114 protein-coding genes, 1 tRNA gene and 1 riboswitch (2 of these 116 running past the window's edge) are annotated in these 112731 nt (G+C 58.3%); of the genes, 78 read left to right on the top strand and 37 right to left on the bottom strand.

What is annotated here, in order from left to right:
- Positions 1-642, bottom strand: partial view of a LytTR family DNA-binding domain-containing protein gene (locus tag FHT73_RS01925; protein ID WP_183709516.1) — the 5' portion only. The gene continues 183 nt to the left of window position 1, outside the view; the window shows 642 of its 825 coding nt (coding positions 1-642); the start codon lies at positions 640-642; its stop codon lies off the left edge, out of view.
- An 86-nt stretch (positions 643-728) separates the two neighbouring features.
- On the opposite strand from FHT73_RS01925, the gene FHT73_RS01930 reads away from it, so the two are divergent.
- Both FHT73_RS01930 and FHT73_RS01935 read left to right on the top strand, forming a co-directional pair.
- A complete protein-coding gene (locus FHT73_RS01930) occupies positions 729-1220 on the top strand; it encodes a DUF2306 domain-containing protein (RefSeq protein ID WP_112334350.1) in 492 nt (163 codons plus the stop codon).
- A gap of 93 nt (positions 1221-1313) precedes the next feature.
- Positions 1314-2234 (top strand): neutral zinc metallopeptidase, encoded by a 921-nt coding sequence (locus tag FHT73_RS01935; protein ID WP_112334351.1) that lies wholly within the window; start codon positions 1314-1316, stop codon positions 2232-2234.
- 49 nt (positions 2235-2283) lie between these two features.
- On the opposite strand, the gene FHT73_RS01940 is transcribed toward FHT73_RS01935, so the two are convergent.
- The gene (locus FHT73_RS01940) at positions 2284-3276 is read right to left on the bottom strand and encodes an aldo/keto reductase (RefSeq protein WP_183709518.1); all 993 of its coding nucleotides are present in this window, start codon (positions 3274-3276) and stop codon (positions 2284-2286) included.
- Between the two features lie 123 nt (positions 3277-3399).
- On the opposite strand from FHT73_RS01940, the gene FHT73_RS01945 reads away from it, so the two are divergent.
- The 4 genes from FHT73_RS01945 to FHT73_RS01960 all read left to right on the top strand — a co-directional run bounded on the left by FHT73_RS01945 (position 3400) and on the right by FHT73_RS01960 (position 7942).
- Complete coding sequence (locus tag FHT73_RS01945) at positions 3400-4311, top strand: LysR family transcriptional regulator (RefSeq protein WP_183709520.1); 912 nt, start codon at positions 3400-3402, stop codon at positions 4309-4311.
- A gap of 160 nt (positions 4312-4471) precedes the next feature.
- Complete coding sequence (locus tag FHT73_RS01950; protein ID WP_183709522.1) at positions 4472-5728, top strand: TCR/Tet family MFS transporter; 1257 nt, start codon at positions 4472-4474, stop codon at positions 5726-5728.
- A 148-nt stretch (positions 5729-5876) separates the two neighbouring features.
- Positions 5877-7277, top strand: coding sequence for an MATE family efflux transporter (locus tag FHT73_RS01955; protein ID WP_183709524.1), 1401 nt, complete (start codon positions 5877-5879; stop codon positions 7275-7277).
- 92 nt (positions 7278-7369) lie between these two features.
- Complete coding sequence (locus tag FHT73_RS01960) at positions 7370-7942, top strand: EVE domain-containing protein (RefSeq protein ID WP_112334355.1); 573 nt, start codon at positions 7370-7372, stop codon at positions 7940-7942.
- 115 nt (positions 7943-8057) lie between these two features.
- Here FHT73_RS01960 and carA read toward each other — a convergent pair whose 3' ends face one another.
- Positions 8058-9266, bottom strand: coding sequence for a glutamine-hydrolyzing carbamoyl-phosphate synthase small subunit (gene carA, locus FHT73_RS01965; protein ID WP_183710132.1), 1209 nt, complete (start codon positions 9264-9266; stop codon positions 8058-8060).
- 301 nt (positions 9267-9567) lie between these two features.
- On the opposite strand from carA, the gene FHT73_RS01970 reads away from it, so the two are divergent.
- Complete coding sequence (locus tag FHT73_RS01970; RefSeq protein ID WP_183709525.1) at positions 9568-10020, top strand: GatB/YqeY domain-containing protein; 453 nt, start codon at positions 9568-9570, stop codon at positions 10018-10020.
- Here FHT73_RS01970 and FHT73_RS01975 read toward each other — a convergent pair.
- The 3 genes from FHT73_RS01975 to FHT73_RS01985 form a co-directional block, all read right to left on the bottom strand.
- Positions 9995-10903, bottom strand: coding sequence for a hypothetical protein (locus FHT73_RS01975; protein WP_183709527.1), 909 nt, complete (start codon positions 10901-10903; stop codon positions 9995-9997). The genes FHT73_RS01970 and FHT73_RS01975 overlap by 26 nt on opposite strands.
- A gap of 348 nt (positions 10904-11251) precedes the next feature.
- Positions 11252-11485 carry a hypothetical protein gene (locus tag FHT73_RS01980; RefSeq protein ID WP_183709528.1) on the bottom strand — a complete coding sequence of 78 codons (234 nt, stop codon included), beginning with the start codon at positions 11483-11485 and terminating at the stop codon, positions 11252-11254.
- 46 nt (positions 11486-11531) lie between these two features.
- Entirely contained in the window at positions 11532-11726 is a 195-nt protein-coding gene (locus FHT73_RS01985; protein WP_146746663.1) for a hypothetical protein, read from the bottom strand.
- 327 nt (positions 11727-12053) lie between these two features.
- Between FHT73_RS01985 and dnaG the strand changes: the two genes are divergently transcribed.
- The gene (gene dnaG, locus FHT73_RS01990) at positions 12054-14039 is read left to right on the top strand and encodes a DNA primase (RefSeq protein WP_183709530.1); all 1986 of its coding nucleotides are present in this window, start codon (positions 12054-12056) and stop codon (positions 14037-14039) included.
- Positions 14040-14046: 7 nt separating this feature from the next.
- On the top strand, positions 14047-15927 hold the full coding sequence (recQ, locus tag FHT73_RS01995; RefSeq protein ID WP_183709532.1) for a DNA helicase RecQ: 1881 nt from the start codon (positions 14047-14049) through the stop codon (positions 15925-15927).
- Positions 15928-15965: 38 nt separating this feature from the next.
- Here the strand turns inward: recQ and FHT73_RS02000 are convergent, their stop codons facing one another.
- A complete protein-coding gene (locus FHT73_RS02000; protein WP_183709533.1) occupies positions 15966-16736 on the bottom strand; it encodes an SDR family oxidoreductase in 771 nt (256 codons plus the stop codon).
- Positions 16737-16997: 261 nt separating this feature from the next.
- On the opposite strand from FHT73_RS02000, the gene FHT73_RS02005 reads away from it, so the two are divergent.
- The 10 genes from FHT73_RS02005 (at position 16998) to FHT73_RS02050 (ending at position 29627) form a co-directional block, all read left to right on the top strand.
- Positions 16998-18185, top strand: a complete 1188-nt coding sequence (locus FHT73_RS02005) for a glycine C-acetyltransferase (protein ID WP_112334361.1) — start codon at positions 16998-17000, stop codon at positions 18183-18185.
- Between the two features lie 21 nt (positions 18186-18206).
- Positions 18207-19244, top strand: coding sequence for an L-threonine 3-dehydrogenase (gene tdh, locus FHT73_RS02010; RefSeq protein ID WP_112605032.1), 1038 nt, complete (start codon positions 18207-18209; stop codon positions 19242-19244).
- A gap of 449 nt (positions 19245-19693) precedes the next feature.
- Positions 19694-21754 carry an RNA polymerase sigma factor RpoD gene (rpoD, locus tag FHT73_RS02015; RefSeq protein WP_015340553.1) on the top strand — a complete coding sequence of 687 codons (2061 nt, stop codon included), beginning with the start codon at positions 19694-19696 and terminating at the stop codon, positions 21752-21754.
- Between the two features lie 100 nt (positions 21755-21854).
- Complete coding sequence (locus tag FHT73_RS02020) at positions 21855-22655, top strand: APH(3')-II family aminoglycoside O-phosphotransferase (RefSeq protein WP_183709535.1); 801 nt, start codon at positions 21855-21857, stop codon at positions 22653-22655.
- 236 nt (positions 22656-22891) lie between these two features.
- The gene (locus FHT73_RS02025) at positions 22892-24265 is read left to right on the top strand and encodes a DUF930 domain-containing protein (RefSeq protein WP_183709537.1); all 1374 of its coding nucleotides are present in this window, start codon (positions 22892-22894) and stop codon (positions 24263-24265) included.
- 134 nt (positions 24266-24399) lie between these two features.
- Entirely contained in the window at positions 24400-25377 is a 978-nt protein-coding gene (locus FHT73_RS02030) for a DMT family transporter (RefSeq protein ID WP_183709538.1), read from the top strand.
- Between the two features lie 91 nt (positions 25378-25468).
- Positions 25469-26275 carry an AraC family transcriptional regulator gene (locus FHT73_RS02035; protein WP_183710134.1) on the top strand — a complete coding sequence of 269 codons (807 nt, stop codon included), beginning with the start codon at positions 25469-25471 and terminating at the stop codon, positions 26273-26275.
- Between the two features lie 81 nt (positions 26276-26356).
- On the top strand, positions 26357-27088 hold the full coding sequence (locus FHT73_RS02040) for a phenylalanine--tRNA ligase beta subunit-related protein (RefSeq protein ID WP_183709540.1): 732 nt from the start codon (positions 26357-26359) through the stop codon (positions 27086-27088).
- Between the two features lie 94 nt (positions 27089-27182).
- The gene (locus FHT73_RS02045; protein ID WP_112605051.1) at positions 27183-28412 is read left to right on the top strand and encodes an MFS transporter; all 1230 of its coding nucleotides are present in this window, start codon (positions 27183-27185) and stop codon (positions 28410-28412) included.
- Positions 28413-28700: 288 nt separating this feature from the next.
- The gene (locus tag FHT73_RS02050) at positions 28701-29627 is read left to right on the top strand and encodes a LysR substrate-binding domain-containing protein (RefSeq protein WP_183709542.1); all 927 of its coding nucleotides are present in this window, start codon (positions 28701-28703) and stop codon (positions 29625-29627) included.
- Between the two features lie 14 nt (positions 29628-29641).
- Here FHT73_RS02050 and FHT73_RS02055 read toward each other — a convergent pair whose 3' ends face one another.
- A complete protein-coding gene (locus FHT73_RS02055; RefSeq protein ID WP_112605060.1) occupies positions 29642-30040 on the bottom strand; it encodes a GNAT family N-acetyltransferase in 399 nt (132 codons plus the stop codon).
- 131 nt (positions 30041-30171) lie between these two features.
- Here FHT73_RS02055 and FHT73_RS02060 point away from each other — a divergent pair, with 131 nt between their 5' ends.
- The 4 genes from FHT73_RS02060 to FHT73_RS02075 all read left to right on the top strand — a co-directional run bounded on the left by FHT73_RS02060 (position 30172) and on the right by FHT73_RS02075 (position 32098).
- Entirely contained in the window at positions 30172-30525 is a 354-nt protein-coding gene (locus tag FHT73_RS02060; RefSeq protein ID WP_112605063.1) for a DUF1428 family protein, read from the top strand.
- Between the two features lie 79 nt (positions 30526-30604).
- On the top strand, positions 30605-31030 hold the full coding sequence (locus FHT73_RS02065; protein WP_112605643.1) for a secondary thiamine-phosphate synthase enzyme YjbQ: 426 nt from the start codon (positions 30605-30607) through the stop codon (positions 31028-31030).
- A gap of 179 nt (positions 31031-31209) precedes the next feature.
- Entirely contained in the window at positions 31210-31515 is a 306-nt protein-coding gene (locus FHT73_RS02070; protein ID WP_112411637.1) for a hypothetical protein, read from the top strand.
- Positions 31516-31759: 244 nt separating this feature from the next.
- Positions 31760-32098 (top strand): hypothetical protein, encoded by a 339-nt coding sequence (locus tag FHT73_RS02075; protein ID WP_112334374.1) that lies wholly within the window; start codon positions 31760-31762, stop codon positions 32096-32098.
- A gap of 124 nt (positions 32099-32222) precedes the next feature.
- On the opposite strand, the gene FHT73_RS02080 is transcribed toward FHT73_RS02075, so the two are convergent.
- The gene (locus tag FHT73_RS02080; RefSeq protein ID WP_112605066.1) at positions 32223-32966 is read right to left on the bottom strand and encodes an SIMPL domain-containing protein; all 744 of its coding nucleotides are present in this window, start codon (positions 32964-32966) and stop codon (positions 32223-32225) included.
- A 163-nt stretch (positions 32967-33129) separates the two neighbouring features.
- Between FHT73_RS02080 and FHT73_RS02085 the strand changes: the two genes are divergently transcribed.
- Positions 33130-33205: transfer RNA gene (locus tag FHT73_RS02085), tRNA-Ile, on the top strand.
- 112 nt (positions 33206-33317) lie between these two features.
- Here FHT73_RS02085 and FHT73_RS02090 read toward each other — a convergent pair.
- Both FHT73_RS02090 and FHT73_RS02095 read right to left on the bottom strand, forming a co-directional pair.
- The gene (locus FHT73_RS02090; protein ID WP_183709544.1) at positions 33318-33536 is read right to left on the bottom strand and encodes a hypothetical protein; all 219 of its coding nucleotides are present in this window, start codon (positions 33534-33536) and stop codon (positions 33318-33320) included.
- Positions 33537-33646: 110 nt separating this feature from the next.
- Positions 33647-34753 (bottom strand): hypothetical protein, encoded by a 1107-nt coding sequence (locus tag FHT73_RS02095; RefSeq protein WP_183709546.1) that lies wholly within the window; start codon positions 34751-34753, stop codon positions 33647-33649.
- A 441-nt stretch (positions 34754-35194) separates the two neighbouring features.
- On the opposite strand from FHT73_RS02095, the gene FHT73_RS02100 reads away from it, so the two are divergent.
- The 5 genes from FHT73_RS02100 (at position 35195) to FHT73_RS02120 (ending at position 41655) form a co-directional block, all read left to right on the top strand.
- On the top strand, positions 35195-35557 hold the full coding sequence (locus FHT73_RS02100; protein WP_183709548.1) for a hypothetical protein: 363 nt from the start codon (positions 35195-35197) through the stop codon (positions 35555-35557).
- 1037 nt (positions 35558-36594) lie between these two features.
- On the top strand, positions 36595-38355 hold the full coding sequence (locus FHT73_RS02105) for an ABC transporter permease subunit (RefSeq protein WP_183709550.1): 1761 nt from the start codon (positions 36595-36597) through the stop codon (positions 38353-38355).
- 21 nt (positions 38356-38376) lie between these two features.
- On the top strand, positions 38377-39708 hold the full coding sequence (locus FHT73_RS02110) for a nitrate/sulfonate/bicarbonate ABC transporter ATP-binding protein (RefSeq protein ID WP_183709552.1): 1332 nt from the start codon (positions 38377-38379) through the stop codon (positions 39706-39708).
- 228 nt (positions 39709-39936) lie between these two features.
- On the top strand, positions 39937-41001 hold the full coding sequence (locus FHT73_RS02115; protein ID WP_183709553.1) for an ATP-binding protein: 1065 nt from the start codon (positions 39937-39939) through the stop codon (positions 40999-41001).
- A 3-nt stretch (positions 41002-41004) separates the two neighbouring features.
- The gene (locus FHT73_RS02120; RefSeq protein ID WP_183709554.1) at positions 41005-41655 is read left to right on the top strand and encodes a response regulator transcription factor; all 651 of its coding nucleotides are present in this window, start codon (positions 41005-41007) and stop codon (positions 41653-41655) included.
- A 70-nt stretch (positions 41656-41725) separates the two neighbouring features.
- On the opposite strand, the gene FHT73_RS02125 is transcribed toward FHT73_RS02120, so the two are convergent.
- From FHT73_RS02125 to FHT73_RS02135, 3 genes are all read right to left on the bottom strand, one after another.
- Positions 41726-42121 carry a DUF4440 domain-containing protein gene (locus FHT73_RS02125; RefSeq protein WP_183709555.1) on the bottom strand — a complete coding sequence of 132 codons (396 nt, stop codon included), beginning with the start codon at positions 42119-42121 and terminating at the stop codon, positions 41726-41728.
- A gap of 47 nt (positions 42122-42168) precedes the next feature.
- Entirely contained in the window at positions 42169-42555 is a 387-nt protein-coding gene (locus FHT73_RS02130; RefSeq protein WP_246698838.1) for a hypothetical protein, read from the bottom strand.
- 306 nt (positions 42556-42861) lie between these two features.
- The gene (locus tag FHT73_RS02135; protein WP_183709557.1) at positions 42862-43650 is read right to left on the bottom strand and encodes a LexA family transcriptional regulator; all 789 of its coding nucleotides are present in this window, start codon (positions 43648-43650) and stop codon (positions 42862-42864) included.
- Positions 43651-44011: 361 nt separating this feature from the next.
- Between FHT73_RS02135 and FHT73_RS02140 the strand changes: the two genes are divergently transcribed.
- From FHT73_RS02140 to FHT73_RS02155, 4 genes are all read left to right on the top strand, one after another.
- A complete protein-coding gene (locus FHT73_RS02140; protein WP_112605090.1) occupies positions 44012-44236 on the top strand; it encodes a hypothetical protein in 225 nt (74 codons plus the stop codon).
- 75 nt (positions 44237-44311) lie between these two features.
- Positions 44312-44593: a hypothetical protein gene (locus FHT73_RS02145; RefSeq protein WP_112399018.1), complete on the top strand. Its 282-nt coding sequence runs from the start codon at positions 44312-44314 to the stop codon at positions 44591-44593.
- Positions 44594-44651: 58 nt separating this feature from the next.
- Positions 44652-45068: a hypothetical protein gene (locus FHT73_RS02150; protein WP_112334391.1), complete on the top strand. Its 417-nt coding sequence runs from the start codon at positions 44652-44654 to the stop codon at positions 45066-45068.
- On the top strand, positions 45043-45708 hold the full coding sequence (locus FHT73_RS02155) for a DUF6362 family protein (protein WP_112605095.1): 666 nt from the start codon (positions 45043-45045) through the stop codon (positions 45706-45708). The genes FHT73_RS02150 and FHT73_RS02155 overlap by 26 nt, the downstream gene beginning before the upstream one ends.
- 70 nt (positions 45709-45778) lie before the next feature.
- On the opposite strand, the gene FHT73_RS02160 is transcribed toward FHT73_RS02155, so the two are convergent.
- On the bottom strand, positions 45779-46417 hold the full coding sequence (locus FHT73_RS02160) for a 50S ribosomal protein L11 methyltransferase (RefSeq protein ID WP_183709558.1): 639 nt from the start codon (positions 46415-46417) through the stop codon (positions 45779-45781).
- A 331-nt stretch (positions 46418-46748) separates the two neighbouring features.
- Between FHT73_RS02160 and FHT73_RS02165 the strand changes: the two genes are divergently transcribed.
- The 14 genes from FHT73_RS02165 (at position 46749) to FHT73_RS29395 (ending at position 55948) form a co-directional block, all read left to right on the top strand.
- Positions 46749-47096: a hypothetical protein gene (locus tag FHT73_RS02165; protein ID WP_183709559.1), complete on the top strand. Its 348-nt coding sequence runs from the start codon at positions 46749-46751 to the stop codon at positions 47094-47096.
- Complete coding sequence (terL, locus tag FHT73_RS02170) at positions 47053-48537, top strand: phage terminase large subunit (RefSeq protein ID WP_183709560.1); 1485 nt, start codon at positions 47053-47055, stop codon at positions 48535-48537. The genes FHT73_RS02165 and terL overlap by 44 nt, the downstream gene beginning before the upstream one ends.
- Before the next feature lie 47 nt (positions 48538-48584).
- The gene (locus tag FHT73_RS02175) at positions 48585-49925 is read left to right on the top strand and encodes a phage portal protein (RefSeq protein ID WP_183709562.1); all 1341 of its coding nucleotides are present in this window, start codon (positions 48585-48587) and stop codon (positions 49923-49925) included.
- A 100-nt stretch (positions 49926-50025) separates the two neighbouring features.
- Positions 50026-51141 (top strand): DUF2213 domain-containing protein, encoded by a 1116-nt coding sequence (locus FHT73_RS02180; protein ID WP_183709564.1) that lies wholly within the window; start codon positions 50026-50028, stop codon positions 51139-51141.
- A gap of 27 nt (positions 51142-51168) precedes the next feature.
- A complete protein-coding gene (locus FHT73_RS02185) occupies positions 51169-51639 on the top strand; it encodes a DUF2190 family protein (protein WP_183709566.1) in 471 nt (156 codons plus the stop codon).
- 3 nt (positions 51640-51642) lie between these two features.
- Entirely contained in the window at positions 51643-52614 is a 972-nt protein-coding gene (locus tag FHT73_RS02190; protein WP_183709568.1) for a DUF2184 domain-containing protein, read from the top strand.
- A gap of 72 nt (positions 52615-52686) precedes the next feature.
- On the top strand, positions 52687-53184 hold the full coding sequence (locus FHT73_RS02195; protein ID WP_183709570.1) for a DnaT-like ssDNA-binding protein: 498 nt from the start codon (positions 52687-52689) through the stop codon (positions 53182-53184).
- Positions 53184-53540, top strand: coding sequence for a hypothetical protein (locus FHT73_RS02200; RefSeq protein ID WP_183709572.1), 357 nt, complete (start codon positions 53184-53186; stop codon positions 53538-53540). Before FHT73_RS02195 ends, FHT73_RS02200 begins: the two co-directional genes overlap by 1 nt.
- Positions 53516-53764 (top strand): hypothetical protein, encoded by a 249-nt coding sequence (locus FHT73_RS02205; RefSeq protein WP_246712026.1) that lies wholly within the window; start codon positions 53516-53518, stop codon positions 53762-53764. Before FHT73_RS02200 ends, FHT73_RS02205 begins: the two co-directional genes overlap by 25 nt.
- Before the next feature lie 20 nt (positions 53765-53784).
- On the top strand, positions 53785-54177 hold the full coding sequence (locus FHT73_RS02210; protein ID WP_183709574.1) for an HK97 gp10 family phage protein: 393 nt from the start codon (positions 53785-53787) through the stop codon (positions 54175-54177).
- Positions 54178-54213: 36 nt separating this feature from the next.
- Positions 54214-54645 (top strand): phage tail terminator-like protein, encoded by a 432-nt coding sequence (locus FHT73_RS02215; protein WP_183709576.1) that lies wholly within the window; start codon positions 54214-54216, stop codon positions 54643-54645.
- Between the two features lie 3 nt (positions 54646-54648).
- Positions 54649-55134: a hypothetical protein gene (locus FHT73_RS02220; RefSeq protein WP_113332842.1), complete on the top strand. Its 486-nt coding sequence runs from the start codon at positions 54649-54651 to the stop codon at positions 55132-55134.
- Positions 55135-55217: 83 nt separating this feature from the next.
- Positions 55218-55619, top strand: a complete 402-nt coding sequence (locus FHT73_RS02225; RefSeq protein WP_183709578.1) for a hypothetical protein — start codon at positions 55218-55220, stop codon at positions 55617-55619.
- 23 nt (positions 55620-55642) lie between these two features.
- Positions 55643-55948, top strand: a complete 306-nt coding sequence (locus FHT73_RS29395) for a hypothetical protein (RefSeq protein WP_183709580.1) — start codon at positions 55643-55645, stop codon at positions 55946-55948.
- Positions 55949-55995: 47 nt separating this feature from the next.
- Here the strand turns inward: FHT73_RS29395 and FHT73_RS02235 are convergent, their stop codons facing one another.
- The 4 genes from FHT73_RS02235 to FHT73_RS02250 all read right to left on the bottom strand — a co-directional run bounded on the left by FHT73_RS02235 (position 55996) and on the right by FHT73_RS02250 (position 58813).
- Complete coding sequence (locus FHT73_RS02235; protein ID WP_183709582.1) at positions 55996-56436, bottom strand: hypothetical protein; 441 nt, start codon at positions 56434-56436, stop codon at positions 55996-55998.
- Positions 56437-56681: 245 nt separating this feature from the next.
- Positions 56682-57134, bottom strand: coding sequence for a hypothetical protein (locus FHT73_RS02240; RefSeq protein ID WP_183709584.1), 453 nt, complete (start codon positions 57132-57134; stop codon positions 56682-56684).
- 151 nt (positions 57135-57285) lie between these two features.
- Complete coding sequence (locus tag FHT73_RS02245) at positions 57286-57975, bottom strand: transposase (protein ID WP_183709586.1); 690 nt, start codon at positions 57973-57975, stop codon at positions 57286-57288.
- A 370-nt stretch (positions 57976-58345) separates the two neighbouring features.
- Positions 58346-58813 (bottom strand): hypothetical protein, encoded by a 468-nt coding sequence (locus FHT73_RS02250; RefSeq protein ID WP_183709588.1) that lies wholly within the window; start codon positions 58811-58813, stop codon positions 58346-58348.
- Between the two features lie 262 nt (positions 58814-59075).
- On the opposite strand from FHT73_RS02250, the gene FHT73_RS02255 reads away from it, so the two are divergent.
- The 12 genes from FHT73_RS02255 (at position 59076) to FHT73_RS02310 (ending at position 73685) form a co-directional block, all read left to right on the top strand.
- Positions 59076-61595, top strand: coding sequence for a hypothetical protein (locus FHT73_RS02255; RefSeq protein WP_183709590.1), 2520 nt, complete (start codon positions 59076-59078; stop codon positions 61593-61595).
- A complete protein-coding gene (locus tag FHT73_RS02260; RefSeq protein WP_183709592.1) occupies positions 61595-62239 on the top strand; it encodes a hypothetical protein in 645 nt (214 codons plus the stop codon). Before FHT73_RS02255 ends, FHT73_RS02260 begins: the two co-directional genes overlap by 1 nt.
- Positions 62240-62242: 3 nt before the next feature.
- On the top strand, positions 62243-62863 hold the full coding sequence (locus FHT73_RS02265) for a hypothetical protein (protein WP_183709594.1): 621 nt from the start codon (positions 62243-62245) through the stop codon (positions 62861-62863).
- Complete coding sequence (locus FHT73_RS02270) at positions 62860-63288, top strand: hypothetical protein (RefSeq protein ID WP_183709596.1); 429 nt, start codon at positions 62860-62862, stop codon at positions 63286-63288. Before FHT73_RS02265 ends, FHT73_RS02270 begins: the two co-directional genes overlap by 4 nt.
- A 101-nt stretch (positions 63289-63389) precedes the next feature.
- Positions 63390-69356, top strand: a complete 5967-nt coding sequence (locus FHT73_RS02275) for a phage tail protein (RefSeq protein WP_183709597.1) — start codon at positions 63390-63392, stop codon at positions 69354-69356.
- Between the two features lie 3 nt (positions 69357-69359).
- Positions 69360-69818, top strand: coding sequence for a hypothetical protein (locus FHT73_RS02280; protein ID WP_183709599.1), 459 nt, complete (start codon positions 69360-69362; stop codon positions 69816-69818).
- The gene (locus FHT73_RS02285; RefSeq protein WP_183709601.1) at positions 69808-70227 is read left to right on the top strand and encodes a hypothetical protein; all 420 of its coding nucleotides are present in this window, start codon (positions 69808-69810) and stop codon (positions 70225-70227) included. The genes FHT73_RS02280 and FHT73_RS02285 overlap by 11 nt, the downstream gene beginning before the upstream one ends.
- 18 nt (positions 70228-70245) lie before the next feature.
- Positions 70246-70914 (top strand): DUF4376 domain-containing protein, encoded by a 669-nt coding sequence (locus tag FHT73_RS02290; RefSeq protein WP_183709603.1) that lies wholly within the window; start codon positions 70246-70248, stop codon positions 70912-70914.
- A gap of 366 nt (positions 70915-71280) precedes the next feature.
- Positions 71281-71913 carry a hypothetical protein gene (locus FHT73_RS02295; protein ID WP_183709605.1) on the top strand — a complete coding sequence of 211 codons (633 nt, stop codon included), beginning with the start codon at positions 71281-71283 and terminating at the stop codon, positions 71911-71913.
- A gap of 146 nt (positions 71914-72059) precedes the next feature.
- Complete coding sequence (locus FHT73_RS02300) at positions 72060-72311, top strand: hypothetical protein (RefSeq protein ID WP_183709607.1); 252 nt, start codon at positions 72060-72062, stop codon at positions 72309-72311.
- Between the two features lie 74 nt (positions 72312-72385).
- Entirely contained in the window at positions 72386-72715 is a 330-nt protein-coding gene (locus FHT73_RS02305; RefSeq protein ID WP_112334396.1) for a hypothetical protein, read from the top strand.
- Positions 72716-72839: 124 nt separating this feature from the next.
- Positions 72840-73685 carry a sugar phosphate isomerase/epimerase family protein gene (locus tag FHT73_RS02310; protein WP_183709610.1) on the top strand — a complete coding sequence of 282 codons (846 nt, stop codon included), beginning with the start codon at positions 72840-72842 and terminating at the stop codon, positions 73683-73685.
- 90 nt (positions 73686-73775) lie between these two features.
- On the opposite strand, the gene FHT73_RS02315 is transcribed toward FHT73_RS02310, so the two are convergent.
- The 3 genes from FHT73_RS02315 to FHT73_RS02325 all read right to left on the bottom strand — a co-directional run bounded on the left by FHT73_RS02315 (position 73776) and on the right by FHT73_RS02325 (position 75684).
- The gene (locus FHT73_RS02315; RefSeq protein WP_112334397.1) at positions 73776-73982 is read right to left on the bottom strand and encodes a hypothetical protein; all 207 of its coding nucleotides are present in this window, start codon (positions 73980-73982) and stop codon (positions 73776-73778) included.
- Between the two features lie 305 nt (positions 73983-74287).
- Positions 74288-74584 (bottom strand): hypothetical protein, encoded by a 297-nt coding sequence (locus FHT73_RS02320; protein WP_183709612.1) that lies wholly within the window; start codon positions 74582-74584, stop codon positions 74288-74290.
- A gap of 131 nt (positions 74585-74715) precedes the next feature.
- A complete protein-coding gene (locus FHT73_RS02325) occupies positions 74716-75684 on the bottom strand; it encodes a polysaccharide lyase (protein WP_183709614.1) in 969 nt (322 codons plus the stop codon).
- A 190-nt stretch (positions 75685-75874) separates the two neighbouring features.
- On the opposite strand from FHT73_RS02325, the gene FHT73_RS02330 reads away from it, so the two are divergent.
- A complete protein-coding gene (locus FHT73_RS02330; RefSeq protein ID WP_112334401.1) occupies positions 75875-76363 on the top strand; it encodes a heme-degrading domain-containing protein in 489 nt (162 codons plus the stop codon).
- Positions 76364-76408: 45 nt separating this feature from the next.
- Here the strand turns inward: FHT73_RS02330 and FHT73_RS02335 are convergent, their stop codons facing one another.
- Positions 76409-77665 carry an AGE family epimerase/isomerase gene (locus FHT73_RS02335; RefSeq protein ID WP_183709616.1) on the bottom strand — a complete coding sequence of 419 codons (1257 nt, stop codon included), beginning with the start codon at positions 77663-77665 and terminating at the stop codon, positions 76409-76411.
- A gap of 262 nt (positions 77666-77927) precedes the next feature.
- Between FHT73_RS02335 and metH the strand changes: the two genes are divergently transcribed.
- A complete protein-coding gene (gene metH / locus FHT73_RS02340; protein ID WP_183709618.1) occupies positions 77928-81704 on the top strand; it encodes a methionine synthase in 3777 nt (1258 codons plus the stop codon).
- Positions 81705-81833: 129 nt separating this feature from the next.
- On the opposite strand, the gene FHT73_RS02345 is transcribed toward metH, so the two are convergent.
- Positions 81834-82598 carry a GntR family transcriptional regulator gene (locus FHT73_RS02345; RefSeq protein ID WP_112334406.1) on the bottom strand — a complete coding sequence of 255 codons (765 nt, stop codon included), beginning with the start codon at positions 82596-82598 and terminating at the stop codon, positions 81834-81836.
- Positions 82595-83479, bottom strand: a complete 885-nt coding sequence (locus FHT73_RS02350) for a BadF/BadG/BcrA/BcrD ATPase family protein (RefSeq protein WP_112605112.1) — start codon at positions 83477-83479, stop codon at positions 82595-82597. The genes FHT73_RS02345 and FHT73_RS02350 overlap by 4 nt, the downstream gene beginning before the upstream one ends.
- Before the next feature lie 543 nt (positions 83480-84022).
- On the opposite strand from FHT73_RS02350, the gene FHT73_RS02355 reads away from it, so the two are divergent.
- From FHT73_RS02355 to FHT73_RS02375, 5 genes are all read left to right on the top strand, one after another.
- Complete coding sequence (locus FHT73_RS02355; RefSeq protein WP_183709620.1) at positions 84023-85282, top strand: ABC transporter substrate-binding protein; 1260 nt, start codon at positions 84023-84025, stop codon at positions 85280-85282.
- A gap of 199 nt (positions 85283-85481) precedes the next feature.
- On the top strand, positions 85482-86435 hold the full coding sequence (locus tag FHT73_RS02360; protein WP_183709622.1) for a sugar ABC transporter permease: 954 nt from the start codon (positions 85482-85484) through the stop codon (positions 86433-86435).
- 12 nt (positions 86436-86447) lie between these two features.
- Positions 86448-87287 (top strand): carbohydrate ABC transporter permease, encoded by an 840-nt coding sequence (locus FHT73_RS02365; protein WP_183709624.1) that lies wholly within the window; start codon positions 86448-86450, stop codon positions 87285-87287.
- Complete coding sequence (locus FHT73_RS02370; protein ID WP_183709626.1) at positions 87284-88348, top strand: Gfo/Idh/MocA family oxidoreductase; 1065 nt, start codon at positions 87284-87286, stop codon at positions 88346-88348. The genes FHT73_RS02365 and FHT73_RS02370 overlap by 4 nt, the downstream gene beginning before the upstream one ends.
- A 12-nt stretch (positions 88349-88360) precedes the next feature.
- A complete protein-coding gene (locus tag FHT73_RS02375) occupies positions 88361-89365 on the top strand; it encodes an ABC transporter ATP-binding protein (protein ID WP_183709628.1) in 1005 nt (334 codons plus the stop codon).
- 66 nt (positions 89366-89431) lie between these two features.
- Here the strand turns inward: FHT73_RS02375 and FHT73_RS02380 are convergent, their stop codons facing one another.
- Positions 89432-90037 (bottom strand): TetR/AcrR family transcriptional regulator, encoded by a 606-nt coding sequence (locus FHT73_RS02380; RefSeq protein ID WP_183709630.1) that lies wholly within the window; start codon positions 90035-90037, stop codon positions 89432-89434.
- Positions 90038-90158: 121 nt separating this feature from the next.
- Here FHT73_RS02380 and FHT73_RS02385 point away from each other — a divergent pair, with 121 nt between their 5' ends.
- The 4 genes from FHT73_RS02385 (at position 90159) to phnF (ending at position 92606) form a co-directional block, all read left to right on the top strand.
- Positions 90159-90605, top strand: a complete 447-nt coding sequence (locus FHT73_RS02385) for a tautomerase family protein (RefSeq protein WP_112605129.1) — start codon at positions 90159-90161, stop codon at positions 90603-90605.
- 69 nt (positions 90606-90674) lie between these two features.
- Positions 90675-91070, top strand: a complete 396-nt coding sequence (locus tag FHT73_RS02390) for a VOC family protein (RefSeq protein WP_183709632.1) — start codon at positions 90675-90677, stop codon at positions 91068-91070.
- 119 nt (positions 91071-91189) lie between these two features.
- Positions 91190-91876 carry a methyltransferase domain-containing protein gene (locus tag FHT73_RS02395; RefSeq protein ID WP_112605135.1) on the top strand — a complete coding sequence of 229 codons (687 nt, stop codon included), beginning with the start codon at positions 91190-91192 and terminating at the stop codon, positions 91874-91876.
- 1 nt (position 91877) lies between these two features.
- Positions 91878-92606 (top strand): phosphonate metabolism transcriptional regulator PhnF, encoded by a 729-nt coding sequence (phnF, locus tag FHT73_RS02400; RefSeq protein ID WP_112605138.1) that lies wholly within the window; start codon positions 91878-91880, stop codon positions 92604-92606.
- A gap of 39 nt (positions 92607-92645) precedes the next feature.
- Here the strand turns inward: phnF and FHT73_RS02405 are convergent, their stop codons facing one another.
- From FHT73_RS02405 to FHT73_RS02435, 7 genes are all read right to left on the bottom strand, one after another.
- Positions 92646-92996, bottom strand: coding sequence for a VOC family protein (locus FHT73_RS02405; protein WP_112413630.1), 351 nt, complete (start codon positions 92994-92996; stop codon positions 92646-92648).
- A gap of 59 nt (positions 92997-93055) precedes the next feature.
- Positions 93056-93532: a 6,7-dimethyl-8-ribityllumazine synthase gene (locus FHT73_RS02410; protein WP_112399004.1), complete on the bottom strand. Its 477-nt coding sequence runs from the start codon at positions 93530-93532 to the stop codon at positions 93056-93058.
- A gap of 89 nt (positions 93533-93621) precedes the next feature.
- Positions 93622-93767, bottom strand: a riboswitch (FMN riboswitch).
- A gap of 106 nt (positions 93768-93873) precedes the next feature.
- Positions 93874-94935: an ATP-binding cassette domain-containing protein gene (locus FHT73_RS02415; RefSeq protein ID WP_015340398.1), complete on the bottom strand. Its 1062-nt coding sequence runs from the start codon at positions 94933-94935 to the stop codon at positions 93874-93876.
- Between the two features lie 11 nt (positions 94936-94946).
- Positions 94947-95735, bottom strand: coding sequence for an ABC transporter permease (locus tag FHT73_RS02420; RefSeq protein ID WP_015340397.1), 789 nt, complete (start codon positions 95733-95735; stop codon positions 94947-94949).
- Positions 95732-96622 (bottom strand): ABC transporter permease subunit, encoded by an 891-nt coding sequence (locus tag FHT73_RS02425; RefSeq protein ID WP_015340396.1) that lies wholly within the window; start codon positions 96620-96622, stop codon positions 95732-95734. Before FHT73_RS02425 ends, FHT73_RS02420 begins: the two co-directional genes overlap by 4 nt.
- A 72-nt stretch (positions 96623-96694) precedes the next feature.
- Positions 96695-97798 carry an ABC transporter substrate-binding protein gene (locus FHT73_RS02430; protein WP_112334428.1) on the bottom strand — a complete coding sequence of 368 codons (1104 nt, stop codon included), beginning with the start codon at positions 97796-97798 and terminating at the stop codon, positions 96695-96697.
- 188 nt (positions 97799-97986) lie between these two features.
- Positions 97987-98859: a MurR/RpiR family transcriptional regulator gene (locus FHT73_RS02435; protein ID WP_015340394.1), complete on the bottom strand. Its 873-nt coding sequence runs from the start codon at positions 98857-98859 to the stop codon at positions 97987-97989.
- A 176-nt stretch (positions 98860-99035) separates the two neighbouring features.
- Between FHT73_RS02435 and FHT73_RS02440 the strand changes: the two genes are divergently transcribed.
- The 5 genes from FHT73_RS02440 to FHT73_RS02460 all read left to right on the top strand — a co-directional run bounded on the left by FHT73_RS02440 (position 99036) and on the right by FHT73_RS02460 (position 105685).
- The gene (locus FHT73_RS02440) at positions 99036-99806 is read left to right on the top strand and encodes an N-formylglutamate amidohydrolase (RefSeq protein ID WP_183710138.1); all 771 of its coding nucleotides are present in this window, start codon (positions 99036-99038) and stop codon (positions 99804-99806) included.
- A 126-nt stretch (positions 99807-99932) separates the two neighbouring features.
- Positions 99933-101504 (top strand): amino acid permease, encoded by a 1572-nt coding sequence (locus FHT73_RS02445; RefSeq protein WP_183709634.1) that lies wholly within the window; start codon positions 99933-99935, stop codon positions 101502-101504.
- Positions 101505-101629: 125 nt separating this feature from the next.
- Positions 101630-103000, top strand: coding sequence for a glutamine synthetase family protein (locus tag FHT73_RS02450; protein ID WP_183709636.1), 1371 nt, complete (start codon positions 101630-101632; stop codon positions 102998-103000).
- Positions 103001-103154: 154 nt separating this feature from the next.
- On the top strand, positions 103155-104540 hold the full coding sequence (locus FHT73_RS02455) for an aldehyde dehydrogenase family protein (RefSeq protein ID WP_183709638.1): 1386 nt from the start codon (positions 103155-103157) through the stop codon (positions 104538-104540).
- Entirely contained in the window at positions 104537-105685 is a 1149-nt protein-coding gene (locus tag FHT73_RS02460) for an iron-containing alcohol dehydrogenase (RefSeq protein WP_112605150.1), read from the top strand. The genes FHT73_RS02455 and FHT73_RS02460 overlap by 4 nt, the downstream gene beginning before the upstream one ends.
- Positions 105686-105797: 112 nt before the next feature.
- Here FHT73_RS02460 and FHT73_RS02465 read toward each other — a convergent pair whose 3' ends face one another.
- A complete protein-coding gene (locus FHT73_RS02465) occupies positions 105798-107243 on the bottom strand; it encodes a L,D-transpeptidase (protein WP_183709640.1) in 1446 nt (481 codons plus the stop codon).
- Positions 107244-107459: 216 nt separating this feature from the next.
- Between FHT73_RS02465 and FHT73_RS02470 the strand changes: the two genes are divergently transcribed.
- The 3 genes from FHT73_RS02470 (at position 107460) to FHT73_RS02480 (ending at position 109139) form a co-directional block, all read left to right on the top strand.
- Positions 107460-108299, top strand: a complete 840-nt coding sequence (locus tag FHT73_RS02470; RefSeq protein WP_183709642.1) for a DUF4432 family protein — start codon at positions 107460-107462, stop codon at positions 108297-108299.
- A 72-nt stretch (positions 108300-108371) separates the two neighbouring features.
- Entirely contained in the window at positions 108372-108710 is a 339-nt protein-coding gene (locus tag FHT73_RS02475) for a sulfur transferase domain-containing protein (RefSeq protein WP_112334441.1), read from the top strand.
- 87 nt (positions 108711-108797) lie between these two features.
- The gene (locus FHT73_RS02480) at positions 108798-109139 is read left to right on the top strand and encodes a RidA family protein (RefSeq protein ID WP_112605158.1); all 342 of its coding nucleotides are present in this window, start codon (positions 108798-108800) and stop codon (positions 109137-109139) included.
- A 42-nt stretch (positions 109140-109181) separates the two neighbouring features.
- On the opposite strand, the gene FHT73_RS02485 is transcribed toward FHT73_RS02480, so the two are convergent.
- The 3 genes in view from FHT73_RS02485 to FHT73_RS02495 are tightly spaced (at most 14 nt apart) and all read right to left on the bottom strand, a layout consistent with a single transcriptional unit that may run on beyond the window.
- A complete protein-coding gene (locus FHT73_RS02485) occupies positions 109182-110840 on the bottom strand; it encodes a thiamine pyrophosphate-binding protein (RefSeq protein WP_112605161.1) in 1659 nt (552 codons plus the stop codon).
- The gene (locus FHT73_RS02490) at positions 110837-112039 is read right to left on the bottom strand and encodes a CaiB/BaiF CoA-transferase family protein (RefSeq protein WP_183709644.1); all 1203 of its coding nucleotides are present in this window, start codon (positions 112037-112039) and stop codon (positions 110837-110839) included. Before FHT73_RS02490 ends, FHT73_RS02485 begins: the two co-directional genes overlap by 4 nt.
- Positions 112040-112053: 14 nt before the next feature.
- Positions 112054-112731: the 3' portion of a DMT family transporter gene (locus FHT73_RS02495; protein WP_183709646.1), read on the bottom strand. It continues 282 nt past the right edge of the window; the window shows 678 of its 960 coding nt (coding positions 283-960); the start codon falls outside the window, past its right edge; it ends in the stop codon at positions 112054-112056.

The raw sequence follows: 112731 nt of genomic DNA on the forward strand, positions 1-112731 counted from the left end.
GCTGAAGCGCAGCAGGATGAGTTCACGGCCACGTGTCGTCACGACCTCCGTGTAGTGGTCGCGAACGGTAAGCCTTATTAGCGCTCCACGGTTTTCCGGCTTCAAACGCGAGAGAATCGGAGGTTGCGGTATTCCAGGCCGAATCTCAGGTGCGGAGGCGGATATCGTCTTCGCTTCCGCGAGATCTGTTCCTCCGGCTGCGATCGCTATCTGCCGATGCATGGTCATATAGGAGAGAATGCAGAAGAGGGCGCAGAGGGGTATGGATCCGATGGACTGATGCAGGCTGCCGGCTACCGTGGGCCATGTGCCGAAGAATGCGAAGTCGATGAGCGCGATGCCGAAGCCGATCGGCAATGCGGCGGCGACGGAACCGATCATCATCCTGGCGAACATGCTTGCTATTTGCCCGCGCAGCAGGATCTCGGCGACGATGGAGAAGACGATCGCGATCGACCATGCCATGGCATGAAGCGCAAGCCAGTAGCCCAGTCTTGCTCCCGGCATCAGCCGGTCAAGGGTGCCGTACGGTCCGGTCAGGGCAAAGATCAGGACGATCGTGACGAAGGTCGCCCAGAAGCGCGGTGAACGCTGGATGACCTGCAATTCACGAAGCGTGGACTGCAGAAAGGTGTGATCCACGAAGATGTCTCGTTCTTTCGCGCAATTTCGGTTGAGAGAACGACACTATCACGGAAAGGCTCGATAAACTCAACCGGATAGAAATCATGACGTTCGAGCCGCTTCTTGATGCACCAATTGCGATCCAGATCCATGTCGCGGCGGTCGTCCCGGCCGCATTGTTGGGGGCCTATCTTCTCGCAAGGCCGAAGGGCACGCCGATACACCGGGTGCTCGGCAAGATATGGCTGGCTCTCATGGCCGTCACGGCGCTCTCGAGCTTCTTCATTCATCAGATCAACATGTTTTATGGCTTCAGCCCGATCCACCTGCTTTCCCTTTTCGTTCTCTTCGGTTGCTGGGGAGCGATCGCCAATGCCCGCAAACATGATATCGGCGCGCATAAACGCATCGTCAGAGGCCTTTACTTCGGTGGCATCGTGGGTGCCGGAGCTTTTACCTTTCTTCCGGGGCGGATCATGAGCAAGGTGGCCTTCGACGGCGATGAAATGGCACCGTTTCTGGTGGCGGCGGGTATAGTCATCGCGCTTTTATGGCTGATGTCTAAAGAAATATGGCAGCGCCGCCGTTTAAGCTAATGTTCTGTCGATAGCCAACTGGCTTTGTTACACTTCCTGGATATATAAATACCTCAAGGGACTTTGATTTTAGGCATCGCCAGGAGGTGCACTATGGATTGGAAGGGGCGTCGGCAATCCGACAATATTGAGGACGAACGCGGCTCATCACCCATGAGCGGCGGCGGTGGCGGCGGCTTTCGATTTCCGGGCGGAGGGATTGGCGGCGGCGGTTTGAGCTTCCGCACCATTATCGTCCTTATCGTGATCTTCCTGATCCTGAGGGCCATGGGCGTCGATGTCATCGGCCTACTGCAGCAAAGCGGCATGCTGGAGGGTGGCGGCTCCGGATATCAGCAGAGCACTTCCAACAATAGCAGTGGCGGGCAGCCGGCCAATGACGAGATGAAGCAGTTCGTCGCGACCGTTCTTGCCGATACGGAGGACACCTGGACCGGCATCTTCAAATCGATGGGCCAGACCTATACGGATCCGAAGCTCGTGCTGTTTTCCGGCAGCTTCCCTTCGGCTTGCGGTCAGGCTTCGGCGGCGACCGGCCCCTTCTATTGCCCGAGCGATCAGAAGGTCTATCTCGACATGGCCTTTTTCCAGCAGATGAAGGACCAGTTCGGTGCATCCGGCGATTTCGCGCAAGCCTATGTGATCGCACATGAGGTCGGCCACCATGTCCAGGACCTGCTCGGAATCTTGCCGAAGTTCAACCAGGCCCGCCGCACCATGAGCGAAGTGGACGCCAACAAGATGTCGGTGCGCATCGAATTGCAGGCGGATTGCTTTGCCGGTATCTGGGGCAAGTTCACCCAGCAGAAGGGCATCCTGCAGGCCGGCGATCTCGAAGAAGCCTTGAATGCCGCGCAGCAGATTGGCGATGACACGCTACAGAAGCGCACGCAGGGCTATGTCGTTCCCGACAGCTTCAATCATGGCACTTCGGCGCAACGCATGAAGTGGTTCAAGCAGGGCTTCGATTCCGGCAAGCTCTCGGATTGCGATACACTGAACAATCCGGTCTGATCTTGCTTGCCCGCTGCCGTGGTGCCGGCGAGCGGGCAAGCCTTTCGGGTTATTTCTCGCTGTCGAGATGCGTCAGCTGCGCTTCGGGGTAGCGGCCACCGGCAGCGGCGTCTTTCGGGATCGCGCGTTCGATCGCGGCCATATCGGCTTGCGACAATTCAACCGAGAGCGCTCCCAAGGCTTCCGTCAGGCGGTCGCGGCGACGGGCGCCGATGACCGGGACGATATCCTTGCCCTTGGCTGCGACCCAGGCAATCGCGATCTGGGCGACGGTTGCGCCCTTCGCCTCGGCGATCCGGCGTAAAGCTTCCACCAGTTCCAGGTTCTTTTCGACGTTTCCAGCTTGAAAGCGCGGGCTTATCGTGCGGAAATCGCCCTTTTGGACATTATCCTTCTGCCAGTGGCCACTGATGAGGCCGCGCGAAAGAACGCCGTAGGCGGTGATACCGATACCTAGTTCACGGCAGGTCGGCAGAATCTTGTCTTCGATGCCACGCGAGATCAGCGAATATTCGATCTGTAGGTCGACGATCGGATGGACGGCGGCGGCGCGCCGGATGGTGTCAGCGCCGACTTCAGACAGGCCGATATGCCTGACGTAGCCTGCCTTGATGAGATCCGATATCGCGCCGATCTGATCTTCGATCGGCACGTTCGGGTCGAGGCGAGCAGGGCGGTAGATATCGATGTGATCGACGCCGAGGCGCTGCAGCGAATAGGCGACGAAATTGCGGATCGCTGCCGGCCGGGCGTCGTAGCCGAGCCATGCGCCGGCGGGATCGCGCAGCGCGCCGAACTTGACGCTCAGCAGGAAATCGTCCCGCTTCACCCCCTTGATCGCTTCGCCGATCAACATCTCATTGTGGCCCATGCCGTAGAAATCACCGGTATCGAGCAGGTTGATCCCGGCATCGAGCGCGGCATGGATGGTGGCGATGCTTTCGGTGCGATCGGACGGCCCATACATGCCAGACATGCCCATGCAGCCGAGGCCAAGCGTGGATACCTGCGGTCCGGTTCTTCCCAGTTGATGTTTTTCCATCGTTACTCTCCTTGGTCGAAGGTGCCCCCTCTTTTCCAGAGGCCTCTGTGATGATGTTTTACTCCGCTGCTCTCTGTGCGATAATCCCGGTAAATCGAAACGGGTCGTTTGGAATTTCGCACAATGGATGACTTGCCACTGGCAGACCTGGTTGCCTTTACTGCGGTTGCCCGCGAACGCAGCTTTCGTGAAGCGGCACGCAAGCGCGGCGTTTCCGCCTCGTCATTAAGCGAAGCGGTCCGGCGGCTGGAGGAACGGCTGACAGTCCGTCTGCTCAATCGCACGACCCGAAGCGTGACGCCGACGGAAGCCGGGGAGCGGCTGATGGAGCGGCTGACGCCCGCTATGAGCGAGATCTCTGTGGCGCTTGACGATATCAACAGCTTTCGTGACAGCGTCGGCGGGACTTTGCGGCTGAATGTGCCGCTTGTCGCTGCCATGGTCGTCATGCCCGACATCATCAGCCGCTTTCTGAAGGAGTATCCGGCGATATCAGTCGAAATCGTCGCCGAGGACAGTTTCATCGATGTCGTAGCGGCCGGCTACGATGCCGGTATTCGTTATGATGAGCGGCTGGAAAAGGACATGATCGCCGTGCCGATCGGGCCGCGGCAACAGCATTATATCACGGCTGCCGCGCCGGCCTATCTGGCTGCAAACGGCACGCCACAACATCCGGGCGATATACTCGAGCATCGCTGTATTCGTCATCGCTTCCTAAGCGGATCCGTGGTGCCTTGGGAGTTCGAAAGGAACGGCGAGACGATCTTCATTACGCCACCGATGGTGGTTGCGACGAATTCGATCGAGATAGAGCGCAGCGCTGCGGCGGCTGGATTGGGCATCATCAGAACATTCAAGGAATTCCTCGCGCCACAGATTGCCAGCGGAGAATTGGTGCCGATTTTGGAAGAATGGGACACGGCTTTTTCTGGCCCGTTTCTCTATTATGCCAGCAGACGCCATATGCCGGCACCGCTTAGAGCCTTCGTCGACTTTCTCAATCGAGAACAGCGGCGCGGTCGCGACAGATAGTCGCTTTTGTGCCAAGGATCAAAAAAAGCGTTCGATAAATCAATAGGATTGAAGCGTTCACGTATTGTTTCCGCCAAAATCTTTATGTATGGGGAACGCACCGGTTTTTCGTTCACGTTCTGTCTCTTTCATCGAGGCGGAGCCGCCAGAAGGCATCTCCATGATCGATCAGAAATTCGCCCGTCGAGGCCTGTTCCTCGTCTTCCTTATCCTCTTTCTCGACGTCATCGGTATCGCGATCATCATGCCGGTGATGCCGAAATATCTTGAGGAGTTGACGGGTGCCTCGGTCAGCACGGCGGCGACCGAGGGCGGCTGGCTGTTGCTGGCCTATGCCGGCATGCAGTTTCTGTTTTCACCCTTGATCGGCAATCTGAGCGATCGCTATGGCCGTCGGCCGCTGCTATTGGCCTCCGTGCTGACCTTCGCGATCGACAATTTCATCTGTGCGATTGCCGGCTCATACTGGATGCTGTTTGTCGGCCGCATCCTCGCCGGCATCAGCGGCGCAAGCTTCTCGACCTGCTCCGCCTATATCGCCGATATCAGCAATGATGAGAACCGTGCGAAGAATTTCGGCCTGATCGGCATGGCTTTCGGTGTCGGCTTCGTGCTTGGCCCCGTCATCGGGGGCTTTCTGGGCGAGTTCGGTCCCCGCGTGCCCTTCTATGGCGCGGCGGCTCTCGCGTTCCTAAATTTCGTCGGCGCCTATTTCCTGCTGCCGGAAACGCTCGACGCGAAACACCGCCGGCCCTTCGAGATCACGCGCGCCAATCCGTTCGGCGCGCTGAAGCACATGCGCCGCTACCAAGGTATCGGCTGGGTCTGTGTCGTGATGTTCCTGAACTGGCTGGCGCATGGCGTTTACCCGGCGGTCTGGGCTTTCGTCACCTCCTATCGCTATGACTGGAGCGAGGGGCAGATCGGCTTCTCGCTCGCTGTCTATGGGATAGGTGCCGCCGTCGCCATGGGTCTCGTATTGCCACGGCTGGTGCCTGTGCTCGGCGAATGGAAGACCGCAGTGCTCGGAATGGTGTTTTCCGGTCTCGGCCTGATCGGCTACGCCTTTTCATGGCAAGGTTGGATGGTTTACGCAGTTATCGTCCTGACTGTTATTGAAAATGTCGCGGACGCGCCGCTTCGTTCCATTGCAGCCAGCAAGGTTCCGCCTTCCGCACAAGGCGAATTGCAGGGAGTGCTCGGCAGCCTGACGAGTATAACCGCCATCATTGGGCCGGTGCTGTTTCCGTATCTGTTCCAGTATTATACCGCGCCAACCGCACCCGTCGTTTTTGCTGGTGCGCCCTTCATCATGAGCGCAATCCTGGTGGTCGCCGGCCTTGTCGTGCTCGTGGCGAAGGTCCGCAAGACCGAGCCGAAAGCGGTATCCCAATCGCAGGCGGGCGAACCGGCCTAAAATATCATCAGATATTTTGATGTTCTGATGAATTCTTTAGCATTATCGACTTGTCTGCTGGCTTTTTAACCTAGGTTGCGTTAATGCGGCAGGCTCGCGCACCCTTGGGTAGGACGGTTTGCGCGACTCTAAAGATCGAGTCTTCGCTATGGATATGCCGGCACCTGTGCGCCCTTACGCGCATGACAATGATAATTCGTGGTCTGCACATGTGCGCGCAACGCTTGCGCTGGGCATTCCGCTGATCGGTGCGCAATTGGCGCAGCTCGGGATTAACACCACTGACGTCATGATCGTGGGCCGGCTCGGTGCCGAACAACTGGCTGCAATGGTGCTTTCCGCGCAGTTTCTGTTCACGATCCTGGTTTTCGGTTCGGGTTTTTCCATCGCAGTCATGCCGCTGGTGGCGCAGGCCTATGGTAGAGGCGACGTTACCTCGGTGCGCCGTGCGCTGCGCATGGGCCTCTGGGTCGTAACGGCCTATTGGCTGTTGGCGCAGCCGGCTTTCTTCTATTCCGAGGAGATTTTGCTCGCGGCGGGGCAGAAGCCCGATGTCGCGAAATTGGCGAGCGGCTATATCGACATCGGCCACTTTGCCGTGTTGCCGGGGCTGCTCTACAATGTCATCCGGGCGCTGGTGAGCGCCATCGGCCGCGCCGGCATTATCCTCAAAGTGACTATCGCCATGTTGGTGATGAATGCCGTGCTTGCCTATATCCTGGTGCTAGGCCATTTCGGCCTGCCGGCGATGGGCCTGCATGGTGCGGCCATTGTCTCGGTCGCCGTGCAGACCGCCGGTTTGCTGTTCATCGTTGGTTACGTGCAAGCCCACCAGGAAACGCGGCGCTACGAGATCTTTGTGCGATTCTGGCGGCCCGACTGGCATGCTTTATGGGATGTCATCCGGCTTGGTTTCCCAATCGGCGTAACGGTTCTCGCTGAGGTCAGCCTATTCACGGCAGCATCGCTGCTGATGGGCCAGATCGGCACCGTCGAGCTTGCTGCGCATGGCATCGCTTTGCAGTGGGCGTCCATCGCCTTCATGATTCCGCTGGGCCTCAGCCAGGCGGCGACCGTGCGCGTCGGCGTCGCCCACGGGCAGGGCGATCATTTCGGCCTGAAGCGCGCCGCCATCGTCGCGCTCATCCTTTCGAGCTGCATCGCGCTTTGCGGCAGCATACTGTTTGCGACTATACCCTCCTGGCTGGCAAGCTGGTTCCTTGACGTTCATTCGGCCGAGGCGCCTGAGGTCCTTGCCTTTGCCGCACCGCTGATCGTCGTGGCCGGCCTCTTCCAACTCGTTGATGGGCTGCAGGCGATTGCGAGCGGTCTGCTGCGCGGGCTGAAGGACGCACGCGTGCCGATGATCCTGGCGCTGATCGCTTATTGGCCAATCGGCTTCTTCCTCGCCTGGTTGCTGGCGTTTCCGCTGAATTTCGGCGGTATCGGCATCTGGTTTGGGTTCCTGCTCGGCCTTGCCTCCGCAGCGGCGATGCTTTGCGCGCGCTTCTACATTCTCGTGCGGACGGAGAAGGCTGCCGCCGCTTGATAGCGAGAGTCATCCCCGTCCTGCGAGACTGCTGACAAAAATTGACAGTATGATCGTCTATATCTGTCTCATACCAGAGACGGGAGACGACCATGAATTTCAAGGCAAGCAATCCTAGTGATGCCGCGCTTTTCCCGCGGGACGATCAGATCAATCGGGGGGCGGCCGTACGCCTCCTGCCACACGCCAACACGTCGTCCCGGCGTCCGGAGCCGGAGCAGAAGTCCTACTGGCTGGCCGTGGCCAGTGCCGAGCATGTACGCATTGGGCGTGAACATGGCTTCATGCAGGTGAACCACGGCAAGCGAGCCCCCTTGAAGCGTATCAAGCCGGGCGATGGCATCGTCTACTACTCCCCTTCAGTGAAGATGGGCGAGAGGGACGGCTTTCAGAGCTTCACCGCCATCGGTTTTGTCCGTGAGGGTGAGCCTTACCTGGCCGAGATGGGTTGCGGAAAAGCCTATCGCAAGGATGTGGACTGGCTTGATGCGCCCGAACAGCCGCTCCGTCCTCTCCTGGGTTGGCTTGATTTCACCCAGGACAAGAATTGGGGCTACAAGCTGAGATTCGGTCTCGTTGAATTCGGGCAGTCGGATTTCGAGTTCCTCGAAGAAATCCTGATGAGCGAGCTCGAAGTGGTCAAGCAGCGCCGCCTGCAAGCCTGAGCTTCGGCAAGCATGAACATATGTGCTGAGAGACCTCCCAGGTTGATGCACAAAAAGAAAGCCTCGGATTGGCACCAATCCGAGGCTTTCTCATGCGATTAGATGGTCGGCTTTATTAGGTGCGCTCCGCCAGGGTTTCTTCACCCTTCTTTTCGCGCACTAGGTTGATGAAGCGGCGGAAGAGATAGTGGCTGTCCTGTGGGCCGGGCGATGCTTCCGGGTGATGCTGCACGGAGAAGACCGGCTTGCCGGAAACGCGAAGACCGCAATTGCTGCCATCGAACAGCGAAATATGAGTCTCCTCAACGCCTTCAGGCAGCGACTTCGAGTCGACTGCGAAGCCGTGGTTCATCGAGACGATCTCGACCTTGCCGGTCGTATGGTCCTTGACCGGATGGTTGGCACCGTGATGGCCCTGATGCATCTTTGCAGTCTTGGCTCCGAGGGCGAGGCCAAGCATCTGATGGCCGAGGCAGATACCGAAGAGCGGGATTTCGGTCTTCAGCAGATCCTTGATGACGGGCACGGCATATTCGCCGGTCGCCGCCGGGTCGCCGGGGCCGTTCGAGAGAAAGATGCCATCCGGCTTGAGACCGAGTACGTCATCCGTCGAAGCCGTTGCCGGCAGGACGGTGACCTTGCAATCGAGGCCGGCGAAGAGGCGCAGGATGTTGCGCTTGACGCCGTAATCAAGGCAGACGACATGGTACTTGGCGTCATCGGCGCCGAGTTCGCCATAGCCTTCGTTCCAGACCCAGGGTGTCTGCGACCATTGCGAGGACTGGCCGGAAGAGGCGACCTTGGCGAGATCAAGACCTTCAAGTCCGCTCCAGGCCTTGGCGTCCGCCTTCAGCTGCTCGATGTCGAAGACGCCGTTCGGATCGTGAGCGATTACGCCGTTCGGCATGCCGTTCTCGCGGATCCAGGCGGTCAGCGCACGCGTGTCGATGCCGCAGAGACCGATGATGCCGCGCGCCTTCAGCCACTGGTCGAGGTGCTTGGCGGCGCGGTAGTTCGAGGGGTCGGTGATATCGGCCTTGAAGATCACGCCGACGGCACCGTGGCGGGCGGCGGGCGTCAGGTCTTCGATGTCTTCATCGTTGGTGCCGACATTGCCGATATGGGGGAAGGTGAAGGTGACGATCTGGCCGAGATAAGAGGGGTCGGTCAGGATCTCTTCATAACCCGTGAGCGCCGTGTTGAAGCAGACTTCGGCCTGGACCTTGCCGGTCGCGCCGATACCCTTGCCTTCGATCACAGTGCCATCCGCGAGAACGAGGAGGGCAGTCGGCTTTTCAGTGGTCCATGGGGCTGTGGCGGTCATAGTCGTCATCCCGTTTCCGGCGTCGGGCGCGGCCTTGAAGAGACCGGCGGTTCCGCCATGTTTGTAGCAAGATGCAGCCGTCGACAGAGGTCGCGGCTTGAGATCTTCCTATCGATCTTATGTGCAGGTGATGGACATAGCTAAACAAGGCGAGCCGGTCAATGCGCGCTTTTGCTTTCCCGTCAAGGAATTCGGGCTCTCGGGCGCAATTGCGTTGATCGACACTGTTGGTTTAAGAGACAGCAACATGACATAAGTGGCCGGGGCGATCGTCGCCGGCCTGCTTCAAGGAGTTAAAGACATGATCCGCGAAACCCTTTCCAACGCCCAGAAAGATGCCATGAAGGCCAAGGACACGGCGAGGCTTTCGACCGTCCGTCTCATCCTTGCAGCCATTAAGGACAAGGACATCGCCAATCGCGGTCTCGCCAAGGAACAGGCGAGCGAAGACGAGATTCTGCAGCTGCTCGCCAAGATGATCAAACAACGCGAGGAATCGGTGAAGATCTACATCGAGGGCGGCCGTCCGGAGTTGGCTGACAAGGAGCGCGAGGAAATCGCCGTCATACAGGGTTTCATGCCGGAGCAGCTTTCCGAAGATAAGGTCCGCGAGATCTGCGTTGCGGTTGTCGCGGAACTTGGCGCGCAGGGCCTGAAGGATATGGGCAAGTGCGTGGCCGCCCTGCGCGAGCGCTATGCCGGTCAGATGGATTTTGCCAAGGCTTCGGCTATCTTGAAGGAGCTGCTGAAGTAAAATTCTGTTTCGCGCTCGGCATGCGGATTGGCCGCGTGCCGAGGGTGTTTTGCCAGGCGGCGTCTATGATGGCGAGTTTCCCCGCCTGATAGTTGCAATACTCCTCGATGAAGGCGCTTGAGAGCCAAAGCTGGCTTCGCCCCGGCGATCCTGTCCACCCCACGCTTTGCATCTTTATGGCCTTGTTCATGAGACGCTTTGCGTTTGTTCTGGAGATGAGAAACCGGTTGCAGATATCGGTAAAGGCCACCGGACCGATAATCGCTTTTTTAGTCGCGGTGTTGATTGTCCCGATGCGGGAGATCAGATAATCCATGATGATGCCGCCCGAGTTTGCCCAGGTAAACAGGTCGAAGGTTTCTCCCGGATTGCGCAGCTCGTCGCTTTCAATGATGCCAACCGAGATCGTGGGCTGCAGCAGGGCAATGAGTTCCGGTCTTTTGTTAAATGAGACATTACGCTTGCCGCCATCCAATCGATCCAGCACGGAAAGATGGATGCTCAGCCATAGCGCAAGCTGCTTTGCGGCCTCTTCCGTTGGCTGCATCGGCCGAGCGCGCCGATCATTGGCTACGGGCAGGTAGCGCAGGAAACCGAGAGCAAGCATCTCCTGAATAAAGCTGAGCGCGGTGTTGTGGCTGGCGATTTCGTGCTCGACAATATAGTTGGCGAAACGATTGGCATGGATGCCGGGTGGTTCCCCGTCAATGCCGCCACAATAGAGGGCGAAGCCGGCAAGCGCCATCAGCCAGCGCTGCTGTGAAGCAAAGACGGAGCATACGCGCTGATTCCGATCATAAGTGGATATAATCTCTCGTGTATAATCGAGGATTTCTGGGAAAAAATTCGGATTTTTTGTAAGTTCCTTTGTAGACAAAGACATGCAACCGTCTCCGATCAACTGAACTAAGTTTCAAATTGTCTGACGAGATAATTAATAAGATCGCATATACGTAGATAATAAAGGATATCGATCGATAGCGTTGCGTCAAGATATTCGCGGCGAGGAACCAAAGATGTTCCGCAGCATGTGCTCAATAATCGTGCTGTCGCGAAATGGAGATGGCCAAAATTAGAGAAGGCAGGAGCTGGGGGAGCTCCTGCCTTCTTGCGCTTTGCTGACATTTGATGACGCAGGGTGGGGCCCAAAAATCAAACGTCTTTTGCAAAGGCACTCAGGTGGGGCGGCGCCGGGGGTAGGGATGGTGCCCCACCTGAGTATCTGCTGAACTTATCGGAGAATCCTGATCTGCTGGGGCAAAGCCAATGCCTGCGGCGGCAGTTCGGACATTTGAATCTTTACGCCTGCTGAAAGGGCAGGGACTTTCATATCCGCCGGCAGCTGATATCCTGCACCGGCATAGAGTACGTTCTTGTCGCTGGCGCTGCCGGTCATCGTGGCCGAGCTATAAGTAGCTGTGGCAAAGATGGCTGCTGCTGCCAAGGGTACGTTAAGAACGCGCATTTTTCTCTCCTAAACTGAAAGCCCGTACCTGTTGGCCTTCGGTTCGTCAGGGCGTCTCGGCATGTCGCGTCGCGAAGAAGTCCTTCGCCGGCTTGTCTCGCCCTGTGAGAAGGACGCTATTGCGACGCACACCAACAATCAAATTACAAAAAAATAATGTTTGGCTTACGAACCATGCCGCAAATGTGCCTTCAAGGAGTGTCGCCCGGGCGCGATTGCTTTGCAGCCATTGATTGTTCATGGCGTCACCCTTGTTCGCATTTGTCGACCATAGGCTGTGCAAGCCTTTGCTTTTTCGCAGATTTTTGCGGACGAAATAGTTACTCCCAGGGGCATAATCCTACCAGTTCCGGTCACGGTGAAGCGGTTTTTGGGCGTATCGGGCCTGTCAAACGCGGCCGTAGATTTCGAGGCGAATGCGAATAAATGTGCCGCCATGTTCACGGAGTTGTGATCGAGGGGCGAAAATGTAATCGCCGGCAAAGGGCTGTGAATAGCGTGGGAGGCGGTCGGGTGGTCGTGGCAATGCCCCGTATTCCTGTTTATATGGAGCGAGCCAGAGGTAGCCATGCGATTTTCCAATACGTTTCTCGATGAGATTCGCGACCGCGTCTTGATTTCAGACGTGATCGGTCGTCGCGTGACGTGGGATCGGCGCAAGACCAATGTGCCGCGCGGCGATTACTGGGCCTGCTGCCCCTTTCATGGCGAGAAATCGCCGAGCTTCCACTGTGAGGATCGCAAAGGCCGCTATCACTGCTTCGGCTGTGGCGTCACAGGCGACCATTTCCGCTTTCTGACCGAATTGGAGGGCTTGAGTTTTCCGGAGGCCGTGCAGCAGATCGCCGACATGGCAGGCGTTCCGATGCCCGTTGCCGATCCGATGGAGGCGAAAAGGGAGAAGGAACGCACGTCGCTGCTCGACGTCATGGAAATGGCGACCCAGTTTTTCCAAGACCAGCTGCAGACACCCAATGGAGCGCGGGCAAGGGCCTATCTGAGAGACCGCGGCCTCAGCGGCCGCACGATCGAGACCTTCCGTTTGGGATATTCGCCCGATAGCCGCAACGCCCTGAAGGAGCATCTTGCCAGCAAGGGTGTGCTGAAGGAGCAGATGGAGGCCTGTGGCCTCGTCGTGCATGAGAACGTGCCGGTCTCCTATGACCGCTTCCGCGACCGCATCATGTTTCCGATCCTGTCCTCGCGCGAGAAGGTGATTGCCTTTGGTGGCCGCGCCATGTCGCCGGATGCGCCGGCGAAGTATCTGAATTCCAACGAGACCGAGCTCTTCCACAAGGGCAATGTGCTCTACAATTTCACCCGCGCCCGCCGCGCTGCGCAGGGCGCCGATGGCGCGGGGACCATTATCGCGGTCGAAGGTTATATGGATGTCATCGCGCTGCATCAGGCCGGCGTCGAGAATGCCGTTGCGCCGCTCGGCACGGCTCTGACGGAGAGCCAGCTCGATCTCCTCTGGAAGATGACGCCGGAGCCGGTGCTCTGCTTCGATGGCGATGGCGCCGGCATCCGCGCCGCCAATCGTGCCGCCGATCTGGCGCTGCCTCACATCAAACCGAACCGCACCGTACGCTTTGCCTTGCTGCCCGATGGCAAGGACCCTGACGATCTCGTGCGGCAGGATGGGCGCGCACCGTTCGACAAGGTGCTGGCGCAGGCAAAGCCTCTTGCCGACCTTATCTGGACGAGGGAGACCGGCAGCGGCGCCTTCGAGACGCCGGAGGCGCGGGCGGAGCTGGAAGCACGGTTGCGGCGCATCGTGTCTGTCATCGGGGACGAAGATGTGCGGCGCCATTATCAGCAAAATATGCGCGAGCGGCTGGACGGGCTGTTCCAGCCGCAGTTCCAGCGGGGCGGCCAGCAGGGGCGTGGTTTTTCCCGCGACGGTAATAGCCGCAACTTTGCAGGTCGTGGCGGACAGGCGCGTACCGGGGCTGCGGTGGCGACGACCGCATCCGATCGCTTGCAGCGTTCGGCCATGATCAAGGGACATCAGGATATTCCGAGCCTTCGCGAAAGCGTGCTCGCTTTGACCATCGTCAACCATCCGGCACTGCTACAGGACGAATATGACGAGATCGCCGCGATCGATTATGACAGCCGTGAACTGCAGCGGCTCTGGTCTGCGGTCCTCGGGGCGGCTGCAACTCTGGTTGGGCCTCAGCTCGTGCGCGAGCGATTGCTCGAGCAATTGGAAGAACAGGATTTCGGCGCCCTGCTGAAAAGCTTGGAACAGCAGATTCGCAATGCCCGCCTGTGGACTGCCACCGAGGCCGCCGCCATGGAGGATGCGCGCGAGGGCTATCGCCAAGCACTTGCGCTCCACAAGCGCTCGAAAGCATTGCGCTGGCACAAGATCGAGCTGGAAGGCGCTATTGCCGAGGCGACGGAAGAAGGCGACGGTGAAGCGATCGAGCCGTTGATTCGCGCCTTGCAGGAAGTGCAGCTCGAGGCGCTGCGTCTGGAAAATCAGGAAGCGATCATCGATGGCTTCGGCGTGCTCTCCGGTCGCGTTAAAGGTGCCGCTGGAAAATAGGGAATAGATGCCTCAGCCTGAACGACAAGAGCCGCAATTTTTCGTAGACGACGCATTGTTTGGTGAGGGCACACGTGCGCCGGCGCCGCTCGATGTGCTGAAACGTGTCTATGGCTATTCCGCCTTTCGCGGTAAGCAGCAGCAGGTGATTGAGCATGTCGTCTCCGGCGGCGACGCGGTCGTGCTGTTTCCGACCGGTGCCGGCAAGTCGCTGTGCTTCCAGATTCCCGCGCTTTGCCGCGATGGTATCGGCATCGTCGTCTCGCCGCTGATCGCGCTGATGCGGGATCAGGTAGAGGCGATGAAGCAGCTCGACATTCGTGCCGCCGCCCTGAATTCGTCCCTGTCGCGCGAGGAAGCGAGCGATGTCTATCGCGCCATTTCCGCAGGCAAGCTCGATCTGCTCTATGTAACCCCGGAACGCATCGTAACTGAGGGCTTCTGCCAGATGCTCGGACGGGCCAAGATCGCGCTTTTTGCGATCGATGAGGCACATTGCGTCTCGCAATGGGGCCATGATTTCAGGCCGGAATACCGGGATCTTGGTAGGCTTGCCGAGCTTTTTCCCGGCGTTCCGCGCATCGCGTTGACGGCAACGGCCGATCCCCATACCCGCGAAGACATTATCGAGCGGCTGGCTCTCGACGGTGCCAAGGTCTTCACCACCAGTTTCGATCGTCCGAATATCACTTACGAGATTGTCGAGCGCGACCAGCCGCGCCAGCAATTGCTGCGTTTTCTCGAGGGCCATCGGGGCGATAGCGGCATCGTCTATTGCCTCTCCCGTGCCAAGGTCGAGGACACGGCGGAGTGGCTGAATGGGCAGGGCATCCGCGCGCTTCCCTATCATGCTGGCATGGATCGAGCGCTTCGCGATGCCAATCAGGATGCCTTCTTGAAAGAGGAAGACCTGTGCCTCGTGGCGACGGTTGCCTTCGGTATGGGCATCGACAAGCCGAATGTGCGTTATGTCGCCCATCTCGATCTGCCGGGATCGGTGGAGGCCTATTACCAGGAGACTGGCCGCGCCGGGCGCGATGGGCTGCCCTCCAATGTCTGGATGGCTTATGGCATGGCCGATGTCATCCAGCGCGGGCGGATGATCGACGAAGGCGGCGCGTCCGAGGAAATCAAGCGGGTAGAACGGGCAAAGCTCAATGCGCTGCTCGCGATCTGCGAGACGGCCGGCTGCCGGCGGCAGTCGATCCTTTCGCATTTCGGCGAGGCACATGGCGGCGGCTGCGGCAATTGCGATACCTGCCGGAAGCCTGTGGAGACCTGGGACGGAACGGAAGCTGCCATCAAGGCGCTTGCCGCCGTCTATCGCACCGGCGAGCGTTTCGGCACCGGCCATGTCATCGATGTGCTGATGGGAACGGTCAATGAGAAGACCGAGCGTTTCGGCCACATCGATATGCCGGTTTTCGGCGCAGGCAAGGATATTCCCTCTCGCACCTGGCAATCGATCTTCCGGCAATTATTGGCGAACGGCTTTATCAGCATCGACCACACGGCCTTCGGTGCCATGAAGCTCCAGGAACAGGCGAGGGCCGTCTTCAAGCGCGAGCGGCAGGTGTTTTTCCGCAAGGATCGGCCCGAAACGGGCCGTCGCGGCAAGAAGGCGGGACGACCGGAGAAGCAGGCACACGGGCTTTCCGGCGAAGCACAGGCACTGTTCGATGCGCTGCGAGCCGAGCGCACCCGGATCGCCAAGGAGTTGAGCGTGCCGCCTTACGTCGTTTTTCCGGATACGACGCTGATCGCCTTTGCGACAGAGCGGCCCAGGAATCACCGAGATCTTCTGGGGATATCGGGGGTCGGGCAATCGAAGCTGGACCGCTATGGAGACGCGTTTCTTGCCGTGATTTCGGAGTTCGCCAATCGGTGACGTGTTGATGCCATTATCGAAGCCCGGCCGCCGACACGCTACATGCGCACCGTCATTCCGCCATCGACGGTCAGGACGTGGCCGTTAACGAAAGAAGCGGCATCGCTGGCGAGGAAAAGTGCTGCGCCCGCAATCTCGTCGGGACGTCCCCAGCGCTGAACGGGGATGCGTTGGCGCACGATAAGGATCAGGTCTTCGTTCGCGACCATGGCGGCGTTGGTTTCCGTTGCGAACCAGCCTGGCGCGATGGCGTTGCTTGTGATGCCGTGAGGGCCAAATTCCACAGCCATGCTGCGCATGAGACCTGTCAGACCCTGCTTGGCGGCGGGATAGACGCAGTCACCCGGCATGACGACCTGTCCGCTGATCGAAGTGACCGAGATCAGCCGCCCGTGATTATTTCGTTTCATCAGGCGCGCGGCGTCGCGGGAGAGCATGATCGAGGCGGCGAGATCCGTGTTGAGCAGGGCGAGGATCGCCTCGTCGTCGAAGTCGGCCAGCGGGCGCCTGTCGCGGGCACCGACGTTGTTGATCAGTATGTCGAGCCGGCCGTGATTTTTCTCGATGGCGTTTATTGCTGCATGCCGAGCGTCGCGATCGGAAATGTCGAAGGCCGCGGTTTCGGCGGAGCCACCTCTCGCCTGGATGATCCCAATCGCCGTATCCAACGTCGCCGCGGTCCGCCCATTGATTATGACGTGTGCGCCGGCATCAGCGAGAGCCTTCGCCATTTCGAATCCGAGCCCGCGTCCGCCTCCCGTGATGAGGGCAACCCGTCCTGCGAGGGAGAATCTATGGAATATGCTCATGGCTCTCCCTTATTTTCAGAGTAACGCAATCTGTTGCAAAATATTGGACTGAGTCAAGTAATTTTTGCGATAACCACCAATGAGGCCTGGCTGGAAAGTTGCGTGATTTCCCTCTGCTTCGACAGATCCTGTCGAAACCGTCGCCTATCGCGCGGACGTCACGGCGTTGCGCATTTTTGCCGCTGTCGGATGCAGCAACAGGCCGGATCCTATGTTATTCCTTGATTAATTAGGCCCTTTGACCAGCATCGGAATGCGACCATGACTTCAGCGTTCATATCCCATTTGCGCAACGAACTTCTCGGCCTGAAAGAAGCCGGCCTCTATAAGGCCGAGCGCGTCATCACCTCCAAGCAGGCTGGCGAAATCGCTGTGCTCGGCGGCGCGCGCGTCCTCAATTTCTGTGCCAACAACTATCTCGGTCTCGCTGACAACGAGGAGCTTGCCGAGGCCGCGAAGACGGCGCTTGATCGCTATGGCTACGGCATGGCCTCGGTGCGCTTCATCTGCGGCACGCAGGAAGAGCACAAGCAGCTCGAGGCGCGGATTTCGGCTTTCCTCGGCATGGAGGCGACGATCCTCTATTCGTCCTGCTTCGATGCCAATGGCGGGTTGTTCGAGACGCTGCTGTCGGAAGAGGATGCCATTATCTCGGATGCCCTTAATCATGCCTCCATCATCGATGGCGTGCGGCTCTCCAAGGCAAAGCGCTTCCGCTATGCCAACAATGACATGGCGGCTTTGGAAGAAGAGCTGAAGAAAGCGGAAGGCAGCCGCTTCAAGCTGATCGCGACCGACGGCGTCTTCTCGATGGACGGCATCATCGCCAACCTTGGCGGCGTCTGCGATCTGGCGGAAAAATATGGTGCGATGGTCATGGTCGATGACAGCCATGCGGTCGGCTTCGTCGGCGAGCATGGCCGGGGATCGGCCGAATATTGCGGCGTCGAAGGCCGTATCGATATCATCACCGGCACGCTCGGCAAGGCGCTCGGCGGTGCCTCGGGTGGCTATACGTCGGCGAGAGGCGAGATCGTCGAATGGCTTCGGCAGCGCTCGCGTCCATATCTGTTCTCGAACACCTTGGCACCCGTCATCGCGGCTGCCTCCTTGAAGGTCTTCGATCTGATCGAAAATGGCGCGGACCTGCGTGCACGCCTTCAAGGCAATGCCGAACTCTTCCGCCGTGAGATGACCAAGCTCGGCTTCACGCTTGCCGGCGCCGATCACCCCATCATTCCTGTCATGCTCGGAGATGCAAAACTCGCGCAGGACATGGCGGCGCTCATGCTGCAGAAGGGCGTATACGTCATCGGCTTTTCCTTCCCCGTGGTGCCGAAGGGGCAGGCGCGCATCCGCACGCAGATGTCAGCCGCCCATTCGAAGGCCGATGTCGAAAAGGCGATTGCAGCCTTTGCCGAAGCCGGAAAAGAACTCGGAATCATTTGAATTGGTTGGAGAGAGCCGATCATGTCGAACATGATGAAAGCGTTGGTCAAATCCAGGCCGGAAGTCGGGCTGTGGATGGAGCACGTCCCAGTTCCCGAGGTTGGGCCGAACGATGTCCTGATTCGGGTCAAAAAGTCGGCTATCTGCGGCACGGATGTCCATATTTGGAACTGGGATCAATGGGCGCAAAAGACCATTCCCGTACCGATGGTCGTCGGCCATGAATTCTGCGGTGAGATCGCCGAGATTGGTTCGGCCGTGACGAAATATCATGTCGGCGAGCGCGTCTCGGGCGAAGGTCATATCGTTTGCGGCAAATGTCGTAACTGCCGGGCGGGCAGGGGCCATCTCTGCCGCAACACGCTTGGCGTAGGCGTCAATCGCCCCGGCTCCTTCGGCGAGTTCGTCTGCATTCCCGAATCCAATGTCGTGCCGATACCCGACGATATCCCGGATGAGGTTGCCGCGATCTTCGACCCCTTCGGCAACGCGGTCCACACCGCGCTTTCCTTCGATCTGGTCGGTGAAGATGTGCTGGTGACCGGCGCAGGGCCGATCGGCATCATGGGCGCGATGGTCGCCAAGCGCTCAGGCGCCCGCAAGGTCGTCATCACCGATATCAATCCCACCCGGCTGGCGCTCGCCCGCAAGGTCGGCATCGATTATGTCGTCGACGCTTCCAAGGAGAACCTTGCCGATGTGATGAAATCCATTGGCATGACCGAGGGTTTCGATGTCGGGCTGGAAATGTCAGGCGCGGCTCCCGCCTTTCGCGACATGATCGACAAGATGAACAATGGCGGCAAGATCGCCATTCTCGGCATCGCGCCGGCCGGCTTCGAGATCGACTGGAACAAGGTCATCTTCAAGATGCTGAACCTGAAGGGTATCTATGGCCGCGAGATGTTCGAGACTTGGTACAAGATGATCGCCTTCGTGCAAGGCGGTCTCGATGTATCGCCCCTCATCACCCATCGTATCGGCATCGATGATTTCCGCGATGGCTTCGAAGCAATGCGTTCAGGCAATTCCGGGAAGGTCGTGATGGACTGGAATTGATGCCATTCGGCCACACTCCCGGCCTCGGTAATACCTGCCGATGTTGGAAATATGAGGCTTTGCTCAGGATGCTCTTGTCATCGCGCGGGGACTTCCTAAATACGGGAAACAATAAATTGCTGCGTGCGAAGCCTGTGGATAAGGCTTTTTCGCGCATTTAACGGGCTTTTTTGCTGGAAAAGCTTGACGAGAACTAAAATTCTGGGAATCACCGTTTAACTTCGGAAAGAACGGTAAACTGGATCAAGCGGATCACCTAATACCATGGCCGGAAATCCAAACGCAATCCAGCTTTGCAATCCGGTGGCGGTGATCGTGGTTAATCGGGCATTAAAGGTCATTCCGTTAGGTGTTCGTCGGTGAGTCGCGGCTGGTGCAGGGCGCGCTAGCCAGTGTGATTGTTTCACCGCGTGAAAGTTTGCAGCGTCAGGGAAAGCGACGATATAAAAATGGCAACAAAGGTCAAAGAGAACGAAGAAGCTGAAGTCGAGCGCGACGGCACCTCCGACGGCCCCCTTCTCGATCTTTCCGACGACGCGGTCAAGAAGATGATCAAGGCCGCGAAGAAGCGCGGCTACGTGACGATGGACGAGCTCAATGCCGTTCTGCCGTCCGAAGAAGTGACGTCCGAACAGATCGAAGACACGATGGCCATGCTTTCGGACATGGGCATCAACGTCATTGAAGACGAAGATGTCGAAGAGGCTGGCGCTGCGGCTAGTGACGACGACGATGCCGGCGGCGACGATGAAAGTGAAGGCGGCGAACTGGCCCCCTCCACCGGTTCCGCGCTTGCGACCGCGAAGAAGAAAGAGCCTACCGACCGTACGGACGACCCGGTGCGCATGTATCTGCGCGAGATGGGTTCCGTCGAGCTTCTGTCGCGTGAAGGCGAAATCGCGATTGCCAAGCGCATCGAGGCTGGCCGCGAAACCATGATCGGCGGCCTCTGTGAGAGCCCGTTGACGTTCCAGGCGCTGATCATTTGGCGCGATGAACTCAACGAGGGCACGACGCTGCTGCGCGAGATCATCGACCTCGAAACCACCTATTCCGGTCCCGAGGCCAAGGCTGCGCCGCAGTTCCAGAGCCCTGAGAAGATCGAGGCTGACCGCAAAGCAGCCGAAGAGAAGGAAAAGGCACGCCGCGGCCGCTCTCCTTCCGGTGACGACGACATCACTAATGTCGGCGGCGAAGGCCTGCCCATCGAGGAAGAGGAAGAGGACGAGGACGAATCCAACCTCTCTCTCGCCGCGATGGAAGCCGAGCTTCGCCCGCAGGTGATGACGACGCTCGACATCATCGCCGAAACCTACAAGAAGCTGCGCAAGCTGCAGGACCAGCAGGTCGAGCAGCGCCTGTCGGCTTCCGGTACGCTGTCTTCGGCGCAGGAGCGCCGCTATAAGGAGCTCAAGGATGAGCTGGTCAAGTCGGTCAAGTCTCTGTCGCTGAACCAGAACCGCATCGACGCCCTCGTCGAGCAGCTCTACGACATCAACAAGCGCCTTGTTCAGAACGAAGGCCGCCTGCTGCGCCTTGCCGAATCCTATGGCGTCAAGCGTGACAGCTTCCTGGAGCAGTATCAGGGCGCCGAGCTCGATCCGAACTGGATGAAGTCCATTGGCAATCTGGCTGCCCGTGGCTGGAAGGAATTCGCCAAGAGCGAAAACACGACCATCCGCGACATTCGCCAGGAAATTCAGAACCTTGCGACCGAAACCGGTATTTCGATCTCGGAATTCCGCCGTATCGTTCACATGGTTCAGAAGGGTGAGCGCGAAGCGCGCATCGCCAAGAAGGAAATGGTCGAAGCCAACCTGCGCCTCGTCATTTCCATTGCCAAGAAGTACACCAACCGCGGCCTGCAGTTCCTCGACCTCATTCAGGAAGGCAATATCGGCCTGATGAAGGCGGTCGATAAATTCGAATATCGCCGCGGCTACAAGTTCTCGACCTACGCCACCTGGTGGATTCGTCAGGCGATCACCCGTTCGATCGCCGACCAGGCACGCACCATTCGTATTCCGGTGCACATGATCGAAACGATCAACAAGATCGTTCGCACGTCGCGCCAGATGCTGCATGAAATCGGCCGCGAGCCGACGCCGGAAGAACTGGCCGAAAAGCTCGCCATGCCGCTCGAAAAGGTGCGCAAGGTTCTGAAGATCGCCAAGGAGCCGATCTCGCTCGAAACCCCGGTGGGTGACGAAGAAGATTCGCATCTCGGCGATTTCATCGAGGACAAAAATGCGCTTCTGCCGATCGACGCCGCCATTCAGGCGAACCTGCGTGAGACGACAACCCGCGTTTTGGCATCGCTGACGCCGCGCGAAGAGCGCGTGCTGCGCATGCGCTTCGGCATCGGCATGAACACCGACCACACGCTCGAAGAAGTCGGTCAGCAGTTCTCGGTGACGCGCGAACGTATCCGTCAGATCGAGGCGAAGGCGCTGCGCAAGCTTAAGCATCCGAGCCGTAGCCGCAAGCTCAGAAGCTTCCTCGACAGCTGAGGTCTGGCGCAAGCCGACATCGGTGTTTTATGAGATAAGGCCCGGTTCGCGAAAGCGAGCCGGGCTTTTTATTGGCACTATCAAATTTGAGGAGCCGCTTATGGCAAGCAAGCCGCAATTCATGGAGACATCCCTTCCTGTCCGACTGCGCGATCTGCTGGCCGGGTACGAATGGCGACAGGATGGGCTCGGGCGTTCCTCGGCCCATGTTTTCCGGCTTGAGGCCGATAGGCGTGCGCCGGTCTATCTCAAGACCGAGCTGGCCGATCCCTTGGGTGAACTGGCCGGCGAGGTTGCGAGGCTGCGATGGCTCGCCTCGCAGGGCCTTGCCTGCCCTGAAATCATTGCCCACGAGACGGACGACGAACGCGAATGGCTTTTGATGAGTGCTCTTCACGGCAGCGATCTCGTCAGCGCCGAGTGGTTACAGCCGCTCGAGCGGGTGCGGCTTTTGGCGGATGCGTTGCGGCAATTGCATGCCATCGATATCGCCGCTTGTCCCTTCGATCATCGGCTGGAGAACAGAATCGGCACGGCAAAGGCGCACTTGCTTGCCGGTCGCGTCGATGAGGATGATTTCGATGAGGCCCGGCTTGGAAGATCGGCAGAAGATCTCTTCCGCGAACTTCAGGCCAAGAGACCGTCAATGGAGGATCTTGTCGTCACCCATGGAGATGCCTGCCTTCCGAATTTCATGGCCGACGGCCCGAAGTTCAGCGGCTATATCGATTGCGGTCGTCTCGGCGTGGCTGATCGCCATCAGGATATTGCACTTGCCTGTGGCAGCATCAAGCACAATTTCGGAGAAGAATTGGTTGCGGAGTTTTTGAAAGCCTATGGCGATTTTCAGCCAAAAGAAGAAAAGATGGCATACTATCAGCTACTGGATGAGTTCTTCTGACCGGGCATGCGACTGTCTAGGCGAAGCGCGATCACGCAGGTTTGTTTTTGCGCCATTGCGGATCGCGCGGAGGCCTGACAAGTTCGATTTCGACCGATGCCTCTTTCGCGGTGCGTGGTCGGGCACCATATGTCAGCGACCGGAAAATCTTCTGATCTGTTTGCCGATAAGGATCGAATGAATCGATGCATTGTTTTCGCCTGATTGCTTTCTCGTCGCGAGCCATCCGCTGAACGATGGAAAAGGTCGCGGAAAAACGGGATAGGGAAATAAGGCCGGGCTTTGTCCTGTCGATCCTTCTGCACGTCCTGTTTGTCGCGATTTTTTTGCTGCCGCTATTTCCCGCGCCACCCGAGGCGAAGCCAGAGCAGAGCGTCAATGTCGAGTTGGTGCCGCAGCAGGAGGAAAAGCAGGAGCTTGCGACCAAGGCGAACGAGAAGCCCGATCAGCCTCCGAAGCCGACGCCGAAACCTGACGAGAAGCCGGCGGAGCAGACGGCCGAAACCCAACAGGAGCCACAGCAGCCTGAGGGAAAGAAAGCGGACGAGCAGCCGCCGAAGCAATCCGATCCCAACGGCAAGAAGCAGGCAGAGAAGTCTGCATCAAAACCTGACGAGGCCAAGGCGGATAAGCCGGTAGAGCAGGCGAAGTCTGAGCCCAAACCTGATGATCCCAGTGCTGAGAAGCCGGTCGAAAAGGCTGAGCAGAACCCCCCTGTCGTAGACGTGCCTGTTCCAGACATGGACGGCGATCAGAAGAATCCCACCACTACACAGCAGGCCGACGCTTCGGAGCAGCGGAACGATATGCCTCCAACGCAACCAAGCAATGCCGCGGCGGAGCAACAGGCAGCTGCACAAGCGCCAGCAATACAACAGGCGCAGGATGCCCAGCAGCAGGCTGATGCCAAGGACCAGACGGTCAATGCGGCTAAGCCACCGGCGAGCGATTCGACCAACACGGCCTCATCATCGGTGCCTGATGTTCTTGCGACCAACGAGCCTTCGGATTTTCAGGTGCAGCAGCGGCAGGCGGCGGCGTCCGATCTGAAACAGCGGGCGCCTTCCGAGCAGGTCGAGAATGAAGCGAAAGACCTGCCGCAGATTGTCGTTCCGGCGGTAAAACCTTCTCCCTCTCAGCAAGCTTCTCAAGGTCAGACCACTTCGAGCAGTCAGAGCGATCAGACCGAGGGCGCTGCTTTGGTAACTGAAGCGCAGCCTAAATCAGACGCGACGAAGATGGCTGTCCGCGCGAAAAAGCTTTATTCAGAGGTTGAGATGGCTCGACTGTCGAAGAGCAATTATGATGCCTGGAAGAAGATGCCACGTAGAGAGCGCGTTTCGTATCTTTGTCGCAGTGAAGCTCTAGCTCAATTTGGGCATGAATTTAACGCGCCAAATTATGTCAATTCGGCATTCTCGCCTACTATGCTAAGTGACACTGGTGTCTCCGCGGACGGGTTAGCGGTTCCGACCTCGAAAGGTTGGTATAGAATTGCCTTCAGGTGCAAAGTTGACGATGCCGCTTTGAAGGTCACGGCTTTCTCATACACGAACGATGGACGTGTCACCAGAAATCAGCTTGAGAGGCTCGGTTTGCCTGTATTTTGACGAAGCTGACAATCATACTTTCAGGCTAGAAAATAGTTTATGCCAACCCAATCGAAATTTGGCTCATTTCATCATACAATTGACAGTATCTGTCTGATTCAGTGTCCTCCTATCGCACTTTTCTGAAGATTCCCATGTCCTCGATTACAGCCGATTCCAGCTCTGCGGCCGCAAGCCGCTCCGCCCTGCGTGGTGTCCTTGTGGCATTCGCGTCCTATGCCGTCTTCGCCTTCAGCGATGCCTCGATCAAGATCCTGCATGGGGTGATCCCCTCCTATCAGGTCGCCTTCATCGGTGCGCTGTTCGGCTTTGCCGCCGTGCCTTTCCTGAAGAAACGGGAGGACGAGTGGCTTGACATGGTGAGGACGTCGAACCGTCCCTTGTGGCTGTTGCGTTTCGTCTGCGGCGCGACTGGCGCCATCTGCTCCGTCGTTGCCTTCACCAAGCTGCCAATGGCGGAAGCCTTTGCGCTGCTGTTTCTGCTGCCGTCCTTTGTCACCATCCTCTCGGTGATCTTTCTCAAGGAAGATGTGCGCTGGCAGCGCTGGACGGCGGTCATTCTCGGTTTCGTCGGTGTGCTGATCGTCCTGCGGCCGGGTTTTCGCGAGCTTTCGATCGGCCATCTCTGTGCGGCGATCGGCGGTCTTGCGGCGGCGATCTCCATCGTCGTCAACCGCGCGCTCGGCTCGAAGGAGAAGCGCATCTCGCTTTATGGCGCTGGTCTTTTTGGAACGCTTATCGTCAGCGGCCTTCTCATGCTGTCCGAAGTCACCATGCCGACGCCGACGCAGTGGATATTCCTTGCGAGCTACGGCCTGCTTGGCGCGTGCGGCAGCGTCTTGCTCTTGACGGCCGCGCAGATGGCGCCTGCCAATCTGGTTGCGCCACCGCAATATAGTCAGATGCTCTGGGCGATCGCCTTCGGCTACCTGCTGTTCAACGATAGCATCGATATGCCGATGGCCGTCGGTATTGTCCTCATCATCTTTTCCGGTCTGCTGACATTGGCGCGGGAGCGCAAGCGCGGCACACCGCTGCCGGCCGCCGTTACCGGCGATACGCAGGCGGCATTGGCGACAGCGGAGGATCACAAGGCCGTGGGAGGCGCTTAAGCCTTGTGTCCCGATTGCGGATGCGCAAAATTGCCGCTCGAATAGGATGTCATAGCTGATACAGCGAATGGGCGGGATGAAAGGCACCAGGATGAAGTCCGGTCAATTCAGGATATACCGCTCTCGCCTTGCCGGCATCGAGGCAGTTCGGGCCGAAACCGGTCATAGCTTCCCCAAGCATACACATGAACAGTTCGGCATCGGGGTCATCGAGGCCGGCGCGCAGAGGTCGCTGAGCGGGCGAGGGATGGTGTATGCCCAGGCCGGCGACGTCATCAGCGTCAACCCGAATGAGGTGCATGACGGCATGCCGATCGGCAGAAGCCGCGCGTGGTCCATGCTCTATTTCGATCCCCGGCTGATCGGCGATCTGTTGCGCGATGTCGGTGAGGGCAGGTTCGGTGCGGTGGAATTTCCATCGCCCGTCATCCGCGACGGCGAGATGGCCGGGCATTTCAAAACCCTGTTTTCGCTTCTGATCGAGGATGCGGCTGAGAATGTCCTCCTGCGGGATGAACTGCTTCTGTCGCTTATTGCCGATGTGATGCGCGAGGGGGCAGGCGCCTTGCGCGAAGATGCCATTCCCGCTGATATCAAAAGGGCACGGGAATTGATCGATGACGATCCCGCCGCTCCATTGACCCTTGCCGAACTGGCAGAACTATGCGGGCTGAGCCACTTCCGTTTCCTGCGTGCCTTCAGCAAAGCGACAGGACTGACACCGCATGCCTACCTCATGCAGCGTCGCATTCACGAAGCGCGACGGCTGATTGCGGTGGGCACGTCCCTCGCGGAAGCAGCTTTTGCCAGCGGTTTTTCCGATCAGAGCCACATGACGAGGCTCTTCGTCCGCAATTTCGGTGTCTCGCCGGGCGCCTATGCTGCGGCTATCGGCTAAAGCTTCTGCAATTTTATTCAAGACGGAAAGATGGTGCCGAGGTTTTCTGCTGCGACAAGCAGAGACCTACAAGGAGGCGTGATGTTTTTCCGACATTCGAACGAGATCTGGAGTGAGTTCCCTGAGTTGGTTCCCGGTGTGTTATCTGCCGAAGGGATCACCTCGACTGCCAATGTCGAGGGTCGGATCGCAAAATATCATGCGATCGCTACAGAGCGGTTGGCGAGACGTCCGGAAAGTGAGATGGCTGAAATACAGGCGTGGCGGCGGGCTTTCTCCAAAATGGGATTGAAGCCGACGCAATATCGCTGCGCCTCCGAAGCTTTGCTTCGCCGCTTTCGCCAGGAAGGGTCGCTGCCACGACTGCACCCGCTTGTCGATCTCTGCAATGCGATCTCGATCGCTTTCGCGATTCCCGTCGCCGTTTTCGATCTTTCGAAAATCTCCGGCAATCTCGAAGTGCGGCATGCAAGCGGCAGCGAATCCTATTTGACCTTTTCCGGTGAGGTGGAGCATCCGGAGGCGAGGGAGGTGATCTTTGCCGATGCGGCTGGGCAGGCACATGCCCGCCGCTGGACCAATAGGCAGAGCGGCCTGTCCGCAATGCGTGACGACACACACTCGGTGCTTATCGTCGCGGAAGCGCTGCACGGTTCTGCGGCCAGCGATGTTCCCAAGCTGATCGATACGATCGCAGCGGAGCTAGCGGCGATATGGTCGATCGAGGTCAGGCAGGGTGTTCTCAACTCGTCTTCACCGCGATTTGATCTATCGTCCGCGATGAATTTGCAGCTGCAGCAAAAACAAGATTGACAGGGGGCGCATCGAGGCAGAGCAGGGAGGTGTAGAAAATTCGATTGTTGAGAAGCAAGTCTGCGAGCGCCCCTGCCGGCAGACGAAAAGGCCCATGGATACATTGCAGACTCTGGACCGGCCAAGCGTGCTCGGTCACCCCGGCTATCGTTCATTCGCTGCGTCGCGCGTCTTTTCTTCGATAGGCTTTCAGTCTGTCACGGTTGCCATGGGCTGGATGATCTACGATCAGACCCATAGCGCCTTTTTCCTCGGTCTCGTCGGCTTCTGCCAGTTTCTGCCCATGGTCATTCTGACCTTTGTCGTCGGGCATGTCGCCGATCGCTTCGACCGCCGCCGCATCGGCCTTGCCTGCCAGCTGATCGAGGCGCTAACCGCGCTGGTTCTTGCCATGGCCGTCTGGCAGCACTGGATAGGTCCCGCCGGCATTCTGGCTGCCGTTGCCGTCATGGGCGCAGCAACCGCCTTTGAACGTCCCACGATGGCAGCACTTTTACCGAATATCGTGCCGTCTTCGTTGCTGCAGGTTGCCATTGCCACCTCCACTTCGATGATGCAGACGGCCTTCATCATCGGGCCTTCGCTGGGCGGTCTGCTTTATGGCGTCAGCCCCGTTGCTCCGTTTGCCATGTCGGCCGTGCTTTATATCATCGCGAGCGTCAACGTCATTTCGATCCGGGTCGAGCGGGAGCAACCGGCATCGCGCGAGCCGGTGACGCTGAACTCCGTTTTTGCCGGCGTTTCCTTTATCGCAAGCCGCCCGGTTATGCTGGGAACGATATCGCTCGATCTCTTCGCCGTGCTGCTTGGCGGCGCGACGGCGCTGCTGCCGATGTTCGCGCGCGATATCCTGCATGCCGGACCTTGGGGGCTCGGCCTGTTGCGTGCCGCGCCGGCAATCGGCGCGCTCGCCATGTCCATCTGGCTCGCACGCCGGCCGCTGCAGAGCGATGTCGGCAAGAAGATGCTGTTTGCCGTGCTCATCTTTGGGGTCGCCACTATCGTCTTTTCACTCTCGAGCAACATCATCCTTTCGGTCGCGGCGCTCTTCGTCGTCGGTGCCTCGGATACCGTCAGCGTCGTCGTGCGCAGCTCGCTCGTGCAGCTCCTGACGCCTGATGCCATGCGTGGTCGGGTCAATGCCGTAAATTCGCTGTTCATCGGCACGTCCAATCAGCTCGGTGAATTCGAGTCCGGCATGCTTGCCACTGCACTTGGACCTGTCCTGACCGGCATCGTCGGCGGCGTCGGAACCATCGTCGTGGTGCTCTTCTGGATGCGCCTCTTTCCAGATCTGACCAGGGTGAAGACGCTCAGAGGTTAGCGGCGTCCATCCTTGGATTGCTTTTCCGCGAGATTGATTAACCCGACGTCCCGCAGCAGATGTTGGTTTTCCTCAGGCAGCATGTCTCGCTTTCGGCCACCTTCATTGTGCGAGCGTCGTTCCGCGGCGCCTTGCCAGATCAGGAGTCGGACGACCCATGCTCTCCAGCTGTTAATATGAAGGATGTTCATCTATCTGTGACCTCGAAGTGCTTGGTCAGTAGATAGGTGCGCCTAGAATAGAGCGATGTATAATGAATCCTCAGGCTACAAAGCATGAGGGATTTTCATGGGAAAGAGGCCGTTGCCACCGCTCTCGGTGCTTCAGACATTCTGCGCCATTGCCGAGACCGGTGGCTTCGGCAGTGCCGCGGAGCGGATAGGGCAGACGCAGACCGCCGTCAGCCATCAGCTTGCACAGCTGGAAGGATGGATCGGTGGGCGCTTGTTCGACCGAGGCCGAAATGGGGCGCGGCTGACGCCGTTGGGTGCGCGCCTGCACCCAGCAATCTCAGGCGTGATCGCGGAGCTGGAGGCGGCACTGTACCAAGCGCGCGCGAGTATTTCGGTTCGCAGCGTCGCGGTCTCCGTCTCGCCGGAGTTTTCCAGCCAGTGGCTGGCGGTGCGGCTGCCGGATTTTTGCCAGCGTCATCCGAACATCGAGGTGAAGCTGGCTGTCGGCTACCAGCGCCCGGATTTTCAGCCTCGAGGTACCGATCTCGCCATCTGGCTCGGCCGTGCCGACGCGGCTTTCACCCATGAAGAGCTACTGACGGACGAGGAGTTCGTCGTCAGTTCGCCGGAACTGTCCAAACGACTGCCGCCGCGCTGGGCCATAAGGGCTGCTCCGCTTCTGCGCTATTCCGGCATGCGGCATACGATTCTCGATTGGCAGCGCTGGCACGAGCAGGTGATTGGCGAGAGCGGCGGCGAGGACGGCGTGCGTTTCGATATCGCACGGGCTGTGGAGGAGGCGCCTCTCTTCGATTCCTTTGCCGAGATGCTGGAGGCTTGCCGACAGGGCCGCGGCTTTGCTCTCGTGCGAAGCTCGCTGGTGGCACGCGATCTCGCCGAGAAAAAGCTGGTGAGATGCTTTGTCGAGGTGCAGCCGGCTGCCGTCAGCTATAGCCTGGTCTATCCGCCGAACGCCTTGCTGAACCCGGCTGCGGCCCTGTTCCGCAACTGGCTGCTCGCGCAGGTTCGTTCGCCGGACTAGTGGGAGATGGTCTGTTAATCGCGCAGCCGAATGAGACCGGCCTCAGTGGGAGCAAAACCGAGCCCTCGATAAAAGCCGCTGAGATGCGGCTCGAAATCGACATGGAGCCATTCCGCGCCACGTTCGCTGGCCAGGGTTTTCGCCCGCTCGACGAGAGCGCTTGCTATGCCTCTGCGCCGCAATTCCGGATCGACACAGGTATCGAGAATAAAGGCATGAATGCCGCCGTCCCAGGCGACATTGACGAAGCCGACCAGTCTCGTGCCAGCGAATGCGCCGACATGGGCGAGATTTCGGGAAAGGATGGGCTGGAAGTCCCGTGGGTGGGGAGTGTTCCAGGCGGTCGCCCACAGGGCATTGAGCGCCTCGTTTCCCAGATCCGGATTATCCCTGTATTCTATAGCCATTGGCATTTCCCCCGCGTGTTACTTCGGCGCATTCATTCCGACCGCTCGGAAGCGTGCGGAATATATCTGCTGCCGATGTCGGATCCGGTTGTGGTCGATCGTCCTTTGAAGGTGAACATAGAACAGAGGAGGCTGAAATGTCCTATGTCGATGGTTTCATCGTCGCTGTGCCGAAAGACAAGATCGAGGCGTACAAGGTGCTGGCGCAAAGAGCCGGGGCGGTCTGGCGTGAATATGGCGCACTCAGCTACGTCGAGGCCATAGGCGACGATGTTCCCTATGGCGAACTCACCTCCTTTCCGCGTGCCGTTCAGGCAACGGAAGACGAGGTCGTGGTGTTTTCATGGATCACCTATGAATCACGGCAAAGCCGCGATTCGATATTGGCCAAGGTCATGGCCGATCCCCGGTTGAAGGATGAGATGGAAAACATGCCCTTTGACGGCAAGCGCATGATCTATGGCGGCTTCAAGGTCGCCATCGAGCTTTAGTCCGAGCAGAGGCCGGACTTGACATCCGGCCACTGCGCCCGACCTGATGCGCATCGCTATCGTCATGTTCGGGGATACCATGCCACAAACCGTTGTCACGCTCTCGACCCATGGTCAAGGGCTCTATGAATTCACCGATCAGGTGGCGAAATTCGTCCGCTCAGTAGCGGCAGGCGGTGAGGGGCTTCTGACTGTCTTCGTGCGCCACACCTCCTGTTCCCTTCTGGTTCAGGAAAATGCCGATCCCGATGTCAAGACCGATCTCAAGGCCTTCTTCAGCCGGCTCGTGCCGCCATCCTCAGATCCGTCGATGCGCTGGATCGTGCACACGATGGAGGGGCCGGACGATATGCCGGCGCATATCAAGGCTGCGCTGATGCAGGTCTCCATCGGGATTCCGGTGATGAACGGTCGGCTGGCGCTCGGCACCTGGCAGGGGATCTATCTTTTCGAGCATCGCGACCGACCACATCGCCGCGAGATCGTGCTGCATTTTTCTGGCTGAATAGCGCGCCTTCTCTCGTCAATAGATTGTTAACCGTCGTGAATACAATCTGAACGGCCAATTCGTGTTCGGTTCAGCTTGGCTGACCTAACGTGGCCCCAATCCCAAGGGCGTTCACCAATGAGCGACCAAGAAGGGGATTGCAACGATCCGCAGCAAGGATTTGAAGGAGAAACACCATGACCAATCTTTTCGCCAAGGCAGGTATTGCAGCTCTCATGGCATTCGGCGCCATGTCCGCCACCACCATGACGGCATCGGCCAACGACTTCCATCCTGGCATCCAGCAGGCTCGCTATGATCACCCGCGCGGCCGCATGTGCTCGCCCCGTCTCGCTGTTGAGAAAGCACGCGACATGGGCCTGCGCCGCGCCCGCATCGACAATATCACGCCGCGCCGCGTCGTGGTCGAAGGCTTCGGCCGCCGTGGCCCGGATCGCGTTGTGTTCGCTAATGCGCCGGGTTGCCCGTTGATCCGCCGCTGATTGCTGCGTACCGAGGTTTTCCACATCTATGTGATGAATTTGAAGCCGTCTCCAAAAGAGAGGCGGCTTTATTTTAGCTCTATGCTACTATCGGCCCTCTGGTTTCCCCTTAGCGTTCATTGTAGCTGAGTAATGGATGAATGGCTGATTCCGAGCTCATTCAGCATCTGCCTTTACCTCTCGGCACTCATTCAGCGCTAATCGCTGGCATGAGAGAGAGGCTTTCTGCTTCACGGAGAACACAATGAGACAAATGCTGGCAAAGTTGGGGGTCGCTGTCTGTGTCGCGGTGACTGCATTGTCGGGCACTGCGGATTTTGCCTCTGCACAAGGGGTGGATATTTATGTGAACCCGGGCCGCCATCGCCCGCCGCCGCCGGATTATGATCGTCCGCCGCCGCGTTTTGATCGGCGTGGCTGCGATCCCCGTCAGGCCGTGGATGTTGCACGCAGCTATGGTCTGCGCCGCGCCCGCGTCGTGGATGTGACGCCGCGCCGTGTCATCGTTGACGGCTTCGGTCGCCGCGGTCCGGATACGATGATGTTTGCCAACGTTCGCGGCTGCCCGCTTCTGGGCCGCTGACAAGCAAAACGGGCGCACAGAGCGCCCGTTTTTCGTTCTCTGACCTTTTCGCCTTTGGCGGGGGCCGCGGAACCGCCCTTTGCGCGATCCGATGGGATCTGAGCGAAGGGCGGTTTTGTTTTGTCTACGGCTGGATCGCGTAGGTGATGCTCACCGATGCGTTGTATTCGTTCTCGCCGGTTGCGACAGGGACGGCCTTGTCCATAGGTGCGGATGCAGCCATGGCGCGCATATAGGGCTGAGGCGGTGCAGCAACGACGCCGTCATGAATGGCGATGATACGGCCGAGTTTGACACCGGCGGCATCCGTCAGGGTCTTTGCCTTGGCGGCGGCATCGGCGACGGCCTTCTTTCGTGCGTCTTCGAGTACGGTATCCGGCTTGTCGTTGGTGAACTGGATATCGCCGCCCTGGTTGATGCCGAGCTTAACCGCCTGGTCAAGCAATCCGCCCAGCTTGGAGAGATCGCGCACGCGAACGGTCAGGCCGTTCGTTACCTGATAGCCGTTCAGAACCGGCGGCTGGTTGTGGCCGTCCTTGTCGTTCGGGTAGGTATATTGCGGCTGAATCGAAAAGCCGGAGGTCTGCAGGTCGCGTTCGGCAATGCCGCTTTCCTTCAGCGTTGCCAGCACGGCACCCATGGCCTTGTTGTTCTGATCGAGAGCGTCCTGCGCAGCCTTGGCCTGTTGAACGACCGACAGCGTCACCACAGCCATATCCGGCGCGATCGCCGCATGTCCCTCGCCGGTGACAGTGATGACGGCCTCGCGCGGCTTGCCATCTTCGGCAAAGGCAGCAGCCGCCGGCACGAAAAAAGTGGCGCTAACAAGAGCGGCAAGAGCAAAATCTCTGGTTTTCGTCAGAAGCATGGTTCGTTCCTTGGTTGATGATCCCTCAAGATGAGCTTTTGCGGATTCATTGTGAAGGTATTACGGCAGTCCCTTGTCGGAAAAGAGAAATTGGGTTAGAGCCAAGTCGGCTTCGGAGAACCATTGCTCCGGAATCGCAAGCGCAACGTCTTTTGCTGCGCCCGGGCCTGTAGCTCAATGGTTAGAGCCGGCGGCTCATAACCGCTTGGTTGGGGGTTCGAGTCCCTCCGGGCCCACCAGTCATTTTTTAACCAGTTCATTTGGTTTCATTTTCGGCAACATTCCCCTCACCAGATTCACATGGAGGGGCGAGTTCGTTCGCCAACTGTTCAGAAACGATGCTAGAAGCCTTCACTCCAAGGCGAGCTCTATCAGCCCCTTGGTGTAAACTTCTGCCTGCTTAGAGTTGGTCCAGCCGAATTGGCTCATCAGTTCGTAGGCAGTCGCCCCACCACTGGCGGCCATCGTTGCTGCCAACTTCCTTAGCCCGTGAGTTTTTTTCAATCCTCGCTTTTCTCGCGGCGTCCCAAAACCAATTACCAAATCCTGGAACAGAAAACGGCTTTCCATATTCCGTAACAAGAAAATGAAGATCGCCAGTCTTGGTGGCGTCGATGATGTCTACGTTCGATTTACCTCAGGGAGGGTTCCCAAGATCTACGGCTGGAAGGCTTCAGCGTTCAAAATCCTGCCTTTTTGAGACCTTCTCGATACAGGTCATTGTGCCATCGCTCCTTCACGGGGACGAGCGACAGCCATTCATCGACGTCGAAAGCAGGGTTGTTCTCGCGGACGCGACGAGCGAGTGCGCGGGCTTCATCCTGATTGCCGAGCATTGCCCAGCTCGCTGCGGCAAGCCCGTCCGCTTGCCTTGGGTCGATCATTCGGCCGATATAATCGAGTACGGTCTGGAATTGGTTCAGGGCATAATTCGCTCGGGCGGCGATCCAAAGATAGACATCCGGATTTATGGGATTGAGATCCATGGCCCGCTGGATTTTTTCGAGAGCCAGGCCGGGCCGGGAAGAGTGGACCAGCGTGTCAGCATGGTCGGCAATAATATCGGCGTTATGCGGACTGAGGGTCTCCGCTATTTCCAACGCTTCTACGCTGCTGTCGATAGAACCCAGAAAAAGCTTGGCGACGCCCAGCTCGCGATAGCCGTCGGACAAATCGTTGCGAACCGAGATGGCGCGTTCGGCAAAATCTTCGGCCGACTTCAGCAGTTGGTGCTCACGGCGCGGGGTTAACTGCCATTCCTTGGAATAGGTGCGGGCAAGGGAGCCGAGGGCCGGTACAAAATCGGCGCTATGGCGCAGCGCGGCTTTCAGCTCCTTGCGGGCGCGCGTCAGCTTGAGCAGGGAAGGGTGATCGAGATATTGCAGCCCGACAAGGTATCGATGATATGCGACGGGGCTTGGCTCAAAATATATGCGCGCCAATTCATGATGCTCGACCTTCGCGACGGAGATGCGCACGACCTCCTGCGAGATTTCGCGCTTGTAGCGCGCAAGATCCGGTTTAGCGAAGGAGAAGTGCTTCGCCCACAGAATCTTGCTGCCTGGCAATGAGATGAGCTGCGTAAAGAGCGTGGGATCTTCCCTCGGCCCGATTAATCGGCTCTCCAAGACGTAATTGATGTCGTATCGCTCGAAAAGCGTGGTTTGATCGCCGCTTTGGCGTCCGATCTGAGCAGCGGAGTAGGGGGCGATCACTCTCAGGCTATGCAGTGCGCTGAAACCAAGGGTGATATCTTCGATCAAGGAGGATGCGAGCATGGTTGCCACGTCATCGGTACTGCCGCCGGCGGGCGGCAGCAATGCGAGACGTGGAATGCGCGAGATCGTCCGCAAAGGGATATCCTGCTCGGATATGGCGGTCGAATGCGGCGCAGCGGCCGATATTGATGAGCGAGAGGATGCCCGAAGGAGCGCCGGCCATGATGAGGCGAGATCCTCGCGTTGCATAAATATGCGTTTGAGTTGTTCCAGGCCGCCCTCGGCATCGAAAGCCTTCAATAATATACGATGCGTTGCAATGTCCTGCGGCTCGGCTTCGAAAAGAAGGAGAGCCGCCTCCTTGATGGGCGCGACATCGCTGGTCGCTATCGGAAGCTTCACCGCCGCATCCAGTGTTTCCTTCAAGATCGCAAAGTGGCGCTTTCTTTCGCCCTCTCGCCAGTCGATGAAGGCTCTGGCCTGACAGTTAGCCCGCTCCATGAACTTTGATTGCAGGGCCTCGATCAAGCGAGCAAGGCTCTTTATCGGATCCTTGGACGTGTCTGCGCCGGCCGGGAAGATGTCGCTTTTGAGCGAGCCGGTCACCAGGTAAATATCCGTATCGTCAAAGGTCAGAAATTCGGTGTTCAATTCCGATTGTCGGCTCTTGATACGAGAGACCAGCTTGCGAAGATTTGTCAGCGAATTCGCCAAGTCGCCATCGCCCCAGAGAAATCTCGCCATATTTGTTCTGCTGACGGATTTTCTATCGCTCGCGAGCAAATAGGCAATAATCAGAAGTGCCTTCTTGGGGAACTTTATTTGATGTTCGTCGCCATCCAGAAGAGCGATTTCACCAAAAGTTCTGAGTAAAAATTTCATCGCGCCTTCTATATTGCTTCAGATATATAACCGCGGCCGCCTTTCGCGCTCCGTCTGGATAAACGGCGAAATGACAGTGGAATCGATTATATATTCCTGATGCAATGCACAAATATTTGCAAATGAACTATTCTCGAGCTTTAATTTCGAAAGTTATTGTTGCACAAAAGCTCAGTTTTCCGACATTCATTCGACGTCTGGCGAGCTCGTTTCCGATGCGGGTCCGTTAAGAAAACAGTCCTGATCGGCTAAATTCTATCTTCCCCGCAACTATTGGCGGTCGGAAAATTCATGACCAACGCAGTGTTAGAGAAGCTCCCGACCTCCAGATACTTCCCCCCACAGAAGTGGTAACTTCAATTAGAGTCAGGATTTTATTGCCCTTATCGGCCCATTCGCCAACAGAGCCTACGGCTTATACTTTGGTATAATGGCGGTGCACCATTGCCTGATTGACCGCTCTTCGCGGCTGTGACACTACGGCCATGTCTTCGCAACATCAGGCGAAGGCTTACGAAACCAACAGATCAAGAAACCAATGGATAGCTACCCTAGTCGCTGTCCGGTTGTGGCGTCATGCTGCATCCGGACGGTCATCGCAACAACCTGGACCGCTGCCGGCATTCGCCGGACGAGCGTCGGTCGGGCTTAGCCTGTCCGGCTCGCCCTTCGGATCTGCCGTTAGGCGGGCCGATGAGGTGAGCCATGAACAACATCGTTTTTTTCCGCGGACGCAGGTTCGCAACCAAGTTTTCCGCCCCGAACGCTTTTGCCGTTTTGACCGGCAGCCGTCCGGCCGAACGTTCCGTATCGCCACAGCGTCCGCGGCTGATCGCCATTTGGCACATCAATTCCCATACCGGGAAGCTTGAGTGCTTTTGGACGACGGAAAGCGGGCCTTTCCTTGATGAGGATGGCAGCCGTCGCGCGGCTTAAACCGTTCCTTCTGAAAGAAGTACCCGTGGCGTCGCTATGCGGCGCCTACGTCGCACCCTGGCTAAAAATTCCTGTTTTCAAAGGGTTATCACATGGTTTTCCTTGCTAACGATCGACGCGGGCGTAGTGCCGTCGCTGCGTTGGCGGGTGCGCGTATCCTGCCGAATGGCTATGATCTCGCCGCATTCGCTTTCATTGCCGCTGCCGCCTATCTCGCACTTCATGGTATAGCCGAGATGCGCGCGCCGCTGGCTGGCCTGTCCACGGTACCGCTGTCGCTCGACCCGGCCTATCTGCCCGAATACGCCCTGCGCACGACTTTGCGGATGATGGCGGCCATCATCGCCTCCCTCATTTTCACCTTCGTCGTCGCGACGCTTGCCGCAAAGAGCCGCCGCGCCGAGAAGATCATCATTCCGGCCCTCGACATTCTGCAATCGGTGCCGGTGCTCGGCTTCTTGACCTTCACGGTGACCTTCTTCATGGGGCTTTTCCCCGGAAGTCAGCTCGGTGCGGAATGTGCGTCGATCTTCGCGATCTTCACCAGCCAGGCATGGAATATGGCTTTCTCCTTCTATCAGTCGCTGCGGACGGTTCCGCGCGATCTCGATGAGGTCAGCCGTGGATTTCGCCTGTCGAGCTGGCAACGTTTCTGGCGGCTGGAGGCTCCCTTTGCGGCGCCCGGTCTCGTCTGGAACACGATGATGTCGATGTCCGGCGGCTGGTTCTTCGTAGTTGCATCCGAAGCGATCACGGTGGGTAACACCACCGTGCAGCTTCCAGGTCTGGGTTCGTGGCTGGCGGTTGCGATCGACAAGCAGGATTTCACCGCCGTAGGCTGGGCTGTGCTCGCCATGGCAGTTGTCATCCTTCTTTACGATCAGCTGCTTTTTCGCCCGATTGTCGCGTGGGCAGACAAGTTCCGCTTCGAGCAGACGGCCGGGCAGCAGAAGCCGCGCTCCTGGGTCTATTCGCTGATCCGCCGCACGCGACTCCTGAAATACGTGACCACGCCTTTGGCAGCTGCATGGGGTCGGCTGATGCTCCTGCGGTTGCCACCGACGTCGCGAGCCGTCGCAAGAGAGCGCGGCGGGCAGCGAGCCGTCAGCTGGGCTATCGACATCGCCTGGTATGCGCTGATCGCCGTCATTGGTGCCTGGAGTATCGGGGATGCGGTTTCCTATCTCAGCCGGACGCTCTCCTTGGCTGATGTCTGGATTGCTTTTGCCGGTGGGTTCGTGACGCTCATTCGCGTTGTCGTTCTCATTGCAGTCGCCAGCGTCATCTGGGTTCCGATCGGCGTCTGGATCGGCTTGCGTCCAGCTGTTGCCGAGCGCGTCCAACCTCTGGCGCAGTTCCTGGCGGCCTTTCCGGCCAACGTACTCTTTCCCGTTGCAGTGGTTGCGATCGTTGCGACGGGCGCCAGTCCGAACATCTGGCTGTCGCCGCTGATGGTCCTCGGCACGCAATGGTACATCCTGTTCAACGTGATCGCCGGCGCGAGTGCATTCCCTACCGATCTGCGGGAGGTATCCTCGGTTTACCGGCTGCGCTCGTGGACCTGGTGGCGGCGAGTGATGTTGCCGGGGATATTCCCTTACTACGTCACGGGAGCGCTGACCGCTTCCGGCGGTTCCTGGAACGCCAGCATCGTCGCTGAACTGGCGAGCTGGGGCAACACGAAACTCGAAGCCTTCGGACTTGGATCATACATCGCGAGGGCGACTGAGGCGGGCGATTTTCCGCGTGTCATCCTTGGTATCGTCGTCATGTCGATCTTCGTGACGCTCTTCAACAGAACGCTCTGGCGGCCACTCTACGTCTTCGCCGAACGCCGCATGCGCCTCGATTAATTCAAGATCGGAGAACCGAATATGGAAAACGCTGTCATCTCCAGGAAGCTCGATATTGTAAAAAATGCACCGCTGGTTCTCGCCAAGCAGGTGTGCCAGGCTTACGACAAGGGGGCGTCCGGCTCGCTCGTCGTGCTCGAGAATGTCGATCTGCAGCTTTATCCCAATGAAATCGTTGGGCTGCTCGGCCGTTCCGGTTCTGGCAAATCAACGCTGCTGCGTGCAATCGCCGGCCTGATCCGCCCGAGCAAAGGGGACATCACCTTCCAAGGCAGGCCGGTTGTCGGCCCCAACTCCGATGTTGCCGTGGTCTTCCAGAGCTTTGCGCTCTTTCCCTGGCTGACCGTCCTCCAAAACGTCGAGCTTGGCTTGGAGGCGCAAGGTGTTGCTTCTTCTGAGAGGCGCAAGCGTGCGCTCGCTGCAATCGATCTCATCGGCCTAGACGGTTTCGAAAGCGCCTATCCGAAGGAGCTGTCGGGCGGCATGCGCCAGCGCGTCGGCCTTGCGCGTGCGCTCGTCGTCCGGCCGAAGGTATTGCTGATGGATGAACCCTTTTCTGCGCTCGACGTACTGACGGCAGAAACGCTTCGCACGGATCTGCTTGATCTGTGGTGCGAGGGCCGCATGCCGATCGAGTCGGTTCTCATGGTGACACACAATATCGAAGAAGCGGTGCTGATGTGCGACCGTATCCTGATCTTCGGGTCGAATCCCGGCCGCGTGATTGCGGAGATCCATGTGGATTTGCCGCAGCCGCGCAATCGTCTCGATCCGGCCTTCCGCATGCTCGTCGAAGACATCTACGCGCGGATGACGGTAAAGACCCATGCGCCGTCGCGCGAAGGCCTTTTCCCCGGCACGGGTATTGCCATGGCGCTCCCGCGCGTGTCGACCAACCTCATGTCCGGTCTCATCGAAACGGTCGCCGCCGAACCGTATCGCGGGCAGGCCGACCTGCCGCCGCTGGCGGCCCATCTGCATCTCGATATCGATGATCTCTTTCCGGTCGCCGAAACGCTTCAACTCCTGCGTTTTGCCGATCTGGAAGGGGGCGACATTAAGTTGACGGCGCCGGGCTTGCGCTTCTTCGACAGCGACGTCGATGAACGCAAGAGACTCTTCGAACAGCACCTGGCGACCTATGTGCCGCTGGCTGCACATATTCGCCGTGTGCTCGACGAGCGGCCGACTCACCGCGCACCTGCACGGCGCTTCCGCGATGAGCTGGAGGATCACATGTCCGAGGATTATGCCGACACCACCATCAAGGCCGTCACGAACTGGGCTCGCTACGCAGAATACTTCGCCTATGACGAAAACGCCGATCTGTTCACGCTGGAAAACCCGAGTTGAAACCCCGCTGGAACGAACGCGAGAGGGCGCCGCCGGTTGAGGCGGCGATCAGCTCATGGCATTCCAGGATTTGACAGGCCGCCTAGCCAAGACTTAGCGCATCAGATCCGGCGGGTCGCCAGCTTTCTCGGCACCGGAGAACGCGGTTGTTGTTTTGATGCTTCGGTTCGGGCAGTTTGCAGCTTCCGCACGCAATCTTGCGGAAGCCGTGATGCAGGGATGCCAGGGATGAGGCGCGAGTTTTTGAAATACCTCTTCGAGATGCCCTTGCTTTGGCTCGGCATTGCTGTTCTTGCCGCTCTCATTTTTATCGGCGATACGATCACCGATCTGGAGATCGCCTTTGCCGTTTTGTATGTATCCGTCATCTTGCTGGCGGTCTATTCGGGGCGGACAGGCGCTATCGCGATAGTCGGGATTGCATGTGCTGCTTTGACTGTCATCAGCTATTTCCTGACGCGTCACGGCGCTTCGCAGGCAGGCCTGATCAACAGTACACTTAGCCTAGTCGCGATCGGCGCGACCACTTATCTGGCGATCAGGATCGAAATGCTTGATGCAAGGGCGAGGCAGGCGCAATCCGAGCTTGCACGCATGTCACGTCTCATGATCGTCGGTGAGTTGGGCACATCGATAGCCCACGAAGTCAGCCAGCCGATCACCGCAATTGCCGCTAACGGCAATGCCGCGCTTCGATGGCTGTCCGCAACACCGGCCGATCACGACGAAGCCCGCCGCGCTATCGAGCGAATTGTCGCGGATGCCGGGCGAGCAGGCGATGTCATCGGTCGTGTTCGCGGGCTCGTGGCGCGCTCGTCGCCCTCTAGCGACGCGATCGATCTCGTCGAGGCTATCAATGATGTACTGGAACTCGTTCGCAGCGAGATTCGACGGAATAAAATCCTGTTCCGCTCGGAATTGGCGAGCGATCTACCATTGATGGCCGGCGACCGGGTCCAGCTGCAGCAGGTGATCCTCAATCTCGTCATGAATGCGATCGAAGCTCTGGCGGAGGTCGATGAGGAAACGCGCGAGATGCTCGTCAGCGCTGCCGCGGACGAACGGAAGGTGACCGTCAGCGTGCGCGATACCGGCAGCGGCATCCCGGCCGAAAGGCTCGACAGGATATTCGATGCCTTCTACACGACCAAGCCGAAGGGCATGGGGATGGGGCTTGCCATCAGCCGATCCATTATCGAGGCGCATGGCGGGACCATCTATGCCGCGCCGAATTTTCCACGCGGAGCCGTCTTCGGTTTCACCTTGCCGCTGAGCGGAAAGGCAAAGGGGTAGGGCATGCAAGGACGGCAGCCGACCGTTTACGTGATCGACGACGATCCATCCGTGCGCGATGGGCTGGACAGCCTATTACGCTCCGTCGGCTACGATACGCGTGCCTTTGCATCGCCGCGGAATTTCCTGGCTTCTTCTCGGTCTGAGGGGCCAGCCTGCATCGTGCTCGATGTCAGGATGCCGGATGCGAGCGGCCTTGATTTTCAGGATCAGCTTGCGCGTATGGGATATGCAATCCCGATCATTTTTCTCACCGGGCACGGCGACGTGCCGATGTCCGTCAGGGCGATGAAAGCGGGGGCGGTGGAGTTTCTCTTGAAGCCGTTCCGTGAGCAGGATCTCCTCGATGCAATCAGGCAAGCGCTCGAAATCGATCGCATCCGGCTGCGCAAGCAGGCGGCGGAAGTCGATCTTCATGAGCGATTTTCGACACTCACGCCACGTGAACGCGAGGTGATGGCGCTCGTCGCACGAGGTCTCCTCAACAAGCAGATCGCTGCCGAGATCGGCCTCAGCGAAATCACCGTCAAGGTTCATCGAGGTCAGGCGATGCGCAAGATGCGCGCCGACTCCGTCGCCGACCTCATTCGGATGGCGGATAATCTCGGCCTCACGAACGATAAAGCCCGAGATACGACGCCCGGGCTCCGTTAGTCTTGCAGCGCTCGTCCCCAGTCGCGAGGATCTCATGGCTTACGAATGCGGTGTTGCCACGCGGATTAGTTCAATCCCGCGGAATCGTTGGCGTTCCCTGGTGAAAAATCATCTGCCATCGCCCATCGATACGCTGCCAAATCGAACTCCGTAAAGTATGCCGCTCCGGACCGCTCTCTCCGGCCTGCCGGACGCTTCTGTAGGTGACGAGGACAGCATCTGGTGAGATCGATCGAAAGGCATAGTCGCGGGAAATAATGGGAGGGGCGGCTTCTTCCGTCTTTTCTGCGGCCAGACCGGCGATCAGGTCATCCCTATCGTCGTAGACCGTACCGGAACTGCCAAATTCAACGAAGCCTTTGGCCAGCAATTCCGCCACGACTGCCGGCGACCGTCGTATTTCCGGGAGATGTAGCTTCTGCTCCAGCAGGCGGATCTCTTCAAGCTCGTCCTGGGGAACGTTCATTGTTTCAGCGACCTCCGGTGAATATCGATGTTTGTATGTCGCGGACCTCAGTATGTCCCGAGTGCTTCCAGTTTTCTCTCCCGCTCGAACTTGTGGTTTTGATCATAGTCAGCTTCTCTAGATTGCTCCAACGCAGAGACGAAGAGTTCGGCGGCGTGACGACCCGCCTGTGTTCTGTCGTCTTCGATGACCGTTGCTATCCGCCGGAATAATTCGGACTCGAAGCTGCCTGCATTGTTCGAGGCATTCGGCCGTGACAGTCTTGCACCACCATCCAGTCTGATTGCCGACACATAGAACTCGTCCTCGTAATCGGCTCCTGCCGAGGTCAGCTCAGCACGCCCGTATAACAGCAACCCGGTTTCCCAACGATCGCATAGGCGGATACTAAGCTCATCAAACGAATACTCGCAGGAGAATTCTGAAGCGTACATCATCATTCTCCCACCCTGGTGATCGACGATAGTTCGGCAACGCCGGCGCCCCTCACGGCATCTGCCGGTATGATTATGAAAGCATTCGGCTGTCTCGGCATGAATGACATTCTCCTTCGATGGCCTTGCGGCTTTTCCAATCGTTGCAATTGGCCTGTCCGGTTTCGCTGACTTCCGGCGAGGTCCTGCTCTTGCCCGGACTCATTCCATTCAGGGCCAACGGCTCTTCTCGGTAAAGTTGCCATTCAACATGATATATGTCAACATAATTTATGTTTATAGCGCGACTCAAATAGAAAATTGGTTTTATTTGCGTGCGATATGACCGCAGATCCGGCCGATGATCGTCAAGCGGTCCAATTCGACGGTAAAAGTTTCCAGTGCCGGATTGTCGGAGATGATTTTGACTTCGCTTGGCCGGCTAAAGGGAACTCGCTGCAAGCGCTTGATCTGCGGCTCCGTATAACCGTCGCTGATCGCATAGACCGTATCGGTGGTCATTTGGTTCTGTGAGAGATCGACGATGACGCGATCGCCGGGCATGTAGGTCGGCTGCATGGAATCGCCGACGACTTCCATGATGATCGTGTGGCTCGGGGAAGCCTTGGCCTCGTTTCGCAGATAGCCGGTGGGGATAAGCCATTCTGCGACGATCTTATGCCCGGCGACATTGCCTGAGCCGACGGGGAGGTTGATGACTTCGCCGACGACGCCGCTACCGGCGCCGAGCTTGACGTCCACTTCCGGTGTTGCGCCTTCGATCTGCGGCTTCCAGTGTTCCCGGCTATAGCTGAGCTCTTCGCCGCTCTCGGCAAATCCATCGTGATCCTGCTCGTCGGGATCGAAGGACATGACAATGTTTGGCGCCGGACGTGCGGTTTTGCGCAGACCTTCGCCAGTGAGAAGATAAGCCGCGGTCGTGCCGAATTTCTTGGCATAGCGATTGGCGACTTCGGCGCTGAATTCGTTCTGACCGTTTTCATGCGCGCGATAGGTGGACAAGCTCACGCCCAGCGCTTCTGCCGCCTTCGTGGCTGATGGATAATTTGCGGCTTCGCGCGCCGCTCTTAGTCGTTCGCCCATGGATTTCTGCATCTTTTGACCCTTGCAAAATTTCCGCCATAAATCATGTTGACAACATCATTATTATCGACATAATTTGTGTTTATCAAGGTGCCCGTGGCGCAAAACGCTATTTGGCGGGTGAGCGGCCCGGCGCAGTACGCGACGGACAATGTTTTGGAGGTGAAGTTATGATCATAGGCAATGGGAACAGGAGGACAGTGTCGCAGGCTGGATATTTCGATCGCTTTTGGGGGTGCCCCGGATGCTTCCGAATTCTATCGATCGCGGAGATCATCGAGCTGCATTGTGAGAGTTGTGATGTAGCCGTCGCGCCTGCGGAAATGACGAAGATCAGGTCTTTTTCCGAAGCAGCTGGTCACGAGGCGCTGCCATGATCGAAATGCTTCAGGGTCTTCTCGCCTGTATCGGCGCGGCGTTGTTTTTTGTCGCTATGGTGATCGCGATAAAGTCGGTCACTTGGAAATCGCCAATGAGATCCCTTGAAGATGAGGACTTCGGTGCTCCGGAGGGAGACCAAATTCATTTCCGCATTGCCGAAGACCCCACGCTTGCGCCCAAAGAGCCGGCACGGCCGGCGGAACTGCGCAGGCGGTAGGCGGGCACCCAAACCTCAAAACCCAATCGAAAACTCTAGAGATAGACCTGGCCAAGCGAGCCGGGGGAGGTTGCTATGAACGAATTTCAAATCGGAACAGAAGCCGTTGCCGGCGGCCATCTCGGCTGGATTCGCAAGGTTCACCGAGCGACAAATGAGGTCCTGCGGGATAGGAGAGGTGAACCGATCGTCTTTGCGACGCAAGATGCTGCCAAGGCTGCAGCCGGCGAGGCGATGGTTGCTTATCTCAACACGCCGATGCTCCGAGATGGGGCGAGGGTGGAAGCGATTTCTAAGGCGGAGGCCTTCTTCAAACCCAAATCGGCCAGCGCTACCGCCACGATTGGAAGCGCTTAGTGAGCTGCCCATGGATGGAAGAGGCAACAAATTCGCCGACGAAAGGAGTTGAACTGTCATGACCAAAGGCAGGCTGGATCTTATTCTCGATGGGCTCGGTATCAAGCTGGTTCCCGTCCATCGGCGCCGCGCACCGGCGGAGAGCCACGCGCGCGGTACGATGCAGGAAATCCGGGGCCGCTACGGGGACGGTCATCTGGTCTTTGTTCTGCGATGCATCCGACAAACCGGGAGCAATCGTGATGAACTCTGGTCGGACACGATCGGCGCCATATCCGATGTCCTGGCGCAGCGCCAGGATTGGGCGCTGCAGCGTCCAGGTGATCTCTTGGGTGCCTTCGATGATATAGCGCTTGCCACATTGCGCACGGATGCAGTGGCGCGGCGGCCGTGGCCCGTTCGGGCGACATTGCGAACGCTGATTTATCAGGAATTGGAGAAACGACTTGATGCACCGGTCCGCCTTGCAGTTTGACGATCTGTCCCGTCGCGCGGCTGAGATTGCCGACCTGAGCCTGATCGTCCGTGCACGTTTCGTCGAAGCTGCCGATACGATGGTTCATCTCGACGTGCGCGGCATCCGGCCCGACAGGATGCGGACACTTTGGCCGGAGGTTTTGCCCGAACCGATGGATCACGCCGATATCCGCATTCGCTATCGGCCGAGTGCTGCAGCCATCAGTCGGGCAGAGGAGGTTTTGCTGGAATGGCTCCGGGTTCACGTCCAGGATGAGGAGCGGCGCATTCTGCTTTCGCGATGGTCCATTTGTCTTGCCGCGCCCTATATTGCTGGTTCGTTTCGGGATTTTTGCGCGCGGACCGGGCGCGTACGGCGCACGGCCGAACGGCGTATTCACAGCAAGTTCCAGAAGTTGGCCGATGTACTTCTCGCTGCCTCACCGATGCTTCAGGAACCGGATTGGTCGCGCATATCGCCAATGATGCCGAATGCGCCTGGCGGTCTCGACCGGGCAAGGCCGAAGGCACTCAAACATGAAACACATTGGCTGCCGGACGATGCGCGGCCAGTTTTCGACGCGGCAAGCCCGGAACTTGCCGAACTGGCCAAGCGACTGGAACGCGGGAATCGTAGGCGCGCCAAGATGAAAGTCTGAGCCGTCGCACTGATGCGGTCCGAACCCGCGATCATTGTGATGCACCAATATCTCCGATTGGTGACTTTGTTCAATCAAGCGCAAAAACGCCGGCGGGGCGAGTCTTTGCAGTGATCTCGCCAAAATCTGGGACCGTGTATTCTGCCAAGAGCCGGAGACGCGATGTCGGCAGATGAACTCGCCAGGGATCACCGATCAGAATCATGATTTCCCGAGCCAGGCAGCGGTCCAGAAATGCGATGACGCTCTCCGCAAGCGCTGCCTCATAGAAAAGATCCCCGACGCATATGACGTCGACGTCAGGCGGTTCGCTTTTCGTCAGGTCGGCGAGTACCGTATCGATCGTCACATCATTGAGCGCGGCATTGAGCTCGATAGCTGCGATTGCATAGGGATCAATGTCGGCGCCATATACCTTCGCTGCGCCTGCCTTTGCAGCGGCAACCCCGACAATTCCCGAGCCGGCGCCCAGATCTAATACGCGGCGACCAGCCACACTTTCCGGCCTATCAAGAAGATAACGGGCGAGAGCCAGACCTCCTCCCCAGTAATGCGCCCAGTACGGTGAGCCGAATTGCGAATCTTGTTCTGCGAGGTGTCGCAGCCCGCTTTGTGGATCTGCTTTATGCAGGCAAATATCGGGGATACCTGGAACATGCATGACCGGGAGATTGGCGGCGATGAACCGCCGAAGCCAATCCTGGCTCATGGGATCATCCGAACTGCTGTTTCGTCTTGCCGAGATTCCTGTCGGCCGGCCTTTGCGCATCTTGAGTATTTTCGCGAATTGAGGGCTAGATCGTTTAGTTCGTCGGACTGGAGAATCCGATATTTACGGGGAATTTCAATTGGTTATTTGTAGCCCTCGTCAAAATCCTTATTCCTTGCGCGCTGATCGGCCTTCAAGGGTGTCGCCAACTCAGCCGAAATGGGGTATCTATTTTGGCATGATGAGAACAGTTGCAGCGACGCACTGTTGACCGCAAGCGATGTTTTAAGCCGCTTGTTTTCTTTCAAAATTCCATCGGAAATGATGAAGCATGACCAATGCCGACAAGCCAGTCGCGCCGCGCAAACCGCGTGCGCGCCGTCGCAAGGCCGTTTCCGTCGAAGATACGCCGCTTGATTACATGCTGAAAGTGATGCGCGACGACGAAGCGGACCAGAAGCGGCGCGATGAAATGGCGAAGATTGCCGCATCCTATGTTCATCAGAAACCTAGCGAGCGCTCCGGCGCCGGGGCCAAGGAAGGCCGCGGCGTCACCATCGATCTAACCAATGCCACGGATGAGCAGCTTGCAATACTCGAATCTCTCTTCGGTCCGCTTGCCGGATCCGGCGACGATGATCGCAGCGATCAAAGAGGAGAAGGCGAGGCGGAGAGCTGAACGCGAGCAGATGGAGGTCGCAGCCCGGCTTGCCATGGATGCCGAGCGCATTCGTGCCAGCTGCCAGTCTCTAACCGGCTTCGTGCGAGAGGCCTGGCATGTCGTCGAGCCCTCAGTCGACTATGTCCACGGCTGGCATATTGATGCTATCTGCCGACATCTTGAGGCGGTGACATCGGGTGACATTACCCGGCTGCTGATCAACGTTCCGCCGGGCACGATGAAATCGCTCCTGTGCGGTGTCTTTTGGCCGGCATGGGAATGGGGGCCAAAAGGCAAACCGCAACTGCGCTATCTCGGTGCCTCGTATTCGGAACATTACGCCACGCGCGACAATAGGCGCATGCGGGATCTCGTTGCCTCCGAATGGTATCAGACACTATGGGGCGATCGGGTCAGGCTGACAAGAACGGGCGAAATTGCTTTCGCCAATGGCTGCTTGGGCTCGCGGCAGGGTGTGCCGTTCTCCAGGTTGACGGGCGGCCGCGGCGATCGTGTCATCATCGACGATCCGCATTCCGTGGATGGGGCGGAATCGGAGGCCGAGCGCCTGTCCACGGTTCGCACCTTTCGCGAATCCGTCCCGACGCGGCTCAACGACCCTCAACGCTCGGCGATCGTTGTCGTGATGCAGCGGCTGCATGAGGCGGATGTCTCCGGGACGATCCTCGCGCTTGGGCTCGGCTACGAACACCTGATGCTGCCGATGGAATTCGAGCCGGAGCGCCGATGCCGGACCTCGATCGGATTTGTCGATCCGAGGACGGAGGAGGGGGAGCTGCTTTTTCCACAGCGTTTTCCTCGTGCGGTCGTCGAGAGGGACAAGATACCGCTCGGCTCCTATGCGGTGGCCGGACAGTTTCAGCAACGGCCCGCCCCTCGGTCGGGCGGTTTATTTCAGCGCGGCGATTTCGAAATCGTCGAGGCACTGCCTTCCGGTGCGAAGCGTTGTCGCGCCTGGGACTTTGCCGCTTCGAAAGCACGTCCCGGCCGCAAGCCAGACTGGACCGTCGGTCTGCGCATGGCTTTGGCCGGTGGTGTTTTCTATGTCGAAACCATCGCGCGAGGACGCTGGTCGCCTGCCGAGGTAGAGCGCAATCTCAAGAACACTGCGTTGCAGGACGGCCCGACGGTGACGATCCGCATGCCACAGGATCCGGGTGCGGCCGGCAAGGCCGATGCGGAAACCAAGATCAAGCTGCTCGCTGGTTTTCCTGTAAAAGCCATATCACCGACCGGCGACAAGGCGACGCGCGCCAAACCCGCCTCGGCGCAGGCTGAAGCGGGAAACGTCAAGCTTTTGCGTGGGGATTGGAACGAAGCATTTCTTGATGAGATCTGCGCCTTCCCGAATGGGCAGTTCGACGATCAGGTCGATGCCTTCGCCGACGCTTTGAACGAACTCGCGCTGAGTTCGTCCTTCAGCTTCAGCAACTTCTAGGCTCGCTCGGGCGAGCTTCTTCATCACACGATATCAAAGGACAATCCATGGGGCAGGTATTCTCGATGGTTCGCGATGGATTGGTGAGCCTTGCATCCCACATGGGCACCGACCGTGACAAGGCGGCATCGGTTTTCTACACGCAGCCGATCCTGACGGACGAGCAGATCATTGCCGCCTATCGCGGCTCCTGGCTGCCGCGCAAAATCGTCGATATTCCGGCGCTGGATAGCTGCAGGAAATGGCGAAACTGGCAAGCTGCGAGTGATCAGATTGGCTTGCTCGATGCGGAGGAGCGCCGGCTCAATCTTCGCGGCAAAGTGTTGGAAGCGGCGACGAAAGCGCGGCTTTTCGGTGGTGCTGCCCTGTTCATCGGCTCGGAAGATGCCGATCCAGCGTTGCCGCTTGAAGCGGAGCGCGTCGGCAAGGGTGGCCTCAAGCATTTGACGGTGCTGGCGCGTCGCCAATTGGCTGCTGGCGATATTGATAGTGATCCGACCTCGGAATGGTATGGCAAGCCCAAATTCTACACGCTGACCGGTGCCAACGGTGTGCAGGTGACCATCCATCCCTCTCGGCTCGTCATCTTCAAGGGTGCGATGACGCCGCATGAAGAGTTTGTTGGAATGGGTAACCAGGCTTGGGGCGAAAGCGTACTCACTGCGACTTTCGACGCGATCAAGAATGCCGACAGCACCGCCGCCAATATCGCCAGCCTGGTTTTTGAAGCCAAGATCGATATCATCAAGGTCCCGCAATTCTCTGCCAATATCGGCAATCAGGCTTACGAAGATGCCGTGCTGCGCCGCTACGCGCTCGCCAATACCATTAAGGGGGTCAACGGTACACTGATCCTTGACGCCGAAGAAGAGTACGACAGCAAGAGCGCGCCACTCTCCGGCCTGACTGACATTTTGATGGCCTTCCTGCAGATCGTCGCCGGCGCGGCCGACATTCCGGTCACGCGATTGCTTGGTCAGTCTCCCGCCGGCATGAATGCGACGGGCACGGCCGATATGAAGAATTATCACGATCGCATCCAGGCCATTCAGGAGCTTGATTATACGCCGGCAATGTCCCGGCTTGACGAGTGTCTCATCCGCTCTGCCACCGGTTCGCGCGATCCCGCCATCTATTCGACCTGGGCACCGCTGGAGCAGATGAGTGAGAAAGAGCGGGCCGATATCTTCAAGACGAAGGCTGAGGCGGCGCGAGCCTTGTTTGGCTCCACTCAGGGAGAGGAAATCATTCCTCGTGAAGCGCTCACAAAGGCACTCTTGAATACCTTTGTAGAGGATGGATCGCTGCCGGGTTTGGAGACGGCAGCAAAGACATCCAGCCAATCGGATGAGGTCGAGCAATCCGAAACGGATCCCCGCGCGACCTAACGAACCGACGACGTCGCGCCGTCGACGCGATGGACCCGCTTTGCCTCGGTGAGTGGCTTTAACCCGAACCAGATTGGCTTCGGCCAGGAGAAATCCCAACATGAATTTCACAGACACTGTCACCGTCGCGGGGACGCGGCGGACGGGGGACGGCTACCTTGTGGCCGACGCCCGCATCGCCCGCACTGGCATTCAAACCTATGCCGGCGCCGAAATCGGCAGGCCCGAAATGCCGACGGTACGGATCTACCGGCCCGGTGGCGAGGTCTTTTCCGAAGACACGCTCAAGAGCGCCGCTCACCGCCCGGTGACAAACGAGCATCCACCTGAGATGGTCACATCGGAAAACTGGAAGAAGTACGCCGTCGGCCAGACCGGAGACGAGATTAGCGGTGAGGGCATCTTCCTGCGCGTGCCGCTGATGGTCAGCGACGAGGAAACGATCCAAGCCATCGAAAGCGGGAAACAGGAGCTTTCCGCCGGCTATGTCTGCGATCTCGATTTCACCGCCGGCGTGACGCCTGCCGGCGAGGCCTATGACGCCATCCAGCGAAACATTCGCATCAACCATATCGCCATTGTGCGCCGTGGCCGGGCGGGTTCGAAAGTCCGCATCGGCGATGCCGCTGCACCGTGGGGCTGCTCTCCTCTCGCAGCCCCACGCCCCCTTTCCGATGACAAGCAAAGCAAGGAAGGAATGATGCCCACGAAGACGATCATGATTGATAGCGTCGAGATCGAAGTTTCCGATCAGGCCGCAGAGATCATCACGACATTGCGGCAGCGCCTTGCTGACGCCGAGGCCGGCCATCAGAAGGCGATTGCCGTCCGAGATGCCGAGCTCGATACGCTGAAAGCCGCTCTTCTCGACGAAGCGGAGATCGAGCGCCGCGCTGAGGCGCGCGCCGATCTGATCGGCCTTGCCAAGGCGATTGCCGATAATATCCAGACATCCGGTCTTTCGGACGCTGCCATCCGCAAAGCCGTCGTGATCGCCAAGGCAGGCGAGGGGGCCGTACAGGGTCGATCGGACGCCTATATCGATGCCCGCTTCGACATGCTGGCCGAAGGACTACGCAAGAAGCCGGATCTTTTTGCTGATGCCATCAAGGACGGCATCAGCCCGACGCAGCCATCCACATCCCTAGTCTTTGCCGCCTACGCCGCCATGGTGCGCGATCTCGAGAGCGCGCATCTGGCTGCCAACCCCTCTTAACCAGGTCAACGAAAAGGAGACGCTTCAATGGCGACTTATCAGACCACCTATGGAAACGCTCCTCGGAAGGGCCTGCACGGGCAGATCGCTTCTGAGGAAAAGGCCAATAAGATCAGCCGCACGGTCGAAACCGCAGCCGGCATCAAGTTCGGCCAGCCCGTTCAGCGCGGCCTTGCCGATCACGGCGTGGCACCCTTCGCTGCCGGTGGCAAGTTCATCGGCATTGCCGTGCTGACGCCGAATGTGCTTCCCGATGTGGCTCCGGCTGGCGGCTATGCTCAGTTCGTCACCGGCGCATTCCTGACCTCCGGTCAGATGTATGTACGGACCGGCGGCGCGGTCTCGGATGGTGACGCCGTCTATTACAATCCCACGACCGACGCCTACGTGAACGCAGCTGGCACCGGCATCGTCGGCCCCATTCCCGATTGTTTCTTCGATACGAGCGGCAGCAACGGCGACATCGTCGAAATCTCGCTCAAGCACAGGAGCGCCTAATCCATGAACCAATTCGTTCGACAGCAGTTTGCCGACGCCCAGGCCGCTTATTCCTTCGTCATCGCGCAGGGGCGCAATATCGAGACGCGCATCTATCAGCGCCGCTATCCGACCTTCAATTACGGCCTCCATGTTCCCGTCGTCACCGAAGGCAATGAATGGGCTTCCGGCACGACCTTCTTCACCGTCGACAGCGCCGGCGAGGCAAAGTTCCTCTCGGCTACTGGCACGGACATGCCGTTCAACCAGTCGACCCGCGACAGCGCCAGCCATGATTTCGCGATGATCGGCTCGGGCTGGGAGTGGAACCTCGAAGAGGTCAACCAGGCCGCCCTCTACAATCTCGATCTCAATGCTTCCAACGCCATTTTCGCCGCCGATAAGATCGAACGCCTGCTCAATTCCGTCGCCATGACCGGCTCGACGGAAAAGGGCTGGACCGGTTTCGTCAATGATCCGAAGGTGTCGCGCGTCGACGTCGCTGCTGATGGCACAGGCGGCTCGACCCGCTGGTCTGCCAAGACGGCCGACCAGATCCTGCGCGACGTCAACGATCTTATCGGCGGCGTGCGGCAGCGGACCGGCGAAGTCGAGTGGATCGACAGCCTGCGCCTGCCGCCGGAAGCCTTCCGCCTGATCGCCACCAAGCGGCTCGCCGACGGCGACGGCTACATCACCGTGCTGGATTTCCTGCGTCGCGGGAACGTCTACACGGCGGAGACGGGCCAGCCGCTCGATATCCAGCCGCTGCGTGAGCTTGCGACGGCCTCACAGGACGGCGGCGGGCGCATGGTTGTCTATCGCCGCGATCCGGAAGTGCTGCGCTTCCATCTGCCGATGCCGCGCCGCGTGCTGCAGCCGCGTCAGAAGTCGATCATGAGCTTCGAGACCGGCATCATCGCCCGCACCGGCGGCACCGAGGTGCGTCTGCCGGCGGCGATGGCCTATGGCGACGAGATCACGGCTGCGGCCTGACGCTGATCTCCCTCTCTCCGCTTCGCGCGGGGAGAGGGCATCTGTCTTCCCAACGATCGACACGGAGCTTTCATGTCCGCATCCTTTTACGGCACGCTTGCCGCCGCCGATGCCTATTTCGCCGATCGTGCCAATACCAGCTGGGCCGCGGCCAGCGACGGCGATCGGCTGGCGGCGCTGGTGCGTGGATCGCACGCCGTCGATAGCCTCTACGAGCCCAAATTCAGCGGGCGGCGAACCAGGGGCTATGATCAAGCCTTGTCTTGGCCTCGCAGCGAGGCAAAGACGGTGAATGGTGAAGTGATCGCCGATGATGCACTGCCGCTGGCCGTGACTTATGCAGCCTATGAGGCGGCGGCGCTCGAGCTTGTGGAGCCCGGCAGCTTGACGCCGGTCATCGTTGCGGCTCGCACGATCAAGCGCGAGAAGGTGGGGCCGCTGGAGACGGAATATGCCGTTGCCAACACGAGCGATGAGTTGATTGCCTCCGCAAGGCCGGTGCTGACCAAGCTCGATGGGCTTCTTTATCCCCTTCTACGCCCAGTACTCCCTGGCATTCTGGTGGTGTGATGGTTGCTTTCGATTACGACAAAGTGCGATCGACCGCCGAGCGTTTGATCGCCAAGTTTGGCCAGAAGGGCAGCCTGCGGCGTATCGCGAGTGCCGGTCCGGATTACGATCCGGTTCAGACGAGTGAGGACTTTGCCTGCTCGTTCGTCGATCTCGATCAGAGCCAGGTGCATGTGGCTGACATGCTGATCCAGCGTGGGGATCGCATGATCTATCTCTCGACCGAGGGGCTATCGATCACGCCTACATTGGCCGACAAGGTGCTGATCGGCGGCATCGAGCATGCGATCGTCGATATCCAACCGCTGTCGCCGGGCGGGACGGTCGTCTTTTGGCAGTTGCAGGTGCGGCGATGAAGGCGCTGGTGCGTTTCAAGACGATCCTGACGCTTTGGCTGCTGTCACGAGTCATTCTGCTGCTCAATCGGGTTTCACCATTGCCGGGGATTGAGAGGAGTGGCGGGGCGAAGGCGGAATCCCAAATCGCCAGACCTGCGGTTCGCGCTCGTTACGGCCATCTTACGCTTTTGAATTTCGAGCGGCGTGGCTCTTCACCCGGCGACGCCGCCGATGACGCATAAGCTTATGAAGGGCAATCGATATGGCTTCCTCTAATTTTTCCGCCGATATCGCCGCCTGGGCCGAGCGGACCAAGAAGCGCATGGAGGAGGTGGCGAACCTCTCTGCACAACGGCTAGCCGAGGCGATTGTCGAGGCAACGCCTGTGGCCTCCGGCGAACTTGTCAATTCCTTCCGGGTCTCCGCCCCGCCACGGCAAAGCAGGGACGCGGAGGGATCTGATGAAGGCCAGCCGGTCGATTTGGTCGGGCTCGGCGTGCCATTGGGCGGCATGATCCACATGGGCTTCACTGCGCCGCACGCCGCTGCCGTCGAATATGGCAAGGATGGGCAGGCAGGGCAGGGCATGGTGCGGCTTGCGGCGCGCCAATGGCCTGACATCGTCGAGCGCGCCGCGCGCGACACTGCCGACTGATCGCTCGAAATCTCAACAATCTAGACAAGGTGACGCATGGCGACGGCAACGGACGCTCTCATTCTGGTTGCGCTGCTGGACCATCTGGCAGCACTCCAATTCCAGCCGCCATTGCCGGTGGCGCAGCCGGGCATTGCCTTTCCCCCGGCGGGGCAAGAAAAGCCGGATAATTATCTGGCCGTCAGCTACCTGCCCAACCGTCCCCGGCAGGTAACGCTCGGCGACGATCCGCAGCAGAAGCTCGGGCTTCTGCAGGTTTCCGTCTATTGGAAGGCCGGCGGCGGGCTGATCAAGCCACTCGATGCCGCCGGTCAGGTCATCGACCATTTCAACAACAAGACGCTGTTCGCCGCTGGTGTGAAGATCACGATCAGCAGCGAGCCGTGGGCCGCAGGCCCGATCCAAGAGGATGACCGGGTGCAAATACCGGTCACCATTCCCTACACCGCCTTTGAACCGGAGACATGATCCATGGCGAACAAAAGCACGAAGAAGGGCTCGAAAGTCTACGTATGCGAGACGCCCCAGAATACCGATCTCACGGCCACGGCCTATGCCGCGCTGACCTGGGTGCAGGTGGGCAAGGTGGGCAAGGTCGGCGATTTCGGCTCGGACTCCACCATCAACCACTACGATACGCTGGATGAGCCGGTGCAGCAGAAGCAGAAGGGCGTTTCCAACGCCGGCGATCCGGAGCTCGAAGTCGCCTCCATCGCCGACGATCCGGGCCAGGATATCCTGCGCACCTTCGGCGATCCCCTTAACGTCAACAACATGGCGATCAAGGTGGAGCGCAACGACGCGCCGCAGGGCAAGACCAACACGGTGTTCTATTCGCGCGGCGTCGTTTCCGGCCCTCTTTATCCCGGCGGCGGCTCCGACGATTTCGATCTGGAGAAGTTCAAGATCGGCCTCAACCAGCTGCCGATCCGCGTCGATCCCGTCACCACGCCGTAAGCGCTATCTTACGGAATTTTGCGCGCGTCGCTCTCCTGCGGCGCGCTGCCACTCGATTACGTCCCAACCGATAAGGTGTTTCCTTGGATATCTCCAGTCTCGTCAATTCCGAAGATCTCTTCGAGCTGCAGCTCCTGCATCCGGCCACCGAGGAGCCGCTCGGCATCTCCTTCATGATCCGCTCGGCCGAGAGCAACGAGGTGAAGAAGATCGTTCGCCAGCATAGCGACCGCTTCCTCGCCAGCCGCAAGAAGAAGCTGACGACCAGCAAGGTCGAGGCCGAATATCTCGACAAGGCCGCCGCCGCCATCGCCTCCTGGAACTGGGGCGAGCAGCAGTGGAAGGGCGAGCAGCCCGCGCTCTCCTTCGAGAAGGCCCGCGAAGTCGTCGAGGACGCCGGCTGGATCTACGATCAGGTGGCCGGCGCCTCGGAGGACCGCGCAAATTTTATGAAGAGCTTGCCGAAGGGCTTTCAGAAGCCGTAAGGGTCGTTGCACGCTATGATTGTGTGCGCGACGCCAGCGGCGAGACCCGGCGCGAACGCAACGAGGCCTTTGAGCTTATCAGCCCGGAGGCCGAGGTGCCGGAGGCCGGCCATACGCTCTGGGACTGGTTCTGGGACCTGCGGTCGGCGCAGGCTTCCGGATTTTCCGGCCCGGCGCCGCTCTCCCACCAGGAAATGCTGGCCTGGCTGCAACTGACCGGCAACCTGCTGCGCCGTGAGGACGTCGCCGTGCTGAAGGTGATGGATGGGCGCTATTGCCAGGTGGTGGAGGAGGAGACGGAGGCGATCAGGGCGCGGGAGGCGGGGTGATCATTTTGCTTTCCAACAATCTTCCTGCGATTTTGCCGACGATATGATCAATGCAAATCCGCCCAGGTCATTCCATCCACTGATACATCTGGTTCCAAAACGTTTGAAGCGTCATTACCGACATAAGTGCATTTTGAAATGTGCCGTATGGGCGTCCCGTAAGTATTCGGCTCATCGTAGTTGATATAGAGAGTAAATAAAACGGGCTTTTGTCGCCCTTCGTCAAAGTCCCGCAAAAACGTCTCGGTCAGCACCCGCTTGCCGCCATATATGCGCTGCTCTCTATCGGCAAGATAAGCCGCGTATTCTGGCCGACTGAGAGTTGACTCATGCTGTGTGATCTCGATACGCTTATATCCCGACGGCGACGTTAGCTTCCTTTTAAGGCCTGCTTCGCACGACTGAACAATCTTTGAGTCGAAAAAGTCGCAACTGCTCAATAGTGGCAGCAGAAAAAGCAAGGCACTTAGTCTCCAAATCGAGTTCATGGAATCCCCCAAGGCGATACGTGGGGTTGTATTTCGCATCTTTTTGAAAGGGGCACCAGTGAAGAGATATTGCAATTCTGGGTACCGTTTTCATATCTGATGATATCAGAGCCTCTATAGATGTCTTCAAGACCTGCCAGAAATGGCCGGTACGGCGCAGCCTTGAATGGATATGGCCGGCATAGCTGCGATGAACGCGAGACAGTGCGCGGCGAATAAGTAAGTCGTCTAAGTGTGCTTTTCCATTATTCTCTCAGACCGCCCGCTGCTATCCACTCGGTTTCGGTTTTGCCGTTGATTTTGACTGAAAACTTGCTGGAGCCAGAGCCATCTCCCGCAAGGCTGATATCTTCACAGTCCACCGAACTTCGGATCGGCACCCCAAAACTATTGGGCGTGTCATATTTGATGAAAATATTGATTTGGACGGGTTTTACTTTGCCTGCATCGAAATCTCTCATGTCTCTTTGAATGATCGCTGCTGAAAGTTTCAAGTCCTGGAGGCTGGCAAGATATTCCGCTCCATTAAGGATCTTCTCGGAGCGGCTGATCTCGACCCTTTTATAGTCCGTAGGTGAGAGCAAGCGCTGCTTCAGAGCGGCTTCGCAAATGGTGACGATTTTCGCATCAAAGAAGTCGCAACCGCTTAAAAGCGGCAACAGAAGCGATATGGCCGCAACATTTGAAATTAGCTTCATGAAATCCCCCAATAGTATCCGGGGTGATTTCTGGCATTATTTTGAAAGGTACACCAGTGTCAGACATCGCAACCCTTGGTATTTCTGTTGACGGCTCGGAAGTGCGTACTGCTACCAAAGAGATCAATGCCTTGAAGGAGGTAAGCGGGAATTACGGTGACAGTGCACTAATTCCAACGACGACCTTGGCTTTGCGGCCGCGAGGAGCCGGCTCGAGGGTGGCGTCGGTGAGGTCTTCGAGCCGGTCTAAAAAGTCGGTGTTGCCGATGGGGCGGCCGATGCTTTCTGCTCGGCGAAGCGCAGCAAACGCCATCTCTTCTTCTCCGGCAGTGAGGAGGGCGGCGAAATCGGGAAAGCGAGCGCGAACCGGTGCTGTGGTCGTGACGCCGTCATCCTCAATCAGTCCAAGTTGGGCCGCGACACTCGACCATCGCCAATCGGCAGCCCGCTCGACAAGGCGAGCGCGCACCGGATTGAGGGCGACGTAGCGGAGCGCTGCCGCCAGATGCTCTTCATCCATGGCGACACAACCGAAGCGGCCCTGCCAGAAATGGCCGGTCCGGCGCAGCCTTGCATGGATATGGCCGGCATAGGTGCGATGAACGCGAGATAGTGCGCGGCGAATACCGTCGGAATCCGCCGGAACGAGGATGAGGTGAACATGATTGGGCATCAACACCCAGCCCCAGACTTCTACGCCGGCGGCACTACAATGATGGGCCAGGAGATCGCGATAGAGCGCATAGTCATCATCGCAAAAGAAGGTTTGCGCCCGCCCGTTGCCGCGTTGGGTAACATGATGTGGGGTATCGGGGATGACGATACGAGCGAGACGGGCCATTGGCTGTGTTGGTCAGATCTGAAAGTTTATTGAGTGCACTGTCACCGTAATTCAAAGTTGGATATCAGTACTCACTCGAAGAGCCACCTAAGCTTATCGCGAACCCATCCAATATAAGGGGTAATTGGTATTGAGTATCTAAACTCCTCTTCCGGTGTCGGAGGCCAGCGCTCGATGTTGCAACTCGCGATTTATCCTCTCATTGCCGCAGTTTTTTCAGCCATTCCAATCTGGTATCGCCATAGATGCGGACGGCGAATTCGCTAGCCGTCTAATCGCTCCCAAATGCGCTTGCGTATTCGATGGAAGAGGAGACGGAAGCGATTAGGGCGCGGAGGCGGGGCGGGGCAGCGGATTTCTGCGGTGCGCTTTAGTAGCGCGCCGCTTTGCTATCGCTCCACTCGTTGTCCGTTTTACCATTAACTTCGACGTTATACGCTGTTGGCTCTGAGTGATCTTCAGGATCGTCGAGATACCCGCACGTAGCGTGATACCTTATAGGTGTTCCATAGATATTTGGACTGTCGTATCTAATAAAAACGGCCAGGAGGACGGGATTTGATAAGCCCTTATCGAATCTGCTTAGACGATCCTTTATCCTTTCATCGGTAAAGCCGGGATCGCGTTGGCTTCTTTTAACAAGCCTAGCTTCATACGACTCATGGTCGGCAGGCATTTTTGTCTCATCAATTTCAATACGCTTATACAACGACGGCGCTAAAAGACGCTCCTTGAGAGCCGTTTCGCATGCCGTGACCATTTTTGAATCTGAATCATTGCAACCGCTTAAAAGCAATGTCGCAATCATCAGGCTTATGACGCTTGTTATGGGCTTCATCGGATGAAGATGCTCGATAGGTTCATTGGGTGGTAGATCGTATATTTGCAACTCTGGCGAATGTTGCACGCAAAGATTTAGCGTGTCAATGACGCGTTCTGTAAATGTTCTGGATGACGCGCTGATCTCTCACATAGTCGGCTAAGGTTTCTGTGATGACCTTGCGCCCGCAGAATGCCGTGAGAAGCATCCTTCTGTTCATTGCTATTCCCGCTTTTTCTCTGTTTGCCCTTAAAACGAGATACACCGAAAAGGAAAGAATATGGCCGATGTTGCCACATTGGGAGTTGGGGTCGACACGTCCAACTTGCGCGCCGCGACGAGCTATTTAGATGCTTGGGCTGCAACTGCAATGCGAACAGAGAAAGCGATCGGAGCCGCTGCGCGCGCAATGGGTGTCTTGAGTGACAATAGTCGTTTGAGTGGCAGCTCGATTTCCAAAATAGGCGCAGGAATTGTTGATCTTGGGACAGCATTTGCAAAAACAATTGGGAAGTCCACTCAGCTAGTAGTTTCACTGAAAGCGGTACAAGAGCATGCCAATGGCGTCGGCAAGGCATCCAATATGGTGCCGTCAAATTCGGCGAATTTCGAATCTCTCCGCGGTGGCGCAAGCCTCAAGTTTATGCTTGATCAATCGTCCCAAACGGGACAGCCCCTCCTTAAGACAGATGAGCAGAAAGGCGCTGAACTTCTTAGTGGGTTCTTGAAAGAAAGTGCAGGCTTCATTCCCAGGAAGGACATGAAGATTGGGTCTCAAATTGTATCCAGCTTTCTGGACGGTGAGATCGATAAAACTGTCTATAATAGGCTACTGAAGTTTCAGGCTGAAACAGATAACCGATACACGTACGCTAAAAAAAGATATGAAGACTCCGGCGATGAAATTCCACAATATAAGGATGATCTTAGAATAGCGCGTGAAAAGAAAAGATTGTCTGATATAATTATCACTCCACGGATAGATATAAATAAAAAGTATGATAATATTGAAGATTCTTTAAGATTATTTAGTGGAAAATACAAAGATTTCGATAGCTATGCTTCGGTTTTTACTAAAGATCCATTTGGCATTAGACCAGATGGACCTTTCGACAAGATCGCAATTTCGTACAATGAAATGAAAAATGCTCTGGCGAAGAGCGACTTAACGAAGGCGCATGTTGATCGTGTAAACCAAAGTTTCGATGAGGCATTAAGCAAACCTGAAAACGCGGAGTTCGTACCTCGACTCCGGGCGATGCAAGACGCATTTCGCAGTCCCAGTAATCAGATGATTGCGGAATTGGAGTCGATAGGCCGACTGCGAGAGCAAGCGCAGAATGCCCTGAGTGTCATGGTGAAACAGTCTTCAACTGACGGAAGCGCTGCCAGCCAGCGCGGGCCGAATGCAAGCAGCTTGAGTGGCGCGAATAATCAAAGTGGAAATGGCGGCGTTGTTCCCTCAGTTAATAGTTCGATGCCTAAGAACTTTTGGGACCAAATCATCGCCTCTACGGGTCTGGTAGCGCCAAATATTTCCGGAGCATTGAAGGGATTTACTTCTCTAACAGCTGTTACAGATCGTTTCTCCTTTGGCCAATTTAGGTCGGCAATAACAGATGCAAATGCCGAAATAGACGCGCAACAAAGATTGGACCGGAGTTTTCGAGAAACCGCTAAATCCCGTCAAGCCAACATTGAACAGACCAAACTCGGAACTCAGACCTCCGCTCAATCCGCCACCGCGACAGACAATGTGAAGTCGAAGGTTGTCACGCTGAAGCAAAGTCAGGACGAGCTTCAGAAAAGCTGCGCCGTGCAGTTGGCGCAAATGCCGCAATTGACCAAGGCGGCCAACGACCAGGCTGATGCCTATCGGCGTGTCGCTGAGGCGCAGTCGCTGCAGAAGCTTTCGGGCGATATCCAGTTCCAGCAGGAGCAGATGGGCCGCTCGACCATCGATCAGACGGTCGCCTCGACACAGAAGCAATATGGCCTGCCGGTCGATATGAATTCGGCCTCGGCCAATATCATTCGCTACAATGAACAGCTGAAATATGCCCGCGAGCTAGCCGGCGATTTCGCCTCGACGCTGGTCAGCGGCTTGCGCAATGGCGAGGGTCTCTGGAAGTCTATGGGGAAGGCCGCGATTTCCGTGCTCACCAAGATTTCCGACAGGTTGCTGAACGATGTGCTCAACAGCCTGTTCAAGGTCAACAGTGCTACCGCAGGCGGCGGGCTGTTCGGTGGCGGTAGCATCCTTGGCGGGCTCTTCGGCGGAGGCGGCGGGTTGGATCTCGGCATTCTCGCGCGATCGCCGCAGGCGGCGGCCGTCGCGAGCGGTATTCCCGGCCTTTGGGCCGATGGCGGTTATACCGGCCCCGGCGGCAAGCATGAGCCGGCCGGCATCGTTCATGCCGGCGAGATCGTCTGGAGCCAGAAGGATATTGCCCGGGCCGGCGGCGTCGGCGTCGTCGAGGCGATGCGGCTTGGCCGGCGCGGTTATGCCGATGGCGGCGTGGTCGGCGAGGGCGGGCCGCAATTGCTGCGGGCGCAGCCGGATGCCGCCGTTCCCGTCCGTCGCCTCCGGGCTGACAATCAGAACGATGCCTCCGGCTCCGCTTCCGGCGTGCATGTCACTGTCGGCGTTTCCGTCGATGAGGACGGCAATCTGAAAGCCTATGTGAAGAATGTCGCGCAATCTGAAGCGCAGAGTTCGACGCGGCAGGGGCTGAGTGATTTCAATCAGCAGCTTCCCGATCGCGTCGCGCAGATCAACCGCAATCCCCGGAGGCGCTGATGGCCGTTTCCTATCCCTACAGCCTGTCGGCCTTTGCCGATCTTCTGAAGATCTCCAGCATCGTCTGGGACATCCAGCGCAATGACGAGCTTTCCGGCTCCGGCGATGGCCGGGTCTGGCAGGCGGAGCTGGCGCCGCCGCTCTGGACTGGCACGGTGACGCTCTCCGACATGTACAATGCGGAGGCGAAACAGATCGCCGCCCGCATCCGCAAACTGCACGGCGCCCAGGAGGCGCTTTTTCTTTATGATCCGCTGTCGAAATATCCGCAGGCCGATCCTGACGGGACGAAGCTCGGCAGCGCTGCGGTCAGCGTCTCAGCGCTCGGGGCCGACAACGCCTCGCTGAGCCTCAAGGGCCTGCCGGCCGGTTATCGGCTGACCGTCGGCGATAAGATGCAGGTCGGCTATGGCGGCCGCTATGCCTTTCTCGAAATTTCGGAAACGGTAAGCGCCAGCGGGGAGGGGATCACACCCGTCTTCGGCGTCTTCCCGCATCTGCCGGCGGGCTTTGCCGCCGGTCTCGGCGTGACGCTGCTGCTGCCGGCCTGCAAATGCCTGGTCATGCCGGGCAGCCACAATCCCGGCACCGCGAGCGGCCCGATCACCACGGGCGCCACCTTCAAGATCATCCAAAAGAAATAGACGATGAAGAACATCACCTCCGCCTTCTTCGCGGCGCTGACCGGCGCGCGCGACAAGGGGCTTGTGCCCCGTCGTTTCGTCTGGATCACCGGCAAGGATCTCGCCAACGGCGCGCCGGCCTCGATCGGCCTCTGGACCGGCGACGACGACATAAACATCACCGTTACCTCCGGCGTCACCGGTCTGCCGGAGGCGCGGACCTATTATGGCGGCCTTAATCTGCAGGTAAGCCCGATCCCGCGCACGGCGGATCTCACGATCCAGACCGTGACCATCACCATAGGCCAGATCGCGCCAGCCGTGCAGCAGCTCGTGCGCGGCTACGACCTGCGGCTGGCGCCGATCGAAATCCACGACATGTCGTTCGATACCGGCACGCGCCTGCCGAGTGCCGCGCCGGAAATCGCCTTTCTCGGCGTTGCCGACGGCGCGCCGGTGAAGACGCCGGCCGTCGGGCAGGATGGCGATATCGAGATTTCAGCCATCTCCGCCGCCATCGCCATGTTGGAGCGGACCAATCCGGCCAAATCCTCCTATGAAGGCCAGAAGCGCCGCAGCGGCGATGAATTCGGCCTTTATTCCAGCACCGTCGCCAATTGGCAGATCCCCTGGGGGCAGAAATGAACAGCGATCTTGTCAGGGTCAAGAACTGGCGTGCCTGCTTCGTCGACGAGATCGACCGGCTGAAGCGGACGCCCTTTGCCTGGGGCAGCCATGATTGCGGCCCGGGTCTTGCCGGCAATCTGGTGCTGGCGATCACCGGCGTCGATTGCGCCGCCCAGTTTCGCGGGGAGTATTCGACCGCTGCCGGCGCGCTGAAAACGATGAAGGCGGCGGGCTTCGACAATCTTGCCGATCTCGTTGCCAGCATGCTGCCGGAGATCCACCCAAGCAAAGCCGGCATCGGCGATATCGCCGCGGTCCCGCATGAAGGCCCCTTCGGCTACGCGCTCGGTGTCGTCAATGGCGAGCGCATCTTCGTGCTGCGCGAGACCGGGCTCGGCACGGTAGATCTGCTCGACGCCAAGCGGGCCTTCAAGGTCGGCTAATCCGGCCTCTCGATATCAATTTTATCTCTGACCGGTGACATTTCGGCGCGGCTCTGCCCGCGACGACCCTTTCCCATGCGCCAATCGAGGTCGTCCGATCCATGAAATATCTCATCCTGCTTCTGAACGTCCTCAGTTTCTTGCTGATGGCGGATGCGGCGCATGCCGAACCGATCAGCCTGGCGATCACCTCGATTGCGGGCTTCTTCAGCTCGATCGGCGCCATCGGCAAACTTGTATTGACCGTTGCCATCAATATCGGCCTGTCTCTGGTCGAAAAGGCGCTCGCGAAGAAGGATAAGCCCCAGCCAGCCGGAACGAAGCTCGAGATCAGCATGGGGGACGATCATGCGATGTCCTTCATCATCGGCAGCTACGCGACCGCCGGCAAGCGCAAATATGCCGGCACCTGGGGCGAGGACGGCAAGACGCCGAACGCCTATTTCACCGATGTCATCGAAATTGGCAGCCTTCCGAACCGCGCCGGCGAACGCGGCCTGACCAGCATCTGGATCGACGACCAGAAGGTCGGCGTGCTTTGGGAAGAGCCGCACCCCGATGGTCGCGGTTTCCCGGTTCTGCAATATCGCGTTAAGGGTAAGGACTATCTCTGGATCAAGTTCCTCGACGGCACACAGACGAGCCCCGATCCTTTCCTGATGGCAAAGTTTGGCTCCCATGCCGAACGACCCTGGAAACCGACCATGATCGGTCGCGGCTGCCAGGTCGTCATCCTCACCTCGCGCTATAATACTGACCTTTTCAAGGGCGTACCTGCCGGCCTTTTCGAGCCGCACCCGCTGCCGCTCTACGATGTCCGCAAGGATTCCTCCGTCGGCGGCAACGGTGCGCATCGCTGGGCCGATCCTTCGACGTGGGAGCCTAGCACCAACCCGGCTGTGATGACCTACAACCTTGCCCGTGGTGTCTACTACGGGTCAGAATGGGTCTATGGCGGCCAGAACATCGGCGCCTTCTGCCTGCCGGCGGCGAACTGGATGGCAGCGGCGAATGCCTGCGACGCGTCCGTCCAGCTCGACGGCGGTGGCAGCGAGCCAGCTTTCCGTGCCGGCTACGATATCCAATGCGATCAGGAGCCCCTCGATGCCATTTCCGAGCTGCTGAAGGGCTGCAACGGCCGCATCGCGGAAGTCGGCGGCATCTTCAAGATGCTTGTGGGAACGCCCGGCGCGGCGGTCTATTCTTTCACGGATGACGATATCATCGTTACCGAGGAGCAGGACTTCCAGCCGTTTCCTTCGCTGTCCGCGACTTATAACGCCATCGAGGCAACATATCCCGAGCCCGCGGAAAAATGGGCGACCAAGGATGCTCCGGGCCGCTATAATGCCGATCTTGAGGCGCAGGACGGCAATCGCCGTCTGCCGGCGCAAGTCCAACTGCTTGCCGTACCCTTCGCCAACCAGGTGCAGCGCGTCGGCCTGGCGATGATCCAGGATTACCGGCGCTTCCGCGTGCATCAGGTGTCGCTGCCGCCGGACGCCTATCCCCTGGAGCCGAACGACGTCGTTTCCTGGTCGTCGGTTCGCAACGGCTATGAGGAGAAGAAGTTTCTCGTCGTCAAAGTCGAGCCGCAGCCCAATTTCCTGATCGTCGTCACGCTGAAGGAAGTTGACCCGGCCGACTACGACTGGCATCCAGGCCTGCAGTTGCCGACTGCTATCGGATGGCTCGGCCCTATCACGCCGCCGTCGCAGCCGATGATAGGCTGGACCGTCGAACCCTCGACGATCAAGGATGCGGGCGGCATCGATCGCCGCCCGGCAATCAAGATCAGCTGCGCACCGGATCTCGATGACGTCGCTAGCGTTTGGGTGCAGGTGCGACTCAAAGAAACCGGCGACGTTGTCTTCGACAGCGACAGCAACCCGTATGCCTCGCCATATTCATGGATCATCTCCGGAAACTGGATGATCTCCAATACCGATTATGAGGCGCGCGGCCGGTATCTTCCGAAGTCGAACCGGGCAACGGATTGGTCGGCCTGGCTGACGGTGAAGACGCCGAACGTCCTCATTCAGACGGCCGATGTTCTCGATGGGGCGATCATCCAATCGAAGATCGCCGATGCTGCCGTCTCGGCCGCGAAGATCATGGATCAGGCGGTTTCCAATCTGAAGCTGGCCGATCAGGCGGTCTCGACGGCCAAGCTGCAGGTCGCGGCGGTCACGGCCGACGTGTTGGCGAGCGGCGCGGTGATCTCCACCAAGCTTGCCGATGGCGCGGTGACCGCCGCCAAGCTCGCCCAGGGCGCGGTGGACGCGACCAGTCTCGCCAGCAGCATCAAGGCCGTCGAAGTCGTTTCCAGTCTGCCGACGACCGGCAATGTCGAAGCCCGGCAGGTGTTCCTGACGACGGACGGCAAGCTTTATCGCTATCACAACGGCGCGTGGACTGCCGCCGTTGCTGCGATCGATATCAATGGCACCTTGAACAGCGCGCAGATCGCCGATAGCGCCATCACGATCGACAAGCTCGCCGCCAATGCCGTGGACGCGACGAAATTCGCTTCGGGTATCCGGCCGGTAGAGATCGTGGCGAGCCTGCCAACGACGGGCAATGTCGAGGGCCGCACGGTCTATCTGACGACCGACGACAAGCTCTATCGCTACACCGGCAGCGCCTGGACGGCGGCGACGGCTGCCGGCGATATCGCCGGGCAGATCGTCGGAACGCAGATCTCCGATGGAGCGATTTCGACTCCTAAGCTTGCGGCAGGTTCGGTTACCGCCAATGCACTCGCAGCCGGCGCTGTGACGGCCGACAAGATTGCCGCCAATAGCATCGCGGCCGGTCAGATCGCGGCCGGCGCGATCGGTGCGCAACAGATCGCCGCGAAAGCCATCACTGTTGATAAGCTCCTTGTCGGCAGCTTCGACAACCTAATCGATCTCGGTTTCAGCTCAGGCTCAATGGTGGCGTGGGCCACTTTCGGACAGCAAGCTTATTATCTGGAAACCGGCAATAGCGTGATGCAAGGCACATGGATCGTTGCATGCGATGCCCGAGACCAACTGCGTTTGGGCGCACCGCTTCTGAAGGTAGCACCCGGCGAAACCTATAATCTATCCGTGTGGTTCTATAACACTGACACGGCAAATGACGCCTATATGGGCGCATGGCTCAAAGATCAGTCCGGTAACAGCGCGCCGCCTGGTTGGATGGCAATCGGTAACTCGAACTCCGCCAAGAATGCCTGGACCTATCTCTCCACGAATTTCACTATTCCGGCAGGTGTTTATCAGCTCCAGCCCACGTTCAGCGTAAATAAGACAGCGGCCAACGGAAAAAACTGCATTTGGGGCAAACCCGGCCTGCGCCGCGCCGCCAGCGCCGAGTTGATTGTTGATGGAGCGGTGACGGCAGCCAAGATCGCAGCCGGTTCGGTTTCGACCGACAAGCTTGCGGTCGGCTCCGGCAAGAACCTCCTCCAAAATGCCAGCTTCACGATGGGACTGGATTGCTGGGGAGTTATCTATACCAGCGGAACGATACCGGGATTGTCGTTTGCCATTCGACCACCGGGCCAACCTTGGTCCGGCGCGAACAACCCGACGCTGATGCTTTATCAGGCCAGCGGTCCCACCGGCTTCTATACGGATGTTCAATGGAAGCGCCCTGATGGCAACGGTCTGCCGGGCTCGCTGCCATACGCTGTGCCCTGTGCGCCTGGAGAATGGCTCGAACTAACCGCCTATATTTCCGCGCATCGCTGCAAGGTGGAGATGCGGATACAATGGGTGCGCGCTGATGGCTCTGTCACGGGTTATACAGGCCCTGCGATAAATGATGGTGTCGCCGGAAGCAGCACCAATCCGGACCTCTGGCTTCGGCTACGCGTGGCAGGCGCAGCTCCGGCCGACGCTGTTGCTGCCGCTCTTCATCTGCGCAAGCTCGACACCTACAACGGCCAGACGGACAGCTACATGTTCGTCAACAAACCGATGCTTTGCCGCATCCCGGCAGCGGCGACGGAAGCGACACCGTGGAGCGATGGCGGTATCGTCCTGATCACAGGTGGCGGGATCATCGCGAACGCTGTCACGGCCGACAAGATTGCCGCAAATGCCGTGACTGCCGGCAAGATCGCCGCCAATTCGGTTACGGCAGGCACGATCGCGGCCGCCGCTGTCTCGGCCGCACAGATCGCGGCCGGTGCCATCACGGCCGATAAGCTCGCGGTCGGGTCCATCTCCAGCCAGGCGCTCGCCGTTGGCAGCGGTGGCAACTATCTTTCAAACTCGGATCTGTCTGCGGGCCTGACCGGATGGGCTCCGGAATATTCGAACGAGGCCGCCAGCTTCCGATTGAGCCTGCGCACCGATACCTACGCCCCTATCCCCGGCGCGATCGAGATCTATCAGGGCAATGGCAATCAGGGTGTCGAGTACGGTGTCAGGTCCGTCAATGCGGATGGCAGCGGTCAGACGTTCGCCGTCAAACCGGGCGCTTGGTACGAGCTGTCCGTCTATTACTTCGGCCATCGCTGCAATGGCGTGCAGCCCTATCTTGGGGTTTTCGACGCTGCCGGCAACCTCATCAGCTACCCGTCATGGGGCATCTTTCCGGCCGCTCAGAATTTCGATCCGCAAAAGAACCTTGCCAATTATCAGCGTTTCTGGGGCAAGGTTCAGATGCCGGCGAACGCAGCCAGGGTCATCGTCTTCTTCCGGATGAAGGGAACGATTGCCGGTCAGAACGACAGCTATCTTTGGCTGACGCGCATGTACTTCGGCGAGGCCAATCCCAATCAGACCGAGGCGACACCGTGGAGCGACGGCGGCGTCACGATGATCGCGGGCGGCAATATTGTCTCTAACGCTGTCACGGCCGATAAGATCGCGGCGAACGCGGTGACGGCTGGCAAGATCGCCGCGAACGCGGTCACGGCCGGTACGATCGCGGCCGGGGCAGTCACCGCAACCACGATCGCGGGTGGCTCGATTACCGGTGACAAGATTGCAGCCAACACGATTGGCGCGGGCCAGATCGCGGCAAATGCCATTACCGCCAAGCAGCTCGTCATGACCGACTTTTCCAATATTGCCGATAATGGCTGGCAGACCGGGACGTTAGACGGCTGGACCGTTCAAAACCAACAGGCCTTCTATCTTGATACGACCTCCGGCGATGCGGCCGGCTGGATGCTGCAATCGCTCGGCCGCGACTGCGCGCGCTCCAACTTCATCACCGTAACAGCTGGCGAAGTCTATGCCTTCGATGTCTGGGTCTATAATACTGACCCTAACGGTGCGAATATTTATGCCGCAGTCCAGACGCCTTCCGGCACGTGGAGTTTCGCCGCCGTAACGGGCACCACCGTTAAGAACGGATGGGTGCGTCTACAGGGCCGCTACACAGTGCCGAGCGGCTATACCAAGCTTGCGATGCTCCTGCAGGTGGAGAAGACGGCCGGAACCGGTGGCTCGTGCTACTGGTCGAAGCCGGTGATGCGCCGTGCCGTCTCGGCCGAGCTGATCGTGGATGGTGCGATCACCGCCAACAAGATTGCCGCGAATGCCATAACCGCAGGGCAGATTGCCACCGGAGCGATCACCACCGACAAGCTGATCCTCGGCGGCATCACCTATGACAGGATCGCGGGCGGCGCTTGTACCGCCATTGGATGGGGCAAGGTTACTGGCACGCAAAACGTCGGGCCGGATTCAGTCGTCAATTTGGTGAGCTGCACGGTCTACGTGGAAGGGGATGGCCGCGTCACGATCGACTTCATGTCGATTGCTCAGATAAACCAGAACGGCAACAGCGCGAACGCGCAGGATGTTGGTGTCAATATCTTGCGGGACGGCGCGCTGCTGTTTCAGCAGGTCTACTTCTTGCCCAACGTCAAGACAGTGGTCACGACTGGCGGCGGCAGCAACGGTTCGACCACGCAAACGGCATGGACGGCCGGCCACATCGCCATTTCCGGCTTCTACGACACGCCTGGCGGCGGCAATCACACTTATACCATTCAGATCAACAACCCCCGCAATACGGTCGGCTGGAACGAATCCAACATCACGGCCACGGCCTTCAAGAGGTGAGACATGGAACACGATCCGCTGCCAGAACAGCAGACCATACCCTTCGATCCCATCGTCCATTGCATCGTCTTTGATGCGAGCGGCCGGATCAGGCAGAGTAGCGCTTGTGCCCGGAGCCTGCTCAAGGTTCACGCCGCACACTTCGGCGAAGGCTTTGCCGCCATGGAGGTGTCGGAAGAGCAATTCGGTCGCGATATCGACGCGAAAGCCTATGTGCTCGACGGCGTCATCATGCCCAAGACGACTGCGCTCGATGACACCGAATATACCATTCAAGCCGATGGTGTGAACCGGGTGCGCTTTGCCGTACCGGCCGGCACCTCGGTCCTACACGCCGGCGAGATCGTCGCGATCGAGGACGATGTCTTCGAGTTCACGACGGATGCTCGCAGCGACCACCATTTCTCCTTCATTGCCCCAGCAGCCTTTCACGATTTCAAGGTGACCATCCATGCTGTTTAACGTGCCCGCAGATCTCACGCTGGAGCGCATCCAGGCGCAAACCGACATTGACCGACAGGTCAGACTGGCGCGGATGCTCTTCATCAGCGTTATTCCCGGTCAGGAAGCGGTCTATGCGCTGAAGCTTCGAGAGGCCGAGCTGATCGCTGCCGATCCGCGCCAGGGCGGCAGCGTACCCGAGAGCGAAACGCCACATATCACGGCCGAAGCAGCCGAGGATGGCGTTAGCCGCTTTGAAAAGGCCGTCGAAATTCTAACGCGAGACCAGCACTGGAAAGTTGGCTCGCAGATGATCGAGGCCTTGCGCCGATCGGCGAAAGCCGCTCTTGCCGCCGCCAAAACCGCTCCCGAAATCCGCGCCGCCGCCGAAATCGATTGGCGGGCCGTGCGCGCCTTTGCCCAAGCTTAAACAAGAGGAAGGACTGCCATGTATCGCATAGACAGTATGTATGAACCGATGGTCGAAGCGCTGCTTGCAGCTCGATCGGAGAACAAGATCGACCGCTGGATGGCCTGCGTTGCCTTCTGGCTCGGCCGGCAGCAGATCTACAATGTTCCGGACTACTGGCTCGCGCTCGCTGCCAAGATCACCACCGGACTGAATGCCGCCGACAAGAGTGCCATCCTTGACCAGTTGAGCAACAAAGAGGCCGCGCTCGTCAGCTCGGCCGTCGATTGGCCCGAGACGCCGGGTAGCCTTCTGGCGATCGTCGCCGGCTGGTCCCCCGAGCCGGCTCCGGTCGATCTCTACGCTTATGCTGCATCCAAGCGCTATGCAGTGGAAACGGGCGGCATCGTGCTCAATGGCATGCGGGTCATGACCGATCGGGCCAGCCAGTCGCTGATTACCGGAGCCTACAACTATGTGCAGGCGAATCCGGACGTACTGGTGAAATTCAAAACGTCAGCCGGCTTTATCGAGCTGACAGCCGCGCAGATGACAACGATTGCAAATGCTGTCGGTGCGCACGTCCAGGCGGCATTTGCGGCCGAAAGCGATGTGAACGTCCAAATCATTGACGGCATGATCACCACCAAGGCTGGGGTCGATGCATTCGCATGGCCATCCGATGCCCGTCAGAGCGCAAATACCTGAGGGGGTTAAGCTTTAATTCGGGTTAAAGCCCCCGCGAGGAAAATGAATTATTTTGTCCAAGGGATAGGGTAGGGCCGAGATCACCGCCAACACGGTAGATAGGCTAATTTATTACCTTCGCTGAATAACCAATAATATGCACGTAAAAGATGTCATGCGTCGATGTAACAGCAGCGACCGGCGCTCATCAGCCAGAAAGATAGCGCGTGACATACTTGATACGTGAAAATCCGGGACTGCTCCGGGTTGGAAGGCCTTTAAAGCTGCAAACGAGTTCAATCCGGCCGCCATGGGCCGGCCTTGCCCAATGGCATGGTTTGCAAGCATCACACCCGCATTTGTATCTTCAAATTTGGAATGGAGCATATGGACCACGAGAAATTCTTCTCGGCGATAAGAACGTCATTGTTCAGTGGCCGGCTGTCGACAAATCAGGTCAATGGTATGGAGGCGATTCTCGCACAATGGAGAGCCGAGCCATTCGATCCACGTTGGTTGGCTTACATGCTGGCAACTGCCTATCACGAGACGGGTAAAACGATGCGAGCAATCTCGGAGAATCTGAGCTACTCGGCCGCTGGATTGCAGTCAACATTTCCGAAATATTTCAATCCAGAACAGGCTAAGGCCTATTCCCGCCAGCCGCAGCGGATCGCCAACCGCGCTTATGCGAACCGGATGGGGAACGGGGATGAAGCCAGTGATGACGGTTGGCGGTATCGTGGGCGCGGTCTCGTTCAGATCACCGGTCGGGACAATTATGCCAAGTATGGCATCGCCGATGATCCGGATCGGGCTCTCGATCCTGATAAAGCGGTTGAAATCCTATTTGATGGCATGATCAACGGGCGTTTCACCGGCTGGAAGCTTGCCAATTACTTCAACGCTATCGGTTCCGATTGGCTCGGGGCGCGCCGGATTATCAACGGCACGGATCGAGCAATCGATATTGCCGGCTTTGCCAGGAAGTTCGCTGCGGCGATTGAGGGTGCTCGATAGATTTGCAGAACGATGGGCTGCGGCCGGATACAGGCGATACAAAGGGTGCTGATCTCTTAGATCCCTTTCGTGACTACCTCCTATGAATTCAAGACTTCGGGGTCGTGCGCTGATGCACAACCCTCATCGATACAACGGGAGAATATATGTTCAATACGAATACGTTCCACAATATTCTGAATGTGTTAATTGCGTTATCGGCTTCGATGATCGCTATTCTTCTGGCAACTGGCTGTACCCAGCTTGCGGATGGCATGTTGGAGTGTTCGCAATCCTTCGTCGGTCCAGGCTTTGCCGCAGCCGCTGTGGCGGCTTTGAGCATGCTAAAAATCATTATCAATATCATGCGGGACGGTATTACGGGTTTGATAAAGCCTCAGCCGCCTGTTGACAAATAAGCTCATCCAGCCGCCGCACGCCATGAATAAGCAGCGGCGGCATTCCAAATCCCAAAATTCGATCGAGAAAAGCGATGACGTTGCACGAATTTCTGGATGCTTTGGGCATCAAGGTCGGAGTTGTCATTGCTGGCCTTTCCGGCGGTATCCTGCGCGGTCTCTCCAGGCGTCGATATACGACACGAGAGATTGTTGCATCGCCTATTTGCGGCGCGCTTGCTGCAACCTATTTAACGGAGCCGGCGCTTTTCTATCTGCGCGCTATCAACTGGCCTTTGCCTCAAGAGGATGTCGCGGCCATGAATGCCACGGCTTTCGTCGTTGGCGTATGCGCCATGTGGATTGCCGACCTGCTTTTTGACGCCATTTCCAGATGGGTTAAGGGAGGGCATGAAAGGACTTAGCGACGATTTCTTATGGGAATAGAGTTGCCGCAACAAGAGGGGAGTCTTAGCATTTTTGGATTGATATCCGCGCAGTCGAGACTATGTCTTGATTACCTTTCACCAAAGGGAATGGGGGCGCCTTGTGGTTGATTTGTCGGATGGTTTTGCGGTTTCAACCTGGTCCTTGCACCGGGCGCTCGGCGCCACCTATCCCTATAAGCCTGGCGATCGAGCATACCCAGCTCGCCAATCGACTTACGGGAAGGGTACGATCGAATTGATCGATGTGCCGCAACAATGCGCCGATCATAGCATCTTTCGGCTTGAGATTTGTTCCTTCCATTTGCCGAGTCTCCTTCCCAGCTATCTCCGTGATTTTCGTAAGGCCACGGAGGAGGCCGGCGTAAAGCTTCAGACGCTGCTCGTCGAAGACGGAGACCTGAGCAATCCGCAAACCGCTCAGCGCGACGCAGAATGGATGACAGGATGGATCGACGTTGCTGCGGCTCTTGGGGCTGGAAACATGCGTGTTATTGCCGGAAAGGCTCAGCCGACGAATCCAGCTTTGACGCTTGCCGAAACTCATTTGCGGCGGCTGGCTGAATTGACTGCCGCAGAGGGAGTGCGCCTCGTCATAGAGAATTGGTTCGATCTTCTGCCAGGGCCGGCGGAGGTCAACCGAATTCTCGATGCTCTGCACGGTACAGTCGGCCTCAATGGAGATTTCGGCAACTGGGAGCGAGCCGGCAAATACGAGGATCTAGCGAAGATCATGGGCCGCGCCGAACTCTGTCACGCAAAGGGACGATATTCAGCAGCAGGCCTCGATAAGGAGGATTATGTTCGCTGCATTAAGCTTTCCAACTCCGCTGGCTATCAAGGTCCTTTCACACTGATCTACGACTCCGCTTATCATCAGGATGAATGGTCCGGGATCCTCGACGAGCGAGACTGCATCGCCAGCGTCTTCGAAGAGAAATCGACATAAAATAAGGTCGCCACCGCCACATTTGCAGAGGCGTTACTTGGGGAAATTGTGCTCAGTTTTGGATATAAAGCTGGATATCCGAGCAACACATCAGTGTAAATCGTAATTGTGTAATGCGCCAAGCAACTGATCTTGTGTTTGATAACCGGCGTTATAAAGATCAATGGCCACATTAGCTGCGGACAGACCTTCCTGACTTTGCAATTTGATGCTGCGCTCGGCGCACCATGCAAAAAGGGCACCTGCGAGGACGTCGATATCATCGGAGTAAAGCGGCGTGTTGACCATCATAGACATTCACTACACCATTCATGTCGGAGCTTGATATTGTGGGGTGAAGTGAACACTGCGTTGGTTTCGGAAATTTGCAACCAAGTTTACCGCGCGACGTTAACGGCCGCCTGATACGGGACAAACTCTGTGCCTTAACATAACATAGGCTCATTATTGGACATATTATTGCTGATTTTGATGTCCGCCGGGTGGTGGCAGCGACCGAGTGAGCCTGTCACCTGTATCGTGGGGCGCAACCAACAGCACCACGCCGAGCGTAATTGCCAGCGCTACTAAGACGGATAATGCCAGCCTTGGCCGCGAAGGCATCATTGATGGACGGGATGCGATGCCTTAATCGCGGCCTCGATCAACTCCTCGGCATATAAAAGTGCCGATGCCGTATCTTCTCCGTCGAGCTTTAAATCCTTACACTTACGATGCATGGCTCTGCGAATTTGGGCTAGCAATGCTGCGTCAATATCGACTTCGCCTTCTTCGAACACATGCGTCAGTGCCGACTGGGCGACAATCTCCAGAACCGCAACCCGACCTTCTATTTCGCCCAGAGAGGGTATCGCGTTCCTCTTTGCATGCTGCTTGCAATCGCGATGGGTAGTAAGCATCTCGGTCACCTCCTTCACGAACGAGGATAACTATCGAGAAAGGAAAAAGTTCGGCCACTTCTCAAAAAAACTGCGCTCTCGCAATGCGCGCGGCCGTATTGCTATGGAGTTGTACATTCTCAGCAGCCTTTTCACTTCATAGGGCAAAGCTTGGGATCCGCTAGTACATCGGCACAGCGGGGTGACCGGCGGAAATCATCATAATAAAGTGTCCATATGCTGGTATCCGCGGCGCGATATGGCCCAAACTTGAAATATTGGTTTTTTCCCAACCCATGATCCGCATGTCCTATGTGGCCGGTGACAGTAACGATCCATTTATTGTTGGCAAATATCTCGATATGACCCGAGCCATCCGGGCCTGGTTTGCTGTAAATGGCAAAATCGATCCAGCCTGATGCCGGCATCGGCAACTTGTTTCCACGATTTATGACTTTGATCGCGTCTGTGCAGCCTGTAAATTCTTGTCCGTCGGATTCGCCCCAATTGTCATCCGTAGCCACCAATGCGCGCATCTGATTGGTATCGGGACGAAACCAGACCGGCGCCTCTTCATTATTGCAGACGTTGCCTTTGTTTCCAGGCTCCTGGTTCTTGATGGGCGCAACGTAGTTGGTTTCCACAGTCGCGAAGAGCTTCCCATTATTGAGCCGCAGCGCGAGAAAGGGACTGAAGTCCCCTTCGGCTTTCGGTCCGATTTCCCGCTTCCATTGAGCAATGAGGTAGCGATGGTCGCCAGAAGGTATGGGGTCGGCGAACTTTACAGCGAAACCGTACCAAACTCCCTGATTGTATGGCACGCGATATTTAGTGCGCTCCCAGATCTCGGCCCTTTCGCTGCAATTTGTTTTATCCGGCGCGCAGAATGGCCGGACGCTCAGCTTCAAGGCTCCCGCGCCGGTACGTTTTACGTCTGATTGAAATTCGATCGTTCCTGCCTTTTGTTCAGCATTATCGCGATAGTAAAGGTGCCCAGATCGAGCGAAATCCTTGCCGTCGAAACCGTCTCGCAGCACTAATTGCGCTGGACTGTCGGCCAGAGCCGATGTTGTGGCACAGGTGCAGGCCAGTATGGCGGGCAGCGCATATTTTGCATTCATGCTGGAGTATTCCTCTGGCGGGACATTCATAGAGCTTTATCAATGACCTGTTCGCGTCCTGCAAGCAAGCAACAGCGCTAGCCTTCAAGGCCGGGTGATGGCAGCTTGGTTTCGAAATGCGGAAGAGATAGATGGACAAATCGTTCTCTCCGCGTTTCATAGGCGAATACAATTTTTAGAGAAGGTTTCCATGACGATCGACCAGGATCTCGCCCGCATCGAACTGCAAGAGGAAATGCTGCGTTTCGATGCTTTTGACCTTTCGACCGCTTGGGTGCTCGGCAAGTTGTTGCGCGACCTCGCCAGCGAGCGCAACATGGGCGTTGCCATCGATATCACCCTGCATTCCATGCCGGTTTTCTACATAGCCTTGCCCGGCTCGACACCTGATAATTCCAATTGGATTCGTCGGAAGCGCAATATGGTGCTGCGTTACTTCCGCAGTAGCTACGCCAGTACGTTGCGGCTACAGCAGCAGGGTAAGACGATCGAGGACAACGGGCTTTCAAGCGCGGAATATGCCGCATCTGGCGGTAGTTTCCCCATTTTTGTCAACGGCACGGGGTGCGTTGGCGCCGTCACCGTTTCAGGTCTGCCGCAGCGGGAAGATCACAATCTTGTTGTCGAAGCCCTGGCTCTCACTCTCGGCCACGAGCTTCACAATCTCAGCCTCGCATAGAGGGGCGAAGCGGCGCCGCAAGGCGAGCGGGCGCCGCTGCTGATCTCAGATATTGCCGCCGGCCTCGGCGATAACCTTGGTCAGGCTGCCCTTAGCCGGGAAAAGGGGGATGAGGCAGGCCTGCAAGGCATGATAGATATCGCCCTTGCCAGGAAACAGCGTATGAGCCGGAATGAGATCTTCCGTCAGCTCTTCATGCCAGCCGCCATTGACGCGATCGATGAAGGCTTGGCCGATCACGCTCCAGATCCTGCGGTAGCTTTCTTCGTGAAAATCGCTCGGGACGTGTTCGTTCAGGTAATGAGCGGCACCAGCCCCCTCGCAGGCAGGCCACCAAAGCTTGTTGCGCTTTGCAGGCACATCTTCCCAATCAAGTGTATAGAAGAATCCGCTCTTCTCATTGTCCCAGCCGAGTGACATGGACTGAGAGAAGAGGCCCTTGGCTGCTTCCGGCATCCAGTCGTGCCGCTTTTCCCCAAGCGCCCAAAGCTGCAAGATCAGACGCACCCATTCCAGCCAATGCCCTGGTGTCGTACCCGACGGGCGAAACATCTCATTGCCGCGGTAATTCTTATCGAGCACCCAGTCGGCGTTGAAGTGTTCGGCAACGCGCCAGCCGACGGACCCCGCCGAACGGCGAATGACGAGATCGGCGATACTTTCTGCTTTTTCGAGATATGTCTTGTCGCCGGTCGCTTCGAAAGCAGCCATCAGCGCTTCCGTCAGGTGCATGTTGGAGTTCTGGCCGCGATAGGTGCCACCGTCGATCAAGGACCAATCCCGATTGAATTCCTCGGCGATCGCCCCGTGCTTTGCTTCCCAGAACTTAGTATTCAGAATTTCCGTGACGTCTGCCAACATGCCATCGGCCAGTGGATGGCCGATCGTCTTTGCGGATGAGGCAGCAAGCAGCACGAAAGCGTGGCCATAGCCCTGCTTGCTGGAATCGACGGGGCCGTCATTGTTCAGCGACCAAAAATAGCCGCCATGCTCGGTGTCGCGATGATGCTTCCATAGATAGTTCATGCCGTGATCGACAATTTCGTTTGCGCCGGGACGACCGAGCAACGACCCGATCGAGAAGCAGTGCACCATGCGGGCGGTCGAATGAATGCCGCGTACGGGATTTACCTTATCCAACGGCTTGCCGGCATCATCCATGTCGTGGAAGCCGCCTTTGGGATTGACGGCGCGGTACTGGAAGAAATTGAAAAGCGCATCGGCCTGATCGAGCAACCAGCGCCTGTGATAGGCGCGGGTGCTCCAGTTTCCGAGCGCTGTGGGTTCAACCTGTATGTTCATGCCGTCCTCCTAGGATTCTCTTCTAGAAGCCGTATAGCGCCGTCCGAAAGCGCTGTCATGGCGTTATGGGATGAAGCTGTGTCGTTACCCCCGCGTTGTCCATGGTCGGGCGGCAATTCGTCCGCTCTGCTTTTCCTGAAAGAACACAACTATAGAAGATGCGCGCTTGCGCTGCGCCGAACATGAGCGTAGATATGTTGACATAAAGATATCTTTATGTGATCTGGTTGCGGAGTCGCAATCAGGCCAGAGGAATTCGCTTATGTTTGACACTCTTTTTGGTTCAGAGACGACGAAGCGTAATGGCGGCGAGATTTTCGAAGCCTTGCGAAAGGCGGCCAGTGAACGGATACTCGTGCTTGATGGCGCCATGGGCACGCAGATCCAGGGTCTCGGCTTCGACGAGGATCAGTTTCGCGGCCACCGGTTCATCGGTTGCGCGTGCCACCAGAAGGGCAATAACGACCTCCTCATCCTGACCCAGCCCGATGCGATTGAAGATATTCATTATCGCTATGCCAAAGCCGGTGCGGATATCCTCGAGACCAATACTTTCTCTTCCACCCGCATTGCGCAGGCGGACTACCAGATGGAAGGTGCGGTCTACGATCTCAACAAGGAGGGCGCCGAGATCGTCCGCCGCGCCGTGATCCGTGCGGAACGCGAAGATGGTAAGCGACGCTTCGTGGCCGGTGCGATCGGACCGACCAATCGGACGGCGTCCATTTCTCCTGATGTTAACAATCCTGGCTACCGTGCGGTCACTTTTGATGTTCTGCGCTTGGCCTATGGCGAGCAGATCGACGGTCTGATCGACGGCGGTGCAGATATCATCCTGATCGAGACAATTTTCGATACTCTGAATGCAAAGGCCGCGATCTTTGCATGTGCGGAGCGCTTCGAGGCCAAGGGTGTTCATCTGCCCATCATGATTTCTGGCACGATCACCGATCTTTCCGGGCGCACGCTATCCGGCCAAACGCCGTCAGCTTTCTGGAATTCCGTGCGCCATGCGAAGCCTTTCACAGTTGGCCTCAACTGTGCTCTCGGTGCAAACGCTATGCGGCCGCATCTGCAGGAGCTTTCGGCTGCTGCGGATACCTTCATCTGCGCTTATCCCAATGCCGGTCTGCCGAACGAATTCGGTCAGTATGATGAGACGCCCGAGATGATGGCGGCACAGGTCGAAGAATTTGCGCGCGAGGGGCTGGTCAATATCGTTGGCGGCTGCTGCGGTTCAACGCCGGAGCATATCGCCGCAATCGCTCAGGCGGTTTCGAAATATCCGCCACGGCAGCCTGCCGAGCATCGTCCCTTCATGTCGCTCTCGGGTCTGGAGCCATTCGAGCTCACCAAGGATATTCCCTTCGTCAATGTCGGTGAGCGGACCAACGTCACTGGCTCGGCGAAATTCCGCAAGCTGATCACCAATGCCGACTATACGGCAGCGCTTGCCGTCGCCCGCGATCAAGTCGAAAACGGCGCGCAGGTCATCGACATCAACATGGACGAGGGCCTGATCGATTCCGAAAAGGCGATGGTGGAGTTCCTGAACCTCGTCGCCGCTGAGCCGGATATTGCCCGCGTTCCCGTGATGATCGACAGTTCCAAGTTTTCGATCATTGAGGCCGGCCTGAAATGCGTTCAGGGTAAGCCGATCGTCAATTCCATCTCGCTGAAGGAAGGCGAGGAGAACTTTCTCAAACAGGCACGGTTGATGCGAATGTACGGCGCGGCCGTCGTCGTGATGGCGTTCGATGAGACAGGTCAAGCAGATAGCTACAAGCGCAAGGTCGAGATCTGCTCACGTGCTTATAAACTGTTGACTGAAGTGGCAGGCCTGTCGCCGGAAGACATCATCTTCGATCCGAATATCTTCGCCGTTGCGACTGGCATCGAAGAGCACAACAATTACGGTGTCGATTTCATCGAGGCGACGAGGACGATCCGGAAGACCATGCCTCTGGTCCATATTTCCGGCGGTGTCTCAAACCTGTCCTTTTCGTTCCGCGGTAACGAACCCGTCCGCGAGGCCATGCATGCCATATTTCTTTACCACGCCATTCAGGCGGGCATGGACATGGGCATCGTCAATGCCGGGCAGCTGGCTGTCTATGACAATATCGATCCGGAATTACGGGACGCCTGTGAGGACGTGGTGCTCAACCGCCGTCCGGATAGCACGGAGCGCCTACTTGAGATTGCCGAGCGCTTTCGCGGTGCCGGCAGCAAGGAGGCGAAGGTCCAGGATCTTTCCTGGCGCGAATGGTCGGTCGAGAAGCGGCTCGAACATGCGTTGGTCAACGGCATTACCGAATATATCGAGGCCGATACCGAGGAAGCGCGTCAGAAGGCTGAGCGGCCGTTGCATGTCATCGAAGGCCCGTTGATGGCCGGCATGAATGTCGTTGGCGACCTCTTCGGTTCGGGCAAGATGTTCCTGCCACAAGTCGTGAAGTCCGCCCGTGTTATGAAGCAGGCCGTTGCTGTGCTGCTGCCATATATGGAAGCCGAGAAAGCTGCCAACGGCGACAGCAGCGAACGGCAGTCGGCCGGCAAAGTGCTTATGGCGACCGTCAAGGGCGACGTGCACGACATCGGCAAGAACATCGTCGGCGTCGTGCTCGCCTGCAATAATTACGAAATCATCGATTTGGGGGTCATGGTGCCGGCGACTAAGATCCTGGAGACAGCCGTCGCCGAAAAGGTCGATATCATCGGCTTGTCGGGATTGATTACGCCGTCATTGGACGAGATGGTGCATGTCGCCTCGGAGATGGAGCGGCAAGGCTTCGATATTCCGTTGCTGATCGGCGGGGCCACCACCAGTCGTGTCCATACAGCGGTAAAGATCCATCCGAGCTATCATCGCGGACAGACGGTCTATGTCACGGATGCAAGTCGTGCGGTCGGTGTTGTCTCAGCGCTGCTATCGCCCGATGCGCGGCAGGGCTATGTCGATACCGTCCGGGCTGAATATTCCAAAGTCGCTGCCGCGCATGCGCGGAGCGAGGCCGAGAAGATACGCCTGCCGATTGCAAGAGCGCGTGAGAATGCCGAAAAAGTGGATTGGTCGGGCTATAAGCCGGTCAAACCGCAGTTCCTCGGTACTAAGGTATTCGAGAGCTACGATCTGGCTGAGCTGGCGAAATATATCGACTGGACCCCATTCTTCCAGACCTGGGAGCTCAAGGGTCGTTTTCCGGCAATTCTCGAAGACGAGAAACAGGGCGAGGCGGCGCGGCAGCTCTATGCCGATGCACAAGCGATGCTCGAAAAGATCATCGCGGAAAACTGGTTTCGCCCGCGCGCCGTCATCGGCTTCTGGCCAGCGGGCACGGTCGGCGACGATATCAGGCTGTTCACCGACGAAAGCCGCAACGGGGAGCTTGCCACTTTCTACACACTGCGGCAGCAACTGTCGAAGCGGGACGGTCGCCCGAATGTGGCGTTGTCGGACTTTGTGGCGCCGGTTTCCAGCGGTGTCGGCGATTACGTCGGCGGCTTCGTCGTCACGGCCGGTATCGAGGAGGTGGCCATTGCCGAACGCTTCGAACGCGCAAATGATGATTATTCGTCGATCCTCGTCAAGGCGCTGGCCGACCGCTTTGCCGAAGCCTTCGCCGAGCGGATGCATGAGCGGGTACGTCGAGAGTTCTGGGGCTACGCTGCGGATGAGAATTTCACGAGCGAGGAGCTCGTTCTCGAAGCCTATGCAGGTATCCGTCCAGCACCTGGCTATCCGGCGCAGCCTGACCATACCGAGAAGGATACGCTTTTCCGCTTGCTGGATGCCGAAGCGACAACGGGCGTAAGGCTCACGGAAAGCTATGCGATGTGGCCAGGTTCTTCCGTCTCGGGCATCTATATCGCTCACCCGTCTTCCTACTATTTCGGTGTCGCCAAGATTGAGCGCGATCAGGTCGAGGACTATGCGGCTCGCAAGGGCATGCCCGTGGCAGAGGTAGAGCGTTGGTTAGGCCCCGTCCTCAATTATGTGCCGGAGAAGCGCGAGACCGCGATCGACGACGCAGCCTGATCGCGAGTCATGTCAAAGATTTGCGGTGTTCAGCTTAGAATTTGATTCCATATGCGAGCGCCACCTCAGCCATTCGGTTGGGGTGGCGCTTTTTTGATTCTGAGATTTTTACGGTTTCGCAGGCGTGGGCTAGTTCGCGCCGATCGTCAGTTCCGCGACGAAGTCATAGGCGTCACCGCGATAGAGCGAGCGTGTAAATTCGACTGCGCGGCCTGAACCGAGATAGGAGATGCGCTCGATCGATAGGCCGGCTGCTCCCACAGGAACGCCGAGCAATCCCGCATCCGCCTCTTTCATGTTGGTCGCAGATATGCGCTGAACGGCGCGAACGGGACGTACCTGGCGCTTTTCCAATTCCGCATAGAGCGATGTCGTTACTACCGACGGATCCGGCAGGAATTCACCGGAAACGCTGGCGTGCTCGATCGCGAGCGGTTGATCGTCGGCAATGCGCAGGCGACTGAGGCGCGATACCCGAGTGTCGGCGGCAAGCCCGAGAATCATCATCTCATCGGGGGAGGGCGTATGGATGCCCTTGTGCAGCCATTCCGAACGAGCCGTCATCCCGCGCCTCGCCATGTCCTCGGTAAATGAGGTGAGTTGCGACAGTCGCTGCTCTACCTTGGAAACGGGCTTTGCAACGAATGTACCCGAGCCGTGACGGCGAACGAGAATGCCTTCCGCCACCAGATCGTCGATCGCCTTACGCACCGTGACACGGCTGACCGCAGCAAATTCGGCGATGTCGCGCTCAGGTGGAAGCGCATCCCCATGTTTCAGCCTACCGACCTTCACGGCCTCTTCAAGCCTGCGTCGTAGCTTGACGTAAAGTGGACCCGTCCCACCTCCGGAAAGGCGCTCCGGCGAGAAGATCGCGCTCAAATCTTCGGTCATGCCCTGTTTACCTCTCCACCCAGCAGCAATTTCGCCGCCAACTCCACGGCTCCGCGCAGAACGTCCCCTCTTGGCTCAGCGAGAATCGCCTTGTGGCGTTCATCAAGCCAGGGGCGATAGGCTTGGGCAAGGCCGCCGAGAAGGCAGATCGAAGGGCATTCCGGCCAAAGCAGCGCATCCAGACTTTCGGTTATCGATTTTGCCGCAGTTCTCACGATGTCGATGGCGACTGCATCCTCCATTCCGGCATATTCGAAGATAACAGGCGCGTAGCGGGCAAAATCCTTAGGCTTGGAGGCGTGCGCAAATTCGACGATCCGTTCTGGATCATTACCGTATTCGGCCATGATCGATGCCGTCAGTGCCGAACCCGCCGTCACCTTGTCATGTGCCAAGACAGCTCTCTCGAGCAAATCTCGCCCAAGACGAGCGCCACTTGCCTGGTCGCCTATTACAAAACCCCAGCCGCCGATACCCCAAATCCTGCCGTCACGGCGGGCATTGTAGACTGAGCCGGTGCCGAAGGCGCCGATGACGCCATCGGCGTCGCCGAGAGCGCCTTGAAGCGCTGTCGTCGCATCCGTGACAACACGCGTGCTTGCAAAGGGCAGGGCGCCTTCGACCTTTTTGCCGTAATTGCCGACATTGGCTCCTGCTGTTCCGATGACGGCCGGTAATTCCTGCAGCAGTTCAGGAGTGAGGCCAGCATCGATCAAGGCCTGCTTTGCCGAGGCGACGATATGAATCAGCGAATTTTCCAGATCTGAGAGGATGTTCGCCGCGCCGGCCTTGCCGGTGCCGAGCACCTGCCCGCTATGATCTATGACAGCCGCCCTGCAACTCGTGCCGCCGCCATCGATACCAATCGCAAACTGCCCCATCATGCCTCCGGATGCCGCCTGTTCCCCGTTTTTCACATAATACCAAAAAAATACCATTTACCAATAGGCAAAGCGAGCATTTTTTCTTGTCTTCATCTCATTGAATTACCTAGGTAAATTAATAAGCTTCAATCTTTTTGCATTCGAAAGCTAAATTTGGCTGGACAATTGGTATTTTTTTGGACTTAATTCGGAGTAAGGGAACAGTGCAAACGGACATCGGCAAAGCCGGCAGAAAAACAACAGCCGGTAAGTGAAGCGGAAGGGCGTGCATCTCGTCGTTGCGCCAGGCCGTTCGGGATCAGGAGGATCTCGTTTCGACGTTTGTCATAATTTTCCCGCGTGGTTCTTGCTGTGTCTCCGTCTGGTGGCGGCGACGGCAATTAATAGGGCCGATCGGGCACAAAGCCTCTGAAGCCTTTTGCATGGAGGGGTCGGCAATATTGGCGGTCCCTATGGAGCGCTGACCGTTTCCTCGGACAGGCCAGCGGATTTCAGATCGAGAACAGCGCCTTGCTATGGCGCGGAAAACAGGAGAGGGAAATGAAAACCAATGTTCTGAAAGGCTTGCTTCTTGCATCGAGCCTGCTGACCTCGGTCAGCATGGCGCATGCGGCCGATGTGACGCTGACGGTTGAAAGCTGGCGTAACGACGACCTGCAGATCTGGCAGGAAAAGATCATCCCGGCTTTCGAAGCGAAGAACCCGGGCATCAAGATCGTCTTCTCGCCGACGGCGCCGACTGAATACAATGCATCGCTGAACGCCAAGCTCGACGCCGGCTCTGCGGGCGACATCATCACCTGCCGTCCGTTCGATGCTTCGCTCGACCTCTTCAACAAGAAGCACCTTGCTGATCTAACGAGCCTGAAGGGCTTGGAAAATTTCTCGGCTGTGGCCAAGGCTGCATGGTCGACCGACGACGGGAAATCCACCTTCTGCGTGCCGATGGCGTCCGTCATCCACGGCTTCATCTACAACAAAGACGCCTTCGACAAGCTCGGGCTGAAAGTGCCGGCGACGCGTGACGAGTTCTTCGCCGTCCTCGACAAGATCAAGGCTGATGGCACCTATATCCCGATGGCCATGGGCACGAAGGATCTTTGGGAAGCCGCAACCATGGGCTACCAGAACATCGGCCCGAACTATTGGAAGGGCGAAGACGGCCGTAAGGCTCTGATCGCTGGCAAGGAAAAGCTGACGGACGCGCCGTGGGTCGATCCTTACAAGGAACTGGCCAAGTGGAAGTCCTACCTCGGTGACGGCTTCGAAGCTCAAGGCTACGCTGACAGTCAGAACCTCTTCACACTCGGCAAAGCTGCCATCTATCCGGCCGGCTCCTGGGAAATTGCTCTCTTCAACACCCAGGCGCAGTTCAAGATGGGTGCATTCCCACCGCCGGTCGCCAAGGCTGGCGACACCGCCTATATCTCCGACCATCCGGATATCGGTGTCGGCTTGAACACGAAGAGCAAGCATCAGGAAGAAGCCAAGAAGTTCTTGAGCTGGGTCGCTTCCGACGAGTTTGCCAACATCTATGCCAACTCACTGCCCGGCTTCTTCAGCCTGAACTCGCATCCGGTAAAGATGAGCGATGCACTTGCGCAGGAATTCGTCTCCTGGCGTGACAATCACAAGTCGACCGTTCGTTCTACCTATCAGATCCTGTCGCGCGGTAAGCCGAACCTGGAAAATGAAACCTGGACCGAATCCGCAAACGTGATCAACGGCACGGATACACCGGACGATGCTGCCAAGAAGCTCCAGAAGGGCCTCGACAGCTGGTACAAGCCCGGCAAGTAAATAGCTGCATCATGCGGGCGAGGGACCTTACGGGCTCCTCGCCCTTTTCATTGTTTGATAATCGAACCGGCGATCGCCTCGCCATTGCATTCGACACACCCGATGCCGTTTCACTTCGGCCATAAGCCGTAACTGCGGGTGGATTTAAACCTTAGAGCTGCTGCGTCGGCATGCAGCCAAGAAAAACAGGCAGAAAGCCATGAGCGACGCTGCGACGTCAGATGCCCTTGAGGTCATGCCGATCAGGCGCTCCAAGCGCTGGCACATCCTCGTCTTCTTATTCCCCGCCTTTGTCGTTTATACGGCGGTCATGATCTTGCCACTGATCGAGACCTTGCGGCTGTCGCTTTACAACGTCGTCGACAATCAATCCGTCTTCGTCGGCCTGAACAACTTCAAGGTCCTGTTCGGCGACGACCGCTGGTCGCATGATTTCTGGAATGCGCTGCGCAACAACCTGATCTTCTTCGCCATCCATATGTGCGTGCAGAATCCGATCGGTGTCGCGCTGGCGGCGCTCCTGTCGCTGCCGAAGCTGCGCTTCGTTACCTTCTATCGTACGGCCATCTTCCTGCCGACGCTGCTGTCTTTCGTCGTCGTCGGCTTTATTTGGAAACTGATCCTCTCGCCGCTCTGGGGTGTTGCGCCCGAGCTTCTGAATGTGATCGGCCTGAAATCGTTCTTCGCCCCGTGGCTCGGCAGGCCGAGCACGGCGCTGATTACCGTCGCCCTGATCTCGGTCTGGCAATATGTCGGCATCCCGATGATGCTGATCTACGCGGCACTGCTCAACATCCCCGAAGAGGTCATCGAGGCGGCCGAATGCGATGGCATCACCGGCTGGAGCCAGTTCTGGAAGATCAAGCTGCCATTGGTGTTACCGGCGATCGGCATCATCTCGATCCTCACCTTCGTCGGCAATTTCAATGCGTTCGACCTGGTTTATACCGTACAAGGCGCCCTGGCTGGGCCGGACGGCTCGACGGATATTCTCGGCACGCTGCTCTACCGCGTCTTCTTCGGCTTCCAGCTGCAATTGGGCGACCGTTCGATGGGCGCGACGATTGCGACGGTGATGTTCCTGATCATCCTGGCCGGTGTGTCTTTCTATCTTTTCATCGTCCAGCGGCGCATCCGCCGCTATCAGTTCTGAGGAGCGCGACCCATGTCCAAGGCACGCACTTCCCTTATCCGTACCGGCTTCGTCCATCTGGCGCTTATTGCCTATACGCTGGTTGCTATTTTTCCGGTATTCTTGACGGTCATCAACTCCTTCAAGGATCGCGCTTCGATTTTCCGCGCGCCCTTGAGCGTCCCGACGACATCCTCCTTCAGCGTGATTGGCTATGACACCGTTCTGAAGCAGGGGGATTTCCTGACCTATTTCCAGAACAGCTTCGTCGTCACCATCGTCTCGATCATCCTGACATTGCTATTCGGGGCGATGGCCGCTTTTGCGCTGTCGGAATACCGCTTCCGCGGCAATACGGTGATGGGCCTCTATCTGGCGATCGGCATCATGATCCCGATCCGTCTTGGTACGGTCGCGATCCTGCAGGGCATGGTGGCTGCCGGCCTCGTCAACACGCTGACGGCGCTGATTCTCGTCTATACGGCGCAGGGTCTGCCGCTAGCGATCTTCATCCTGTCCGAGTTCATGCGGACGGTTTCCGACGACCTGAAGAATGCCGGCCGTATCGACGGTCTCAGCGAATATGCCATCTTCTTCCGTCTCGTCCTGCCGTTAGTCCGTCCGGCGATGGCGACAGTTGCCGTCTTTACCATGATCCCGATCTGGAACGATCTGTGGTTTCCGCTGATCCTCGCGCCGAGCGAGGCGACCAAGACGGTGACCCTCGGATCGCAGATTTTCATCGGCCAGTTCGTGACCAACTGGAATGCGGTGCTGGCGGCGCTGACGCTCGCCATTCTGCCGATCCTCATCCTTTACGTCATCTTTTCGCGTCAACTCATTCGCGGCATTACCTCCGGAGCAGTCAAGTGAGCTCATCCGAAAAGCCGATCCGCGTTCTCGTCGCCGGCCTAGGCAATATGGGCCGCAGTCATGCGCTGGCCTATCACAACAATCCGGGTTTCGAGATCGTCGGCCTCGTCAATCGCTCCAGGCCGGAGCTGCCTGAGGAACTGCGCGGCTATACGATCCATGCGGATTTCGAGGTGGCATTGAGGGAGCTGAAGCCGGATCTCTGCTCCATCAATACCTATTCCGACAGCCATGCTGATTTCGCCGTCATGGCTTTTGAGGCGGGTTGCCATGTCTTTGTCGAGAAGCCGCTGGCAACTACGGTGGAGGATGCCGAGCGCGTTGTCGCCGCTGCCAAGAAGGCCGGTAAGAAGCTGGCGATCGGCTATATCCTCCGCCACCATCCCTCGTGGATGCGGCTGATCGCCGAGGCACGCAAGCTCGGCGGTCCCTATGTGTTCCGCATGAACCTCAATCAGCAATCGAGCGGCCCGACCTGGGAGACGCACAAGGCGCTGATGCGCACGACCTCGCCGATCGTCGATTGCGGCGTGCATTATGTCGACGTCATGTGCCAGATCACCGACACCAAGCCTGTCGAGGTGCGCGGCATGGGCCTCCGGCTGTCGCAGGAGGTGAAGCCCGACATGTATAATTATGGGCATCTGCAGGTGATCTTCGAGGATGGCTCGGTCGGCTGGTACGAGGCCGGCTGGGGGCCGATGATTTCGGAAACGGCCTTCTTCGTGAAGGACGTGATGTCGCCGAACGGCTCGGTTTCGATCGTCATGGATCAGAACGCCAAGTCCGACGATATAGACATGCATACGAAGACGTCGGTCATCCGGCTCCATAGCGCCGAGACAGGGCCGAATGGCCAATTCATCCGGCCGGATCAGGATCTTCATATGGATGGTGAGCCAGGTCATCAGGAGCTCTGCGACTTCGAGCAGGCCTTCATGCTGAAAGCCATCCGCGAGGATCTCGACCTCAATCGCCATATGGCCGATGCCGTTCAATCGCTGCGCATATGCCTTGCCGCCGATGAGAGTGTGCGCACCGGCAAGCCTGTTTATCTATAAGGACAAGAGACTGTGGGATCGCTTCAACTGAAATCCATCCGCAAGGCCTATGGTACGCATGATGTGCTGAAGGGCATCGACCTCGAGGTGAAGGATGGTGAGTTCGTCATCTTCGTCGGGCCCTCAGGCTGTGGCAAGTCGACCCTTCTGCGCAGCATCGCCGGCCTCGAGGACGTGACTTCCGGCGCCGTGCTGATCAACGGCCAGGATGTGACGGTCACGCCACCGGCCAAGCGCGGCATCTCGATGGTGTTCCAGTCCTATGCGCTCTATCCGCATCTCACCGTCAAGGACAATATGGGCCTGGGTCTCAAGCAGGCCGGCACTGCGAAGGCCGAGATCGACAGCCGGGTCGAGAAGGCGTCGGGCATGTTGTCGCTTGCGCCCTATCTCGGACGCCGCCCGTCAGAACTTTCCGGCGGCCAGCGCCAGCGTGTTGCCATCGGCCGCGCTATCGTTCGTGAGCCGGAACTCTTCCTGTTCGACGAGCCGCTGTCGAATCTTGATGCCGCGCTGCGCGTGCAGACGCGTCTGGAGATCGCCCGGTTGCATCGCAGTCTCAAGGCGACGATGATCTACGTTACCCACGATCAGGTCGAAGCGATGACGCTTGCCGACAAGATCGTCGTGCTCAATGCCGGTGCGATCGAGCAGATCGGTTCACCGATGGAGCTCTACAATCGTCCGGCCAACACCTTCGTGGCCGGCTTCATCGGCTCGCCGCAGATGAATTTCATCGCGGCTGAGCGTCTGGGCGAAAGCGGCGCCAAGACCGTCGGCATTCGCCCCGAACATATCACGCTGTCGCGCGATCAAGGCACCTGGGCAGCTAAGGTCATCCATGTCGAGCATCTCGGCGCGGACACGATCATCTATCTCGAATCCGAGACCACCGGCCTTCTCACTGCGCGTCTCTTCGGGGAGCATCAATACGAGCCGGACGAGATAGTTTATGCAACGCCCGATGCGAACCAGATGCATCGCTTCGATGCGAACGACAAGGCGATCCGGGCGTAAATGGCCCTGCCGAGACGGAGCGGGAAGCTTCGCCTCGGCTATTCCTTCATCGCGTGAATTGCATCGTCATTCGCCTCGCGGTCGTGAAGGGGTGCCGGCCGCCAAAGCAGCCCGCTCGATGACTTCGGCTATGTGGACGGAAAGGGCGGGATCGGAGACGGCGCGGGCAAGCGTCAGTCCACCGCTCAGCGTAGCGAGAAGAACGATGGCGCGATCCTCCGCCGTTGTTTCGCCGGAGTTTGTGCTTTCCGGCAGGCCGGCAGCGACATCTGCGATCAACTTTCTCAACTCTACCGTATAGACGCGGCGTGTTTCCTCGTCGGCACGCATCACGTCGGGGGAAAGGCTCGGCAGCGTGCAGCTGTCACCGAGATCGCAGGTCCGCTTGTAGCCCAAGTAGAAGCTGGCAAGCGCCTTCAACCAATCTTTAGGCTGGTTTTCCCTGAGCGCCAGGATTCCTTGACGCAGCTCTTGCAAGCCTTCCACGACGGCTGTTTGAAACGCTTCGCTCTTGGATTTGAAGTGTCCGTAGAAGGCGCCGTTGGTAACGCCGGCAGCCTTGGTCAGAGCATCGATACCCGCGCCGCCAAAGCCTTCCTTGCGAAATACCTGCCCTGCAGCCGCGACGACCCGCGTCCGGGTTTCTTCCTTGTGTTCGGCGCTATAGCGCATTGCTGCCCCCATTGAGAGTGATCGCTCTTTATTGCTTGCATAAAGAGTGATCGGTATGTATTGTTAAAGAGTGATCGGTATATATCAATTGCCGCCACAGGTCCAACAAGGAGATGTTCCAATGCCCATTACGCTCACCGTATCCGAAGGATTGCTTTCATCCGAAGCGCAGGCGCAAGCCTTTGCCGGATTGACGGATGCAGTCCTCGATGTTGCCGGCTTGGCCGGGAATGAATTCATGACGGCCAATGTCATCGGATCGATCAATGTGCTTCCGGCCGCACATGTGCTGGCAGCTGGAAAGCCCGTTGCTGCGGCCTTCATCGAACTCAAGCTGCCCGAAATCGCCCTCGCGACCGCCGAAGCCAAGCGTGCTTTCATTGCAAGGGCGACCGATGTCGTTGAGCGGGCGGCCGAAGGACGGATCAAGCGTGAGCATATCTGGTCGAATATAGTCTATGCGCCTGAGGGTGCTTGGGGCATTGCGGGGCAAAGCTACAGCAATGCCGATCTGGTCGGCGCTATTGCGAGCGCCGCAGCGCCTGAGGTCGAAGCTCATCGCGCTTGAGATGAGGTAATTGGCATCAATACCGGGCGGCCGCATGGGCCGCTCGTTCGACAACAAGGGAGGCAGGAAATGCGACTCGCCAATTATCTGTTTTTTACGACGCATTGCGACGAAGCCCTCGCTTTCTATACGGCCTGCGGGCTGGGCCGAGTGACGCTATTGATCCGTCACGGTACGGAGGGGATACCGCTTGCCAACGAAGCGATGCGGGGCAGGGTAATGCACGCTCGCTTTGAGGGGCCAGGCGTCTTGTTCTTCGCCTCTGACAATCATGATGCGGAGCCGATGCGAGGTTCCGCTCATATGCTCATGGTGGATGACCGAGAGAGTACCGACAGGATTTTTGCCCGATTGGCAGAAGGCGGCAACGTGACGACACCACTCGCCGTGCAGCCATGGGGTAGTTATTACGGCAAGCTGACTGATCGGTTCGGCGTGCAATGGATGGTGGACTGCCTGCAATAAGCAGCAACCGATCACGCGTGAGAGATTATCATTATTAGTCCGGTCGTCCGGATGAATTCACATGACTGTCATGAGACTTGGCTATCAAGTGTTCAGTCTACTCCAACAGCGAGAGCATCATGACGAGCGCAGCAACGACTTATGCAACCTGGCACAAGGAACCGCAGGGTGACGCCGCAATGGCAGAATCTCATAGCCCCTATTGGCGGCACTTCATCGAGACGGTGCCGGAGCGGGATTTCTCCTCGAAGACCGTCCTGGATTTCGGCTGCAACCGCGGCGGCTTTTTGCGGCTGCTTTATGCCATGCGGCCGTTCCGACGCGGTATCGGTATCGATATTGCTTCGGAGTCTGTGGCTGCTGCCGTCGAAGCCGCGGGCAACATGCCGCTCCAGTTTCATGTCACGACCGACCTGGCGCCCTTTGCCGACAGCTTCGACGTGGCCTTCAGCTATGAGGTGATCTATCTGCTGCCGCAGCTGAAAGAGCATGCCGAAGGGATGTTCCGGGCCATGCGCAATGGGGGCGTCTACTACGCGGTGACCGGTTGCCACAACGAAATGCCGCTCTGGCCAAAATGGCTTGAGCTTATCGGCAACAATAGCAATGCACCCATGCAGGATCGCGCGCCACAGGACTATATCGAAGCCTTCACGGCGGCAGGCTTCGATGTTTCCGTCAGGCGCTTCGGCTATGATGGTTTTGTGCGTGCCACCAAGGATCGGAAATATTATCCGAGCATTCTCGATGCGTTGAGCTATCCTGCCGAATACAAGCTGCTGTTCCGGTTGGAGAAGCGTATCTGATATGGAGACGATCGACCGAAAGGGCGGCAGCGCGCTCTGGCATCAGATCGGCGAGATCCTGGCGGCTGATATTGCCGCCGGGACTTTTGCCCCGGGGACGAAATTGCCGGCCGAGCCGGAGCTGATGCAGCGTTTCGGCGTCAGCCGTTTTACCGTGCGCCAGGCGCTGGGGCACTTGGAGCAGCGTGGATTGGTCCGCGCCGAACAGGGGCGCGGAACCTTCGTTCATAGGGGCGTGCTCGACTATACGCTGTCGAAGCGCACCCGCTTCCACAAAAATCTGATCGAGCAAGGTTTCGAACCGGGCGGCGAGCTGCTCATTCACGAGATCGTGCCCGCGACCGAACGCGTCGCGGCCTATCTGAAGATCGCAATCGGCGCGCCGGTCATCCATCGTCGCGGCGTTATGACGGCCGACGGCATTCCGGTGGAATTGGGGGATTCCTACTATCCGGCCGAACGTTTTCCCGATTTCGATCATGCTAGATTGCGGCATCCGACAATCTCGGCGGCGCTCGCCAGCTATGGCGTCATCGACTACGAGCGCTTGTCGACGGAGATCGAGGCGCGTATGCCGACGGCCGACGAAGCGCGGATCCTGCGCCAGCCGAAATCCGCGCCGCTGCTGGTGACGCGCAAGGTGGATGCGGATACCGACGGAGTGCCGATCACCTATTCGGAATCGGTCTGGCCGGCCGAGCGCACCACATTCAATCTCGATCTGCGGTGAGAGTGCCGGGGAACCCTTGAGGCTCTCCGCGAGCTTGAATTAGCGGTGGGAAAGGATGTTGACGACTTTGCCAAAAGGGTCGCGGACATAGAAGCGGCGGACACCCCACGGCTCGTCCGTGAGGTCGTACAATATGCCGAAGCCCATGGAGGTGGCACGCTGATAGAGCGTGTCGACATCGTCGACTTCGATGGAAAGGTCGGGGACGAGCGTTCCCGAACCGCCTTCGCTGGCGACGCTGATCTGCGGCACAGTTGCCGCTTCGGAGGCGAAGGTCAGGATCCAGCCGTGATCCATGACGATGTCGAGGCCGAGCAGGTCATGATAGAAAAGACGAGCCGTGTCTGGATCAGCTGCCGGCAGGTTCGGGATGATGCGTAGGACGGTCACTGACTTCCTCCCTGGTGGACATGGAGGCGGGCCTTCGCCGCGCCTCCATCTATGTTGGATCAGACCGTGACTGCGGGGAGCAGTTTGGCGCGCTCCGAAAGGATGTGGCGGCAGGCGCTGGCGACTTCACGGCCCTTGATGATGAAATGTTCCTTGAAGAACTGGATATGCGCTTCCGATTCCTGGAAGTGATGCGGCGTCAGGACCGCCGACAGGATTGGCACACCGGTATCGAGCTGGACGCGCATCATGGCATCGAGAACCGTATTGGCGACGAATTCATGGCGATAGATGCCGCCGTCGACAACGAAAGCGGTGGCGATGATCGCGGAATAACGGCCGTTGCGGGCAAGCGTCTGAGCGTGCAGCGGAATTTCCAGCGCCCCTGGTACGTCGAAGATATCGATCGGCGGTGCGCCTTCGACCGTCTGCCATTCAGCAACGAAGGAATCGACCGAGCGATCGACGATATCGGCGTGCCAACGGGCCCGAATGATCGCAATGCGGCTCGGTTGAGTAGAAATCGAAATGGTCATGAATTGTGCCTTTCAAGGGTTGTTGTCAAATATCCCTTGGGCGAACACGCAACATCGCAGCACCCCTCGCGCGGAGGAGGTACGATCCTGCTTGCTCTCTTCCATCCGGACTATACCGTCGGCTCCGGCATCTCACCGGATCTGCTGACCCTTCCGAAATCCGGAAGGCGCTCGCGGGCTCGAGGAAACTCCCCATACCGCCGGTGGGGAATTGCACCCCGCCCTGAGAACGCGTGGACTATAGATGCTTTGCCTTATGGAAATCAAAGAAAAACGCCGGGGTTTTGGCCCGGCGTCTGCGAATAATTTTCCAAAATGACCCGGCGATGGAGGGCTCTTTCTCAGTCCTGAATGACGAGGAGGTCGGAGGAGGCAAAACGTAACGTCACCTTCTCACCAACACTCGGAGGCATCATGCCCGGGCTGTTGAACATGTCGAAGGAAATCGTGTTGCCGGCGACATTCATGCGGGTGCGGATGACCGAGCCCAGGAAATGTGCCGAGGAGACTTCGCCTGTGAGGGCTGTATCGCCCTTGGCCGATTCCGCCAGCGAACCGGCTTCCGGACGCAGGGCAAGCGATACGGTATCGCCTGGCTTATAGGCGGTCACCGACTGCTTCAGGGTCACGCCCTGATCGCCGATCATGATGCGGTTACTGTCGGGATCGACGACCTTGCCTTCGATCAGATTCAGCGTGCCGACGAAGGAGGCGACGAAACGGGTTGCCGGCTTGTTGTAGATTTCGAACGGCGTGCCGATCTGATCGGCGCGGCCTGCATTCATGACCACGATACGGTCGGAGATGGACAGCGCCTCTTCCTGATCGTGCGTCACGAAGACGGTGGTGATGCCGAGCTGCTGTTGGATGGCGCGGATTTCCTCGCGCAGCGAGATACGGATCTTGGCGTCGAGAGCCGAGAGCGGCTCGTCGAGCAGGAGCACCTGCGGCTTGACGGCGATGGCGCGGGCGAGCGCCACGCGCTGCTGTTGGCCGCCGGACATCTGGTATGGATAGCGGCCTGCGAGATGATCGAGCTTGATGAGAGCCAGCATCTCCTTGACGCGCTTGTCGATGTCGGGCTTCGCCATGCCGGCGACCTTGAGGCCGAAGGCGACGTTGTCATGCACCGTCATGTTCGGAAACAATGCGTAGGCCTGGAAGACCATGCCGATATTGCGCTGGTTCGGTTTCAGCGCCCGCTGGTCCTTGCCATTGATCGACAGGGTGCCGGCGGTCGGCGTTTCGAAACCTGCGATCATGCGCAGCACGGTCGTCTTGCCGCAGCCCGACGGTCCGAGGAAGGAGACGAATTCTCCTTTCTCGATTTGCATATTGAAATCATGGACGACGTGAATGTCGCCGAAGGACTTCTTGATGTGGGTGAGTTCGAGAAAAGCCATGGTGAGAAGCCTTACGCCTTAATCGGAGCGGATTTTGAGAAACGGGAAACGAGCTGCAAGAGGCCCATGCTGAGCCAGGTAACGGCAAGCGCGATGATGGCCAGGGCAGAGGGCTCGTAAGCTCTATTGGCGCCCATGAGCTGCATGTAGGGCCCGAATGCCGGACGGTTGAGCAGCGATGCCATGGTGAATTCGCCCATGACGATCGCAAGGGTGATGAATGCTCCGGAAAGCACACCGCTCATGACATTCGGAAAGATGCATTTGAACATGATGGTTGTCCATTTTGCACCAAGGCTTTCGGCAGCCTCCGTCAGCGTGCCGACATCAATGGTACGCATCGCCGTATCGACCGAACGATACATATAGGGCAGCGACAATACAATGTAGGAGCAGACGAGCAGAATGTTCGTCGTCGAATTATAGCCGGTCAACGGCAGGATCGACGACGAATTATAGAGCCGCAGATAGCCGAAAACGATGACGATGGCCGGAATGACCAACGGCATCAAGGTGATGAATTCCACGACAGGGCGGAGCTGCGGCAACCGCAACCGCACCCAATAGGCCGTGGGCACAACGAGCAGCATACCGAAGATAATGGTCAGAAGCGCCATCAACATCGAGAAACCAAAGGCCGTTATGAAACCGAAATCTGAAAAGACGGAGGCATAGGCGTCAAAGCTGTAAGCGTTGCGCCGCATGCGCAGCGAGAACTCCAGCGTACCGATGAGCGGCACCAGGAAGTAGATGAGGCCGATGGCAACGGCGATCCAGGCGAAGAATTTTTGCAGCTTCATTTCTGCCACCGTTCAGCGCGCATGCGCATCAAGATATAAATGACGTTCGAAATACCCGTAATGACGATCATGCCGAGCGCGAGCGCATAGCCAAGATTGGCATTGTGCAGCACGTCGCCGCGGATCTGCGCATAGAGTACGATGGGAACGATATTCAGCGAGCTGCCGGTAAGTGCAATTGCAGTCGCGATGGCGCCGAACGAATTTGCAAACAGCAGCAGCGTCGTGCCAAGCAGGCTCGGCCAAAGGATCGGCAAGGCAACCATCCGCCAATATTGTCCATTGGTTGCGCCTAGAATGGAGGCAGCTTCTTGCCATTCCTTCTTCATGCCGTCGAGCGCAGGCGTAATGATCAGCACCATCAGCGGAATCTGGAAGTACATGTAGGTAATGGTCAGGCCGAAGAAGCTCAGCAGGTTGAAGCCACTGCCGTAGAGGTTGAAGCCGAAATGAGCGAGCAATATCGTGACCAGACCCTGGCGGCCGAGCGTGGCGATGAACGAGAAGGCCAGCGGCACGCCGGCGAAATTCGATGCGACCCCCGAGAAGGTCAGGAAGGCGTGACGGATCCAAGTGGGAAGCCCGCCAAGGACCAGCGCCCAAGCCAGGTAGAAGCCGATGATCGCGCCACCGAGCGCCGAAGCGACCGAGATTTTGATACTGATCCAATAGGCGCTCATGATCGTCGGCGTGAACAGGTCAGCGATGTTCTTGAGCGTCAGGCTGCCGTCCGGCGTCAGAAAGGCGCCTGCTATCAAATAGATTGTAGGAAGAATTAGGAACAGCAGCGCGAAGATCAGGAAGGGTGCTATTCCCAGCCAATCGATAACCACACGCTTGTTGATCATCGGGGTGGAACTGACCGTTGATGTTGTGGCGATGCTCATGATTGGCCCAATCCGCGGCGTCAGAAAAACGGAAACCTCCCCGCCGAAGCGGGGAGGTCATGTCAGGTCAAATTACTGTACGTTCGAACCGACGACAGAATCCCACTTGGTGGTGATGGCGGTCTTGCCGGCAGCCTGCTCGTCGAGCGTCGGGAAGACTGCCTTTTCATAGGCGGCAGCCGGCGGCAGCTTGTCGAGAAGCTCCTGCGGGACCTTCTTGTTCTTCGCCAGATCGTTGAAGCGGATCGGGTGGCAATAGCCCTTGAGCCAGCCGATCTGGCCTTCGTCGGAATAGAGGAACTCCATCCAGAGCTTGGCAGCATTCGGATGCGGCGCGAAAGCCGAGATTGCCTGGACGTAGACACCTGCGATAACGCCCGAAGCCGGAACGGTGACGTCAACAGGCGGGTTGCCGTTCAGGCTGTCGCGCCAGGAAAGACCGTTGTAATCCCAAGCAACGACGATCGGGGTTGCGCCCTGAGCCAGCGAAGCGGACTTGCCGATGACCGGAACGAAATTGCCGGCCTTGTTCAGCTTTGCGAAGTAGTCGAGACCAGCGGCGCCGACCTTGACTGCATCCTTCTCGCCAGCGGCGAGACCGGCGGCGTAGACGGCCTGAACGGCCTGGTTCGAGGTGCGCGGGTCGCCGGCGAGCGAAACGGTGTTTGCATATTCCGGCTTCAGGAGGTCAGCCCAGTCCTTCGGCGGGTTCTTCACAACGTCCTTGTTCACGACGAAGGAGAGAACGCCGTAGTAGTCGCCGTACCAGTAGCCTTCGGCATCCTTGGCGCTGTCCGGAATCGAATCCCAGGTGGAAACCTTGTAGGGCTGCAGCAGGCCTTCCTTCTTGGCCGTCGGGCCGAAGGAGAGACCAACGTCGATCACATCAGGAGCCTGCGGGCCGGTGTTACCCTTGTTGGCGCGGATTGCTTCGACTTCATCGCCCGAACCAGCATCCGGATTCAGTTCGTTGACTTCAATGCCGTATTTTGCCTTAAAGGCAGAGATCAGATCGCCATAACCGCACCAGTTGTGGGGCAGGGCGATGGTGGTCAGCGTGCCTTCCTTCTTGGCGGCAGCGATGAGATCGGCGCTCGGTTCCGCGGCGGCAATAGCCGTCGAAGCGACGAGCATCGCCGTGGAGATTGTCAGAAGACGATGAATTTTCGAGATCACTGCATTTCCTCCTTTTGGGTTTTCAGTGTCTGGCGTTGCTGTTAATGACGTTACATGAAGGTTGTGTGACGACTTCAAAGCGTTGGGTTTGCTGAAAACGCAGTCGATTTTTGCTTCTAATCGACAAGTATGACAGTCGCTGTATTCCACATCCTCCAGGAGCTGTTATTTTCTGTTTTCATTCCCCTTCAGCTTAGCTTGCGAAACAGCTTGGTTTGTTCGAAAAGACCTTCCAGTGTCTTCATGCGCTCGCTCGTTTCGTCCCATGTCGAGCTTTGGACGGCTTCGATCAGGGCTTCGACGATGAACAGGGTAACGACCGATGAATCCCAGGCGGATGGCGCCTCGATTTGCACGCGGAACGTGTGCTTGGCGTGTTTGGCGGCCGGAGTTGCCCACTGATCGGTGAAGACGATGATTTCAGCGCCATGGCGGCGGGCAGCCGCCGCGAGATTGACCATTTCCTGCTCGTAGCGCCTGATATCGAAGATGACGAGCAGGTCGCCCGGATTCATGTTCAGGACATATTGCGGCCATGCGCTTGAGTTCGAAGAAAGCAAGGTCGTATTCGGTCGGATGACCTGCATATGAGTGAAGAAATATTCGGCAAGCGCCCCGGTGATGCGGCCGCCTACGAAATAAAGTGCGCGTTTTCTCTCCGACAGCAGTGCCGCGACGCTGTCGAAGGTTGCCACGTCGAGATCCGACAGGGTCTGCCGCAGATTGCCTGTGATGGTATCGGCAAAGCGATTGAGGATATGCGTACCCGGAGCGTTCGACGCCCAGCGATCGTGCTTTGTCAGCGGGTTGGAGATCGTCGCTTCTACTTCCTGATGAAGATGGGCCTGGAAGTCCGGATAGCCTTTGTATCCGAGTTTCTGCACCATGCGCGCGACTGTCGGGGTCGAAACCCGTGCATTCTCGGCGACGGTGGTGATGCTACCCAATCCGGAAACGGGATAGTTGTCGAGCAAGCTCTTGGCGAGCTGCTTTTCGGCGCGCGTTAAAGTGTCAAAGCGCGCATTGATCACGTCCGAAACTGTCTTCGACGCATTGCTCACTCGATTTTTGCTCCCCAAACGGTCTGATGCCGTTTTCTTTCCAGGATATAACAACGCTGTCACAATTCGAGTCAATGTCATAAATGAAGAAATAATTTCAGTTTCCAGTTGACAGCAGGGAAAACCTGAAGAATTCTTTTCTTATAAAGATTTTATTAATCGGCACTGGGGCGTCTCTGATGCTTGCGCAGCAAGGCATTTTGTCGAAGGCGGACGGCGATTGCGTCGCGGTCGAAAGACCGGACGGAAGCAGCGCAGTTTTGCTCGTTTGCGAGCATGCCTCGCGTGAGATTCCCGAGCGGTTCGGCGATCTCGGGCTTTCAGCCGAGGCGCGTTCCAGCCACATCGCCTGGGACCCGGGCGCACTCGCGGTTGCAAGGAGAATCTCCGCGGGCCTTGATGCCACTCTGGTGTTTCAGCGCTTCTCCCGGCTGATTTATGATTGCAACCGGCCCCCCGAAAGCGCCGGTGCCATGCCGGAGACAAGCGAGATCTATACGATCCCCGGCAATCAGCATCTGAGGGAAGCGGACAGGCAGGCCCGCACGGAGGGGCTCTATATCCCGTTCCACGATCGCATTCGGTCGCTTTTGAAAGAGCGTGCCGCACGCGGACAAAAAACCGTGATCGTGACAATTCACAGCTTCACGCCGATCTACAATGGCAAGCCACGCGCAGTGGAGCTTGGCATTCTGCATGATGAAGACCGTTGGCTGGCCGATCGCATGTTGGACGCAGCGACCGAAGCGCCGCTCTACAAGACTGAACGCAACCAGCCTTACGGGCCTGAAGACGGCGTTACCCATACGCTGAAGCTGCATGGGCTTGCCAATGGTCTGCATAACGTAATGATCGAGGTCCGCAACGACCTCATTCGGGATGACGTCGGCCAAGGGGTCGTGGCCGATTATCTGACGGGGCTTCTCCAGAGCAGTCTGGAAGCCTGAGCATAAAAGAAAAAGACCCCGGGGAGCAGTTCAACTGCGATCGGGCCGCATGGTGAAATGCCAGCGGTCAATGTGACACATGGTTCTCCGCAATCCCGCGGACGACCGGGCTTTAGGGGGAATGGCATGTCTGATTATTCAGAGTTAGACAAAAAGCAGGATATACAAATCCTGCACTCCATGGGCTATGCTCAGGAGCTGGAACGGCGCATGAGTTCGTTTTCGAATTTCGCCATTTCCTTCTCCATCATCTGCATTCTATCCGGCGGCATCAATTCGCTTGCACAGGCGACTTCTGGCGCGGGCGGTGCCGCCATTGGTATAGGGTGGCCGCTCGGCTGCCTGATTTCGGGCGTTTTCGCGCTCTCGATGGCGCAGATTTCTTCGGCTTATCCCACGGCCGGCGGCCTCTATCACTGGGGGTCGATCCTCGGCAACCGGTTCACCGGCTGGCTGACGGCCTGGCTCAATCTTCTCGGCCTGATCACGGTGCTTGGCGCGATCAATGTGGGTACTTGGGGCTTCTTCAGTGGCTCCATCGCCCCTTGGTTCGGCATTGCCGTCGATACCACCACTTCCGCCGGTTTTGCCAACCAGATCATTTTTGTTGCCATCATCACCGGCCTGCAAGCCTTGATCAATCATTTCGGCATCAGGCTCACGGCAAAACTGACCGATATGTCCGGCTACCTGATCTTTGCCGCCGCGATCGCGCTGACCATCGTCTGCCTGATCGGTGTCAAGAGCTGGGATATCAGCCGCATCTGGACTTTCACCAACTACTCCGGAACGCCGGAAGGTGATGCTTCCGTTTGGCCGAAGATGGACAATATCTGGTACGTCTTCGCTCTTGGACTGTTGTTGCCGATCTACACGATTACGGGATACGACGCATCGGCGCACACGTCGGAGGAGACCGTCAAGGCCTCCAGCTCCGTGCCGCGCGGCATGGTCTCCTCGGTCTGGTGGTCATCGTTGTTCGGCTACATCATGCTGCTGGCCTTCCTCCTGGCCATTCCGGACATGAACGAGGCATCGAAACAGGGCTGGAACGTCTTCTTCTGGACGATCAACAGCATCACGAATCCCGTGGTCGCCAATATCCTCTATGTTGCGATCTTCATCTCGCAGCTGCTGTGCGGCCTGGCGACCGTGACCTCCGCATCGCGCATGATCTATGCTTTCTCGCGTGACGGCGGCCTGCCATTCTCGAAGTCGCTCGCCAGTGTCAGCCCGAGATTCCGCACGCCTTCCATCGCCATCTGGACGGCTGCAATCCTTGCGGTCCTCTTCGTCTGGGGCGCTTCGCTCGTGACCATCGCCGGCTCTTCCGCCTATACCATCGTCGTGTCGTGCACCGTCATCTTCCTGTTCCTTTCCTTTACCGTGCCGATCGTCCTCGGCATCAAGGCGATCGGAACGGCGAAATGGCCGAAGATGGGGCCGTGGAACATGGGCATCGGCACCTACAAGCTGGTCTCCGTTCTGGTGATCATTGCTATGGCAGTCATCTTCATCATCGGTGTGCAGCCGCCGAACGAATGGGCGCTCTATATCACAATCGGCTTCCTCGTTCTGACTGCAATCGTCTGGTTCGCCTTCGAGAAGCGCCGTTTCCAGGGACCGCCGATCGGTGACATGATCGCCAAGCGCCAGGCCGATATCGCCGCTGCCGAACGAGCTGTCGGCGAAGTGTGATCCTCATTCAGCATCAATCCGGCAGGGGCCGCAGCCGCGGCCCCATCCATCTGACGAGCGGCTCCGGTAACATATCCGACGGCACCGCTGGCCGACCCACTTCCTTCTTCTAGGCGGACCAAATTATGAGCAGCAGCTATACGTTCGACGACCTCAAGCGAGATGTGGCCGAAGGGCGCATTGATACGGTTCTGGCATGTCAGGTCGACATGCAGGGCCGGTTAATGGGCAAACGCTTCCAGGCGGAGTTCTTCATCGAAAGCGCATGGAAGGAAACGCATAGCTGCAACTATCTGCAGGCGACCGATATCGAGATGGAGACCGTCTCCGGCTACAAGTCGACGAGCTGGGAGAAGGGTTATGGCGACTATACGATGAAGCCCGATCTCGCCACGCTGCGCCGTATTCCCTGGCTTGAAGGCACGGCGCTCGTCCTCTGCGACGTGCTCGACCACCATACTCATGAGGAAGTCGCGCATTCGCCACGCGCTATTCTCAAGAAGCAGGTCAAGCGTCTCGAAGCGATAGGCATGAAGGCCTACATGGCTTCGGAGCTTGAATTCTTCCTGTTCGACCAGAGCTACGACAGTGCGCGTGAATCCGGCTATCGCAATCTCAATCTCGTCAGTGGCTACAACGAGGATTACCACATCTTCCAGACCACGAAGGAAGAAGATGTGATGCGGGCGATCCGCAAGGGACTGCAGGGTGCGGAGATCCCTGTCGAAAACTCCAAGGGCGAAGCATCCGCCGGCCAGGAGGAAATCAACGTCCGCTACGCCGATGCTCTGACCATGGCCGACCGCCATGCCATCATCAAGAATGGCTGCAAGGAGATTGCCTGGTCGAAGGGCAAGGCCATTACGTTCCTGGCGAAGTGGAACTACAGCGCTGCGGGCAGTTCCTCTCATATTCATCAGTCGCTCTGGAGTGTAGACGGCAAGACGCCGCTGTTCTTCGACAAGGAAAAAGAACACGGCATGACGCCGCTGATGAAGCACTATGTCGCGGGCCTTCTGACGCATGCCAGCGAAATCACCTATTTCCTTGCGCCCTATATCAACTCCTACAAGCGCTTCGTTGCCGGCACCTTCGCACCCACCAAGGCGATCTGGAGCACCGACAATCGCACCGCCGGCTACCGCCTGTGCGGAGCCGAAACCAAGAGCATTCGCATCGAATGCCGCGTCGGCGGCTCGGATCTCAATCCCTATCTGGCATTTGCTGCCCTGATTGCCGCCGGCCTTGATGGCATCGAAAACAAGCTCGAACTGGAGGCGCCCTTTGTCGGCGATGCCTATGGTGCGCGTGCAGTTCGCGAGATACCGCGCACCCTGCGTGGTGCGACCGAAGCCCTGACCAATTCGAAGATGTTGCGCGCCGCCTTTGGCGACGATGTCATCGATCATTATACCCGCGCTGCCGAATGGGAGCAGGAGGAGTATGATCGTCGCATCACGGATTGGGAAGTGGCGCGCGGATTCGAAAGAGCGTAAGGCATTTGCGATCTGCCTCTTGCCCGATTTTCATTCTAGGATCGGGCAGGGGGCGCCGGGATGCTTGTTGACCTGCCGTTTCTTCTTAGAGGCGGCCAAAGGTTCTGCAACATCAGGCAATCAATTGGCTGACCAAGAAAACAGGAATTCGATCATGACCATGATCACATGCGTCTCCCCGGTGAACGGAGAGGTTTATGCCGAGCGTCCGTCTCTGTCGCTGGAAGCTGCCAAGGACGTCGTCGCGCGCGCCCGCAAGGCGCAGAAGGATTGGGCGCGTCGTCCGCTGGAGGATCGCGTTCAGCTCGTGCTCAAGGGCGTGGCACGGCTCAATGAGATGGCCGAAATAGTGGTGCCGGAGCTTGCCTGGCAGATGGGCCGCCCGATCAAATACGGCGGCGAGTATCGCGGCTTCAACGAGCGCTCCAACTATGTCGCGTCGATCGCCGCCGATGCGCTGGCACCCTTGGTCGTCGAGGACAGCGCCAATTTTGCCCGCCGCATCGAGCGCGAACCGCATGGCGTCGTCTTCGTCATCGCGCCGTGGAACTATCCCTACATGACCGCGATCAATACGGTCGCCCCGGCGCTGATGGCCGGCAATACCGTCATTCTCAAGCATGCAAGCCAGACGCTGCTCGTCGGCGAGCGGCTGGTGCAGGCTTTCGTCGAGGCCGGCGTTCCCGCCGATGTCTTCCAGAATGTCTTCCTCGATCATGAAACGACTTCGGCGCTGATCGCAGCCGGAAGCTTCAACTTCGTCAATTTCACCGGCTCCGTCGAAGGCGGCCGGTCGATCGAGCGTGCGGCAGCTGGCACCTTCACCAGCCTCGGACTGGAACTCGGCGGCAAGGATCCGGGCTATGTGATGGAGGACGCCGATCTTGACGCTGCCGTCGACACGCTGATGGATGGGGCGACCTACAACTCCGGCCAGTGCTGCTGCGGCATCGAGCGTATCTATGTGCATGAATCGCTCTATGACGCCTTCGTCGAGAAGTCCGTTGCCTGGGTTTCGAACTACAAGCTCGGCAATCCCCTTGATCCCGAGACGTCGCTCGGGCCGATGGCGCACAAGCGCTTTGCGAAGGTGGTGCGTGAACAGATCGCCGATGCGGTTGCTAAGGGCGCCAAGGCGCTGGTCGACCCGAAGCTGTTCCCGGCTGACGATGGCGGTGCCTATCTCGCGCCGCAGGTCCTCGTCAATGTCGATCATTCCATGACCTTTATGCGCGAGGAGACCTTCGGCCCTGCCGTCGGCATCATGAAGGTGAAGAGCGACACGGAAGCGCTAGAGCTGATGAACGACAGCCCCTACGGCCTGACGGCTTCGCTGTGGACGAAGGATGTCGAGCGCGCCTCGCGCATCGGCCGCGAAATCGAAACCGGCACCGTCTTCATGAACCGCGCCGATTATCTCGATCCGGCGCTGTGCTGGACAGGCGTCAAGGAAACCGGCCGCGGCGGCTCGCTGTCGATCATCGGCTTCCACAATCTGACGCGCCCGAAATCCTATCATCTGAAGAAAGTAACAGCATGAGCACTATCTCAGCCAATTGGAGCTATCCGAACGCCTTCAAGCTCGGCCGTGGCCGGATTAAGGAACTGGCGGACGCCTGCAAGAGCCTGGGCATGAAGAAGCCTCTCCTAGTCACCGACCGGGGACTTGCCTCGATGGCGATCACGGCGACGGCGTTGGATATTCTGGAAGATGCAGGTCTCGGCCGCGCCATCTTCGCTGACGTCGACCCGAACCCGAACGAGAAGAACCTCGAAGCCGGCGTGAAGGCCTTCAAGGACGGCGGCCATGACGGCGTCGTCGCCTTCGGCGGCGGTTCCGGCCTCGATCTCGGCAAGTGCGTCGCTTTCATGGTGGGCCAGACGCGTCCGGTCTGGGATTTCGAAGATATCGGGGACTGGTGGACCCGCGCCAGCGTCGAAGGCATTGCGCCGATCGTCGCGGTGCCGACGACTGCCGGCACCGGTTCGGAAGTCGGCCGTGCCAGCGTCATCACCAATTCCGCAACGCATGTGAAGAAGATCATCTTCCATCCGAAATTCCTGCCCGGCGTCGTCATCGCCGATCCCGAACTGACCGTCGGCATGCCGAAGATCATTACCGCTGGCACTGGCATGGACGCTTTCGCCCACTGCCTGGAAGCCTATTCGTCGCCCTTCTATCACCCGATGTCGGCTGGTATCGCGCTGGAAGGCATGCGGCTCGTCAAGGAATTCCTGCCGCGCGCCTATCGCGAGGGAACGGATCTCGAAGCCCGCGCCAACATGATGAGTGCCGCCGCCATGGGCGCCGTCGCCTTCCAGAAGGGGCTCGGCGCGATCCACGCGCTGTCGCACCCGATCGGCGCCGTCTACAACACGCATCACGGCATGACCAATGCCGTCGTCATGCCGGCGGTCCTGCGTTTCAACCGCAAGGCTATCGAGGATAAGATTGCTCGCGCCGCAGCCTATCTGGGCATCTCGGGCGGTTTTGACGGCTTCTACGACTATGTGCTGCAACTGCGCTCGGAACTCGGCGTGCCGGAAAATCTGTCTGCCATGGGCATCGCGCCCGATCGGATCGACGAGCTCTCCGCCATGGCGATCGAAGATCCGAGTGCCGGTGGCAATCCGGTGCCGCTGACGCTGGAAAACACCAAGGCTCTTTTCCGGGATTGCTTCTGATACTGCGCTCAGCTCCCCGATATGCGGGATGAAATTGGCAGCATATCAGGCCAAACAAAAAAGCCGCCGAGTGTCACCCGGCGGCTTTTTTCATTGAAGCTCTGTCTGGTAATCAATCCACGAATTCTACGACGACGCCCGGCTTGACCATCTTGGCAAGTTCGGTCGCATCCCAATTCGTGAGGCGCACGCAGCCATGGCTCTGCGTCTTACCGATTCTCGAGGGATCCGGCGTGCCGTGAATGCCGTAGGTCGGCTTCGATAGAGCCATCCAGACCGTACCGACCGGGCCGTTCGGGCCTGGCGGAATATTGAGAACCTTGTCGTTTCCGGCTTGCTGGAAGTTGATCTTCGGATTGTAGGTATAGCCCGGGTTGAAGGCGACGCGCTCGACCGTGACTGTGCCTGACGGCGAGGGCGTGTCGGCGGAGCCGATGCTGGCCGGGTAGGCGGCGATCAGCGTGCCGTTGGCGTCATAGGCGAAAACCTGCTTGCGGCCCTTGTCCGCCAGGATCTTGGCGACTGCGCCGGTCTTACTGGGGCCGGTATTGACGACCTTAATGGTGCTGCCCGGCACGGTGAAATCGACGCCGGGATTGAGCGCCTTCAGATAGCCTTCATCCATGTGAAAGCGTTCGGCCAGCATTTCCGTCGTCGAGGTATAGCCGAGGGACGGCATCTGTGCCTTAGCCGCATAGTCCTCAGGAATAGAGGCGACATACGGGCCTGCGGCGTCGGCCGCCGTGATCGTGTAGTTGACGATCGGCATACCGCCGGACATGCGAAGCTGCTCGAGGATCGCGTCGGTATTGTTCGGGTCGAGCGTCTGGCCGGTCATCTGCTGATAGGCATAGATCGCCTTGGTGACATTAGCACCCATTCTGCCGTCGATCGCACCAGGCGAAATACCCTGCCGCGCGAGGAAGACCTCCAGCGCGGTGATCTCCATCTTCGATTTGCCCTTCAGCGTAATGACGGGTTCGGCCGGTGCCGGTTTGTTGACGATGTCGGGCGCGCTCTGCTGTGGATCGATCGACGCGTAGTCGTTGCCGTTTTGGTTCGTCTGGCCCTGGTTCTTGCCAGGCAATGGCTGACTGTCGAGCGGCTGGCGCTGGATATCGCCGTCGCGCGGAATTCCGCCGGTGACCACACCGCGATCCTGCTGGTCTGCGCCGTCGTAATTTCCGTAGCTGTCGGAGCGATATTGACGATAGTCCTGGTAGTCGCCGTTGTTGGAAAGCTGCGTGTCGCCATACCGGCCGCCATTATTGCCATAGGTATCGCGGGCTGGGGCGCGGGGATAGTAGGTGCTGGCCCTCATCTCCGTGGCGACGACATTGCCGTAGGCATCAATCAGGACCCGGCGGCCGCGACCGTCGCGGGCCATGGAATATCCACCACCATAAGGATACTGATCGAGGATCCGGCCGTCAGGGGTGACAAGAACCGTGTTGCCGTTGCCGCTACGATAATATTGTGCCTGCGCGTCCGTGAGCGCGAGCATGGACACGGTGGCAGTCATTGCCAGGGCAAAACTTAATTTTACGAACCGGTTCACGTCTGTCGGATCCTCGGGATGGTCGTTCGGCTGACACACACATGGCAATTTTGACGCCAGTATGGAGATTTAGATTATCATGCTGAATAAAATATAAAAATTTATGTGATCAAGGCTTCAAGTTAAGATTTGGTAAGCCAAATAACCGCTTCTTTCAGCCGCGCGCCAGCTTGGGACAGCACCTGCGCTCGGCGCCAATCAGGGAGGGCTTTGGGGATGATGGATTTTTCTGCGGCGAAAGGGCCGAAATTGACGCTGGACGAGGGGTCCGTGCTGGATATAGGCGCCTGCATTGTCGAGGGCAATAATCTTGCGCCGGGAAGTGCCGTTCCTGACGATGGAGATCCGCGGATCAGTCATTCCGTGGAGGGCTTCCTCTTCACCTGCGGGCCGGACCATATCCGCCATCCCGAGCCGATGTCGGGCGCATATGAAGGCAAGCGCTATCCGCTTCACGGTTCCTTCGCGTCCCATCCAGCCAAAATTCTCTGGACCAAATTCGAGAATGGCAATGCGGAATGCCGCGCCGATATCGATGTTGTCACCGCCGAAAGGCGAACGGCAAGGCTCGAACGTCTTTGGCGGATCGATGGCGCGACGGGCGAGGTCTCGCTTGCCGATCGTGTGGTCAATACGAGTACGGAGGCGATGCCGGTCTTCCTGATGTACCATATGAACATCGGCGGCAAATGGTTCGATAACGGCACGCGTCTTGCCGGTCAGATGCTTGACAATGGCGGCTTTCCCTGGACCTTCGGCGAGGAGGGGGGCGATATCTTCTGTGTGCCGGCGCAGGACAAGGGCGAGGATTGGGCGGAGATCAGCCTTGGCCCCATCGCGGCCATCGGCGGCAAGACACTAAGGGTGCGGTTCGGAACGGACACGCTGCCATTCCTGCAGGTCTGGCGCAATCAGCGCGCGCCGGCGCATGTGCTCGGTATCGAGCCTGTTTCGCATCGCTGGGTCTCGCGGTCCGAGCTGGAAGAGGCGGGCGAATTCAATATTCTCCAGCCCGGTGAAACCCGCAATTTCATGCTCAACTTTGCCTTCGTTTGAGAGTGCGCCGCGGTTGACGCTCGCCCTATGGCGGCGTAGATCAGGGCCACGGTTTTAGAGAGGACATGAACCATGGATATCCGCCCGATCGACGATGAATACTCGGTGTCCGGCCAGATCACCGTAGAGGATCTCGACCAGATCAAGGCCCTGGGTTTCAAGTCCATCGTCTGCCATCGCCCCGATGGCGAAAGCCCGGATCAGACGCCATTCGGTGTCATCGAGGCTCGCGCCAAGGAACTCGGCCTGGAGATCACCCAGGTGCCTGTCGGCCCGATGGGCGTGACTGAAGAGGCCGTGCAGGGCATGGTTGATGCGCTGGACGAGTTTCCGCGGCCGATGCTCGGCTATTGCCGCTCCGGCGCACGCTCGACCGCGATCTATCAGAAGACACATCACATTCGCGGCTGAACGGGTTCTTTCCCCCGGCCTTTTGATTGCAGGGCAGGCCATGGTCATGCCCTTTTATCTGTCGAAGAACAACACCAGGAGAACACCATGAGCATCAAGCGTATCGACGTTGGCGTCCGCATGAGCGGCGCTGTCATCCACGGCAACACCGTCTATCTCGCCGGCCAGGTTGGCGAAGGCGAAAGCGTCACTGATCAGTGCAAGTCGGCACTGGCTGAAGTCGACCGTCTGCTCGCTGCAGCTGGCACCAACAAGTCGAAGATCCTGCAGACGCTTATCTACCTCTCGGACATCTCCTACTTCGCTGAGATGAACGCCGCCTGGGAAGCCTGGGTCGATCCGGCCAACACGCCGGCCCGTGCGACCAGCGAAGCCAAGCTTGCAGCGCCGAAGTACAAGGTCGAATTCATCGTGACGGCAGCGCTCTAAGTCGCGCCATCCGTGATTTTTTCAAGGCCGGTGGGCTCGCGCTCACCGGCCTTTTGTCTGGGCGATTTCCGTAAGGGTGCGGGAGGGCGTGATAGCTTCCGGGTCGAGCGCAATCTCGATGATGGCCGGCTTGCCGCTCGCTCGCGCCCGTTCGAAGGCCGGGCCGAATTCTTCCGTCGCCTTCACTGTTTCGCCGTGGCCGCCATAGGCGCGGGCAAGGGCCGCGAAATCTGGATTGTCGAGTGCGGTGGCGCTGACCCGGCCGGGATATTCCCGCTCCTGATGCATGCGGATCGTACCGTACATGCCGTTGTTGATGACTAAAGCGATGAGCGGCAGTCCATACTGGACAGCCGTCGCAAATTCCTGACCATGCATCATGAAACAGCCGTCGCCGGCAAAGCAGATGACTTCGCGATCAGGAAAGAGCTGCTTTGCGGCAACCGCTGCCGGCAGGCCATATCCCATCGAGCCCGACGTCGGAGCCGCCTGCGTGTTGAAGCGGCGGAAGCGATGGAAGCGGTGAAGCCAGGTGGCATAGTTGCCGGCGCCGTTGGTGAAGATCGCATCATCGGCCGTATTGGCTTCGATCCAATCCATGATGCGGCCCATATGGACGGCGCCGGGGCTCTTTTCCGGTGTTTTCGACCAGGTGAGGTAGGCTGCGTGCATACGTTCCGTGCGCTCGGCCCACGGAGTCGCGGTTGGCGCATCGAGTTCCGCCAGAGCTGCAACGAAGTCCGCTGGGCTGGCACAAATGGCCAGGTCCGGCCGATAGACGCGGCCGAGTTCTGAAGGGTCGGGATGGATGTGGACGAGCTTTTGGCGCGGGTAGGGGATATCGACCAGCGTATAGCCGGAGGACGGCATTTCGGAAAGACGTCCACCGAGAAGGATCAGCAGATCCGCCTCTTTGATTTCCTTTGCCAGCGCCGGATTGATGCCGATGCCGACATCGCCGGCATAACTGGGATGCAGATGGTCGAACAGCATCTGCCGGCGGAAGGAGCAGCCGATCGGCAGCTTGAAACGCTCGGCGAATTGCCTGATGCCGGAAACTGCTTCTTCGTTCCAGCGCGTGCCGCCAAGAATGACCATCGGCCGCTGGGCAGCCGCAAGGCGCTGACTAAGCTCTGCAAGCTGGTCGCGGCCCGGATGGGCGGCAACAGGGACATAGGGCAGCGCTTGCGGCGCTTCGACCTCGTCACGCAGCATGTTCTCGGGCAGGGTCAGCACCACCGGACCGGGACGCCCCGATGTTGCCACAGCAAAGGCACGGGTGACGAATTCCGGAATGCGGGCGGCATCGTCGATCTCGCCGACCCATTTGGCGAATTCGGTAAAGGCGCGGCGAAATTCGACTTCCTGAAAGGCTTCGCGTTCGCGGGCATCGCGCTGGACCTGGCCGATGAACAGGATCATAGGGATCGAATCCTGCCGTGCGATATGAAGGCCCGCAGAGGCGTTTGTCGCGCCGGGACCGCGGGTGACCATGCAAATGCCCGGCTCGCCGGTCAATCGGCCCCAAGTATCCGCCATCATCGCCGCGCCCCCTTCCTGGCGGCAGACGAGCACCTTGATATCGCTGTCGCGCAGGGCATCGAGCACGGCGAGAAAGCTCTCGCCCGGCACGCAGGACATACGCTGCACGCCATTGGCCTTCAAAGCCTCGACGATAAGTTGCCCGCCCGTTCGCTTCATTTCCTCGCCTTCCCCTCCAGTTTGGCCAGTTCGGCCAGAACTTCCTCCTGATGTTCGCCGAGACGCGGGCTCGGCCGCGTATAGGTCAACGGCGTTTCCGACAGCACGATCGGCGTGCGGACGCTCGGAATGACAGTGCCGGCGCTATCCTCAAGATCGATCCTCAGTCCGCGCGCCACAATCTGCGGATCGGCGAACATATCCTCGATCGTGTTAATGGCGCCGGCCGGTACGGCGTTGGCCTCACAGGCTTTCAGCAGCTCTGCCTTGTTCCACTTCAGCGTTTCGGCAGAAATGAAAGCGCGCACTTCGTTGCGGTTGGCGACGCGGGCCTTGTTGGTCGCATAGCGCTCGTCGTCGGCATCGGTCTCCATGCCGAGAATGGCGCATAGGCGCCGGAACTGCCCGTCGTTGCCGACAGCGAGAATGAGATAGCCGTCGGCCGTGGGTATGACTTCGTAGGGCGAGATATTGGGATGGGCATTGCCGAGCCGCACGGGCGGCTTACCCGAAATCAGATAGTTCATGTTTTGATTGGCGAGCACTGCGGATTGTACATCGAGCAGCGCCATGTCGATGAGTTGTCCTTCCCCGGTCTTCAGCGCATGGATCAGGGCGGCCTCGATTGCCGATACGGCATAGATGCCGGTGAAGATATCGGCGATCGCGACGCCGGCCTTCATCGGCTGGCCATCCGGCTCGCCTGTGATCGACATGAAGCCAGACATGCCCTGCACGATATAGTCATAGCCGGCGAGACCGGCATAGGGGCCGGTTTGCCCGAAGCCGGTGATCGAGCAGTAGACGATGCGGGGATTGATCTTCCTCAGGCTTTCATAATCCAGCCCGTACTTTACCAGGCCGCCGAGCTTGAAATTCTCGATCACCACATCGGCCGTCTTTACCAGTCGGCGCACCAGGCCCTGTCCATCCTCGGTCGTGAGGTCGGCAGTAATGGAGCGTTTGCCGCGATTGGCAGAGTGGTAATAGGCGGCAGAGAGATTCTCGCCGTCCTTGCCTTCGACGAAGGGCGGTCCCCACTGGCGCGTGTCGTCGCCGCCGTCGGGATTTTCCACTTTGATGACATCGGCGCCGAGGTCGGCCAGCATCTGTCCGGCCCAGGGACCGGCGAGAACGCGGGCAAGCTCAATGACGCGAATACCGGAGAGCGGAGGTTTCTTGGTTTTCTGGTCTGTCATGTCGATCCACTCGCTTACGGCGTGAATGCAGTTTCAGATGTATCGGATACGGGCTTGGAAGCAAAGCGCCGCTCGCGCCAGAGAATGTAGAGGCCGGAGCCGGTGATGATGAGGATGCCGAGCCATTTGATCGCATCCGGGAAATTGTCGAAGACGAGCCAGCCGAAGATCGTGGCGGAAACGATCTCGAAATACTGCAGCGGCGCAAGTGTCGAGGCCGGCACGGCGCGATAGGCATATACCGTGAGGATACCCGCCGCTGCCGCGGTGGCCCCGACACCGAGCAGATAGAGCATGGCCGTCAGATCCGGAATGACCGGATCGAGGATTGTAGATCCCGTCGTTCGACCGATGGCAAGCAGGACCACACTGATGCCGGTCCCCCATAAAGCCGTCTGGAACTGCATCGACCATGCGTCCTCGCTATGGGAGACCACGCGCGTGATCATGACGTAGACGGCGACGCAAAACGCGGTGACGATAGGAAGCAAGGCGAAAAAGCCGACTTCCTGAAAGCTTGGCTGGATGATCAGCATCGCGCCGAAAAAGCCGACGGCACAGGCGGTATAACGCCGCCAGCCGATGGTTTCCTTCAGGAAGACGCTGCTGAGGATGGTGAGTATCATCGGCTCGACGAAGAAGATGGCAATGGCATCGGCCACTTCCATCACCTGCAGCGTGGTCACGAACGA

The organism is Rhizobium sp. BK098 (genome assembly GCF_014193155.1).
Taxonomy (GTDB): Bacteria; Pseudomonadota; Alphaproteobacteria; order Rhizobiales; family Rhizobiaceae; genus Rhizobium.

What these genes read in the sequence shown, in the direction of transcription:
- FHT73_RS02105 (WP_183709550.1), top strand. Translation starts at nt 36,595, where the DNA reads ATGGTTTTCCTTGCTAACGATCGACGCGGGCGTAGTGCCGTCGCTGCG.
- FHT73_RS02385 (WP_112605129.1), top strand. Translation starts at nt 90,159, where the DNA reads ATGCCCATTACGCTCACCGTATCCGAAGGATTGCTTTCATCCGAAGCG.
- FHT73_RS02350 (WP_112605112.1), bottom strand. Translation starts at nt 83,479, where the DNA reads ATGGGGCAGTTTGCGATTGGTATCGATGGCGGCGGCACGAGTTGCAGG.
- FHT73_RS02070 (WP_112411637.1), top strand. Translation starts at nt 31,210, where the DNA reads ATGACCAATCTTTTCGCCAAGGCAGGTATTGCAGCTCTCATGGCATTC.
- FHT73_RS02470 (WP_183709642.1), top strand. Translation starts at nt 107,460, where the DNA reads ATGATGGATTTTTCTGCGGCGAAAGGGCCGAAATTGACGCTGGACGAG.
- FHT73_RS02365 (WP_183709624.1), top strand. Translation starts at nt 86,448, where the DNA reads ATGTCCAAGGCACGCACTTCCCTTATCCGTACCGGCTTCGTCCATCTG.
- FHT73_RS02165 (WP_183709559.1), top strand. Translation starts at nt 46,749, where the DNA reads ATGACCAATGCCGACAAGCCAGTCGCGCCGCGCAAACCGCGTGCGCGC.
- dnaG (WP_183709530.1), top strand. Translation starts at nt 12,054, where the DNA reads ATGCGATTTTCCAATACGTTTCTCGATGAGATTCGCGACCGCGTCTTG.
- FHT73_RS01985 (WP_146746663.1), bottom strand. Translation starts at nt 11,726, where the DNA reads ATGAACAATCAATGGCTGCAAAGCAATCGCGCCCGGGCGACACTCCTT.
- FHT73_RS02380 (WP_183709630.1), bottom strand. Translation starts at nt 90,037, where the DNA reads ATGCGCTATAGCGCCGAACACAAGGAAGAAACCCGGACGCGGGTCGTC.
- FHT73_RS02220 (WP_113332842.1), top strand. Translation starts at nt 54,649, where the DNA reads ATGGCGAACAAAAGCACGAAGAAGGGCTCGAAAGTCTACGTATGCGAG.
- phnF (WP_112605138.1), top strand. Translation starts at nt 91,878, where the DNA reads ATGGAGACGATCGACCGAAAGGGCGGCAGCGCGCTCTGGCATCAGATC.
- FHT73_RS02245 (WP_183709586.1), bottom strand. Translation starts at nt 57,975, where the DNA reads ATGGCCCGTCTCGCTCGTATCGTCATCCCCGATACCCCACATCATGTT.
- FHT73_RS02125 (WP_183709555.1), bottom strand. Translation starts at nt 42,121, where the DNA reads ATGAACGTTCCCCAGGACGAGCTTGAAGAGATCCGCCTGCTGGAGCAG.
- FHT73_RS02320 (WP_183709612.1), bottom strand. Translation starts at nt 74,584, where the DNA reads ATGCTTACTACCCATCGCGATTGCAAGCAGCATGCAAAGAGGAACGCG.
- FHT73_RS02050 (WP_183709542.1), top strand. Translation starts at nt 28,701, where the DNA reads ATGGGAAAGAGGCCGTTGCCACCGCTCTCGGTGCTTCAGACATTCTGC.
- FHT73_RS02325 (WP_183709614.1), bottom strand. Translation starts at nt 75,684, where the DNA reads ATGAATGCAAAATATGCGCTGCCCGCCATACTGGCCTGCACCTGTGCC.
- FHT73_RS02410 (WP_112399004.1), bottom strand. Translation starts at nt 93,532, where the DNA reads ATGACCATTTCGATTTCTACTCAACCGAGCCGCATTGCGATCATTCGG.
- FHT73_RS02305 (WP_112334396.1), top strand. Translation starts at nt 72,386, where the DNA reads ATGACGTTGCACGAATTTCTGGATGCTTTGGGCATCAAGGTCGGAGTT.
- FHT73_RS02290 (WP_183709603.1), top strand. Translation starts at nt 70,246, where the DNA reads ATGTATCGCATAGACAGTATGTATGAACCGATGGTCGAAGCGCTGCTT.
- FHT73_RS01950 (WP_183709522.1), top strand. Translation starts at nt 4,472, where the DNA reads ATGATCGATCAGAAATTCGCCCGTCGAGGCCTGTTCCTCGTCTTCCTT.
- FHT73_RS02060 (WP_112605063.1), top strand. Translation starts at nt 30,172, where the DNA reads ATGTCCTATGTCGATGGTTTCATCGTCGCTGTGCCGAAAGACAAGATC.
- FHT73_RS02130 (WP_246698838.1), bottom strand. Translation starts at nt 42,555, where the DNA reads ATGTACGCTTCAGAATTCTCCTGCGAGTATTCGTTTGATGAGCTTAGT.
- FHT73_RS02140 (WP_112605090.1), top strand. Translation starts at nt 44,012, where the DNA reads ATGATCGAAATGCTTCAGGGTCTTCTCGCCTGTATCGGCGCGGCGTTG.
- carA (WP_183710132.1), bottom strand. Translation starts at nt 9,266, where the DNA reads ATGACCGCCACAGCCCCATGGACCACTGAAAAGCCGACTGCCCTCCTC.
- FHT73_RS02160 (WP_183709558.1), bottom strand. Translation starts at nt 46,417, where the DNA reads ATGAGCCAGGATTGGCTTCGGCGGTTCATCGCCGCCAATCTCCCGGTC.
- FHT73_RS02005 (WP_112334361.1), top strand. Translation starts at nt 16,998, where the DNA reads ATGACTTCAGCGTTCATATCCCATTTGCGCAACGAACTTCTCGGCCTG.
- tdh (WP_112605032.1), top strand. Translation starts at nt 18,207, where the DNA reads ATGTCGAACATGATGAAAGCGTTGGTCAAATCCAGGCCGGAAGTCGGG.
- FHT73_RS02210 (WP_183709574.1), top strand. Translation starts at nt 53,785, where the DNA reads ATGGCTTCCTCTAATTTTTCCGCCGATATCGCCGCCTGGGCCGAGCGG.
- FHT73_RS02120 (WP_183709554.1), top strand. Translation starts at nt 41,005, where the DNA reads ATGCAAGGACGGCAGCCGACCGTTTACGTGATCGACGACGATCCATCC.
- FHT73_RS01945 (WP_183709520.1), top strand. Translation starts at nt 3,400, where the DNA reads ATGGATGACTTGCCACTGGCAGACCTGGTTGCCTTTACTGCGGTTGCC.
- FHT73_RS02360 (WP_183709622.1), top strand. Translation starts at nt 85,482, where the DNA reads ATGAGCGACGCTGCGACGTCAGATGCCCTTGAGGTCATGCCGATCAGG.
- FHT73_RS02215 (WP_183709576.1), top strand. Translation starts at nt 54,214, where the DNA reads ATGGCGACGGCAACGGACGCTCTCATTCTGGTTGCGCTGCTGGACCAT.
- FHT73_RS02265 (WP_183709594.1), top strand. Translation starts at nt 62,243, where the DNA reads ATGAAGAACATCACCTCCGCCTTCTTCGCGGCGCTGACCGGCGCGCGC.
- FHT73_RS02285 (WP_183709601.1), top strand. Translation starts at nt 69,808, where the DNA reads ATGCTGTTTAACGTGCCCGCAGATCTCACGCTGGAGCGCATCCAGGCG.
- FHT73_RS01935 (WP_112334351.1), top strand. Translation starts at nt 1,314, where the DNA reads ATGGATTGGAAGGGGCGTCGGCAATCCGACAATATTGAGGACGAACGC.
- FHT73_RS02485 (WP_112605161.1), bottom strand. Translation starts at nt 110,840, where the DNA reads ATGAAGCGAACGGGCGGGCAACTTATCGTCGAGGCTTTGAAGGCCAAT.
- FHT73_RS02115 (WP_183709553.1), top strand. Translation starts at nt 39,937, where the DNA reads ATGAGGCGCGAGTTTTTGAAATACCTCTTCGAGATGCCCTTGCTTTGG.
- FHT73_RS02445 (WP_183709634.1), top strand. Translation starts at nt 99,933, where the DNA reads ATGTCTGATTATTCAGAGTTAGACAAAAAGCAGGATATACAAATCCTG.
- FHT73_RS01940 (WP_183709518.1), bottom strand. Translation starts at nt 3,276, where the DNA reads ATGGAAAAACATCAACTGGGAAGAACCGGACCGCAGGTATCCACGCTT.
- rpoD (WP_015340553.1), top strand. Translation starts at nt 19,694, where the DNA reads ATGGCAACAAAGGTCAAAGAGAACGAAGAAGCTGAAGTCGAGCGCGAC.
- FHT73_RS01975 (WP_183709527.1), bottom strand. Translation starts at nt 10,903, where the DNA reads ATGTCTTTGTCTACAAAGGAACTTACAAAAAATCCGAATTTTTTCCCA.
- FHT73_RS02420 (WP_015340397.1), bottom strand. Translation starts at nt 95,735, where the DNA reads ATGAAGCTGCAAAAATTCTTCGCCTGGATCGCCGTTGCCATCGGCCTC.
- FHT73_RS02190 (WP_183709568.1), top strand. Translation starts at nt 51,643, where the DNA reads ATGAACCAATTCGTTCGACAGCAGTTTGCCGACGCCCAGGCCGCTTAT.
- FHT73_RS02155 (WP_112605095.1), top strand. Translation starts at nt 45,043, where the DNA reads ATGCACCGGTCCGCCTTGCAGTTTGACGATCTGTCCCGTCGCGCGGCT.
- FHT73_RS02145 (WP_112399018.1), top strand. Translation starts at nt 44,312, where the DNA reads ATGAACGAATTTCAAATCGGAACAGAAGCCGTTGCCGGCGGCCATCTC.
- FHT73_RS02090 (WP_183709544.1), bottom strand. Translation starts at nt 33,536, where the DNA reads ATGGAAAGCCGTTTTCTGTTCCAGGATTTGGTAATTGGTTTTGGGACG.
- FHT73_RS02175 (WP_183709562.1), top strand. Translation starts at nt 48,585, where the DNA reads ATGGGGCAGGTATTCTCGATGGTTCGCGATGGATTGGTGAGCCTTGCA.
- FHT73_RS02080 (WP_112605066.1), bottom strand. Translation starts at nt 32,966, where the DNA reads ATGCTTCTGACGAAAACCAGAGATTTTGCTCTTGCCGCTCTTGTTAGC.
- FHT73_RS02180 (WP_183709564.1), top strand. Translation starts at nt 50,026, where the DNA reads ATGAATTTCACAGACACTGTCACCGTCGCGGGGACGCGGCGGACGGGG.
- FHT73_RS02185 (WP_183709566.1), top strand. Translation starts at nt 51,169, where the DNA reads ATGGCGACTTATCAGACCACCTATGGAAACGCTCCTCGGAAGGGCCTG.
- FHT73_RS01980 (WP_183709528.1), bottom strand. Translation starts at nt 11,485, where the DNA reads ATGCGCGTTCTTAACGTACCCTTGGCAGCAGCAGCCATCTTTGCCACA.
- FHT73_RS02330 (WP_112334401.1), top strand. Translation starts at nt 75,875, where the DNA reads ATGACGATCGACCAGGATCTCGCCCGCATCGAACTGCAAGAGGAAATG.
- FHT73_RS02195 (WP_183709570.1), top strand. Translation starts at nt 52,687, where the DNA reads ATGTCCGCATCCTTTTACGGCACGCTTGCCGCCGCCGATGCCTATTTC.
- FHT73_RS02335 (WP_183709616.1), bottom strand. Translation starts at nt 77,665, where the DNA reads ATGAACATACAGGTTGAACCCACAGCGCTCGGAAACTGGAGCACCCGC.
- FHT73_RS02020 (WP_183709535.1), top strand. Translation starts at nt 21,855, where the DNA reads ATGGCAAGCAAGCCGCAATTCATGGAGACATCCCTTCCTGTCCGACTG.
- FHT73_RS02355 (WP_183709620.1), top strand. Translation starts at nt 84,023, where the DNA reads ATGAAAACCAATGTTCTGAAAGGCTTGCTTCTTGCATCGAGCCTGCTG.
- FHT73_RS01930 (WP_112334350.1), top strand. Translation starts at nt 729, where the DNA reads ATGACGTTCGAGCCGCTTCTTGATGCACCAATTGCGATCCAGATCCAT.
- FHT73_RS02295 (WP_183709605.1), top strand. Translation starts at nt 71,281, where the DNA reads ATGGACCACGAGAAATTCTTCTCGGCGATAAGAACGTCATTGTTCAGT.
- FHT73_RS02110 (WP_183709552.1), top strand. Translation starts at nt 38,377, where the DNA reads ATGGAAAACGCTGTCATCTCCAGGAAGCTCGATATTGTAAAAAATGCA.
- FHT73_RS01970 (WP_183709525.1), top strand. Translation starts at nt 9,568, where the DNA reads ATGATCCGCGAAACCCTTTCCAACGCCCAGAAAGATGCCATGAAGGCC.
- FHT73_RS01955 (WP_183709524.1), top strand. Translation starts at nt 5,877, where the DNA reads ATGGATATGCCGGCACCTGTGCGCCCTTACGCGCATGACAATGATAAT.
- FHT73_RS02030 (WP_183709538.1), top strand. Translation starts at nt 24,400, where the DNA reads ATGTCCTCGATTACAGCCGATTCCAGCTCTGCGGCCGCAAGCCGCTCC.
- FHT73_RS02200 (WP_183709572.1), top strand. Translation starts at nt 53,184, where the DNA reads ATGGTTGCTTTCGATTACGACAAAGTGCGATCGACCGCCGAGCGTTTG.
- FHT73_RS02240 (WP_183709584.1), bottom strand. Translation starts at nt 57,134, where the DNA reads ATGAAGCTAATTTCAAATGTTGCGGCCATATCGCTTCTGTTGCCGCTT.
- FHT73_RS02390 (WP_183709632.1), top strand. Translation starts at nt 90,675, where the DNA reads ATGCGACTCGCCAATTATCTGTTTTTTACGACGCATTGCGACGAAGCC.
- FHT73_RS02135 (WP_183709557.1), bottom strand. Translation starts at nt 43,650, where the DNA reads ATGCAGAAATCCATGGGCGAACGACTAAGAGCGGCGCGCGAAGCCGCA.
- recQ (WP_183709532.1), top strand. Translation starts at nt 14,047, where the DNA reads ATGCCTCAGCCTGAACGACAAGAGCCGCAATTTTTCGTAGACGACGCA.
- metH (WP_183709618.1), top strand. Translation starts at nt 77,928, where the DNA reads ATGTTTGACACTCTTTTTGGTTCAGAGACGACGAAGCGTAATGGCGGC.
- FHT73_RS02235 (WP_183709582.1), bottom strand. Translation starts at nt 56,436, where the DNA reads ATGAACTCGATTTGGAGACTAAGTGCCTTGCTTTTTCTGCTGCCACTA.
- FHT73_RS02415 (WP_015340398.1), bottom strand. Translation starts at nt 94,935, where the DNA reads ATGGCTTTTCTCGAACTCACCCACATCAAGAAGTCCTTCGGCGACATT.
- terL (WP_183709560.1), top strand. Translation starts at nt 47,053, where the DNA reads ATGATCGCAGCGATCAAAGAGGAGAAGGCGAGGCGGAGAGCTGAACGC.
- FHT73_RS02275 (WP_183709597.1), top strand. Translation starts at nt 63,390, where the DNA reads ATGAAATATCTCATCCTGCTTCTGAACGTCCTCAGTTTCTTGCTGATG.
- FHT73_RS02490 (WP_183709644.1), bottom strand. Translation starts at nt 112,039, where the DNA reads ATGACAGACCAGAAAACCAAGAAACCTCCGCTCTCCGGTATTCGCGTC.
- FHT73_RS02035 (WP_183710134.1), top strand. Translation starts at nt 25,469, where the DNA reads ATGAAGTCCGGTCAATTCAGGATATACCGCTCTCGCCTTGCCGGCATC.
- FHT73_RS02260 (WP_183709592.1), top strand. Translation starts at nt 61,595, where the DNA reads ATGGCCGTTTCCTATCCCTACAGCCTGTCGGCCTTTGCCGATCTTCTG.
- FHT73_RS02250 (WP_183709588.1), bottom strand. Translation starts at nt 58,813, where the DNA reads ATGAAGCCCATAACAAGCGTCATAAGCCTGATGATTGCGACATTGCTT.
- FHT73_RS02040 (WP_183709540.1), top strand. Translation starts at nt 26,357, where the DNA reads ATGTTTTTCCGACATTCGAACGAGATCTGGAGTGAGTTCCCTGAGTTG.
- FHT73_RS02150 (WP_112334391.1), top strand. Translation starts at nt 44,652, where the DNA reads ATGACCAAAGGCAGGCTGGATCTTATTCTCGATGGGCTCGGTATCAAG.
- FHT73_RS02455 (WP_183709638.1), top strand. Translation starts at nt 103,155, where the DNA reads ATGACCATGATCACATGCGTCTCCCCGGTGAACGGAGAGGTTTATGCC.
- FHT73_RS02270 (WP_183709596.1), top strand. Translation starts at nt 62,860, where the DNA reads ATGAACAGCGATCTTGTCAGGGTCAAGAACTGGCGTGCCTGCTTCGTC.
- FHT73_RS02280 (WP_183709599.1), top strand. Translation starts at nt 69,360, where the DNA reads ATGGAACACGATCCGCTGCCAGAACAGCAGACCATACCCTTCGATCCC.
- FHT73_RS02395 (WP_112605135.1), top strand. Translation starts at nt 91,190, where the DNA reads ATGACGAGCGCAGCAACGACTTATGCAACCTGGCACAAGGAACCGCAG.
- FHT73_RS02075 (WP_112334374.1), top strand. Translation starts at nt 31,760, where the DNA reads ATGAGACAAATGCTGGCAAAGTTGGGGGTCGCTGTCTGTGTCGCGGTG.
- FHT73_RS02345 (WP_112334406.1), bottom strand. Translation starts at nt 82,598, where the DNA reads ATGACCGAAGATTTGAGCGCGATCTTCTCGCCGGAGCGCCTTTCCGGA.
- FHT73_RS02000 (WP_183709533.1), bottom strand. Translation starts at nt 16,736, where the DNA reads ATGAGCATATTCCATAGATTCTCCCTCGCAGGACGGGTTGCCCTCATC.
- FHT73_RS02480 (WP_112605158.1), top strand. Translation starts at nt 108,798, where the DNA reads ATGAGCATCAAGCGTATCGACGTTGGCGTCCGCATGAGCGGCGCTGTC.
- FHT73_RS02425 (WP_015340396.1), bottom strand. Translation starts at nt 96,622, where the DNA reads ATGAGCATCGCCACAACATCAACGGTCAGTTCCACCCCGATGATCAAC.
- FHT73_RS02450 (WP_183709636.1), top strand. Translation starts at nt 101,630, where the DNA reads ATGAGCAGCAGCTATACGTTCGACGACCTCAAGCGAGATGTGGCCGAA.
- FHT73_RS02475 (WP_112334441.1), top strand. Translation starts at nt 108,372, where the DNA reads ATGGATATCCGCCCGATCGACGATGAATACTCGGTGTCCGGCCAGATC.
- FHT73_RS02315 (WP_112334397.1), bottom strand. Translation starts at nt 73,982, where the DNA reads ATGTCTATGATGGTCAACACGCCGCTTTACTCCGATGATATCGACGTC.
- FHT73_RS01960 (WP_112334355.1), top strand. Translation starts at nt 7,370, where the DNA reads ATGAATTTCAAGGCAAGCAATCCTAGTGATGCCGCGCTTTTCCCGCGG.
- FHT73_RS02055 (WP_112605060.1), bottom strand. Translation starts at nt 30,040, where the DNA reads ATGCCAATGGCTATAGAATACAGGGATAATCCGGATCTGGGAAACGAG.
- FHT73_RS02065 (WP_112605643.1), top strand. Translation starts at nt 30,605, where the DNA reads ATGCCACAAACCGTTGTCACGCTCTCGACCCATGGTCAAGGGCTCTAT.
- FHT73_RS02460 (WP_112605150.1), top strand. Translation starts at nt 104,537, where the DNA reads ATGAGCACTATCTCAGCCAATTGGAGCTATCCGAACGCCTTCAAGCTC.
- FHT73_RS02300 (WP_183709607.1), top strand. Translation starts at nt 72,060, where the DNA reads ATGTTCAATACGAATACGTTCCACAATATTCTGAATGTGTTAATTGCG.
- FHT73_RS02025 (WP_183709537.1), top strand. Translation starts at nt 22,892, where the DNA reads ATGGAAAAGGTCGCGGAAAAACGGGATAGGGAAATAAGGCCGGGCTTT.
- FHT73_RS02255 (WP_183709590.1), top strand. Translation starts at nt 59,076, where the DNA reads ATGGCCGATGTTGCCACATTGGGAGTTGGGGTCGACACGTCCAACTTG.
- FHT73_RS02045 (WP_112605051.1), top strand. Translation starts at nt 27,183, where the DNA reads ATGGATACATTGCAGACTCTGGACCGGCCAAGCGTGCTCGGTCACCCC.